The sequence below is a fragment of the Rubrivivax gelatinosus IL144 genome (assembly GCF_000284255.1).
GTDB lineage: Bacteria > Pseudomonadota > Gammaproteobacteria > Burkholderiales > Burkholderiaceae_C > Rubrivivax > Rubrivivax gelatinosus_A.
Genome location: NC_017075.1, coordinates 2,332,021 through 2,446,613 on the forward strand (window position 1 = coordinate 2,332,021; position 114,593 = coordinate 2,446,613).

Here is a 114,593-nt window from a genome sequence, read left to right on the forward strand (position 1 = left end):
CAGCGAGCGCGAAACGCAGGCCGGTGAAGCCGAAGGCCAGCGGCAGGTTGCCGCGCACGACACGGAGGTCGCCGGCCGTGCGTTCGAGCACGACGTCGGCGTCGAAACGTTCTGCCCGGCGGATGTCGACGCGGCCGGCGATCTTCAGGTCGCCGCTCCAGCCGGCGTCGGGCTGGGCGCGTTGCAGCCAGGGCGCGACGGCCAGCGGCTCCAGCTCGGCGGCCAGCCGCAGCCGCGACGGCGCACCTTCGCGCGGCGGCGCCTGCCAGCCGGCTTCGCTCCAGCGCAGCGCCGTGCCCAGCAGCGTGATGCGGCCCGGGGCCAGGCTGGCCTGGCGGGCCGCACCGCCGGGCGCGAAGTCGGCGCCGAACTCCAGGTCGCGCGCCTGCACCCAGGGCGTCGCACCGGGCGTGCCGGCGCTCAGTTCGGCGATCGTGGCGCGCCATTGGCCGCCGCCGGCACGTGCCGGTTTCCAGGCGCCGCCGGCGCGCAGCGAGAGCGTCGTCGGGCCGGCGGCGGGCGCCGGCGCGGCGTCGGTCCAGGCCGGGGGCTTCAGCGGGCTTTGCGCCTGCACCACGATGCGGTGGCTGCCCAGCGTGCCGGCAACACTCGCGTCCAGGCGTTCCAGACGCTGCTCGCCGCGCGCCAGGCCGCGGGCCTGCAGCGACAGCTCCAGCGGCGCCTTGGCGTCCTCGGTGGCCAGATTCCAGCGCGCCTGCGCGTGCTGCAGCACGAAGCTGCTGCTCTTCAGCCCGTCGGCGTCGAGCCGGCCTTCGCTGCGCAGCGAAGGCCAGCGGCCGTCGGCGCGTGCGTCCAGCGCCAGCGTGCCGGCGCTGGGCCACCAGGCCTGGGCGCCCGGCAGCAGCGCGGCCAGCGGCGCCAGCGCCGCCGGTGCCTGGCCGTCGACGACGAGGCGGGCGCTGTCGCGTGTACCGCTGCGCAGCGCCAGCGTCGCGCGGTTGCCGGCGGCCGTGAGTTCGGCGTCGAGCTGGGTGGCGCGGTTGCCGGCCTTCAGCGTCGCGCCAGCCTTCAGCGGCACGCCCAGCAGCACGCTGTCGGCGAGCTCCGCGCGCGCCTGGCCGGCCAGCGCTGCCAGCAGCTCGGGCAGCGGCTGGCCGAAGGCCGCTTGCGGTAGCGCGAGATCGGCGTTCCAGCGCCCGTCCAGCCGGTTCGGGCCGCGCCGCCACGGCGAGCCTTCGGCGCCGCGCCACCACAGCGAGGGATCGAAGCGCGCCAGTTCGCCCTGCGTCTTCAGGCGCCAGCCTTGCGCCGTGTCGCGCACGGCGTTCGCCTGGCCTTCGAGGCGGGCGTCGCCGGCGGCGAGCACGAAACGCGATAGCTCGGCGTTCAGGCTGCCGTCGGCCGGCTGGCGAAGGTGCGCTTGCAGCGCCAGCCGCAGCGGCCGGCCGCGTGCGGCGTCGAGGCGGCCGCCGATCTCGGCGCTGGCCTGGGCGGCCAGCGTGCCGGCGGCCACGCCCGAGCCGGGCAGGGGCAGGCCGCGCAGTTCGAAGTTCAGCGGCCCGGCGGCGGTGAGCGCCGGCAGCCGCCGGTCGAGTTCGGCCGGCCGCAGGCCGTCGAGCGCCAGCGACAGCGTCAGCGCGTCGCCGTCCCAGCGGCCGCTGCCGTGCAGCCGGCCGGCCGCACGTTCGCCGGCCAGACGCGCTTCGAAGGACTGCAGTTCGAGGCTGCGGCGCTGGTCCAGACGGCCGGACACGCGCGCCAGCAGCGAGGCCAGCGGCAGCCGGCCGGCGTCCCAGGCGCCGGGCTGCGTGTTGCGCAGATCGATGTCGGCCTGCGCCGGCACGTCTCGGCCCTGGCTGTCGACGACGATGCGCCCGTCCAGCCGCGTCGCCGGCAGCGCCGCGGCGAGCTGCGACAGGTCCAGCGCGCGTGTCGTCGCCTGCAGCGACTCCAGCGGCCAGGGCGCGAAGGGCGCGACGCGGGCCTGGGCGTCGACGCGCACGTCGCCGTCGCCGCGCAGCGTCGCATCGAGCTGCAGCCGGGTGACCGGGCCGCTGGCCGCCAGCGTCGCCGTCCAGGGCTGGGCGGCGCCGGGTTCGGCGCCGGCGTCGATGCGCAGCTGCACGGCACGTTCGCCGTCGGCCTGCACGCGGCCGGTGGCGCGGGCCTGTCCGCCGGGCCAGGCGAGTTCCAGGCGATCGACCCGGTGCAGCGCGCCGCGCTCGGCGCCGAGCACGAGGTCGGCATGCAGCTCGGAAAGCGGCGGCGCACTGCCGATCTGCAGCGTTCGGACGGCCAGGCCGCGGATCTCCAGCGCCAGCGGCAGGCGCAGGTCTTCGGGCGCCGTGCGCCGTGCCTGGGCCGGTTCGGCGGGCGCCGTCCCGGGGGTCCAGGCGACGCGGCTGGCGCTCGGCGTGTCGAGCACGAGGCCGATCCAGGCTCCCGGGTGCGGCCGCCATTGCCAGGCGAGGTCGCGCCAGGCGAGATCGTCGACCTCCAGCCGCGCGCCGTCGGCGCCTTGCCAGCGCAGCGTGCGCGTGGCGAAGGCGCCGCCGACCGGCCGGCCCTGCGGCTCGACGACTTCGAGCCCGGGCACATGGGCAAACAGCCAGCGCCAGCCGGCTTCACTGTTCCAGATCCAGGCCAGCAGCGCGCCGCCGGCGACGAGCAGCGCGGCGAGCAGGCCCAGCACCCAGGCGAGGCGCCGCGGCGGCGGCGTGGTGTTGGCGGTGTCGGCAGCGGCCATGGTTCAGAAGGTCACGCCGACGCTGAGGTGCAGGCGCACGCTGCCCGTCTCCTGGCCGCGTGCGACGTCGATGCTGAGCGGCCCGATCGGGCTGCGGTAACGCAGGCCGACGCCGTAGCCGACGGCCGGGCTGTAGTCCTGCCAGCGTTCGGCGGCGCGGCCGGCGTCGACGAAGACCGCGCCCCAGAGCTGCGGCATGCGTTCAAGGATGGGCCGCGCGATCTCGGCGCTGGCCGTCGCCAGCACCTTGCCGCCGTAGACGATGCCGTCCTGCGTCGGGGCCAGCGAGCGGTATTCGTAGCCCCGCACCGAGCCGTCGCCGCCGGCGCGAAACAGCAGCGAGTCCGGCGGCGTCACGTCGTCGCGCGCGTAGACCTCGCCGGCCTCGAGCCGCAGCGAGCCGTACCAGCCGCCGAACGGCCGGTACGCCGCCAGCCGGCCGTAGGCGCGCACGAAGGGCCCGGTGCCACCCGGGTCCGAACGCGCCCGGCCGCCGCCGACCTGGCCCGAGAACACCCAGCCGTCGGTGGGCAGCAGCACGTTGTCGACGTGGCGCCAGATGCCCTGGTAGTGCAGGCTCAGCGCGTCGGCGTTGGTTTCGGTGCCGTCGTCCAGCCGGCGCAGCGAACGTTCGGCCTCCACGTAGACCAGGCGGTCGATGCGCGGCGTCTCCTGGGCACGGCCCAGGCGCAGCCGCAGCGAGGAGACGACGTCGGTCGAGGACTCGATGCGTTCGGCGGCGCCGCCGACGAGGTTGCGGTACAGCCCGGGCAGCGTGTGCGTGCTGAGCTCGCCGGTCCACGAGCGCCGCACGCGGCCCAGCTCGAAAGCGTTGCGTGCCGTCAGCGCCTGGCCGAAGACGCGCCGGTGCACGTGCTCGACGGTGCCGCGCGGGCCGACGTCGGCGCTGATGCCGATGCCGAAGGTCGCCTCCTGGCGTTCGCGCTCGGCGAGCCGGATCGTCACCGCCGCGTGCTCCGGGTCCTCGGCGCGCGCATCGAGCTGCACCGAGGCGGTGGTGAACAGGCCTGAGCGCTGCAGCCGTTCCTGAACGTCGAGCAGCAGCTTCTCGGTGGCCGGCGTGCCGGGGCGGAAGTCGGCGATGTTGCGCACCGTCTGCTCGTCGTGCAGCTTCAGCCCGCGGATGCGCAGCTCGCCGGTGCGAAACAGCGGCCCGCTGTCGGCGACCAGTTCCAGATCGACACGGTGCTCGCCGGCGTCCACGCGCGCCAGCGTCGACACCCAGTCGGCACGGGCGTAACCCAGGGCGCGCAAGCGGGCCAGCGCGGCGCGTTTGGCCGCCGTCCATTCGGCATTGCGGAAGGGCTCGCCGCGCTCCAGCGGCCAGTCCTCCCGCAGCGCGGCGTCGCCGGCCACGGCTTCGGCCTCGCCGCGCGACAGCGCCTCGGCCAGCGCGCCCTGGATGCGGATGTCGACCTTGCGCACCCGCGCCCGCGGGCCGGGCTCGACACGCACCTCGACCACCGGCGGCTCGCCGGGCAGCTGCTGCACCGCGACCTGCGGCGTGAAGAAGCCTTCGGTCTCGACCAGCGAGCGCACCTGCTCGGGCGCGGCGGCGACGAGGCGGTCGATCTCGCGCGGCGCCAGCTGGCGGCCGTTGGCCAGCGCCGGCAGCCGGGCCAGGTCGAGCTGCTGCTCGAGCAGCTCGCGCACGGTGTCGGGCGCCTCCACGCGCAGCGTCAGCACCGGCGCCGAGGCGCTCGCTGCGGGTTCGGAGGCGGCCTGGCCGTCACCGGCCGGCGTCGCCGCGGAGGGCTCGCGCGACAGCCCGGCGCAGCCGCCGAGCGCGAGACAGGCCAGCCAGGCCGCGGGCAGGGCGGCGGCGCGGATCACGCGCGGCCCTCGGCGGGCATCCGGGTGTGTGCGGGAAACGGAACAGGAGGCACCGGGCTGGGCGGCAGGAACATCGGCCAATGCTTTCATCGAGCGGGGGCTGCTGGCAAGAGGCGCCGCCTGGGCGCGGGGTTTGCCGCGCCCGGGCGGCGGCCGCCCGCCGGGTGGGGGCATTGGCTGTGCCCGTAGAGTGAATCGCACGCCCGGTCGGCGGCGCATCGACAAGGAGGAACTGCTCTTGGATTTCTCGTGGACCACCGTGCTCAACGAGCTGGACTACGGCCGCTGGAACGAGCCGCTGCGCTCGGGCCTGCGCATCGTGCTGATCATCGCCGCCGCCTGGCTGCTGGCGACGCTGCTGCAGCGCCTCGTGCGCGCGATGAACACGCGTTTCAGCGACCACCTCGAAGGCGACGCGCTGCGCCGCGCCGAGACCATCAACCGCGTCGCGCGCTACCTGATCGGCATCGTCGTCGGCGCGCTGGCGACGATGACGGTGCTGGCGGAGGTCGGCATCTCGCTGGCGCCGATCCTGGGCGCGGCCGGTGTCGTCGGCATCGCGGTCGGCTTCGGCGCGCAGTCGCTGGTCAAGGATTACTTCACCGGCTTCTTCATCCTGTTCGAAGACCAGATCCGCACCGGCGACGTCGTCGAGATCGCCGGCATCGGCGGCCTGGTCGAGGACATCACGCTGCGCCACGTGCGCCTGCGCGACTACGACGGCAACGTGCACTACGTGCCCAACAGCCTGATCACGACGGTGACCAACCGCGGCCGCCAGTTCGCCTTCTCGGTGGCCGATCTGCGCATCGCCTACCGCGAGGACCTGGACGAGGTCTGCAACGTCGTGCGCGAGGTCGCCGCCGGCCTGCGTGCCGACGAACGTTTCGTCCACCGCATCCTGCAGGACCTGGAGATCGCCGGCGTCGAACGCTGGGACGAGAGCGCGGTGACGCTGCGCGTGCGCTTCAAGGTCGCGCCGCTGGCGCAGTGGGACGTGCGGCGCGAGTTCCTGCGCCGCCTGAAGCGCGCCTTCGACGAGCGCGGCATCGAGATCCCGTATCCTCATCTGACGGTCTACGCCGGCGCCGACAAGGACGGTCGCGCCCCGGCGCTGCCGCTGGGCATCCGCCGCCATGCGCCGGACGCGGCCAACGTCTGAACCCGGAGGTCCTCGATGAGCGAATCCCACAGCATCGGCCTGGTCGTCGGCAGCCTGCGCCGCGACTCCTTCAACCGCCGCCTGGCGCAGGCGCTGGCGATGATGGCGCCCGCGCCCTGGCAGCTGGAGATCGTCGAGATCGGCGATCTGCCGCTCTACGACCAGGACGACGACGCCTCGCCGGCCGACAGCGTGCGCCGCTTCAAGGCCCGGATCGCCGCCTGCCGCGGCGTGATCTTCGTGACCCCGGAGTACAACCGTTCGATCCCGGGCGTGCTGAAGAACGCGCTGGACCACGCCTCGCGGCCCTACGGCCAGAGCGTCTGGGCCGGCAAGCCGGCCGGTGTCGTCGGCGTGTCGATCGGCGCCATCGGCACGGCGCTGGCGCAGCAGCATCTGCGCAACGTGCTCGCCTATCTGGCGATGCCGACGCTGACCCAGCCCGAGGTCTATCTGCAGGCCAAGGACGGCTTCTTCGCCGCCGACGGCGGCCTGGCCGACGAAGGCACGCGGCGTTTCGTCCAGGGCTGGCTCGACGCCTTCCTGGCCTGGGTGGAGCGCCAGGCGCCGGCCTGAATCGCGACGCGGCGCGCCGTGATCGCCGGATGTGCGCCGTTTTTCGCGTTCTTTTGAACGCACTGTTACCGACTGCTTCCGTTCACGACGCGGCTGCGACACACTGAGCGCATCGGTCAGGGTTCGCCCAGGCCGTCAGCCGGCCGCCGCAAGGCGGCCGATGGGCAAACCCGGCGAAAGCCGGGGACGCAAAGCTTCCGGGCTACGGGCGGCAACGCCTACGCCAGCGGGGTTGCCGCCACGGGCCGTCGCCCGGGTGTCAGGCCGCGCCTTTGTGTCCCGTACGTCACGAGCGGCCGATGCAGCGACCTGTCTTTCCCCGAACGATCTCCCTGCGCGGCCTGGCCTTGGGCCTGCTCGCCGCATGCGCCGGCGGCGCCTGGGCTCAGGACGTCGGCCGCATCGTCGTGCGCTACAAGCCGGTGGTGCAGGCCGCCGGCGTGTCCGCCGAAGCGACGGCCGCGACGATGTCCCAGCGCGCCAACACGATGGCCACGCGCGCCGGCGTGCGGCTGAAGACCTTGCGCACGACGGGCTCCACCGCCGCGGTCTACGAGACCCGCGACGCCGTCGACGAACACGAGTTGCGCGCGATGGCGCTGCGCATGGCGCGGGACCCGGCGGTGCTGTCGGCCGAACCCGACGTGCGCGTCGCGGCGACGAGCAACGACACCTATTTCTCGATGCAGTGGGCGCTGGGCTCGCCCGCGGCCAAGGCCGGTGCCGGCAACTTCGTCGCCGCCTGGCCGTACACCACCGGCAACGACGTCGTCGTCGCGGTGCTCGACACCGGCATGACGGCGCATCCGGACCTGCAGAGCCGCCAGTTCGCCGGCTACGACTTCGTCTCCGACGCCACGATGGGCGCCGACGGCAGCGGCCGCGACGCCGATCCCACCGACCCCGGCGACGCCTGCCCCAGCAGCGGCAGCGCGAGCAGCTGGCACGGCACGGCGGTGGCTTCGCAGATCGCGGCCATCGCCGACAACGGCTACGGCATCGCCGGCGGCGCTCCGGGCGCGCGCATCCAGCAGGTGCGCGTGCTGGGCAAGTGCGGCGGCTGGCTGTCCGACACCTCGGACGCCATCGCCTGGCTGGCCGGGCGCAGCTTCACCGGCATCCCGGCGCCGTCGGTGCGGCCCAGGGTCATCAACCTGAGCCTGGGCGGCGGCACCAGCTGCCCGAGCTACATGCAGGACGCGATCAACCTGGCCAATGCGGCCGGCATCGTCGTCATCGCCGCCGCCGGCAACGACGGCGCGGCGACGATCAGCTCGCCGGCCAACTGCAGCGGCGTCATCGCCGTGGCCGCGTCGACCGCCACCGGCGACCTGGCGAGCTACTCGAACTACTCGTCGCAGGTGGCGATCACCGCGCCGGGTGGCGGCCAGTGCCGCCAGGCCACCGCCGGCTGCGACACGACGCCGACGATCGCCTCGGGCGTCGACGGCAGCTCGAGCTTCGTCGGCTACACGCCGGCGCGCTACTTCGCCGGCACCTCGGCGGCGACGCCGCACGTCTCGGCCGCCGCGGCGCTGCTGCTGGCCTACTCGCCGTCGCTGACGCCGGCGCAGGTGCGCTCGGCGCTGCTGTCGGGCGCGCGGCCGTTCCCGGCGGGCACCTTCTGCACCACCGCCGGCCGCTGCGGCTCCGGCCTGCTGGACGCCTCGCGTTCGCTGGCGACGCTGGCCGCGCCGCTGGTGACGATCACGTCGACGGCCGGCGTCACGACCGGCAGCAACGGCGTGCAGGCCGGCCTGGTGGCCCGCGGCGCGTCGGCGACGCTGAAGGCCGCGGTGCCGTCGGGCAGCGGCTACAGCTACGCCTGGCAGCAGGCCAGCGGCAGCGCGGCGACGATCGTCTCCGGCCGCAGCGCCGATACGCTGGTCTTCACCGCGCCGGCTACCGCCGGGCTGATCTCGTTCGCCGTGACCGCCACGTCGCCGTCGGGCGTGACGGCGCGCAACACCGTTTCGCTGCGCGTCAACAGCGCGCCCGACACGCTGCCGGCCTCGCTGCCCGAAGCGATGGTCGGCACCGCCTACTCGAAGCCGCTGCCGACGACCGACGGCGACGGCGACACGCTGAGCTTCGCGCTGGTCTCCGGCCCGAGCGGGCTGACGGTGTCCTCGGCCGGCGTCGTGACCTGGAGCGCGCCGGTGCAGGGCAGCTACTCGGTGACGGTCGCCGCGCGCGACCCCTTCGGCCAGACGACCCAGCGCGCGATCGCGCTGACCGTTAAGGCGAAGGTCGCGCTGCCGGTGGTGCCGGGCGGCACGCTCGGCGCCCGCGTCGGCACGGCCTTCAGTGCCGCTACCGGCGTCACCGGCCCGTCGGGCGTGGCGATCAGCTACGCGCTCGCCGGCCAGCCCGCGGGGCTGACGATCAGCAGCGCCGGCGTCCTGAGCTGGCCCGCCCCGGTGGCCGGCAGCTACAGCATCCGCGTCACAGCGACGAACGCCGGCGGCTCGGCCTCGGGCGTCTACGCGCTGACCGTCAAGCCGGCCAACCGCGCGCCGGTCGTCACCGCCAAGAGCTACACCGCCGTGGTCGGCACCAAGTGGACCGGCCAGGTGACGGCCAGCGACGCCGACGGCGATGCGCTGCGCTACGAGCTGATCTCGGGCGTGCCGTCGGGCATGACGATCAATGCCGCCGGCCTGATGGCCTGGGCGGCGCCGGTCGCCGGCAGCTACAAGGTCGGCGTGCGTGCCACCGATCCGTCGGGCGCGTCCGCTGTGGCGACGATGACCCTCGTCGTCAGCAAGCCCAACAGCGCGCCGACGATGGACGGCGCCTCCTATGCCGCCAAAGCCAACGTCGCCTTCGCCGCCCAGTTGCAGGCCCGCGACGCCGAAGGCGATGCGATCAACTACGCCTTCACCGGCGGCGTGCCGGCCGGCCTGACGCTCAGCACTGCCGGCCGCCTGAGCTGGGCCAAGCCGGTGCGCGGCAGCTGGACGGTGACGGTGCGCGTCGCCGACGCGCGCGGCGCGGCGATGACGACGACGCTGAAGATCGTCGTCAGCTGAGCCCGGCGCGGCGTCGGCGCGTCGCGGCGCGCACGTAGTCGCTCTGGAAGCAGCGCCGCTCGCCGCCGGCGAACTCGACGGTGACCGTCAGCGCGTCGGCCTCGGCGACGACGCCGCGGCCGTAGCGCCGCACCTGCACCCAGTCGCCCGGCGCGAAAGCCGCCCGGGCGGTGGCGGGTGGCCGCTCGACGTCGGCCTCGTCGGCGCGCTGCATCGCCGCCTGGTGCGCGGCGGCGATGCGGTGGCAGTTGTCGCAGTGGCCGCAGCCGTCGAACGGCGGCTTCTCGCCCAGCGCCTCGAGCACGACCTTCCAGCGGCAGGCGCCGGTCTGGGCGTAGAACACCATCTGCTCGAGCAGCGCCCGGTCTTCGGCGCGTTTGTCGCGCCAGCCGCGGTCCAGTGCCGCCAGCCGTTCGGGCGTGAGTTCGCGGCGCAGCAGCCGCAGCCGGCCTTCTGCGTCGGCGGCGACGATGCGCTCACGGCGCAGCAGGCTCAGTGCCACCTGCAGCTTGGATTTGGGCCGCTGCAGCCGCTGCTGCAGCGTCGCCAGCAGCCAGTGGCCGGCGCCCTCGAGCGGCGGCTCGTGCAGCGCCCGGTAGACGCCGTCGAGTTCGGCGATGCCGGGGTAGCGGTTGGCGAGGAAGAACTGCTGCACCGCCTGGTCGCCGTGCTGGAACAGCAGCAGGCACAGCGCCCGCTCGCCGTCGCGCCCGGCGCGGCCGGCTTCCTGGTAGTAGCGGTCCAGCCCGGCCGGTACCTGGTAGTGCAGCACGAAGCGCGTGTCGGGCTTGTCGATGCCCAGGCCGAAGGCGTTGGTCGCGACGACGACCCGCGCTCGGCCGTCCATGAACTCGTCCTGCGCCTGGTGGCGCGCGCCGGCGGCCAGGCGGCCGTGATACAGCGTGGCCTCGACGCCGGCGCCCACCAGTGCCGCGTGCACCGTCTCGGCGGCCTTGATCGTCGCGCAGTAGACGATGCCCGCGCCCGGCATCGCCGCCACGCGCTCGACGCAGCGCGCCAGCTTCTCGTCTTCGCGCGAGGCCTGTTCGACGACGAGGTCCAGGTTCGGCCGGTAGCCGCCGGCCTGCAGCACGCCGCCGGCGGGGATGCCGAGCTGGGCCGCGATGTCCGCGGCGACCTCGGCGGCGGCGGTGGCGGTCAGCGCCAGCACCGGCGGCTGGCCCAGCCGGCGCCGTGCCGGGCCGATCTCCAGGAACGCCGGGCGGAAGTCGTGGCCCCACTGCGAGATGCAGTGCGCCTCGTCGACGACCAGCAGCGCCGCCGGCCGCGCCGCCAGCCGTGCCATGAACTCGGGATCGGCCAGGCGTTCGGGCGTCGTGAAGACGAAGCGCGCCGAACCTTCGTCCAGCGCACGCTCGGCCGCGGCCAGGGCCTCGGCGTCCAGCGTGCTGTTGAACTGCACCGCGGCGATGCCCAGCGCACGCAGCTTGTCGCACTGGTCCTTCATCAGCGCGATCAGCGGCGAGACGACGACCGTGCGGCCGTCCAGCAGCACGCCGGGCAGCTGGTAGCACAGCGACTTGCCGGCGCCGGTGGGCATCACCGCCAGCAGGCTCTCGCCGGCGAGCACGCGTTCGATCAGCTCGCGCTGGCCTTCGCGCAAACGGTCCAGTCCGAAGCTGCGGCGCAGCGTCAGTTCGATGCGGCGGTGGGGCGAGGGGCGGCGCGGTGTGTCGGGCATGGGCGGCGCCGCGCCCGGCAAGCAGCGTGCCCCGTGGGGCGGCAGAATTCGCCGAACGCCGTGCGACACGGCCCGGAGAGCACGATGACCGGTTCCGCCGCCGTCCCCGATTTCGCCGCCTTCGAAGCCGAGATGCGCGGCCGCGGCTTCGACACCGTGATCGAGCGCCGCATGGAGCCGGGCACCGTGCTCGACGACCACGAGCACTGCTTCGCGCTGGAGTTGCTGGTCGTCGAAGGCGAGATGACGGTGCAGCACCACGGCATCACGCGCCGCCTGCTGCCCGGCGACCGCCTCGTGCTGCCGCGCGGCGAGCCGCACGCCGAGACCTACGGGGCGCAGGGCGCGGTGTTCTGGGTGGCGCGGCGGCACGCCGCCTGATTCAGCCGGGCGCGCGCCAGACGACGGCCGCGAAGCCGGGCAGCCGGCCCGGCGTGCGTTGCGGCACCGTGCACAGCACCTCGGTCCAGCCTTCGGGCGCCGCGACGGCCTGCTCGGCGGGCCCGAGGTTCAGCCAGGTCAGCGTGCGCGGCGCGGCCAGGCGCACGAGCTTGGTCGCCGCGTCGCCGTCGACCTGCACCGCACCGCGTTCGCGCGGGCCCAGCTCGCCGGCGCGCTTCAGGGCGATCAGCCTGCGGTAGCGCTCCAGCACGAAGCGGCCCTCGGGCGTCGCGGCGCGCGGCCAGCGCAGCTTGGCGGCGAGAAAGGTCGAACGCGCGTGCGGGTTCGGCGGGTCGAAACCCGGCACGAAACCGTTCTCGGCGCGGCGCCCGGCGCGCACGCCGCGCACGACGCGGCGGTCGCCGAAGTCCTCGAAGAACAGGAAGGGCGTCGTTTCGCCCCATTCCTCGCCCATGAACAGCATCGGGACGAAGGGGCTGGCGAACATCGCCACCGCGGCCAGCAGCGCGCGCTCGGGGCCGACCAGCGCCGCCAGGCGCTCGCCGCCGGGGCGGTTGCCGACCTGGTCGTGGTTCTGCACGTGCACGACGTGTTCGTGCGGCAGCGTCGCCGCCGGGTCGCTGCCGGTGAAGTGGCGGCGGAAGCGGTCCAGCCGCGTGCCGTCGAGCACCCAGCCGCGCGCCAGCGCCGTCACCACATCCTCGAAGCGGCCGAAGCTGGCGTAATGGCGCCAGCGCTCGCCGGTGAGCCAGGCCACCAGCGCGTGGTTCAGGTCGTCGTTCCACTGCGCGTCGCAGCCCAGGCCGTCGGCGGCGGTGACGCGCGCGTTGTTGCGCAGGTGCTCGGCGATGGTCAGCACGCGGCGGCGCTGGCGCCGGCCGATCTCGCGCGCCAGCTCGCTCAGCTCGCGCACGATGGGCACCGGGCTGTTGTCGTGGATCTCCGAGGCCGCGTCCAGGCGCACGCCGTCGAAGCCGACGTCCTCGACCCAGAAGCGCAGGTTCTCGGCGAAGTACTCGCGCACGCCGTAGGCGTACTCGCCGTCGAAGTTGATCGCCGCGCCCCAGGGCGTGGCCGCGGCGCGCGTGTAGGGCGCGAACTGGCCGGTGTAATTGCCTTCGGGCCCGAAGTGGTTGTAGACGACGTCCAGCAGCACCGCGAGGCCCAAGGCGTGCGCCTGCTCGATGAACTGCCGCAGCTCGGCCCAGGAACCGTAGGCCGCGTGCAGCGCGAACGGCTGCACGCCGTCGTAGCCCCAGTTGCGTTCGCCGGGGAAGGCGGCCAGCGGCATCAGCTCGACGACGTTGACGCCCAGGGCCGCCAGATGGCCCAGGCGCTGGGTGGCTGCCGCCAGCGTGCCTTCGGGCGTGAACGTGCCGACGTGCAGCTCGTAGATCACCGCGTCGTCGATCTCGACGCCACGCCAGCCGGGGCTGGCCGCCGGCACGATGTCGACGACCTCGCTCGGCCCGTGCACGCCTTCGGGCTGGCGGCGCGAAGCCGGGTCGGGCCAGGCGGCGCCGTCGACCTCGACGCGGTAGCGCGTGCCGGCCGGCAGCGCCTCGGTGGCCGCGCTCCAGTAGCCCAGCGCGTCGCCGTCCAGCACCAGCGGCGCGCGGCCGTCGTCGAAGACGATGCGCAGCGCCAGCTTCTCCGGCGCGAAGACGCGGAAGGCCGAACGGCCGTCGGCCAGCCGGTGGTGGCCCAGGCGGCCGAGCGGCGGGAACACCGGAGCCGTCCTCAGAGCCGGTCGTAGAGCTGCGCCATGCGGTGCAGGCGCGTGGCCGCTTCGGGCGGCACTTCGTTCCAGCTGAAGCGCCAGGCCCAGTTGCCGGTGCCGGTGCCGGGGAAGTTCATGCGGTGGCGGCCGTCCAGGCCCATCACGTCCTGCATCGGGTAGATCGCGGTGTCGGCGATGCTGGCGCAGGCGCAGCGGATCAGGTCCCAGTGCGGCGTGTGGCCGTCGGTGGCCAGGTACTCGCGCAGGTGGTGGCGAGACGCCTCGCTGGCGCTGGCGTACCAGCCGATCGTCGTGTCGTTGTCGTGCGTGCCGGTGTAGACGACGGTGTCGGGCTCGTAGCGGTGCGGCAGGAAACGGCGCTCGGCGTTGATGTCCTCGCCCCAGGCGAACTGCAGGATGCGCATGCCGGGGAAGTCGTTGCGCTTGCGCAGCGCGTCGACGTCGGGCGTGATAACGCCCAGGTCCTCGGCGATGACCGGCAGCTCGCCCAGCGCCGCGGCGATGGCCTCGAACAGCGCCTCGCCCGGCGCCGGCACCCAGCGGCCGTTGACCGCCGTCGGCTCGCTGGCCGGGATCTCCCAGTAGGCCGCGAAACCGCGGAAATGGTCGATGCGCAGCATGTCGACGAGCTCGAAGCTGCGCTTGATGCGCTGGATCCACCAGGCGAAGCCTTCGGCGGCGTGGGCCTCCCAGCGGTACAGCGGGTTGCCCCAGCGCTGGCCGGTGGCCGAGAAGCCGTCGGGCGGCACGCCGGCGATGACGCTGGGCTCGCCGCGACCGTCGAGGATGAACAGCTCCGGCCGCGCCCAGACCTCGGCGCTGTGGTGGGCGATGAAGATCGGCGCGTCGCCGACGATCTGCACGCCGCGCGTGTTGGCGTAGGCGCGCAGCCGGCCCCACTGGCGGAAGAAGCGCCACTGGCAGAAGGTCCAGAAGTCCACGCGTTCGGCGTGCTGCTTGCGCGCGGCGGCCAGGGCCTTCTTCTCACGCCGGGCCAGCGGCGCCGGCCAGTCGCTCCAGCTGCCCGGGTGGGCTTCGGCCAGCGCCATGAAGAGCGCGTAGTCGTCCAGCCAGTCGGCGTGGGCGGCCTTGAACTCGGCCAGGTCGGCGCGGTCGGCGGCGCTCGCCGAGGCGGCGAAACGGCCCGCGGCGCGTGCCAGCCGGTCCATGCGGAAGGGCACGACGGCGTCGAAGTTCACCTGGCGGTCGTCGGCACCGGCCGGCGGCGCCAGCTCTTCCGGCTCCAGCCAGCCGTGCTGCGCGAGGTCGTCGAGGTCGACGAGCAGCACGTTGCCGGCGAAGGCCGAACTGCTCATGTAGGGCGAGTTGCCCGGCCCGATGCCGCCCAGCGGCAGGATCTGCCAGAGCTTCTGGCCACCGACGGCCAGCCAGTCGACGAAGTGGTAGGCGCTGGCGCCGAAGTCGCCCGAACCGTGCGGGCCGGGCAGGGAAGTGGGATGCAGCAGCACGCCGCTGCGACGGGGAAAACGCATGAACTTCTGGTCTCAGGTGATGACGTCCGGCGCTTCGCGGCCGGTCCACGCCGGGATGCCCGCGATGTCGCGGGCCAGGGTGATCAGCGGCGCGAGCGCCGCCTGCGGATCGAGCCCGTGGCGTGCCGGGTCGGGCTCGAACTGTTCGATGTAGACGCGCAGCGTCGCGCCGCTGGTGCCGGTGCCCGACAGCCGGTAGACGATGCGCGAGCCGTCGGCAAAACCGATGCGCAGGCCCTGGTGGCGCGAGACGCTGGCGTCGACCGGGTCGGAATACTCGAAGTCGTCGGCCAGCACGATGCGCCGGCCGGCGATCGATTCGCCCGGCATGCGCGGCAGGCGCTCGAGCAGATGCTCCATCAGCCCTTGCGCGGCTTCGGTCTCGACGGCTTCGTAGTCGTGGCGCGTGTAGTAGTGGCGGCCGTAGGTCGCCCAGTGCTCGGCGGCGATCTCGCGCACGCTCTGGCGGCGCGCCGCGAGGATGCTCAGCCACAGCAGCACCGCCCAGACGCCGTCCTTCTCGCGCACGTGGTCGCTGCCCGTGCCGGCGCTCTCCTCGCCGCACAAGGTGATGCGGCCGGCGTCGAGCAGGTTGCCGAAGAACTTCCAGCCGGTCGGCGTCTCGTAGCACGGGATGCCCAGCGTCTGGGCGACGCGGTCGACGGCGGCGCTGGTCGGCATCGAGCGTGCGACGCCGGCCAGGCCCTGCGCGTAGGCCGGGGCGCAGCGTGCGTTGGCCGCCAGCATCGCCAGCGAGTCCGACGGCGAGACGAAGATCCCGCGGCCGATGATCAGGTTGCGGTCGCCGTCGCCGTCGGAGGCAGCGCCGAGGTCGGGCGCGTCGGCGCCCATCATCTCGTCGTACAGCGCCTTGGCGTGCACGAGGTTGGGGTCGGGGTGGTGGCCGCCGAAGTCGGGCAGCGGCGTGCCGCTGATCACCGTGCCGGCCGGCGCGCCCAGTTCGCGTTCGAAGATCGCGTGCGCGTACGGCCCGGTGACGGCGTGCATCGCGTCGAAGCGCAGCCGGAAGCCGCTGGCGAACAGCGCGCGCAGCGCGTCGAAGTCGAACAGGCGCTGCATCAGCGCCAGGTAGTCGGCCACCGGGTCGACGACCTCGACGGCCAGCGTGCCCAGGCTGCGTGTGCCCGGCGTGTCGAGGTCGAGGTCGGGCGTGTCGAGCGTCAGGTATTCGGTGATCGCGAGCGTGCGCGCGTAGATCGCGTCGGTGATGCGCTCGGGCGCCGGGCCGCCGTTGGCGGCGTTGAACTTGATGCCGAAGTCGCCGTCGGGGCCGCCGGGGTTGTGGCTGGCCGACAGGATCAGCCCGCCGAAAGCCTGGTGGGCGCGGATCACGCAGGACGCCGCCGGCGTCGACAGGATGCCGCCGGCGCCGACGATCACGCGTGCGAAGCCGTTGGCCGCGGCCATGCGGATCACGGTCTGGATCGCTTCGCGGTTGTGGAAGCGGCCGTCGCCGCCGACGACCAGCGCCAGGCCGGCGAAGCCCGCGGGCGGGCGTACGGCGTCGAACACCGACTGCACGAAGTTCTCGACGTAGTGCGGGCGGGCGAACTCGGCGACCTTCTTGCGCAGGCCGCTGGTGCCGGGCTTCATGCCGGCGATCGGGGTCGTGGGGACACGCGTGACGATCATGGACGGGCGGGGGTGGCGGGCGACAGCGGCAAGGGTAACGCGCCGCGGCGGCGGTGCCACGCCACGAGGGGCGTTGCCGCCCCGTTCCGGTGGGGGGTGGGGGTCAGCTTTCGGCGTCGCCGTCGCCGCTGGGCGGACGCGGCCGGCGCGCCAGCCGGGCCATCGCGGCCTCGCCCAGCCGCGTGCGCAGCGCCTCGCGCAGCAGCACCTCGACCTCGGCGTTGACGCTGCGCAGGTCGGCCGCGGCCAGGCGTTCGACCTCGGCCCACAGCAGCGGGTCGATGCGCAGCGCGAAGGCTTTCTTGCCGGGGCTGGCCACGGCCGTGCGGCCTCAGGCGTAGAGGGTGCCGGTGTTGACCACCGGCGTCGCGTCGCGGTCGGCGCAAAGCACGACGAGCAGGTTGCTGACCATCGCCGCCTTGCGCTCGTCGTCGAGTTCGACCAGGCCGCGCTGCTGCAGGCCCTGCAGCGCCAGCTCGACCATGCCGACGGCGCCCTGGACGATCTTGGCGCGCGCGGCGACCACCGCCTCGGCCTGCTGGCGGCGCAGCATCGTGCCGGCGATCTCGGGCGCGTAGGCCAGGTGGGTCAGCTTGGCGTCGACGACGACGATGCCGGCCTGGGCGAAACGCGCCTGCAGCTCGGCGCGCAGCCCGGCGCTGACCTCGTCGGTCGACGAGCGCAGCGTCACCTCGGGCGCGGCGGCCGTGCCGTCGGCTTCCAGGTTGTCGTAGGCGTAGCGCGAGGCCAGGTGGCGCACCGCGGCCTCGGCCTGGGTCAGCACGTAGGCTTCGTAGTCCTCGACCTCGAACAGCGCCCGTGCCGTGTCCTCGACGCGCCAGAGCACCGCGGCGGCGATCTCGATCGGGTTGCCGCGCAGGTCGTTGACCTTGAGCTTGTCGCTGTTGAAGTTGTGTGCGCGCACCGAGATCTTGCGCTTGCTCGTGAACGGGTTGGCCCAGCGCAGCCCGGTCTCGCGGTCGCTGCCGCGGTAGCGGCCGAAGAACAGCAGCAGCGCCGCCTGGTTGGGCTGCAGCACGTAGAGCCCGCCCCAGACCAGCGGCCCGCCGAGCACCAGCAGTACGGTCAGCAGCAGGTGCACCGGTGCGCCCAGCGGCGGCTCCGGACGCAGCATCGTCACCACGGCGACGATGCCGGCCAGCACCATCAGCAGCCCCAGCCCGACGAAAGGCCAGCCGTTGAGCGAGCGCGCGGGGCGTTCGTGGACGGTGTTCTCGAGGCTCATCGCGGGGCTCCGGTTGATGTCAAAGTGATATCACTCTAGGGTCGGGAAGCGCTGCGGTCAATGCAGAGCATGGGGGTCAGCGCAGCGCGTGCCAGACCAGCCCGGCCGCTGCCGCCGCCGCGATCACCGGCACCGGCCCGACCCGCCAGCGCAGCAGCGCCAGCGCGGCGGCGACGCCGACCGCCAGCGCCGCCAGGTCCGGGCCGCCGGCCCAGCCACGGGGCCACAGCACGTGCCAGGCGAAGAACAGTGCCAGGTTGGCGATGACGCCGACCACCGCCGCCGACACGCCGGCCAGCGGCGCGGTGAAACGCGGCCGGCCATGCGTGGCCTCGATCAGCGGGCCGCCGGCGAGGATGAACCAGAACGACGGCAGGAAGGTGAAGAAGGCCGCCGTCGCCGCCGCCAGCACGGCCGACGCCGCGGCCGAGTCCGCACCGAAGGCCGGCTGCGTCCAGCCGCCGACGAAACCGACGAAGACGACGACGATGATCAGCGGCCCGGGTGTGGTCTCGCCCAGCGCCAGCCCGTCCAGGGTCTGGGCGGCCGTCAGCCAGCCGTAGTGGCCGACGGCCGCCTGGAAGACGTAAGGCAGCACCGCGTAGGCGCCGCCGAAGCTCAGCAGCGCGGCCTTCGTGAAGAACAGGCCCATCTGCGCCGGCGTCGATCCCGGCCCGGCGACGAGCACCAGTACGCCGAGCGCCGCCACCCACAGCGCCACGCAGGCCAGCGTCACCTTCAGCAGCTGCGGCCAGCCGCCGCGTGCGTGCGCCGGCGGCGGCGTGTCGTCGTCGATCAGTGCCGGCGCGTGCGGCGCGGGCGGGGCCTCGCCATGCAGCGCGAGGCCGAAGGCCTGCGGCACGAAGCGGGCGCCGATCGCGCCGGCCAGCGCCGCCGCCGCGACGACGGCCGGGAAGGGCAGCGAGAACGCCGCCAGCGCGACGAAGGCCGCCGCGGCGATCGCCCAGCGCAGCGGGTGGCCCAGCGTGCGCCCGCCGATGCGCACCGCGGCGGCCAGCACCAGCGCCGTGACCGCCGGCTTCACGCCCCACAGCGCCGCAGCCACCGCCGGCAACTGGCCGTAGCCGAGGTAGGCCCAGGCCAGCAGCATCAGCAGCAGCGCCGACGGCAGCACGAACAGCGTGCCGGCGACGAGCGCGCCCGGCGTGCGGTGCATCAGCCAGCCGATGTAGGTGGCGAGCTGCTGGGCCTCGGGGCCGGGCAGCAGCATGCAGTAGTTCAGCGCGTGCAGGAAACGCCGCTCGGAGATCCAGCGCCGGCGCACGACGAGTTCCTCGTGCATCAGCGCGATCTGGCCGGCCGGCCCGCCGAAGCTGATGCAGCCCAGGCGCAGCCACCAGCCGAAGGCGCTGCGCAGCGGCACCGGGGCGGGCGGAGGATCGGCGGGCGCGGCGTTCATGAGGCGGCGATCGGCAGGCGCGGCAACTTGACTCCGAAGTGAAGGGCTTGTCGCCCGCTCTTGCACCGATCGCGAACGGCCGGGCGGCGCCATCCTAGCGGCCGATTCCTGCCACACGGCCCCGCCTCCCGATGACCGCACTCGCCGCCCGCCGCCTCTACGTCCTGGACCTCGCTCGCCGCCTCGGCGACATGGACTGCGGAGCGGCCTTGCTGCATCCGCTGGAGTACCGCGTGATCGCCCGCCGCCTGAAGCAGGCCCTGGCCGGGCTGCCCGAGGTGCTGCTGGTCGGCGTCGCGCCGGACGAGCTCGCGGCCATCATCCCGCTGCTCGAAGCGCGCCACTTCGACGAGCACGGCGTGCTTCGCGGCGAGCTGTCCGAGGCCGCCCGCGTCGAAGCCGCGGCCTTGCTCGACCGCCTGGGCTGCCGCCACCGCTGAGCGCGGCGGCACGGCCGCCGCTCGCTTCCATTTCGCCTGTAATGGCGTCACCATGGGTTTTCCCTGAGTGACGAATTGCACTAATGCGACAATTGCGTTTCCGCGCGCGTTTGGGCCGCGGGGAGACGCCAATGGAATCGACCAGCCGTAATCGACCTTTTTATCGTTCGTTGTACGTACAAGTACTTATTGCAATCGCCATTGGCGTCGCATTGGGCCATTTCTGGCCCGAGACCGGCGCCGCGATGAAGCCGCTGGGCGACGGCTTCATCAAGCTGATCAAGATGATCATCGCGCCGATCATCTTCTGCACCGTCGTCGTCGGCATCGCCGGCATGGAAGACATGAAGCAGGTCGGCAAGACCGGCGGTCTGGCCCTGCTGTACTTCGAGGTCGTCAGCTCGATCGCGCTGGTCATCGGCCTGGTGATCATCAACGTCGTCAAGCCCGGCGCCGGCATGCACGTCGACCCGGCGACGCTGAACTCCTCGGCCGTCGCCGCCTATACCGGCCCCGGCAAGATGGAAGGCACGGTCGACTTCCTGCTGCACGTCATTCCGACGACCGTCGTCGATGCATTCGCCAAGGGCGAGATCCTGCAGGTGCTGTTCTTCTCGGTGCTGTTCGGTTTCGCGCTGCACCGTTTCGGCGGCCGCGGTTCGATGGTCTTCGAATTCATCGAGAAGACCAGCCACGTGCTGTTCGGCATCGTCGGCATCATCATGAAGGTCGCGCCGATCGGCGCATTCGGCGCGATGGCGTTCACGATCGGCAAGTACGGCATCGGCACGCTGCTGTCGCTGGGCGCGCTGATGGCGACCTTCTACACGACCTGCCTGCTGTTCATCTTCGTCGTGCTCGGCACCATCGCCCGCGCGCACGGCTTCTCGGTCTGGAAGTTCTGCCGCTACATCAAGGAAGAGCTGCTGATCGTGCTCGGCACCTCGTCGTCGGAGTCGGTGCTGCCGCGCATGATGGCCAAGCTGGAGAACCTGGGCGCGCGCAAGTCGGTCGTCGGCCTGGTGATCCCGACCGGCTACTCGTTCAACCTCGACGGCACCTCGATCTACCTGACGATGGCCGCGGTCTTCATCGCCCAGGCCACCGACACGCCGCTGACGCTGACCCAGCAGCTCACGCTGCTGCTGGTGCTGCTGCTGACCTCCAAGGGCGCGGCCGGCGTCACCGGCAGCGGCTTCATCGTGCTGGCGGCGACGCTGTCGGCCGTCGGCCACGTGCCGGTCGCCGGGCTGGCGCTGATCCTGGGCATCGACCGCTTCATGTCCGAGGCGCGTGCGCTGACCAACCTGATCGGCAACGGCGTCGCGACCCTGGTCGTCGCCAAGTGGACCGGCGGCCTGGACGGCGAGCGCCTGCGCCGCCAGCTCGACGGCGAGACCGAGGTCGAGGCCCAGGAACCCGAGGCCGTGCTCGATGCGGTCGAGGACCACATGGCCGTGCCGCCCCAGGTGCAAACGGCGCAGCGCTGACGCGCCGGCCGGTCGCGCTACAGTGCCGCGGCCGGCCCATGAAGCTCCTTCACCACCTAGCCGCCGCCGCGCTCGCCGCCGCGGCCGCCGGCGTGCCGGCGCAGACGCTGCTGACGCCCGGCTACCGCGTGACGATCGAGCCACGCTGCCCGGAAGGCGAGGTCGCGTGCGCCGAGGTCGGCTACCGCGGCGTCAGCCGGCGCAGCGGCCGCGCCATCACGCTCGAAGGCCGCACGCTGCACACCCGCTGCGCCGACGGCGTCACGCCCTGCCGCTTTCTCGGCTGGGAGTTCCACAACGGCGACACCGTCTACCGCGTGCTCGAGTCGGGTGAGCTGATCGTGCAGCGCGGCGAGCGCCTGCTGGTGCACGAACGCGGCGAGTGGCGGCCCTGAGCCTGCGCCCCTGACATACGGCCGACACACGGCCTGCCCAGAATGCCGGCATCGGCGTGCGAAACCGGTCGCAACACTGGGCGATTCACGGGAACCCGTCACCCGGCATGGCCGATGCCAATCCTGCGCCTCGCCGCTTCCTGCGGCGGGGCGTTCTTGCAAGAGGATCCGCCGTGCCGACGTCCCGCCGTCTCCTGCCGCGCGCCGCCGTGGCCTGCCTCGCGCTGCTGCCGCTGCTGGCATCGGCGCACACCGGCGACGGCGTGGTCGGCGGTTTCGCCTCGGGCTTCCTGCATCCGCTGCTCGGCTGGGACCACGTCGCGGCGATGGTCGCCGTGGGCCTGTGGGGCGCCTTCCTCGGCCGGCCGGCGATCTGGGTGCTGCCGGTCGTCTTCCCGCTGGTGATGACGGTGGGCGGCGCGCTCGGCGTGGCCGGCGTGCCGCTGCCGGGCGTCGAGATCGGCATCGCGATGTCGGCGGTGCTGCTGGGCGGTGCGGTGGCCTTCGCCGCGCGGCCGGCGCTGTGGGTCGCGGCGCTGCTGGTCGGCGCTTTCGCCGTCTTCCATGGCCATGCGCACGGCACGGAACTGCCAGGCGCCGCCGATCCGGTGGCCTACAGCCTGGGCTTCGTCGTCGCCACCGGGCTGCTGCACCTGGCCGGCATCGCGCTGGGCGAAACGGTGCGCTGGCCGCACGGGCGTGCCGTCGTGCGCGCCACCGGCGCGCTGATCGCCGGCGCCGGCGTCTTCTTCCTCGGCCGCGCCTTCTGATGCGCAAGCGCCTGGCCGCCACGGCGGCCTTCGCCTTGCCGCTGCCGGTGTGGGCCCACGGCGCCGTCAAGGGCGTCGACGCCTTCTACGACGGGGCCTTGCACCTGCTGCTGACGCCGGCCGCCGCCATCGCGCTGCTGGCGCTGGGGCTGGCGCTCGGCCAGCGCGGGCTGCAGGCGGCGCGCCCGGCGCTCGGCGCGCTCGCACTGGCCTTGCTGGTGGGACTGTGCTTCGGCGCCGCACCCGGCCCGGCGGCGGCGCGCGAGCTGCTGCTCGCGCTGGCCGTGCTGGCGGGCCTGTCGGTCGTGCTGCACCGGCCCTGGCCGCCGCAGGCGCTGGCGGCGATCGCGGCGCTGGCCGGCGCTGCCGCCGGGTGGGTGAGTGCGCCGGGGGCCGCCACGGGCGCCGTCCGTTTCGGCGGCCTGCTGGGCGCCTTCGTCGCCGCGCTGCTGCTGGCCGCCTGCGCCGCCGGCCTGGTGCAGCAGGCCCGCCCGGCCTGGGCGCGCATCGGCGTGCGCGTCGCCGGCTCCTGGCTGACGGCGAGCGCGGTGATGGTGTTGATGCTGGTCGTCGTGCGCGGCTGAGCGATTTCGCCGCGGCTGGCGATCCCGCGAGCAAGGTGCCGGGCCGGCGTGCCGCTGCGGCGCACGCAGGCTAGCCTCGTGCCGATGCCGCCGGTCGACGAAGCGGCGGTCGGGAGGATCGATGACGACGATTTCCGGGTCCTGTCTCTGCGGCGCGGTGCGCTACCGCTGCACCGCGCCGGCCGTGCTGTCGGGCAACTGCCATTGCCGCGACTGCCAGCGCTCCTCGGGCAGCGCCTACGCGCCGACCTTCTTCGTGCCGCAGCAGGCGCTGGAGATCAGCGGCGAAGTCGCTTACTACGGCAGTCCGGGCAGCAGCGGGCGTATCGTGCGCCGCGGCTTCTGCCCGAGCTGCGGCTCGCAGCTCTTCGGCATCGCCGAGGCGATGCCCGGCCTGGTCGGCGTTCGCGCCGGCACGCTCGACGACGCGTCGCAGTACGTGCCGCACGTGGACATCTTCGTCGGCCAGGCGGCACCGTGGGACCACCTGCCGGAGAACGCGGTGTGCTTCGCCGGCGCACCGCCGCGCTGAACGCCGCCGGCAAGGCGTTTGCCCCGGCCGCGACCAGGAGGAACGCCGATGACGGACACCGCTCCACGCCCGCGCCGCAAGGCGGCTGCATTCGACGCCGACGAACGTGCGGCGATGCGCGAGCGCGCCCGCGAGGCGGCAGCGCCCGGCACGGCCGACGGCGAACGTGCCGTGCTCGACAAGATCGCCGAACTGCCCGAGGCCGACCGCGCCTTGGCCGAGCAGCTGCACCGCCTGATCCTGCAGGCGGCGCCCACGCTGGCGCCGCGCACCTGGTACGGCATGCCGGCCTACGCGCGCGACGGCAAGGTGTTGTGCTTCTTCCAGCCGGCCAGCAAGTTCAAGGCGCGCTACGCGACGCTGGGCTTCAGCGACGGCGCGGCTCTGGACGAGGGCACGATGTGGCCCACCGCGTTCGCGCTGCGCGAACTGGGCGCTGCCGAGCAGGCGCGTGTGCTCGAACTCGTGCGCCGCGCCGCCGCGGCCGGCTGACCCTGGGAGACCGTCATGGACGAAGACCGCACCGCCGCCACCGAACGCACGCTGCCGCACCCGCCCGAGGCGGTGTTCGCCGCCTTCGAGACACCCGAACGCCTGGCCGCCTGGTGGGGCCCGGCGGGCTTCACCAACGAGTTCGAACGTTTCGACTTCCGCGTCGGCGGCCGCTGGGTCTTCGTGATGCAGGCGCCCGACGGCACGCGCTATCCGAACGAGAACGAGTTCGTGCTCATCGAGCCGCCGTCGAGGATCGTGCTGCGCCACGTCGTGCCGCCGCTGTTCACGCTCGACGTGCAGTTGGAGCCGGTGGCCGGCGGCACGCGGCTGGGGTGGCAGCAGGTCTTCGACGACGCAGGCACCGCGCAGGCGCTGCGCCACGTCGTCGAGCCGGCCAACGAGCAGAACCTGGACCGGCTCGAGGCCGTGCTCGCCGCCGGTGGCTGAGGCCCGCACGCGCGGCCTCGGTCATCATCGCGGCATGGCCCACGATCTTCGACATCACGCGAACAACGCGCTCGGCGCGGCCGTCGTTCTGGCGATGGCGCTGGCCGGCACGCTCGAAGTCGATCCGGCAGCCGAGCAGCCGGTGACGACACCGTTGCGGTGGCTGCTGGGCGTCGGCATGCTGTTCGCCGTCGTGCTGCACCTGCTGCTGCGCCGGCGTGCAGGACGCGAACCAGGGAGATCAGAACCATGAAGACCGCCGTGCTCGTCGTCGACGTCCAGACCTTGTTGTGCCTCGGCCCCTGGGCGGTGCACGAGGCCGAGGCCGTCATCACGCGCATCAACGCCGTGACGGCCGCGGCGCGTGCCGCCGGCGCGCCGGTGGTGCTGGTGCAGCACGAAGGCGACGAGCCGATGCGCCGCGGAACGCCCGGCTGGCAGCTCGACGACCGGCTCGAGGTCCAGCCCGCCGACCTGCGCCTGGGCAAGACCGCCTGCGACGCCTTCCACGAGACCGGGCTGCACGACCTGCTGCAGGCCAACGGCGTGCGCGAGCTCGTCGTCTGCGGCTTCCAGACCGAGTTCTGCATCGACTCGACGGTGCGCGGCGCGCTCGCCCACGGCTACCCGGTCACGCTGGTCGCCGACGGCCATTCGACGCTGGACAACGCCGTGCTCGCGGCGCCGCAGATCGTCGCCCACCACAACACGACGCTGGCCGCGATCGACAGCTACGGGCCGCGCGTGCGCTGCGTGCCTGCGCCCGAAGTCGGCTTCGAGGCCGCCTGATCAGGCGGCGACGATCTTCACGATGCGCGCGCAGGCCCACCAGGCGGCGACACTGCCCATCGCGTAGAGCGCCGGCCCCCGCGTGCGCGCGAAGCCGGGCCAGGGCGCCAGCGCGCGGCAGACGGCCCAGGCGGCGGCGATGACCAGCAGCTGGCCGATCTCGACGCCGACGTTGAAGCCGACCAGCGCCGTCAGCAGATGGTTCTCGGGCAGGCCGAACTGGCGCAGCGCGCCGGCGAAGCCCAGCCCGTGCACCAGGCCGAAACCGAAGGCCACCAGCGCCGGCCAGCGCCGCGACAGCGTGTCCTCGCGCCGCAGCGCCTCGGCGGCGACGAGCACGATCGACAGCGCGATCGTCGCCTCCACCGGCGGCGGCCGCAGCGACAGCCAGCCCAGAGCGCTTAAGGCCAGCGTCAGGCTGTGCGCGACGGTGAAGGCGGTGACGGTCCAGACCAGCCGGCGGTTGAAGCCGACCAGGAACAGCAGCCCGGCGACGAACATCAGGTGGTCGGTGCCGGTCAGGATGTGCTGCACGCCCAGGCCGACGTAGGCGCGGGCGATCTCGGCGAAACCGCGCCGGTCCTCGGCGCTGCCGAAGAGCTGCACCTCGGGCTGGGCCGCGGTCAGCGTCGCGACGCGCGAGCCGCCGTCGCGCCAGAACATCTTGACGATGACCGCCGAGTAGCGTTTGCCGACGCCGTCGACGGCGAGCCGGCCCTTGAGCCCGGCGTCGCCGCAGCGCAGCAGGTTGCCGTCTGCCGTGCACGGCGCCGGCCAGCGCGGCACGAGGTCGGTGCCGACCGGGCGCGCGGTGGCCGTCCACTGCCAGAGGAACTCGCCCGGCGCGGTCTCGCGCAGTTCCATCTCGGCGATGCTCATCTCGTGCGCCGCGGCGGCGCCGGCGACCAGCGCCAGCCAGGCGAGCAGCAGCCCGCGCAGCACGCGCCTCATCGCGCCGCCTCCTCGACGCGCACGCGGTACTTCCTGGCCAGCTCGCGCACGGCGGCGGTGCGGCGTTCGGCCATCACCGTGTCGGTCCAGTCCTGCAGCAGCACGCCCTGCAGGGCCTCGAACTGCGCCAGGCGGCCCGGCGTCGAGCCGTCGACGCGGATCGCGCGCCAGCCGTCCTTGGCGTGCAGCGCGTGCCATTCGCCGGGCGTGGCCTCGGCCAGCGCGGCGGCGAAGTCCTCGCCGTAGCTCGGCGCCAGGCTGGCTTGCGGCCGGCCCTTGAAGACTCGCAGCCCGGCGTCGAGCTCGCCCGGCGCGCCGTGGTTCAGGCGTTCGACCAGCGCGCGTACCGCGCTCTCGCTGGCCTCGCCGGCGAGCACGGCTTCCTGGAAGTCGAAACGCGGCGGCTCGTCGTACTTGGCGCGGTGGGCCTCGAACCAGGCGCGCAGCGTCTTCTCGTCGGCGGCGGGCGGCTTCAGATTCGCGTCGACGACCGACAGCGCCTTGAAGATCACACGCTCGCGGATCGCGTCGTCGCCGCGGTCGACCTGCAGCGCCAGGCCTTCGCGGTACAGCACCTCGTTGTCGACCCAGACCTGGCGCAGCGCGGCCAGCTCCTTGGCGTCGGGGTCGCGGCCGCGCGAGCCGCGGAACAACTCGCGCGCCTTGTCGTCGACCTCGGCGCCGACGACGATGGTGCGCGGGTCCTCGCTCGCGCCGACGATCCAGTGGTCGACGGCGAACAGCGCGACGCCGGCGATCGCGAAGTGCAGCAGCGGCTCGCGCAGCCAGCGCGGCAGCGGCCGGCGCGGCGCCGGGGTGGAGGAGGGCGCGGCGGCGGCGCCCGGCGGGGATGTCAGCTCGTTGGACATGCACGGTGCGGCGCGCGGGCGCCGCCGGAAGATGACTCGGGAACGCGAAAAGGCGCCGCGCGCGATGCGCGGCGCCCTCGGGGGGCCGGGGCCGGGGCGATTACTTGACGCCCGCGACGCGCGTGCCGCCGCTGACCTCGATGAAGATCGGGTTGCTGTAGAACCACAGGTCGGACCAGGCGGCGACGTCGTAGGCGACGTACTTGACGCCGTTCACCGTCGGCAGGTGGTTCGGGCAGCCGTCGATCGCCGCGCCGCTGTAGGTCGTGCCGTTCTCCGGCACGTTGCTGCCGGTGACGGTGCAAGGGATCTTCAGGTTCGCGGTGTTGCTGGCGTTGGTGTAGAGGTCGGCCAGCGGGTTGCCGTTGGCGTCGGTCTCCCAGGGCACGCCGGCCGGCAGGTTGCTGCCGCGCAGGCGCAGATACTGCGAGCCCGAGACCGCCGGGATGCGGAAGGTCATGCGCTTGTATTGCGTGTCGGTGCGCAGCGTCTTCCAGGTCGCCGAGCTGAAGGTCTTGATGACCGAGGCCGTGGTGTTCTTCGCCGCCGCCGGCACCGTCTCCATCGACGGGTTGGCCAGCCAGGTGTTGGGCCAGGCACCGGCGTAGTCGGCGGCGCCGACCTGGCGGTAGCCGCCGACCATGCCGCGGATGACGTCGACATGGTCCAGCACCGGCTTGTTCAGCGGCTGGTGGATGTTGACCTGGGCCAGCGACGGGTTGGCGAAGGTGTAGGGCGAGTAGTTCGTGCCCGAGGGGTCGCGCACGACCACCGAAACGACGATGTCCGCGCCCGGGCGCACGACGAGCTTCTCGCCCATCGTCGCGCAGCCCGGCATGTCCAGGTCGGTGTTGCCGCGGGCGGCCGACAGCGCCAGCGCCTCGACGATGTCCTCGCGGCGGTCCTCGTTGCCGCGGTACTGCACGCAGGCGACGAAGGCCAGGCGGTCGATCAGCTGGCCGGTGGCGGTGAAGCTGTTGCCGCTGCGCAGGCCGTCGACGATGGTCTGCGGACGCAGCTTCTGGTCGCTGCCCGGACGCACCATCACGTGGTCACGCTGGTACTCGCCGGGGAAGAAGTCCTGCGTCGAGCGGCGGTCGTCGGGGCCGAAGCTGCCGCGGTTGTGCCAGTCGGAGCTGGCGAAGAACCACCAGTTGCGGCCTTCGCCGAGCAGCGAATCCCAGACGCCGCCGACGATCGCGCCGTAGACGCCGGTGCCGCCCCAGGTGGTGCCGCCGACCGAGTCGACCTTGACGCCGTTGATCGTGTTGCGGTTCGGCGAGTACTCGCCGCGGTTGTCCGAGGCGTGGTGGCCCGGCTGGGTCTCGAAGCCGAAGGCGATCGTCGGGCCGGCGTTGTTGAAGTCGCGCAGGTGCTCGACGTTGTAGCCGTTGTTGCCGTCCGGGTTGAACGGGCCGGCGCGCTCCAGGTGGGCCGGCACGTAGTAGGCGCCCGAGACGTGCTTCTGCGCCAGCCACTTGATCGCCTCGACCGTCTTGGCGTGGCCGCGCTCGCCCGAGCCGGTGCCGCTGGCCGGCATCAGCTTGGCGGCGGTGACGTTCCAGCTCGGGTCGGCCGAGTTCAGGCTGCCGGCCACCGAGCAGTCCCAGTTGTTGCCGGTCGTGCCGCCTACCGTCGCATTGCCGCGGCTGGTGTCGGTGTCGGCGCGGTCGAAGCAGTACTCCCACTGCGACAGCGCGCTGGCGTTGCCCAGCGCGGTGTAGCCGGCCGAGGTCGGCAGCTTGGCCGTGTCCATGGCCTTCGGCATCTGGCCGGTGATCACCGACATCGACGAGTGCTCGTGGCCGGCGACGACCGACTCCAGGCCCAGGAACATCGGCTTGTTCTTGTACGCCGACAGGTACTCCAGCAGCGGGTACTGGAACTCCTGCAGCGACTGCCAGCGCCACATGTTCTGGCTGGGCGCGGTGCCCGAGGCCAGGCCCTTGGGCTGGACCGCCGGGTTGGTGTTCTGCCAGGTCGTCGTCGGGCCCTGCACGCTGCTGCCGTCGGCGGAGTAGACCAGCGGGTAGGCCGGCGTCGCCAGCGTCGAGTCCTCGGCCAGCGTGCAGTTGCGGTTGCCGTTGCCGCCGTGGCCGGCTTGCACGAACCAGTCCAGGCCCCAGGGCGTGTCGGTCTTGTCGGTGGCCTTCTTCACCAGCTTCTGCATCGAGATCGAACCGTCCGAGCAGGTGGTGTGGTTGTGGAAGTCGCCGGTCACGTACTGGCCGGCGCCCTTGGCGGCGCGGGCCAGATCCGGCGCGCTGACCAGCACCGTCGACCCGAGTGCCGCCAGGGCGGCAAGGGCGAGCGGGCTGCGAACGAAATGAAGCTTCATCGCGGACTCCTGACGTCTTTCTCGGTGGGACGCTGCGTGGCCGGGCGCGACGAGCACCCTCCCTCCCGCAGTCGCCGGGCGATCCTAGGAATCGGTCATGAAGCGTCCGTGACGCTTGCGTGGCGGCGCCGGCGCCGCGGCAACCGGCTTCAGGGGGCCGGCGACGTGCTCTGCTAGAGGAAGCGGCCGTAGTCGACGTTGAGCGTCGCGGCCACCGTGCCGCCGCGTTCGAACACCAGTTCGAGGGGGTAGCTGCGCGCGATCTCCAGCGGGTGGCGCAGGCCGACCAAGCGCAACGTCGGGCCGCCGTCGCCGAACACCGTCTCGCGGCCGGCAGGGATCGGGACGTCGACGCCGTCGTGGCCGTCCACCCGGGCCCCCGTCGCCACCGGCGAGCGCAGCGCGACGAGGCGGTCGTCGCTCGCGACCTCGTCGATCTTCAGGCTGACGATGCAGCTGTCGGCGTAGGGCGCGGTGGCGCGTGTCCACGGGTGCGTGACGCGCAGCGTCGTCGCGAAGAACTCGCAGGCGCGGGCGCGCGGCAGTACGGCGGCAGTGCACAGCAGCAGGCCGGCCTGGAGCAGGGCGCGGCGCGACGGGGCAGGGGACATCTCGTGACTCCGGCAAGGCGTGGCGCGCACGATGCTGGCGACGCTCGATGAAGCCGGCGTGACAGTCCCCACGCTGTCACGAAAGCGTCGCCGCTGCGGCCTATCGTCACCCGCCCATGGCAGCGCTGACCCTCGACGAGCGCAGCGCGCGGCGGCCGGGCCTCGGCGCGCCGGCCGCGCTCGGGCTGATGCTGGCCTCGGGCTTCTCGGGCCTGGGGCTGCAGATCGTCTGGACGCGCCAGGGCGCGCTCTGGCTGGGCCACGAGACGGCGGCGGTGCTGGCCGTCGTCGCCGCCTTCTTCGCCGGGCTGGCGCTGGGCGCGTCGACGCTGGGCGCCTGGCTGGAACGCAGCGCCCGGCCGGTGCGCGGCTACGCCTTCTGCGAAGCGCTGATCGGCTCGTGGAGCCTGGTGCTGGCCGCCTTCGGTGCCCGGGCCGGCGGCTGGCTGGCGGCGCTGGCCGGCCCGGCGCCCGCGCCGGCCTGGCAGTGGACCGTCGCGTTCGCCGCGACCTTCGTGCTGCTGCTGCCGGCGACCGCGGCGATGGGCGCGACGCTGCCGGCGCTGCAGCGGGCGCTGGCCGGTCGGCCCGGGGCTTCGGTGGCGGCGCTGTACGCCGCCAACACCGCCGGCGCGGTGCTCGGCGTGCTGCTGCTGGCCTTCTGGCTGCTGCCTTCGATCGGGCTGGTGCGCAGCGCCGCGGTCTGCGCGGCGCTGAACCTGGGCTGCGCGCTGCTGGCGCCGGCGGTGCTCGGCGGCCCGCTGGCCCCGGCGCCGCGGCGCGACGCGGCGGCCGCGGCGTCGCTGCTGCCGCGCCTGGCGGCGACCGGGCTGCTGGGCATCGGCTACGAGGTGATCGTCGTGCGTGTGCTCGGCCAGGTGGCCGAAGACACGGTCTACACCTTCGCGCTGCTGCTGGCGGTCTACCTGGTCGGCAGCGCGGCCGGCGCCGCCTGGCAGGCGCGGCGGCCGGCGGCCAGCGTCGACGGCCTGCTGCGCGCCTTGGCCGCGGCCTGCCTGGCCGGCGGTGCCAGCCTGTGGTTCGCGCCGGCGATCAAGGCCGCGGTGCTGGCGGCGGGCGGCGCGAGCTACGGCGCGGCGCTGGCCGCCGAGGCGGTGCTGGCGCTGGCCGCGTTCGCGCTGCCGACGCTGCTGATGGGTGCCCTCTTCGCCCGTCTGGCCGAGCAGGGCGTCGCCGCCGGCCTGGGCCTGGGCCGGCTGCTCGGGCTCAACACGCTGGGGGCGGCGGTGGCGCCGCTGGTCTTCGGCGTCGGGCTGCTGCCGGCGGCGGGCGCCAAGGTGGCGCTGGCCGTCGTCGCCGCGGGCTACCTGGCGCTGGCCTCGGCGGCGGCGCTGCGTTCGCGCGCCACCTGGGCCGTCGGTGCCGCGGCCGGCGCGATGGTGATCGCGGCGCCGGCGCTGGTCTTCGTCGACCTGCCGCCCGGCGGCCGGCTGCTGGCGCTGCACGAAGGCGCGACGGCGACGGTCAGCGTCGTCGAGGACGCCGGCGGCAGCGCCTGGCTGAAGATCGACAACCGCGCCCCCGAAGGCAGCAGCGCCACGCGCTGGGCCGACGCGCGCCAGGCCTGGCTGCCGCTGCTGCTGCACCCGGACCCGCGGCACGCGCTGTTCCTGGGGCTGGGCACCGGCATCACCGCGGCCTCGGCCGCCGAAGATCCGCGGCTCACCGTCGACGCCGTCGAACTGCTGCCCGAGGTCGCGGCGCTGTCGCCGCGTTTCACCGCCGGTTTCGCCACCGGCGACCGGCTGCGGATCGTCGTCGCCGACGCGCGCCGCCACGTGCGCGCCAGCCGGGAACGTTACGACCTCGTCGTCGCCGACAACGTGCATCCGGCGCGCAGCGGCAGCGGCAACCTGCTGACCGCCGAACATTTCGCCGCGGTGCACGAACGCCTGGCCGCGGGCGGCCTGTTCTGCCAATGGCTGCCGCTGCACCAGATGGATCTGGAGAGCCTGCGCAGCGTCGTGCGCGCCTTCCGCGAGGTCTGGCCCGACGCGGTGGCGGTGCTGGCGACGAACAGCCTGGACACGCCGGTGCTGGGCCTGATCGGCCGCGCCGGCGGCACGCGGCTGTCGCCCGAGGCGCTGCACCAGCGTTTGCGCAGCGCGCCGCAGGCGTCACGCTGGGGTTTCGACGACGAGTTCGCGCTGCTGGGCAGCGTGATCGCCGGCCCGCGTGCGCTGGCGCGTCTGTCGGCCGACGCGGCCGTCAACAGCGACGACCGCCCCTTCGTCGCCTACCGCGCGCCGCGCCTGAGCTACGCGCCGGACTCGCGCCCGCGCGATCGCCTGCTGGCGCTGCTGGCCGCGCTGGACGTCGCGGCCGACGAGCTGCCGGCCGACCCCGGCGCGTTGGCGCCGCGGCTGGCGGCGTACCGTCAGGCGCGCGACCGATTCCTCGCCGCCGGGCGCGAGGTCGTGCCCAGCGCCGACGTGCGACGCATGCTGGCCCAGGTGCAGGCGCCGCTGCTGGACGCCCTGCGCCTGAGCCCCGACTTCCGCCCGGCCTACGAGCCGCTGGTGGCGATGGCGGTGGCGCTGGCGCCGCAGGACCCGGCCGCCGCACGCGACCTGCTGGCCGAACTGGTGCGCCTGCAGCCGGCCTGGCCCGAAGCCCGGCAGATGCTCGACGGGCCGCGCTGAACGCTCAGGCGCAGGCCTCGGGTTCGGGCTCGCGCGCCGTCCCGCGCGCCAGCAGGCGCTCGAACGCCGCCGCCGGCACCGGGCGCGAGAACAGGTAACCCTGCTGCAGCACGCAGCCGCGGCCGAGCAGGAAGGCCGACTGTTCCTCGGTCTCCACGCCCTCGGCGACCACCTGCAGGCCGAGTTCGCTGCCCAGCGTGATGATCGCCGCGGCCAGCGCGCCGTCGCGGCCGCCGCGCGCGACGTCGGTGACGAAGGCGCGGTCGATCTTCACCTCGGTCATCGGCAGGCGGTTCAGGTAGCTCAGCGACGAGTAGCCGGTGCCGAAGTCGTCCAGCGACAGGCCGTAGCCGCGTGCGCGCAGCCGCTCCAGCACCTCGACGGCCGTGTTCACGTCCCGCATCAGCATCGTTTCGGTCAGCTCCAGCACCAGGCACGACGGCTCCAGGCCGTGCACCATCATCAGCTCGTCGAGCTGGTCGGCCAGACGGCTGTCGACCAGGCTCACCGCCGGCAGGTTGACCGACAGCGGCAGCGGCCGCAGCCCGGCCTCGGCCCAGCGCCGCTGGCTGGCGCAGGCGGCGTGCAGCACCCAGTCGGTCAGCGGCACGATCAGCCCGCTCTCCTCGGCCAGCGCGATGAAGCGGCCCGGCGGGATCAGCCCGCGTTCGGGATGCTGCCAGCGCACCAGCGCCTCGGCGCCGACGATGCGCCCGTTGCGCGCGTCGACCTTGGGCTGGTAGTGCAGGCAGAGCTGGCCGGCCTCGATCGCGTGGCGCAGCTCGGTCTCGAGCAGCGCGCGCTCGCGCGAGCGTGCGTTCAGCGCTTCGTCGAAGAACTGGTGCCGCGCGCCGCCGGCGGCCTTGGCCGCGCGTGCGGCCAGTTCGGCGCAGCGCATCAGGCCGGCGACGTCCTGTGCGTCGCCGGGGCACAGCGCGATGCCGAAGCTGGCCGTCAGCAGCAGCGGCCGCGCCCGGCCTGCGAGCTCGACCGGCTGGCGGATCGCCGCCTGCAGCCGCTGCGCCACGAGTGCCGCGCGTTCCTGGCTGTCCAGGTCGGTGACCAGCACCGAGAAGGCGTTGTCGCCGAGGCGGGCGACGACGCCGTCCTCGTCGGCCACCGGCGCCAGCGCCGCCAGGTCGCCGCCGCGGATCATCGAGCGCACGCGCTGGGCGACGATGGCCAGCACCGCGTCGCCCTGGCCGTGGCCGTAGACGTCGTCGATGCTGCCGAAGCGGTCGATCTCGGCGTGCAGCACCGCGCAGCCGCGCGCGCCGCGGCGCGCACGCTCCAGCGCGGTGGCGGCGAGTTCGCCGAACAGGCGGCGGTTGGGCAGGCCGGTGATCTCGTCGTAATGCGCCAGCAGCTGGGCGCGCAGCTCGGCCGCGGCGCGCGAGTCGTCGAGTTCGGCGCGTGCCATGAACTCCTTGCGCAGCACGAACTCGCGCCACCAGCCGATGCCCGAGGCGAGGATGAACAGCGTGCCGACGTGGTAGCTCCAGTAGGCGGCCTCGCGCAGCGTCAGCGCCTCGTGGCCCCACAGCGCGACCTCGAAGGCCGCGAGGATCGCCAGCCCCGAGACCAGCGCGTAGCGGAACTGCACGCCCAGCACGACGAAGCAATAGAACTGCAGGAAGGTGAAGTTCAGCACCCCGACCCAGCTCGTCAGCCCGGCGCCGCCCTCGGCGTCCAGGCGCTGCAGGATCACGAACAGGCACAGCGCGGCCGTGACGATGAACCCCGCCATCACCGGCTGCCAGTGGCGCCGCCAGCGCGGCTGCAGCGAATAGGCCAGCCCGGCCAGCAGCACCGGCACGGCCAGCGTCAGGCGCAGCAGGTTGGCGCCGTCGCCGCGGTGGGCGAGGCAGTCGACGAGGTAGTCGCCGGCGATCAGCACGATGCCCAGCACCAGGCTGGCCTGGGCGAAGCGGAAGTAGTAGGCGACGTAGTGGCGCAGGAAACGCTGCTCGAACGCCGCGTCGGCGAATCGCAGCAGCAGCCGCAGCGGCAGCGCGGTGGCGGGCGGACGGGCGTGGCCGCCGGGTGTTGGGGTTTCGGGAGCGTGCATCGGGGTGCAGACAAGCCGGTTCGAGAGCGCCGGGCGCGGCTCCCGCGCCGCCCGGCTTGCGACCATCATCTCGTCACGAATGACGCTTGGCTGAGGCCCGCCCGACGCGAAGCGCAGGCTCGAGTGACATCTGCACGGGGCGCGGGGTGGGTAAACCAGGAAGGCGGTCGCCGGTCCGTCGCGGCTTGATCGACGTCATGCCCGGTGATATCGTTGTTGCAACTCATTCGCAATAGCGAATCTTCTCATCACCGACTCCGGCACGGCTTCCGGCCTGCCGTCTTCCCCATGAGCCGATCCCTCCGCGCGCGGCGCCCGCGCCGCGCGATGCCCGTCTGTTGCCTCAACGCGGTGCTCGCCGCGCTGCCGCTGTCGGCCGCGGCCGCCGACGGCGCCGCCGACACGACGGCACAGGCCCCGACGTCCGAAGTCGTCGTCGTCACCGCCACGCGCGGCAGCAAGGCGCTGGACAAGATCCCCGGCGCCGTCAGCGTCATCTCGCGCAGCGACATCGACACCCAGGGCCTGGTCAGCGAGGACCCGAGCGCGCTCTTGTCGCTGCAGGTGCCGGGTTACGCGCCGGCGCGGCAGAAGCTGACGAACTTCGGCGAAGGCCTGCGTGGGCGCAACGCGCTGCTGCTGCTGGACGGCATCCCGCAGACCAACCCGCTGCGTTTCGGCGGCCGCGAGGGCTATTTCGCCGACCCGATGATCGTCGAGCGCATCGAGGTCGTCAGCGGCGCCTCGGCGGTGCAGGGCATGGGCGCCACCGGCGGCATCGTCAACACGATCACGCGCCGGCCCACCGAGGTCGGCACGCGCCAGACCGTCGAACTCAAGTACGGCACCCAGGCGCACGCCGACACGCAGTCCTGGAAGACCGGCTACATGGTCGAGCACAAGAGTGCCGAGGCCGACGGCTGGGACCTGCTGGCCTACGTCGGCCTGCGCAGCCAGGACGTCGGCATCGACGGCGCCGGCCGATACCTCGCCACCGAGTCGCTGCACCGCGCCGGCGACGCCTTCGTCAAGATCGGCCGCGACTTCGGCGACCAGCGCCTGCAGCTGATGCTCAACCGCTTCGACGCCGACGGCTTCGACGACTGGGTCGACGTGCCCGGCGACCGCGACGCCGGGCGGCCGACCACCTCGCGCCCCGGCACGCCGGCCTGGGACGCGCCGCGCAACCGCGTGCGTTCGGCCAGCCTGGAGTGGAGCCACGCCGACCTGGGCGGCGGCTACGCCAGCGCCCAGCTCTTCAAGCAGGACTTCGAGGCGCGCTACAGCGGCGGCGTCATCTCGACCTTCCAGGACGCGGCCATCGCCCCGGTGGGCACGCTGGTCGACCAGAGCGAGATCGAGGCCGACAAATGGGGCCTGCGCACGAGCTGGGTGCGGCCCGACGCCGGCATCGCCGGCCTGGAGTTCACCGCCGGCGTGGACCTGCTGCACGACACCTCGTCCCAGCGCCTGACGCAGACCGGCCGCACCTGGGTGCCGCCGCTGCGCTACGAGAGCCTGGCGCCGTTCACCCAGCTCGAATACACACGCGGCAACCTGACGCTGCGCGGCGGCCTGCGCGACGAGCGCAACTCGCTGGACGTCGCCGACTACCGCACGCTCGCGTTCTACGGCAACCGCGCCGTCGAAGGCGGCAAACGCGACGCGCACGAGCTGGTCAAGAGCCTGGGCGGCGTCTGGCGCTTCGACGCCAGCGGCTGGTCGGCCTTCGCCTCGTACAACGAAGGTTTCGGCCCGCCCGACGCCGGCCTGATCCTGCGCGCGGTGAAGACCGCCGGCCAGTCGGTCGACAAGCTCGTCGACCTGCAGCCCGTCGTCACGCGCAACCGCGAGCTCGGCGTCAGCTGGCGCGGCGCGACGGCCAACTTCAGCGCCTCGGTCTACCGCTCGCGTTCGGACCTGGGCAGCCAGATCATCGTCGTCAACGGCATCGGCAGCGTGCAGCGTGTGCCGATCGAGGTGAAGGGCTTCGAGTTCGCCGGCCAGTGGCGGCCGCTGCCGGCGCTGCGCCTGGACGCGACCTACGCCCGCACGCGCGGCCGCACCGCCGCGGCGGCCGGTGAGCCGCTGGACCTGGACCTCGGCGCACGCTCGCAGGGCCCGGACAAGCTGGTGCTCGGCGGCCAGTGGGCCTTCGCGCCGGCCTGGCGCGCGCAGCTCAACGTCGCGCGCTGGTTCTCGCGCGACGCCAACGAAGGCAAGTTCAGCGGCAGCACCTCGCTGGAGGAGCACTTCGAGGGTTACACCGTCGCCGACCTCGCGCTGCGCTGGGCCTCGCCCTGGGGCGAACTCGGCGCCGGCATCGAGAACCTGTTCGACCGCCGCTACATCACCTACTACAGCCAGTCGCACTACGCCGGCACCGACGACGACTACTACGCCGGCCGCGGCCGCACGCTGACGATGAGCTGGCGGCGCAGCTTCTGAGCGCCACGATGCGCAAGGCGCTCGCCGCGCTGCACCGCTGGGCCGCGCTGGCGGCCGGCGCGCTGCTGCTGGTCCTGGGGCTCAGCGGCAGCCTGATGGTCTGGCAGGCCGAAGTCGACGCGGCGCTGAACCCGGCCTGGTTCGCGCCGCCGGCGCTGCGCTGCACGCCGGCCGAACGCCCGGTCGCGACGACGCTGGCGCTGCTGGCCCAGGCCGCGCCGGGCGCGAAGCCGGCGATCGTCGTCGCGCCGGCCGTGCCGGGCGCCGCCTACCAGGTCTGGGAGCGGCGCGACGGCCGCGGCCTGCGGCGCGAGCATTTCGTCGACGCCGACTGCGGCCGCTACCTCGGCACGCGGCTGCGTGGTGACGCGCGCCTGGACCGCGCCCACGCCGTGCCGCTGCTCTACGAACTGCACAGCCGGCTGCTGGCCGGCGAGACGGGGCACACCGTCGTCGGCGTCGGCGCGCTGGTCTTGCTGGCGCTGGCGCTCAGCGGCCTCTGGCTGGCGCTGCCGCGGCGCCACGGCCTCGAGGCCTGGCGGCGCGTGCTGAGCGTCAGACGCGGCAGTGCCGGGCCGCGCTTCTGGTACGAGCTGCACCGCGCCGCCGGCCTGTGGCTGCTGCCGCTGGCGTTGCTGCTGCCGCTGACCGGCGCGGCGCTGGTCTTCGCCGACGCGAGCAAGGCGCTGGTCGGCACGGTGCTGCCACTGCAGCCCTGGCCGCGCCTGGCGCGCGGCGATGCGGCGCCGGCGCGTCTGGCGCCCGACGACTATGTGGCGCGCGGCGCGGCGCTGTTCCCGCAGGCGCGCTGGTCGCGCCTGACGCTGCCCGATGCCGGCGGCACGGCCGAACTGCGCCTGCTGCAGCCCGGCGAAGCGCGCGCCGACACCGGCATGACGCGGGTACGGCTCGATGCCGAGGGCCGCGTCGTCGCGGTGCACGACCCGCTGCGCGCACCCGCCGGCAACCGCGTCGTCGACTGGATGTTCCCGCTGCACAGCGCCGAGACGCTGGGCCTCGTGGCCCGGCTGCTGTGGACGGTGTTCGGCCTGCTGCCGGCCTTGCTGCTGGGCAGCGGGCTGTGGTTGTGGTGGCGGCGCCGGCGGCGGTGACGGCGAAGCCGGCCGCGCCCGGCGTGTTCAGTCGGGGTCGGCCGAGCTCAGCACCTTCCAGAGCTCGTGCTGCGCGCTGTCCAGGCGCGCGAGGAGCGCCGCCATCGCCTGCGGGTCGGCGCCGGGGTGGCGCAGCAGCTGGTTCAGCCGCGTCGACGCGTCCAGCATCGCGACCAGCCCCAGGTTGCCGACCGAGCCCTTGAGCCAGTGGGTCAGGTGCTCGGCCTCCTGCAGGTCGCCGTCGGCCAGCGCGCGCTTGAGCGCGGCGAGGTCCTGGACGTTGCGCTCGGCCAGCATGCGCAGCAGTTCGAGGTATCGGCCGGCGTTGTTGCGCAGGATGCGCAGGCCGCGTTCGAGGTCCAGGCCGGGTACCAGCGCCAGCCGCGTCAGCAGCAGGTCCTGCTTCGACGGTGCCGGCGCCACCGGCGCGGCCGCCGCCGTCGCGGCGCGCTCCCCGACAGCACGCGGCAGCCACTTCAGCAGGCAGGCGTAGAGCGTGTCGGGTTCCACCGGCTTGGCGACGAAGTCGTTCATGCCGGCGTCCAGGCAGGCCGCACGGTCCTCGGCGAAGGCGTTGGCCGTCATCGCGACGATGGGTCGCTGCGCCCAGCCCGGCAGGCGGCGGATCGCGCGGCAGGCCTCCAGCCCGTCCATCTCGGGCATCTGCACGTCCATCAGCACCAGGTCGTACGGCGTGGCGCCGGCTTTCTCGACGGCGATCCTGCCGTTGCCGGCGAGGTCCACCCACAGGCCGACGGCGTGCAGCAGCTCCAGCGCCACCTCGGTGTTGATCGCGTTGTCCTCGGCCAGCAGCACGTGGGCGCCGGAGTGCTGTTCGCGCAGCGTGCGGTCGGCCGAGGCCGGGCGCTCGGCCAGCGTGCGCAGGCCCTGGCCGCGCCGGATCCAGGCGCTGAACCAGAAGGTGCTGCCTTGGCCGGGCACGCTGTCGCAGCCGACTTCGCCGCCCATCAGCCGGGCCAGCCGCTGGGTGATCGCCAGACCCAGGCCGGTGCCGCCGAACTTGCGCGTCGTGCTCGAGTCGGCCTGCTCGAACTCCTGGAACAGCCGGGCCCGCACCTGCGGCGTGATGCCGATGCCGGTGTCGCGCACCGAGAACCTCACGAGCAGGCGGCCGTCGCGCTCCTCGAGCAGCTCGGAGGCCAGCACGAGGCCGCCTTGCTCGGTGAACTTGACCGCGTTGGCGGCGAAGTTCAGCAGCGCCTGGCGGATGCGCAGCAGATCGCCACGCAGCCACACCGGCACGTGGTCGGTGTCGATGGCCACCGTCAGCCCCTTCTGGCGCGCCGACTCGCCGATCACCGAGGCGATCTGGTCGAGCACCTGCTCGAGGGCGAAGTCGTTCTCCTCCAGGACGAGCTTGCCGGCCTCGATCTTGGACAGGTCCAGGATGTCGTTGATCAGCGACATCAGATGCCGTCCCGAGGCGTCCACCTTGGCCAGCCGCTCGGCCTGGCGCGGTGTCGGCTCGTCCTTGCGCAGCAGGTGCACCAGGCCGGTGATCGCGTTCAGCGGGGTGCGGATCTCGTGGCTCATGTTGGCGAGGAAGGCGCTCTTCGCGACGTTGGCCGCCTCGGCCGCCACCTTGGCGGCCAGCAGCTCGCGCGTGCGCTCGGAGACCGTGTTCTCGAGTTCCTGGCGGTAACGCTCCTGCGCCAGCGCCGCGCTGCGCCGCGCCGTGACGTCCGACAGCAGCAGCACGCCGCCCACCCGGCGACCGTCCTCGACCAGCGGGTTGAGCGTGCAGTCGACGAACAGCGTGCTGCCGTCCTCGCGCGCCAGACGGGCCTCGACCGCGGCGAGGCCCTCGCCGCGGGACAAGCCCTCCAGGATGCGCACCCAAGGCGAGGCGAGGCCGTCGACCTCTTCGCCGGCCGGCTGCAGGCGCTGCAGCACCGCGGTCGCCGCCTCGGGCTCGCGCACGCCCAGGACCGCCTCCCCGGCCGGGTTGACGAAGCTGACACGGCCTTCGACATCCAGCCCGCAGATGCCTTCGCCCACCGAGTCCAGCAGGCGCTGGAAACGATCGTTGCTCTCCTCCAGACGGCCCGCGGCGAGCTCGAGCGCGTACTCCGCGCGCCCGCGCCGCCACATCAGCCAGATCAGGCCGGCCAGACCCAGCAGCACCGCGGCCACCGACAGCGCCGCGGTGCGCTGCCACTGCGCCAGCACATCGGAGGTCGCGAGCCCGACCGCGATGTAGAACGGGTAGCTGCCGACGGCCTTGTAGGCGTAGATGCGCTCGACGCCGTCGATCACCGCGCGAAAGCGCACCGTGCCCTCGCGCCCGCCGGCCCGGATGCTGTCGAGCATGCGGCTGCTGCCCGGCACCTGGTTCACCGCGTCGGGCCGGTCGGGGATGCGCATCACCAGCGTCGCGTCGTCGCTGCGCCGCAGCGTCACCACGCCCTGGGGCCCGATCCGGATCCCGCTGACCAGCGTGCGGAAGTGGTCCAGCTGCAGCGGCGCCAGCGCGATGCCGGCGAAACCGCCGGCCTTGTCGCGGATCGGCACCGCGATGAACACGTGCGGCCGCCCGGAGAGCCGGCCGGGCAGGACCTCGGAGAAGACGATCGGCGTCTGCGGGTTCGCGCGCAGCAGGTCGTAGTAGGCACGGCCGACGGCCGTGGCCGGCGGGCCGGTCTCGATGCGCTGCGACAGGTACAGCGCGTTGCCGTCGCGGTCGATGACGACCAGGCCCGAGATCTCCGGGAAGTTGCGCGCCAGCCGCGCCAGGCGCTGGTGCAGGCGCTCGGCATAGCGCTCGCGCGCCGCCAGGTTCAGCGCTTCCAGCGGCAGCTCGCTGGCGAGATCTTCCAGCGTCACCTGGGCGCGGCGCAGCGTCGCGTCCAGCCGCGTCTCCAGCACCTCCACCAGGTTCTTCGAGTTGGCCTTCGCCAGGGCCATCTGGTCCTGGTAGGAGGTCCAGAGGAAGACCGCGAGCAGCAGGCCGACGCCGGCGACGAGCCACAGCGCCAAGCCAGCGTGGGACGCACAGACCGCAAACGCATTCACCGCTCCCCTCGGCCACCATCGGACCACGTGCACGCAGGGTGCAACGCCGGGCACGCCTCGCGGCGCGCCCGTGGGGCGGCGGTGACCCCCCGTCACGCCGGCCCTGGCTCCGGACCCTCGACCCTGCTTCTACACCGGGCCGCGAGCGGCCGCCCTAGGATGAACCAAGGTCGAGTCCGTCAGCTTGGCAATCGACGCCGGAGGCGGCGGCCGGCGCCCGCATCAGCCCGGGCGCCCGGGCTCCGCGGGCCGCTCCAGCCAGCGCAGCAGCAGCCGGTAAAGCGCCGCCGGGTCGACCGGCTTGCTGATGAAGTCGTCCATGCCTGCAGCCTGGCAACGTGCGCGGTCCTCGGCGAAAGCGTTGGCGGTCATCGCGACGATCGGCAGCTCGGCCGAGCTGCGCCGGGCGCGGATCGCGCGGCTGGCGTCCAGGCCGTCGAGCGTGGGCATCTGCATGTCCATCAGCACCAGCCGGTAGTCGCCGGCCAGCGCCATCTCGACCGCGTCGCGGCCGTCGCGGGCCAGCTCGACGGCGAGCCCCGCTTCCTCGAGGATGGCCTGGGCGACCTCGGCGTTGACCGGGTTGTCCTCGGCCAGCAGCACGCGGGCGCCGGCATGGCGGCGGCGCAGCGTCTGCTCGGCCTCGGCGACGGCGCCTTGTGCTGGCTCGCTGGCGGCCGCCGGGTCGCGGCGCAGCCGGGCGGTGAACCAGAAGCGGCTGCCGACGCCGGGCTCGCTGCTGGCGCCGGCTTCGCCGCCCATCAGCTCGGCCAGCCGGCGCGTGATCGCCAGCCCCAGACCGGTGCCGCCGGCACGCCGCGTGGTCGAGGGATCGGCCTGCTCGAAGGCCGCGAACAGCCGCGGCAGCACCTCCGGCGCGATGCCGATGCCGCTGTCCTGGACCTCGAAACGCAGCAGCGCGCCGTGTTCGTCCTGCGACACGAGCTGCGCGCGGATCGTCACGCTGCCGTGCTCGGTGAACTTGACGGCGTTGTTGGCGTAGTTCAGCAGCGCCTGCTGCAGCCGCGTCGGGTCGCCGACCAGGTCGCGCGGCATGCGGTCGAGTTCGCTCGTCAGGTTCAGCCCCTTGGCCTCGGCGCGTTCGTCGAGCATCGACAGCACGTCGGCGACGAGGGTTTCGACCCGCAGCGGCAGCGTCTCCAGCGCCAGCTTGCCGGCCTCGATCTTGGACAGGTCGAGCACGGCGTTGAGCACCTCCAGCAGGTGCCGGGCCGCGGCCTCCAGCTTGGCGAGCCGGTCGGACTGGCGCTCGCTCAGCTCCTCGCGGCGGATCAGGTGCGACATGCCGATCATCGCGTTGAGCGGCGTGCGGATCTCGTGGCTCATGTTGGCCAGGAAGGCGCTCTTGGCGAGGTTGGCGGCCTCGGCGCGCTGGCTGGCCTCGGCGAGCTGGCGGGTGCGGCGCTCGACGGTCTCCTCCAGTTGCTGGCGGTGCTCGGCCAGCGCCTGCTGGGCCTGCAGCCGGTCGCTGACGTCCAGCGCGACGCCGTCCCAGTAGGTCGAGCCGTCGGCGCGGCGCTGCGGGCGCGAGCGCACGTCCAGCCAGCGCACGCGGCCGTCGGGCAGCTCGAAGCGCAGCGTGGCGTGGAAGTCGCCGAGCCCGGCGGCGCTGCGCGCCTCGTCGTCGAGGTAGCGCGCGCGCTCCTCGGGCGGCAGCAGCGCGAACAGCGGCTCGGCGTCGGCCATCACCTCGGCCGGCCGCAGCCCCAGCGCGGCCTCGATGCCGCTGCTGACGTGGTCGAAGCGCCGCCGGTCGGCGACGAGCTCGTAGCGGTAGATGAAGCCGGCGGGCAGGTTGTCGCCCATCGAGCGCAGCTGCTGCTCGCTGGCCAGCAGCCGGCCGGCGCTGCTGCGGTACTCCCACTCGATGCGCTGCGAGTTCATGCTGATCAGCGTCAGCGTGACGAGCTGCACCGACAGGATCTGCGCCAGCGCGTAGACGCCGCCGAAGCCCTTCAGCGACTCGAACGCCGTGCTGACGTTGCCCAGCTCCTGCGCCGCGCGCAGCAGCGTGATCAGCGCGAACAGCGTCAGCCACAGCGCCAGCAGCAGGTCGTTGGAGCCGAAGTGCGGCGGCCGCCGGCGCAGCGTGACGGCGACGGTCGCCAGGCTCAGCGCGCTGGAGAACAGGCAGTAGCAGACGATGCGCGCCGGCAGCTGCGCCGGCTCCAGGCTGAACCAGCCGAAGACCGGCAGGAACAGCAGCGCCAGTCCGGCTTCGAGCCCGGCGCCGACCTCGATGCCGCGGAACACCAGCAGGCCGCGCAGGATCAGCGCGTGGCCGGCGATCAGCACGGCGTTGCGCCCGACCCGCGTCGCCCAGCCTGGCGGCAGCACGTCGGGGATCAGCAGCGCCGTGCCCAGCGCCAGGCAGGCGATGCCGGCGGTCCAGAAACCGAAGCCGGGATAGGTCTTGCGCGTGCGCAGCACCACGCCCATCACCAGGGCGGCCGCGGAGGACAGCAGCGCGTTGGCGGTCAGCAGGGTCGCGGCGTCCATTGCCCCATCGTAGCCAAGCGCGCCGGCCGTGCCGCGCCGGCCCCTCGGTCAGGGTGACGAGGCGCGCCGGGCGCTTCAGGCCCAGGCTTTCAGCGCGCGCAGCAGCGGCCGCTTCTTCTCCTGGTGCGCCTGCATGCGGCGCAGGATGTCGTCGAGCGTGCGGATGGCCTCGACGACGTACGGCCCCTTGTTGAGCATCACGCACTCGGCACGCCCGGCCATCGCCGCGTCGGTGATCTCGGCGCGGCTGGGCTGGCCGGTCTTGGCCAGGCCTTCGAGCACCTGGGTGGCCCAGACCACCGGCAGGTGCGCGGCCTCGCAGGCCCAGAGGATCTCCTCCTGCACCTCGGCCAGGCGCTCGAAGCCGCACTCCACCGCCAGGTCGCCGCGCGCGATCATCACGCCGGCCGCCGGGCCGGCCATCGCCGCCAGCAGGATCTCCGGCAGGGCCTCGAAGCCGCGCCGGGTCTCGACCTTCAGCATCAGCGCCGGCGACGGGCCGGGCAGGGCGGCGAGCGCCGTGCGCAGCGCCTGCACGTCGGCCGCGCACTGGGTGAACGACAGCCCGACCAGGTCGGCATGCGCGGCCACGGCCGGCAGGTCGGCCAGGTCCTGGGCGGTCAGCGCCGGCAGGTCCAGCAGCGTGTCGGGCAGGTTGATGCCCTTGTCGGCGCCGAGCTTCTGGCCGCCGTCGCGGGCATGGGTGATCTCGACCTCGACCTTGCGCGTGCCGCTGCGGCGCACGACGCCGCCCAGGTGGCCGTCGTCGAACCAGACGCGGTCGCCCTTGCGCACCTGGGCCAGGGCCTGCGGCAGCGTGCAGCCGATGGCCGGCAGCGCGGCCTCGGGGTCGGCCGGGTGGGCTTCGCGCTCGGGCTGCAGCGTCAGCCGCATGCCGCGGTGCAGCAGCAGCGCGCCGGGCTCGCGCGGCAGCGCCTGCAGGCGTGCGCCCCTGGTGTCGCCGGTACGCAGGACTTCGGTCGTCTCGCCCAGCCAGAGGCTGCGCCGGCACTCCAGCAGCACGCCGGCGCTGCGCCGCTCCGCGACGCGCAGGCGGCGGCGCCGGCCGCGCGTGTCGACGAGCTCGACGCGGTCGCCGGCGTCCAGCGCCTCCAGCCAGTCGCGCTCGACGGCCAATGTCAGCGCTGCGCCCGGCACCTCGCCGGCGTCGCCTGCGGCGCGCAGCCCCAGCCGCGCCGGCTGCAGGCAGCGGCCCAGCGCGTCGCGCTCCGGGCGCAGGTGGGCCACCGCCGGCCCGGGGCGCAGCGCGCCGGTGCGCAGCTTGGGCCCGCCCAGGTCCATCAGCACGCGCACCGGGCGGCCGCAGCGGCGCGCGTGGTGGCGCACGCGCCGGGCCATCGCTTCCCAGGCCGCGGCGTCGTCGTGGGCGCAGTTGATGCGCGCGATGTCCATGCCGGCGGCCACCAGCGCGGCCACCAGCGTGTCGTCCTGCGCCGCCTCGCTGGGCAGGGTGACCATGATGCGGGCGCTGCGCTCGGCCGGCGCTGCGCCCAGCAGGGCCTCGGTGTGGCGGGCCAGCAGCCGCCCGCCCTGGCCCAGGCCGGCCGGCTCCTCCTGCCGGCGCGAGGCCCAGTCGCGGCCGACGATGCGGTGCAGGATGCCCAGCACCTGGTCGAGGTTGGCGAGCACGTGGGTCTCGGCGCGGCCCAGCGAGGACAGGCCGATGCCGGCCAGCCGCTCCTGCACGCGGCGCAGGTCGTAGCGGCGCAGCGCCAGGTAGTGCGCGAGGTTGGCGGCACTGGCGCGGTAGGCCGGGTCGACGCCGGCGAGCTGGGGCGCCAGCCGCGCCTCGTGCTCGAGCATCGATTCGCGCAGCACCTGCAGCTCGGCGATCAGCGCCTCGCAGCCGGTGCGGTCCCAGGGTTCGGCGCTGGCGCCGGCGGCGGCTTCGGCGCCGTGGGTGGACAGGTTCATCGGTCGGTCTTCTCCCGGCAGCCACTCTGCGCCCGCCGCATGGCGTTTTCGTGACCGTCACCGGCGCGTCACGGCCGGGCCCCAGGATGCGGCCATGACGACGATCGACCTCGTCTACTTCAACGCCGGCGGCGGCCATCGGGCCGCGGTGCAGGCGCTGCAGGAGACGGCGAAGGAACAGGGCCGGGCGTGGAACCTGCGCCCGGTGAACCTGGTGCGCGTGCTGGACCCCGGCGCGAGCTTCCAGCGCCTCACCGGCTTCGAGCCCGAGGACTACTACAACCTGCGGCTGCGCCGCGGCTGGACCGCCGGCCTGGGCCACGAGCTCAAGCTGCTGCAGGGCCTGATCCGCCTGGCGCACCGGCCGATGCTCTCGGCGCTGCGGCGCCACTGGCTGCAGAGCCGTCCCGACCTCGTGGTCTCGGTCGTGCCCAACTTCAACCGCGTGCTCGGCGAGTCGGTGCAGGCCGCCTGGCAGGACCTGCCCTTCGCCACGGTGATGACCGACCTGGCCGACCACCCGCCGCGCTTCTGGATCGAGCCGCGGGTCGAGCAGCACCTGGTCTGCGGCACGCCGCGTGCGGCCGAGCAGGCGCTGGCCGCCGGCGTGCCGGCCTCGCGCCTGCACCGCGTCTCGGGCATGGTGCTGCGGCCGGCCTTCTACCGCCCCGCCTCCGGCGACCGGCGCGTCGACCGTGCTGCGCTCGGCCTGGACCCCGACCGCCCGGTGGCCGCGGTGATGTTCGGCGGCCACGGCTCGCGCCAGATGCTGAAGATCGCGCGCGCGCTGGGCGACGTGCAGCTGGTGCTGCTGTGCGGCCACAACGCGGCGCTGCAGACCGAGCTGGCGGCGATGCGCCGCGCCGCGCCGCACGTCGCGCTGGGCTTCACGCAGAACGTGCCTCGGGTGCTGCAGCTGGCCGATGTCTTCGTCGGCAAGCCGGGGCCGGGCTCGATCAGCGAGGCGGTGCAGCTCGGCCTGCCGGTGCTGACCATCGAGAACGCCTCGACGCTGCCGCAGGAGCGCTACAACGTGCAGTGGCTGCGCGAGCTGGGGCTGGGGCTGGCCGTGGGCTCGCTGCGCGAGCTGCCGCAGGCCATGGCCGAGCTGCTGCAGCGCCTGCCGCAGTACCAGGCGCGTGTGCGCTGGGTCGACAACCGCGCCGCGGCCGAGGTGCTGGATGTCTTCGACGAGCTGCTGCGCCCGCGCCGGGCGCAGTTCCCCGACGACGAGCCCGAGGCGCTGGCCGCCTGAGCCGGTTCAGGCGACCGGCTCGGCTTCGGCGCGGGCTTCGGCCGGCGCGGGCAGGGCGGCGGCCGGTGCTCGGCGCCCGCCGCGCACGATCTCCAGCCGGCCGTCGGCGTGTTCGACGAGCGCCGTCAGGCTCTCGACCCAGTCGCCGTCGTTGCAATAGAGCACGCCGTCGATGGTACGGATCTCGGCGTGGTGGATGTGGCCGCAGACGACGCCGTGCGCGCCGCGCCGGCGCGCCTCGTGCGCGAGCACGGTCTCGAAGTCGTCGATGTAGCTCACCGCGCGCTTGACCTTGTGCTTCAGGTAGCCCGACAGGCTCCAGTACGGCAGGCCGAAATGCGCGCGGGCGCGGTTGAACCAGCGGTTGAGCTCCAGGGCCAGCGTGTAGGCGGCGTCGCCGACGTGCGCCAGCCAGCGCGCGTGCTGCACGATGCCGTCGAACAGGTCGCCGTGGGTCACCCAGAGCACGCGGCCGTCGGCGGTCTCGTGCAGGCAGTCCTCGACGACCTCGACGCCGCCGAAGCTCAGCTCGACGTAGCGTCGCGCGAAGCCGTCGTGGTTGCCGGGCACGAAGACCACGCGTGTGCCCTTGCGCGCCTTGCGCAGGATCTTCTGCACGACGTCGTTGTGCGCCTGCGGCCAGTACCAGCTGCGTTTGAGCTGCCAGCCGTCGACGATGTCGCCGACCAGGTACAGCGTCTCGCATTCCAGGTCGCGCAGGAAGGCGAGCAGCGGCTGCGCCTGGCAGCCGGGCGTGCCGAGGTGGATGTCGGAGATCCAGGCCGTGCGCACCCGCAGCGGCACGCCGTCCGCGGCGCCGTCTCGGGCGTCGGGCGGGGAGGAGGGCGCCGTCTGCATGGACCGGCATCGTCGCCGGCCGGCGTGACGGCGTGGTGACGCCCTCAGTGCACCGCGCCGGGGCCGTCGTCCACCGTCCACGGCCGCAGCGCGGCCGGGGTGCGGAAGTCCTGCGGCGACTCGAAGTCGGCGCGCGCGGCGCCGCGCATCGCCTCGGGCGGCTGCGGGAAGCCGCTGCGGCCGCGGTAGTCGGCCGGCGGCTGCGCCGCGGCGCGCTGCAGGCTGGCGGCGACCGCGACGTCGAGCAGCGCGACGCCGGCCACGGCCGCGATGGCCGCCTGGCGCCCGGGCCGGTCGCGGCCGGTGGCCAGCGTCGCCATGTCCAGCGCGTCGCCGCCGACGCGGGCCCACATCCACGGCGCCGGGCGGCGCGTGGACAGCAGCGCCAGCCCGGTGGCGACTTCACGCAGCCCGTAGGCCCGCACCAGGCCGGCCTGGCCGGGCAGGCCGACGCGGCGCGCCAGGCCGCGTGCGGCGACCAGCTCGACGACACCCAGCCCGAGGCTGAACCAGCCGAGCGCGCGCGCCAGCGAGCGCGCCTGTCGATGCGAAGGGACCATCTCGTGCTCCTCGGGGTTCAGGGCTTGAGGACGACCTTGATGCAGCCGTCCTCCTTGTCGCGGAAGGTCTTGTAGAGCCCGGGCCCGTCCTCGAGCCCGGCGCTGTGGGTGATGACGAAGGACGGGTCGATCTGGCCGTCGCGGATGCGGCGCAGCAGGTCCTCGGTCCAGCGCGGCACGTGGGTCTGGCCGGTGCGCAGCGTCAGCCCCTTGTTCATCAGCGCGCCCATCGGGATCTTGTCGACGAAGCCGCCGTAGACGCCCGGCACCGACAGGATGCCCGCCGGGCGGCAGGCCATGATCATCTCGCGCAGCACGTGCGGGCGGTCGGTCTCCAGCATCACGGCCTGCTTGGCACGGTCGACGATCGAGTCGAGCGAGCGCGTCGCGTGGGCTTCCATGCCGACGGCGTCGATGCATTTCTGCGGCCCCTTGCCGCCGGTGAGCTCGGCCAGGCGTTCGAGCACCGGCTCCTCGTCGAAGTCGATGGTGATCGCGCCGCCGGCGGCGGCCATCGCCAGGCGCTCGGGCACGCGGTCGATGGCGATCACCTGGCGCGCGCCCAGCAGCAGCGCGCTGCGGATCGCGAACTGGCCCACCGGGCCGGCGCCCCAGACGCAGACCGTGTCCTCGGGCTCGATGTCGCAGGCCACCGCGGCCTGCCAGCCGGTGGGGAAGATGTCGCCGAGGAACAGCACCTGCTCGTCGGACAGGCCCTCGGGGATCTTCAGCGGGCCGCAGTCGGCGTAAGGCACGCGCACGTACTCGGCCTGGCCGCCGGGGTAGCCGCCGGTCAGGTGGGTGTAGCCGTAGAGGCCGGCGGTGCTGTGGCCGAAGGCCTTGTCGGCCAGCTTCTTGTTGCGGTTGCTGCGCTCGCAGACCGAGAAGTTGCCGCGCCGGCACTGCTCGCATTCGCCGCAGCTGATCGTGAACGGCACGACGACGCGGTCGCCGACCTTCAGCGCCTTGTTGTCGCGGCCGACCTCGACGACCTCGCCCATGAACTCGTGGCCCATGACGTCGCCGTGTTCCATGCCCGGCATGACGCCGTCGAACAGGTGCAGGTCCGAGCCGCAGATCGCGCAGCTCGTCACCTTGAGGATCGCGTCGCGGCCGTCCTCGATGCCCGGATCGGGCACCGTGTCGCAGCGGATGTCGTGCTTGCCGTGCCAGCAAAGGGCGCGCATCGTGGATCTCCTGCCCGAGGGCCTCAGGCTGTGCCGAGGCCGCGGCAAGCGATGTGCCGTGTCAGCGCCGCGGGCGCGTGCGCCAGCAGCGCCGGAACTCGGCGGCGAACGGCCCCAGCACCAGCAGCAGCGAGGCACCGAAGAACGCCGCCAGGTACCAGCCGGGCAGCGGCTCGGCCTTCCAGCGCAGCGACCAGTCGGCGGCCTCGCGGCCCAGCCCCAGCGCGGCCAGGGCCTGGCCGGCGTCGAGCACGACGATGCCCGCGAATGCCGTCCACGGCAGCACCTGCTGCAGCCCGTGCACCAGCTGTTCGTACCAGGGGATGTCGCGCCGCGTGTCGGCGTAGGCCAGGTCGGCCCAGGTCGTCGCCTCGTGGGCCACGCAGGCGGCGAACATCAGCGCCAGCGCGGCGGCGCTGGCTTCGAGCAGCAGCGCCACCAGCACCGCGACGCCGAGCTCGGCCAGCATCGCCAGGTGCAGCGCCGACTCGCGCAGCCCGGCGCTGGCCTCGATGCGCTGCAGGCGGTGGCAGAGCCAGTCGGCGCTGCCTGCGAGCATCCAGACCGGCGCCAGCACGCCGAGCAGGGCGATCTGCAGCAGCGTGCGGGTGTCGTCCACCTCAGCGCCGCAGCGCGACCAGGCCGCCCAGCGCCAGCCCGACGGCGAAGCTGCCGTAGACCAGCGACAGGCTGGGCCGCGACAGCCGGTGTTCGAAGCCCGGCGTCAGCCGCCGCGGCACGAGCTGCAGGTCGACCAGCGCGGCCACCGCGGTGACGGCGGCGGCGTCAGCCATCGCGTTCAGCGGCGTCGGCCGCCGCCGGCGCGCGCGGATCAGGTCGTAGACCCCGGCCCACAGCATCGACGAAGCGATGTGGATCGCGGTGCCGGTGGCGGTGTGGCGCAGCGAGGGTTCGTCCTGGCGCAGCGCGCGGCGCGGCCAGATCCAGTGGCTGATCGCGTTGAGCGGCGCCGACGGCGTGCTCTCCTCGCGGCCGCGCCAGACCAGCGCCACGGTGGACAGGCCGGCGGCCAGCAGGCCGTCGGTGAGGGTGTCGCGCACGACGCTGCGCGGCGCCAGTGAGATCGTCGTCGTCATCGGTCGCTCCGTGCCGTCGCCCGGGCGGCGGAATGCCGATTGCCTGGCCGGCGGCCGCTTTTGGCAAGCGCTGTTCCCATGCGAATCCTCCTCACCGGCAGCAGCGGCTTCATCGGCGGGCGTCTGCGCGAGGCTTTGCAGGCGGCGGGGCACGAACCGATCTGCGCCGGCCGCCGGCCCGACGGCAGCGGCTGCCGCTTCGTCGCCGCCGACTTCGCCGGCCCGCCACCGCGCTGGAGCGAGCACCTGGACGGCGTCGACGCGGTCGTCAACACCGTCGGCATCTTTCGCGAGACCCCGGGCGCACGCTTCGCCGACCTGCACGTCGCCGGGCCGGTGGCCTTGTTCGAGGCCTGTGCCGCGGCCGGCGTGCGCCGCGTCGTGCAGCTCTCGGCGCTGGGTGCCGACGACGAGGCCGAGAGCGGCTTCCACCGCAGCAAACACGCCGCCGACCGGCGGCTGCTGGCGCTGCCGCTGGACGCCTGCGTCGTGATGCCGTCGCTGGTCTTCGGCGAAGGCGGCGCCAGCAGCGCGGCCTTTCTCACCTGGGCCTCGCTGCCGGTGCTGCCGCTGCCGGCCGGCGGCCGGCAGGCGATCCAGCCGGTGCACGTCGACGAGGTCGTCGCGGCGCTGGTCGTGCTGATCGAGGCGCCGCCGGGCCGCTGGCGCGGACGGCGCATCGCGCTGGTCGGGCCCGAGCCGACGACGCTGGCGGCCTATCTGCAGGGCTTGCGCGCCGGGCTGGGGCTGGCGCCGGCCCGCACGGTCACGGTGCCGGCGCCGTTGATGGCGGCCGTCGCGGCGGCCGGCACCGGGCTGCTCGACCGCGACGCCTGGCGCATGCTGCAGCGGGGCAACACGGCCGACGCCCAGGACCTGACGACGCTGATCGGCGGTCCGCCGCGGCCGGTGGCGGCCTTCGTGCCGCACGAGCTGGCGCCGGCGCTGCGCACGAAGGCCGAGGCCGGCTGGACCGTGCCGCTGCTGCGGCTGGCGCTGGCGACGCTGTGGCTGGTGACGGCCTGGGTCTCGCTGTTCGTCTTCCCGCGCGACGAGAGCCTGGCGCTGCTGGCGCGTTCCGGCGTGCCCGAAGCGCTGCGGCTGCCGGCGCTGTTCGGCGCCGCCGGGCTGGACGCGGTGTTCGGCGTCGCGACGCTGTGGCCCGGCCGGCACCGCCGGCTGTGGGCGCTGCAGGCGGCGTTGGTGCTGGGCTACAGCGCGGTCATCGGCGTCGCGCTGCCCGAGTTCTGGGCGCACCCGTACGGGCCGCTGACGAAGAACCTGCCGATCCTCGCGCTGCTGGTGCTGCTCTGGGCGCGCGACCGCTGATGGACTACCTCGTCGCCAAGTGTCTGCACGTGCTGTCTTCGGCGCTGCTGTTCGGCGCCGGCGCCGGCTCGGCTTTCCACCTGCTGCTGGCCAGCCTGTCGGGGCGCACGATGGCGGTGGCGGTCGTCGCGCGCCAGGTCGTCTGGGCAGACTGGCTGTTCACCGCGACGACGGTGGTCTTCCAGCCGGCCAGCGGCTGGTATCTGCTGCAGGTGCTGCAACTGCCGGCGTCCACGCCCTGGGTGCGCGACGCGATCGTGCTCTACGTTCTGGCCGTGGCCTGCTGGCTGCCGGTCGTCGTGCTGCAGATGCGCATGCGCCGCCTGGCCGAGGCGGCGGCGGCGGCCGGGGCGCCGCTGCCGCCGGCCTACCGGCGCTGCCTGCTCGCCTGGGTGGCGCTGGGCGTGCCGGCCTTCGTCGCCTTCGTCGCGGTGTTCTGGCTGATGGTCGCCAAGCCGGGCTGAAGGGTCAGAGCGGGCGGCCGAGGCGCTTCTCGATCTCGCGGCGCTCCCATTCGGGGCCCAGGAAACGCGACTCGCCCCAGACCTTGATGCCCTGCATGACGACAGCGATGCCCCAGCCCAACGCCGGCCAGACCACCCACAGGTGCTGCGGCCGCGTCAGCAGGTTGATGGCCAGCAGCATCAGCATCACGGCGACGTAGGTCGCGAGGTGGCCGTAGAAGGCGCGCAGGCGGCGCACCTGGCGCATCGCCAGCCGTTCCTCGGCGTTGACGCGGGTGCTGGCCGGCGTCGGCGCGGCGGTGGGGGCAGGGGGCGGATCGAAGCGGTCAGCGGCCATCGTAGGCTCCGGGGCGGTGGGCGGCGCTTCGGCCGGCATCAGGACGGAGAAGTCGATCTCGAAGACCGACGCCAGCGATTTCAGGGTTTCGGCGCTGGCCGGCTGGCCGCGCTCGATGCGCTGGATGGTGCGTACGCTGAGCCCGCTCAGTTCGGCCAGTTGCTCCTGCGACCAGCCGCGTTGGATCCTCAGTTTCTGCACCAGCATCGTGACTCCCTGCAATCGACGGCCTCCAGCGTGCCCGGCCCGGCGGTTGCGGACCACGTCAACGGCCCGACAGCGACCCGACAGCCGCCCGACAGCGGCGCGACAAGGGCCCACCCGACCTGTGTGATGATGCCGCAGCTGGCCGCCGCGCATGACGGCTGTCATCCTTCCGTCCGGCTTGGGCTGCATCAAAACCCCAGCGCCCGGCGGGCGCCTAATCGGCTGGTCGGCCGCCATCGCGGCGGACCGGCGAACTCACGTCAGGAGATCCGCATGGCCTCAATGTCGAACCTTTCGATCGTCAGGGCCGTCGTCCGGGAGATCCTTCCCCGCACGGGGTTGGCCTATCTGGACGGCGAAGACCAGCGCGAATGGACCGTCACCAAGAGCACGCCGGGTGCCGACTTCGCCCATCTCAGCCCGGGTGACCGGGTGGAACTCAGCGTCGAACGCCACGACGCGTGGCTGATCGTCTCGGGCTATTCCGAGCTCGACCACTAGGCTTCAGCCCGGGTCCAGCACCCTCAGCCGGATGCCGTCCACCGGCACGGCCGGCAGGCGCGACATCTTCAGCGCCATCACCTGCGGCGGCACGATGACCCGCATGTGCAGCAGCCGCCCCAGCGCCAGCCGCATCAGCTGCGCCGCCAGGTCTTCGCCGGGGCAGCGGTGCCCGCCGGCGACGTCGCCGCCACCCTGCGCCAGGAACTCGTAAGGGCCGGGCTGCCGGCGCAACCACCGTTCGGGCAGAAAGGACTGCGGCGTGCGCCAGATGCGCGCGTCGTGGTGGGTGCCGAACACGTCCAGCAGCACGCGGCGCCCGGCCGGGAAGTGCAGCCCGCACCAGTCGAAATCGGTGCGCACGCGCGCGACGATCGCCGGGAAGAACGGGTAGTGGCGCCGGATCTCGTCGATGAAGGCCGGCGCCAGGTTCTCGCCGTCGGGCGACGCGAGCGTCGCGCGCCAGGCCGGAAAGCGCTGCAGCGCATGGGCGACGAAACTGATCCACACCGACACCGCGACCACCGGCCGCAGCAGGTTCAGCAGCTCGACCGCCGCGGTGTGGGCCGGCAGCGGCCGGCCGTCGAGGTCGCGATAGGCGACGATGGCCTGTGCCGCGCAGCCCGGCGGCAGCGCCGTGCGCCCGGCGCGTGCGTGCTCGACCAGCGCCGTCAGCCAGGCCTCGGCGCGTGAACGCGCCCAGCGCGCCTGCAGGTGCGCGATCGGGCCGGCCGCGGCCTCGTCGAACAGCGCGACCAGCTGCCGCGTGCGCCGGGCGACGTCGGCCTCGGGCAGCGGCACGCCGGCCCAGCGGCAGGCGGCACGCGCGAGCAGCGGCTGCACCTCGCGGTACAGCGTCACCGGTTGCGGCGTCGCGGCCCAGCCGGCGGCGGCGCGGTCCCATTCCTCGCCGACGATCGAGACCAGTGTCTGGACGCTGTCGGCGCCGGTCAGGCCGACGAGCAGCGCCTTGCGCACGCGGTGCGCGTCGCCGTCCAGCGTCTGCACGCCGCCGTGGCCGAAGAGCGTGGCTTGCATCGGCTCCGGCGCCGCGCCGGCACGCACGAAGCGGCTCTCGTCGTAGAACAGCTCGGCGGCCAGCGGGCCGGACATGCAGATCGTCGGCCGCATCAGCAGCCGGATCTGGAAGACGTCGGCACCGAGCGTTGCGCAGCCGCGCGCGATGAAGCGGTACGGGTCGGCCAGCCAGGCCAGCGTGTGGTCGAAGCCGGGCAGCCGTGGCAGCGGGGCGGGGGTGGCGCGGGTGGCCAGCGGGGGCAGGACGTGCGGCATCGGGCGGTTCGTGGGGGACCTGGCCCCCTGCGGGCAAGCGCCGTGCGCGCCGGCCGCTCAGCCCCCGCGATCGGGGCGGGGCGGCGGTTCGCCCCGGACCTCGGCCTGCACCGAGCGGCGGCCTTCGCGCCGGGCGCGTGTGACCTTTCGGTACTGGTACAGGCCGAAAACCAGCGCGATCAGCAGCGTGATCGCGAACAGCGCGGGAACAAGGCCGACGTCCATGGGGCACTCCTGAAGTTGCCGCCGAGGCGGCAAGCCCGGTGCCCGCGTCTTCAGGCCTCGCGCAAGGCCGCTTCGCCCACCGGCAGCCAGCGCAGCAGCTGCGCGTACAGGCGCTCGGCGGCCACCGGCTTGGCGAGGTGATCGTTCATGCCGGCGGCCAGGCAGGCGTCGCGGTCCTCGCCGAAGGCGTTGGCGGTCATCGCGATGATCGGCACGCGGCGCCCGCCGGGCAGGGCACGCAGCGCCCGCGTCGCCTGCAGTCCGTCGAGCACTGGCATCTGCACGTCCATCAGGATGGCGGCGTAGGCCGTGGTGCCGGCGCGCTCGACGGCCTGCTGGCCGTCGGTCGCCATGTCGACGACCAGGCCCGCGCACTCGAGCAGCTCCTCGGCGACGAGCTGGTTGATCTCGTTGTCCTCGGCGACGAGCACGCGGGCGCCGGCGTGGCGGCGGCGCACCAGCGCCTCGAGGTCCTCGTCGAGCTCGGGTTCGGCGGCCACGACATGCGGCGCGTCGTCGTCGGCCGGCTCGAGCTGCACCTCGACCGTGAAGCTGCTGCCCTGGCCGGGCACGCTGCGCACCTCGATGCGGCCGTTCATCAGGTCCACGAGGTGGCGGCAGATCGCCAGGCCCAGGCCGGTGCCGCCGTAGCGCCGCGTCGTCGAGCTGTCGGCCTGCTCGAAGGGGTCGAAGAGCAGCGCCTGGCGCTCGGGTTCGATGCCGATGCCGGTGTCCGACACCTCCAGGTGCAGCCGCGGCGCCTCGGGATCGTGGCGGTCGAGGCTGCAGGCCAGCCGCACCTCGCCGCGTTCGGTGAACTTGACGGCGTTGCCCAGCAGGTTGAGCAGCAGCTGGGCGAGCCGGGTCGGGTCGCCGCGCAGGCGTTCGCCGCCGGCGCGGTTGTCGATGACCAGCTGCAGCCGCTTCTCGGCCGCGAGATCGGCGACCATGCCGCGCGTGCGTTCGACCAGTTCGTCGAGCGCGAAGTCCACGCGTTCGAGCGACAGCTTGCCGGACTCGATCTTCGACAGGTCGAGCACGTCGTTGACCAGCGACAGCAGGTGGTCGACGGCGCGTGCGATGACCGACAGCGAGCGGTGCTGCGTGGGCGTGGCCTCGCGCTGCAGCAGGTGCACCATGCCGGTGATCGCATTCAGCGGCGTGCGGATCTCGTGGCTCATGTTGGCCAGGAACGCGGTCTTCGCGCGGCTCGCGTCCTCGGCCTTGCGCGTGCGTTCGGCCACCAGGGCCTCGAGGTGGTGGCGGTGGCGTTCGAGCTCGGCGACGATGCGCCGGCGCTCGGTCGTGTCGCGCAGCAGGCCCAGCACCGCCGGCCGGCCCTGGTGCTCGAAACGCGCCGCGCGCAGCTCCATCCAGACGCGGTGGCCGTCGCGATGCAGCAGCGCGACGTCGTACTGGCGCTCGGGTTCGGGCGCGGCCGGCGCCAGGCGCTGGCGGTAGCGCTCCTGCCACAGCCCCAGCGACTCGGGCGCGACGACGGCGTCGAAGCGCCGGCCCTCGAACTCGAGGCGGCTCCAGCCCAGCAGCGTCGGCAGCGCCGGGTTGACGAAGACGAAACGTTCGTCCTGGGCCACGAACAGGCCGTCGCCGAGCGAGCCGACGATCGTGCGGTTGAAGGCCTCGCTCTGCGCCAGCGCGCGCATCGCGCGTTCGGCGTCGTGGCGGCGCTGCACGTCGTGCAGGCAGCGTTCGATGGCCGGCGCCAGCCGCGCCATGCGGTCCTTGAGCACGAAGTCGGCGACGCCGCGGTGCAGCAGGTCGACGGCCAGCTCTTCGCCGATGGTGCCGGTGACGAGGATCACCGGCACCTCGGGCAGGCGCTCGCGCACCAGGGCCAGCGTGGCGTCGAAGTCCAGGCCGGGCAGCGAATGGTCGACCAGCACGACCTGCCAGCCGCCTTCGGCGAGCGCGCTGCGCACCGCCTCGGGCGAGGCCGCGCGCCGGCATTCGGCGCCCATGCCGTGCTGGCGCAGATGGCGGCGCACCAGCTCGTAATCGGTTTCCAGGTCCTCGATGACGAGGATGCGGTCGGCCACGCCCAGCGGCGGCGGCGTCGGGACGTTCATCTCAACCCCGTGTCAGCGGTTCGTTGGTCGCCAGCCAGTACACGCCCAGGCTGGCCACGCGTTCGGCGAACTCGCCGAAGTCCACCGGCTTGCGCACGAAGCTGTTGGCGCCGCCTTCGTAGCAGGCCAGGCGGTCGGCGTCCTCGTCGCTGGAGGTCAGCACGACGATCGGCAGGGTGCGCGTGCGGGCGTCGGCGCGCAGGCGCTGCAGCACCTCGACGCCGGTCAGCTTGGGCAGGCCGATGTCCAGCAGCACGACGGTGGGCAGCCCGGGCCCGGCGCGGCCGGCGAACTCGCCTTCGCGGAACAGGTAGTCCAGCGCCTGCTGGCCGTCGCGCACGACGTCGACGCGGTTGGCGACCCGGGCCCGGTTGAGCGCGCGCAGCGTCAGCAGTTCGTCCTGCGGGTTGTCTTCCACGAGCAGGATCACGCGTTCGCTCATGCCGTCGCTCCTTCGTTGACACCGGCCCGCGGCCGCTCCGGCAGGGTGAAGCGGAAGCGGGCGCCCCGGCCGGGGCTGCCTTCGGCCTCGATGCGCCCGCCGTGCCGGTGGACGATGCGCTGCACCGTCGCCAGCCCGATCCCGAGGCCGGGAAACTCGTCCTGGCGGTGCAGCCGGGCGAAGGCCTTGAAGAGCCGCCCGGCATGCGCCATGTCGAAGCCGGCGCCATTGTCCTCCACGCAGATCCAGCGCGAGCCGTCATCGATGATCGAGAACACGCGGATGCGGGCCCCGGCGCAGCCGGCGGTGTACTTCCAGGCGTTGCCGACCAGGTTGTTGACCAGCGCGGCCAGCATGCGCCGGTCGCCGGTGGCGACCAGGCCGGGTTCGATCTCGACGGCCACCTCGCGCCCGGGCTCGGCGCGGCGCAGGTCGGCCAGCGTCTGCTCGGCCAGCGCCGAGAGGTCCACCGGCGCCACCGACAGCGCGCCGCGCAGCGTGCGCGACAGCGTCAGCAGGCCCTCGACGAGGTCGCCCATGCGCTGGCCGGCGAGCACGATCTGGTCGAGGTAGCCGCGGGCCGGCGGCGGCAGCTCGGCGCCGTGGTCCTCGATCAGCGCCTGCGAGAAGCCGGTCATCGCGCGCAGCGGCGCCCGCAGGTCGTGCGAGACGGCGTAGGCGAAGGCGTCGAGCTCGGCGTTGGCACCCTGCAGCTCGGCGGTGCGGGCGGCCACGCGCGCTTCCAGCTGGGCGTTGAGTTCGCGCAGCGCGGCCTGCGCCTGGCGCTGCTCGGTGATGTCGTGCAGCACGACCTGCACGCCGCGGCCTTCGGCCAGCGCCAGGCCGATGGCCGTCGACTCGACCTCGGCGATGCCGCCGTCCAGGCGCCGGATGCGGTGCTCCAGCGTCGGCGTCGGCGCGCCGCCGGGTTCGAGCGCGGCCTGCTGGCGCAGCCGCAGCTCGGCCAGCCCGGCGTCGTCGGTGTGGAAGAGGCCGGCCGTGTCCAGCCCGACCAGCGCGTCGGCGCCGGGTGCACCGAACAGCCGCACGCAGGCCTGGTTGGCGATCAGCAGGTGGTCCTCGATCGCGAGGTAGATCGCCACCGGTGCGTCGCGGAACAGGGTTTCGTAGCGCGCCGTGGCGAGCTGCTGCTCGGCCAGCCGGCGCGCGAGCGTGTCGTGCAGCCGGCGCAGCGCGTGCGCGACCTCGGCGACCTCGTCCTCGCGCTCGGGCGGGATGGCCGCGAACTGCGGCGGCTGGTCGTGCACGACGCGCAGCGCGGCGGCCGACAGCTCGCCGATCGGCCGCGCCACGCGCGCCGCCAGCCACAGGCTCAGCAGCATGAAAGCCGCGGTGCCGAGCGCGCCCAGGAGCAGCAGCCGGCGCGACATCTCGATGGCCGGCTGGAAGGCGAGCGCGGCCGGCTGGCGCAGCAGCACCACCAGGCCCGAGGCGCCTTCGCCGCCGGGGCTGCGTTCCCAGTCGCTCAGGAACTCGCCTTCGCCGGGCCAGGTCACGAGCCCTGGGTCGGCCTCGGGGTCCGGCGGCACCGCCGGCGGCCGGTCCAGCCAGGCCGGCGGGCCCAGCAGCACGCGGCCGTCGCGGTCCAGCACCGCGCTCTCGATGCCGTTGTCGACGTTCAGGTCGTTCTTCAGCGAACGGTGCAGCTCGCGCAGCCAGTCCCAGCGCAGCCGCGCGACGAGCACGCCGGTCGTGCGGCCGGCGGTGTCGGTCATCGGCAGCCCCATGTCGATCAGCTGCGGCGGCTGGCCGTCGACCAGCCCCAGGCTGGCGGTCAGCGCGCCGGCCGGGCGCCGGCTGCCGATCCACGGCGCGTGGGCGGCGGGCGCGAACCAGGGTTCGGCCTGCAGATCGGCGCCTTCGAGCAGCGCGTTCGTCGCCACCCGCACCTGGCCGTCGGGCGCGACGATGGCGATCCAGGCGAAGGCCGGCTGCTGCGCGCGCAGGCCCTCGAGCAGCAGCCGGGCGTCGCCGGGATCGAACAGGCCGCTGGCCAGCAAGGGCTGGTCGGCGGTGGCCTGCAGCTGTTCCAGGCGCTGGCGCAGCGCGCCGTCGAGCACGCGCGCCAGCAGCAGCGCCTCGCGGCGCATCGAGTAGCCCTGCTGCTCGACGAGCTGGCCGCGCTGCACGATGCCGACGACGGCCGCCGTCACCAGCGCCAGCGCCAGGCCGCTGCCGCCCAGCAGCAGCGCGAAGCGCGCGCGCAGGCTGCGCCTGGGGTCCGTCCAGCGCGGCAGCATCGTGATCAGCGGCCTCCGTAGCCGGCGGCGCGCAGCTCGCGCTCGGCGGTCGTCTGCGCGGCGTGCAAGGCCTGGTCGACGCTGGCGCGCCCGCTCAGCGCGGCGGCGAGCTGCTGGCCGATGGCCACGCCGATGGTCTGGAACTCGGGAATCGCCGCGTACTGGATGCCGCGGTAGGGGCTGCGCGGCAAGGTCGGGTCGTCGGGGTCGGCGCTGTCGATCGCCTTGCGTTCGGCGGCGGCGAAGGCGCCGGCCACACGCTGGAACTGCGGGTGCTCGTAGGTCGAGCGGCGCGTGCCGGTGGGCACCGCGGCCCAGCCGCGTTCGCGTGCGACGAGTTCGGTGTAGGCCCTGGACGTGGCCCAGGCGGCGAAGCGGCGTGCCTCCTGCGGGTGCTCGCTGGTCGTCGGCACCGCCAGCGACCAGGTCCACAGCCAGTTCGCGCCCTTGGCGGTGACCGCACGCGGCGCCTGGGCGAAGCCGACACGGCCGGCGACGCGGCTCGCCGCCGGGTCGCTGAGGAATCCGGCGGCGATCGTCGCGTCGACCCACAGCGCGCAGCGGCCGGCGCGGAACAGGCCGAGCAGCTCGTTGTAGCCGTTGGCCGCCGATCCCGGCGGGCCGTAGCGCTGCAGCAGCTCGACGTAAAGCGACACCGCCTCGCGCCAGGGCTTGCTCTCGAGCTGCGGACGCCAGTTCAGGTCGGCCCACTGGCCGCCGAAGGCGTTGGCCATGGTCATCACCAGCGCCAGGTTCTCGCCCCAGCCGGGCTTGCCGCGCAGGCAGATGCCGTAGACCCCGTTGGCCGGGTCGTGCAGGCGTTCGGCGGCCTCGCGCACCTGGCGCCAGCTCGGGCGGTCGGGGAAGACGATGCCGGCGCGTTCGGCCAGGTCGCGGCGGTAGTAGAGCATCGAGCTCTCGCCGTAGAACGGTGCCGCGTAGAGCCGGCCGTCCAGCGTCAGCCCGGCGCGGATCGCCGGCAGCAGGTCGGCGAGGTCGTAGTCGGGCGGGGGGTCGATCGGCCGCAGCCAGCCGCGGCGGGCCCAGATCTGGGTCTCGTACATGCCGATCGTCAGCACGTCGTAGCGCGAGCTGCCGCGGGCCATGTCGGTGGACACCCGCTGGCGCAGCGTCGCCTCCTCCAGCGTCACCCAGCGCACGCGCACGTCGGGGTTGGCGCGCTCGAAATGCGGCGTCAGGCGCTGCATCTCGATCATGTGCTCGTTGTTGACGGTGGCGACGACGATCTCGGTGGCGCCGAGCGCCGGCAGCGCCAACGCCGCCAGCCAGCATCCGAGTGCCGCGATCCGCCTCCTCATCGAGTCCCCCGCCGGCGGCTGCAGCCGCCTGTGGCCGCGATTGTTGGCCTGTCGCGCGCTGCAGGGCAACGCCGCAGAGCCCGCGCAGGCGGCCGGCGCGGGTAAATCCGCAACAAATCCCGCGCGCGGGCATCCGCCTTGCCGGGTGTAACGGCTCGCATCCGGCGGGCGAAGACTCAGCGCGAGGCAGCCATGACGACCAAGGGCCGCGTCCCGAACGACGCGATGGTGGATCTGATGTCCGGTGGCGAAGAGGCCGAGGCGCTGTTCGAGGCCTGGCTGGCCGAAGGCCCGCCGCGCCAGCCGCTGCCGCCGGTGCAGGTGGTGGTGGGCCCGCCGCGGCCCGAGGCCATGCCGCCGCCGGGCGACGACGAGGGCAAGCCGGGCACCGCGTCCTGGCGCGACCCGGCGGCCCAGCCGCCGCGGCGCCCCGGCTGAGGCCGGGTCACGTGCCGAGCGCGCCCAGCGCGCGCAGCACGTCCCAGCAGGCGCCCATGTCGTGGTAGTCGGTCTTGCCGGCCGGGCTCTTCTCGTCGGTCAGCTTGCGGTTGTCGTGGCCGAGGATGCGGTACCAGGCGCCGTGCTCGTGGTCGACGAAGTGGCGCCAGACGTAGGCCCAGAGGCGTTCGTACCAGCCCCAGTAGCGCGCGTCGTCCAGGCGCAGCGCCAGCCAGGCGGCGGCGGCCAGGCTCTCGGCCTGGACCCAGTGGTACTTGTCGCCGTCGCAGACGCTGCGGTCGGGGCCGAAACCGTAGACCAGGCCGCCGTGCGCGGCGTCCCAGCCGTGGGCCAGCGCGGTGTCGAACCAGCGCGGCGCGGTCTCGCGCAGCCAGGCCGGCGCGGCCTCGCCCAGGCGGGCGTCGAGCTGCAGCAGCAGCTTGGCCCATTCGGTGAGGTGGCCGACCTGGAAGCCCCAGGGGCGGAAGATGTTGCTGCGGTCGTGGCGGTTGTAGTCCCAGTCGATGGTCCACGGGCCGTCGCCGTCGCGCCGCCAGTGCTCCCAGATCAGCCCGCCGCCGCAGGTGGCCAGGCGCTGGGTCACGCCGTGCGCCAGGTCCAGCGCCCGCTGCAGGTGGCGCGCCTCGCCGGTGGCCTCGTGCGCGGCCAGCATCGCCTCGCAGGCGTGCATGTTGGCGTTCTGGCCGCGGTAGGGCGACAGCCGCCAGTCGGCGTCGGCCTCGTCGGCGTAGAGCCCGGCCGACGGCTCCCAGAAGCGGCGCTCCATCAGCGCCACGGTGTCGTCCAGCCCGGCACGTGCCTCGTCGATGCCGGCCATCAGCGCGTGGGCGTGGGCCAGCAGCACGAAAGCCAGGCCGTAGCAGTGGTTGGTGGCGTCGGTGACGGTGGCGCGGCCTTCGTGCCAGTCCAGCGTCCAGGCGTAGCCGCCGTTCGGCTGGCGGTGCGCGTCGTGCAGGAAACGCAGGCCGTGGCGCACGAGTTCGCGGTCGGGCTCGCTGCCGAAATGGCGGGCCGCCAGCGCGTGCACGACGACGAAACGTGTGCTGCTGACGAGGTGGCGCGTGCGCCGGTCGTAGACCGGGCCGTCGTCGATGAAGAAGTGGAAGAAGCCGCCGCTCGGGTCGACTGCGCGGCCGGCGTAGAAGGCGAGCGTGTCGCGGATGTGGCCGCGCAGGAACTCGGGCGAACGGAAGTCGGGCGACGCGCGGCCGTCGGGCGCGGCGGAGGCGGTATCGGACATCGGCAGAAGAGATGCTGACGGCAAAGACGCGCAACGATACGACGCGCCCGCGGCGCAGCGAAATCCGGGGTTTCAGGCGCCGGCGACTCGCGGCAAGGCGTCGTCCAGCCGTGCGTGCAGCGCCTGCAGGACGCCCAGCGCGTCGGCGAGTTCGTTCGCCGGCAGGCCGGCGGCCAGCCGCGCCGCCCAGGTGGCGTGCAGCGCCGCGGCGCGTGCGTGCTCGCGCTGGCCCGCGGCGCTCAAGGCGTACAGCGGCGAGCGCCGGTGGCGCGGGTTGGGCTGGGCGGCGAGCAGGCCGCAGGCGGCCAGCAGGTCGAGCTGCTTCTGCGCACCCTGGCGCGTGACACCCAGCGCCGCGGCGAGCTGCGGCGCCGATTGCGGCTGGCCGGCGCGCACGATCGTGTCGAGCAGCTGCCAGCGGGCGCCGGTCAGCCCCAGCGGTTCGAGCAGCGCGTCGGTGCGGGCCAGGCGGCGGGCTTCGAAGCGCAACGTCGCGAGCATCAGTTCTGAGACAAAGGCGGCGGGCGCGGGGCGGTTCTGCTTCATCGTGGTGCCTTTTAGCTTGCCAACCAGTTTCCGCTAACGACAACCGGTTTGCAAATCCGCCCCGCGCTTGGGCGCGTGCCGTGCCCGACTTTGCGCCGGCTCAGTTTCCTCGCGTGGCAGCGCGGAATCGATTCAACTTTTGCCGCCGGCGGACGATACGCGAGCATGACCGCCGCCGTCCGCGGCAGCGCCCATTCGCATCGACTCGTCAGAACTCATGCTCCGTCTGCTCCGCCGTTACACGCTTCGAACCCGATTGCTCGCTTCGATGGCGGTGCTCGCCGCTGCCTTGCTCGGCCTCGGCGCCTGGGGGGTGGTCGAGAACCGCATCGTCACGCAGCGCACCGCGGCGCTGTTCGACAGCGCCCAGGAGGGCTCGGACGCCGTCGCCCGGCTGCGCGAGTCGCTGGCCAACCTGCGCCGGCTGCAGGCCGACGCCATCGCCTCGGGCTCCAACCCGGTCGAGGTCGAGCGCCTGGTCGGGCTGTGGAAGAGCGAAGCCGAACGCGTGAAGAAGCTCGACGCCGATCTGATGAAGATCGACTCGGACAACACGACCATCGAGGCGCTGGTCAAGCAGCAGCTCGCCCAGCTGGAGCAGTACACCGGCATCGTCGGCCCGCTGCTGGACAAGCTGCAGTCGGCGGTGCTGGACAGCGCCGGCGCGCTGGCCTACGCCGAGAGCGCCGAGGAGCACGTCGTCGCGCTGCGCACGACGGCCGACGCGATGCTCAAGGCCAGCCAGTCGCGCCAGGCGCAGATCCGCGGCGAACTCGCCGACGCGTCGGCGCTGGCCGCGAACCTGCGGCTGGGTCTGACCGTGCTCGCCGTCGCCGTGCTGCTGCCGGCGCTGTGGCTGACGCTGCGTTCGGTCTGCGAACCGCTGCAGGACGCCGTCGCCGCCGCCGACCGCATCGCCCGCGGCGACCTCGGCCAGGACCTTGCCACCGAAGGCCAGGACGAGACCGCCGCGCTGCTGCGCTCGCTGCAGCAGATGCAGCTGGCGCTGCGCCGCCTGGTCGGCCAGGTGCGCGAGTCGGCCGAGTCGATCCAGACCGCCAGCGGCGAGGTCGCCGCCGGCAACGCCGACCTCAGCCAGCGCACCGAGGAGCAGGCCAGCAACCTGCAGCAGACCGCCTCGTCGATGGAGATGCTGACCGACTCGGTGCGCCACAACGCCGACTCGGCGCAGCGCGCCAACGAGCTCGCCAGCGACGCCGCCGGCGCCGCCGCGCAGGGCGGCAAGGTGGTCGGCCAGGCGGTGACGACGATGCACGACATCGCCGCGTCGTCGCAGAAGATCGCCGAGATCATCTCGGTCATCGACGGCATCGCCTTCCAGACCAACATCCTGGCGCTGAACGCCGCCGTCGAGGCGGCACGCGCCGGTGAACAAGGCCGCGGTTTCGCGGTCGTCGCCGGCGAGGTGCGTTCGCTGGCCCAGCGCTCGGCCGAGGCGGCGCGCGAGATCAAGACCCTGATCACAGCCAGCGTCGAGCGTGTCGAGTCCGGCACCCGCCAGGTCAGCGACGCCGGCCAGGCGATGCAGGAGATCGTCGGCAAGGTCGAGCGTGTCAGCCAGCTGATCCACGACATCTCCGGCGCGACGACGGCGCAGTCGCGCGACATCGGCCAGGTCGGCGACGCCGTCGGCCAGCTCGACCGCGTGACGCAGCAGAACGCCGCGCTCGTCGAGCAGAGCGCCGCGGCCGCGGCGAGCCTGCGCGCGCAGGCCTCGCGCCTGGCCGAGGTGGTCGGCGTGTTCCGCGTCTGATCGGCCGGCGGGCTTGACGCCGGTCAGCCCGGCGTCGGTTCGCCCGCTGCGCGGGCCCGGGCCGGTCCCGGGCTTGCTTGGCAGCCGGCATGCATCCGCACGCCGCCGCCTTTGTCGGACTCCCGACACCCGCTCCCGCCCCGGCCGCGCCGCCGGCGGGCTTCGTGCCGCGCCGGCTCGCGCGCGGCCAGGTGCTGTGCGCGCCGGGCGACGGCCGCAACCTCGTCTTCTTCGTCGCCAGCGGCCGGCTGCGCGTGCACCTCGCCGGCACCAACCGCGAGCTGACGCTGGCCTTCCTGGAGCCGGGCGACGTCTATTCGACACACTCGCCGGCCTGGGTGACGGCGGCCGCGGCGTCCACCGTCTGGACCATCGACACCCGCGCCTTCCTGCAGCGCCTGTCGGACGACCCGGCGCTCTTGCCGCCGGTGATGGCGGTGCTGGGCCGCCTGCTGACCGGTGCCGTCGGCCTGGTCGAGGACCTCGCCTTCCGCGAGGTGCCGTCGCGGCTCGCGCGCTTCGTGCTCGGGCTGGCGCAGCGCCGCGGCGAACGTTCGGGCGAGGCGCTGCTGCTGCCGCTGGACCTGAGCTTCGAGGACATCGCCAGCCTGCTGGGCAGCACGCGGCAGACGGTGTCGGCGCTGGTCAGCCAGTGGCAGCGCGAAGGCCTGCTCGAACGCCGCGGCCGGCGTTGCCTGCGCATCCCGTCGGCGCAGGCGCTGCAGGCGCTGGAGGCCATCGCTGGCCGGCGCGAACCGGGCGAAGCGTCGCCTGGACGACGGACGGCGGCCGCGCCCCGCGCGCACAGTGCATCGTGTCCGTCCACCCGGAGCCGACTTCCGTGAGCCACTCCCCCTGCGGCGATTGCCGCAAGACCGACCGCTACGTCAGCTTCGCCGGCATCGACTGCGCCGGCAACGCCCGCCGCATCATCGAGATCATCGACACCCATCTCGCGGTGCCGGGCCGGCGCGACCGTTTCTGGGACTACTTCGACCGCAAGCGCCAAGGAGGTTCGGGGCCGCGGCCCGACGACCTGTTCCTCGTGCACTCGCACCTCAACCAGATCCGCGAGTACTTCGAAGCCTGGGCCGACGAAGCGGCGATCGTGCTGCTCGACCGCGTCGAGGAGGAGTGCTGCTGAAGATGTATGCGCCGTGCAGATCTGCACGGCGAAAGCTGCGTTCATCTTGAAACAGTATAAATGCGAGAAACAAATAATCCGATTCCAAGAACTGCACAGTTTGAACGGTTGCCGTTCGTGGGAAGGACTTCTCCGTGCTCGCATTGCTCGACCGATGGTCGTTGTCGCGAAAGCTGACGCTGATCGGCGTGCTGGCCTTCGCGCTGCTCGTCGTGCCCGGCACGCTGGCGGTCACCGCCGCCGTCGAGCAGGTCCGCCAGGCGAAGCACGAGCTGCAGGGGCTGGCCCCGGCGACGGCGCTGATGCAGCTCGCCCGGCTGACGGCCCAGCACCGCGGGCTGTCCAACGCGGCGCTCGGCGGCAATGCCGACGCCGAGGCGCAGCGGGCTGCGGTGCGCCAGAAGATCGATGCCGCTTCGACCCAGGCGCGCGACGCGCTGGCGACCCTGGGTGACGCCGGGCTGGGTCGGCGGTTCCAGGAGCTGGTCGCCGCCGAGCGCGATCTGACCGAGGCCGTCGCGGCGCGGCGCATCGACCCGCCGAAGAGCTTCCAGCGCCACACCGAACTCGTCGACCGTCAGCTCGACCTGCTGTACGACCTGACGGCCGTCGCCGAGATCGTGCTGCACCCGGTGGCCTCGGGCTACTTTCTGCAGGACGCGACGCTCAACCACCTGCCGCAGCTGTCCGAGCTGCTGGGCCAGCTGCGCGGCACCGGCATGGGTTTGCTGGTGCGCGGCGAAGCCACGCCGACGCAGCGCGCCCGGGTCGCCGGCCTGGTGGAACGGGTTCGCGGCGCGAACGCCGAGCTTGCACGGGCGCTGGAGCACGCGGTCGACGCCGACGCCTCGCTCGCCGGCACGCTGGGCGCCCGGGCGCACGAAGCGCACGAGGCGGTCGACCGTGGCCTGGAGTTCGTTTCGCACGAGGTCGTCGACGCCGCGGTGCTCGACCACCCCAGCGCCGATTGGTGGAAGCGCACCACCGAGGTCATCGACCTGCAGTACGCGCTGGCCGAAGTGGCCGTCGCCGCGCTGCAGGCCGAGCTCGAGCATTACGCCAGCGCGCGTGTCAGCCGCCTGGGCTGGGCGCTGGCACTGCTGGTGCTGCTGGGGGCGGCCACCGCCTGGCTGATGTGGCAGATCGCGCGCCGCAGCGCGCACTCGCTGGAGACGGCGATCGACGCCGCCAACGCCGTCGCCGCAGGCGACCTCGGCCGGCGCCTGCCGCTGCCGCCCGAACACGCCCGCGACGAGGGCCAGCGCATGCTGCGGGCGATGCACGCGATGTGCGCCCAGCTCGTCGGGCTGGTCGGCACGGTGCGCGACAACGCCTCGCAGATCGCCACCGCCAGCAGCGAGATCGCCAACGGCAATGCCGACCTCAGCGCCCGCACCGAGCAGCAGGCCGCCAGCCTGCAGCAGACCGCGGCGAGCATGGACGAGATGACGGCCACCGTCGCCCAGACCTCCGAACACGCCCACCAGGCCAGCCGCATGGCCGCGGCGGCCGCCGAGGCCGCCGGCCGCGGCGGCGAGGTCGTGCAGCGCGTCGCCTCGACGATGGCCGAGATCGAGGCCGGCTCGCGGCGCATCGGCGACATCGTCGGCACGATCGACTCGATCGCCTTCCAGACCAACATCCTGGCGCTCAACGCCGCCGTCGAGGCGGCGCGCGCCGGCGAGCACGGCCGCGGTTTCGCCGTCGTCGCCTCCGAGGTACGGGCGCTGTCGCAGCGCAGCGCCGAGGCGGCGCGCCAGGTGCGCACGCTGATCGCCGCCAGCGGCAGCTCGGTCGAGGCCGGCGGCACGCTGGCGCGCGCCGCGGGCGAGGACATGCACGCCATCGTCGAGCAGGTGCGCCGCGTCGCCGCGCTGATCGCCGAGATCACCGCCGCCAGCGGCGAGCAGACGGTGGGCATCGGCCAGGTCAACAGTGCCGTCGGCGACCTGGACCGCACGACGCAGCAGAACGCCGCGCTGGTCGAGCAGAGTGCCGCCGCCGCCGACAGCCTGCGCCAGCAGGCGGCCCGGCTGGCCGAGGCGGTGGGCGCGTTCCGTCTCTGAGCCGCGATCGCGGCCGGCCGCAGGCATACCGTTTGCCCCTTGGGCCGGTCATGCCGAGCCGGCCCCTGCCGTCATCCCGGAATCCTCTTCGTTGCCGGACGCCCGAACCGTTGCCGGCCTGGGCGGGGCGATCGTGAACCCGGTGTCGAGGGCGCTTCCGCTGCGCGCCTACCTGCGGCGGCTGGTGTGGTGGTGCATGCTGCCGACGCTGCTGCTGGCCGTCGGGCTGGGGCTGCACGGCATCCGCGCCGCGCGCGAGGCCCAGGACCGCCAGGCCGAGGCGCTGGCGCGCGGGCTGGCAGCCGCGGTCGACCAGCACCTCGCCGCCCGCCTCGGCGCGCTGCAGGTGCTGGCCGAGTCGGCCGACGACGGCGACAGTCCCGAGGTCCTCTACCGGGCCGCGGCGAGTTTCCGCAGCTCTTTCGGTGGTCAGGTCGCGCTCAGCGAGGCGGGCCACCACCTCGTCTTCCACACGCAGCGGCCTTACGGCAGCCCCTTGCCGCCGATGTCTGCGCCGGCGCGCGCGCTGGCGCAGCGGTCGGTCGAGCTGCGGCGCGCGCTCGTCACCGACGCCTTCCGCGGCAGCGTCGCCGGCCATGACGTGGTGGCCGTGCTCGCCCCGCTGGGGCCGCATTCCGGCCGGCCCGGGGCGCTGCTGTGGTCGACGCTGGAGCCCTCGGAGCTGGCCTCCTGGCTGGGCACGGCGCCGCGGCCCGAGGGCGCGCTGCTGGCGCTGCTCGACGGTGGCGGCCGCGTGCTCGCCGGCGACGCCGCGATCGGCACCCACGACGGCGACCATCGTTTCGTCGGCCGCAGCTCGCTGTCGTCGTGGAGCGTCGTCGTCGACGTGCCGCGCGGCCGCGAGCGCGCCGCGGTGGTCACCGCGGCACAGTGGCTGGCGCTGGCGATGGCGGCGGCCGCGCTCAGCGGCCTGCTCGGCGGCGCCATCGCCAGCCGGCCGCTGTCGCGCGGGCTCGATGCGCTGGTCGAGCGGCGCGGCCCGCCCGACGCCCGGCCGATCGCCGAGATCGAGGCGGTGCGCGGCCGCCTCGACGAAGCCGAGCGCGCCCGCGTCGGAGCGCTCGGCGAACTGGACGAACACCGCGCGCTGCTGCGCCGCGTCGTCGACAGCATGAACGACATCGTCGTGATGACCGACGCCGAGCGCCGCATCTGCCTCGTCAACCAGGCGTTCACGCGCCAGTTCGGCTACCCGCCGGACGAGGTGATCGGGCGCACCACCGAGTTCCTTTACGCCGACCCGGCGCAGTACGCCTTCCTCGCCCAGGAGCGCCTGCCGGCCGAGCGCCCGCCGGCCGGCGCGACCTACGAGATGCGCTACCGCCGCCGCGACGGCAGCAGCTTCTGGGCCGACACCGATGCCGTGCGCCTGAGCGGCGAGGACGGGCGCATCAGCGGCATGCTGGGCGTGATGCGCGACGTCTCGCAGCGGCGCAACGCCGAGCAGCGGCTGCGACAGTCGGCGGCGCTGCTGTCGGCCTTCGTCGAACACGCGCCGCACAGCATCGCGCTGTTCGACGCCGGCATGGTCTGCCTGGCCGCCAGCGCGCGCTGGCGGCGCGATTTCGGAGTCGGCCTGCAGGTCGTCGGCCGTGCGCACTACGAGATCTTCCCCGACCTGCCGCCGGCCTGGCACGAGGCCCATGCCCAGGCGCTGGCCGGCATCCCGCAGGGCAGCGAGCGCGAGCTGTGGGTGCGCGCCGACGGCTCGCGCATGTGGCTGTCCTGGGCCGTCGTGCCCTGGCGCGGCGAGGACGGTGCCATCGGCGGCGTGATCATCTCGACCGAAGACATCACGGTGCGTGTCGCCTCGGCCGAGGCGCTGCGCGAGAGCACCGAACGGTTCGAGCGCGTGTTCCGCCACAGCCCGGTCGCCATCGCGATCGCCGACAGCCGCGACGGCCGCCTGGTCGACGCCAACCCGGCTTTCGAGGCGCTGCTGGGCTGGCAGCGCGACGAGCTGCTGGGCCGCAGCAGCGTGGACCTGGGGATCTGGGCCGTCGGCGAGGACCGCGACGCCGTCGTGCATCGCGTGCTCGCCGAAGGCGCGGTGCAGCTGGAGGCGCGCTGGTGCGCGCGCGACGGTACGCCAGTGGACGTCGTGTTCTCGGGCGCGCGCGTGGACATCGACGGCGTGCCGCACCTCGTCGGCATGGCCGCCGACATCCGCGAACAGAAGGCCGCGCGCGCCGCGCTCGAGCGCGAGCAGGAGGAACTCGAGAGCCTGGTCGCGCGCCGCACCGCCGAGCTCGAGGCGATGCAGGTCGAGCTGGCCCGGCGCGCGCAGCAGGCCGAGGCCGCCAACCGCGCCAAGAGCGCCTTCCTGGCCAACATGAGCCACGAGATCCGCACGCCGATGAACGCCATCCTCGGCATGGCGCACCTGCTGGCGCGCGAGATCTCCGAGCCGCGCCAGCGCGAACGCCTGGCCAAGATCGGCGACGCCGGCGAGCACCTGCTGCAAGTGATCAACGACATCCTCGACCTGTCCAAGATCGAGGCCGGCAAGATGCAGCTCGAGCAGACCGAGTTCGCGCTCGACGAGCTGCTGGCGCGCTGCTTCGAGATCGTCGGCGAGCGCGCCAGCGCCAAGGGACTGGAGCTGGTGCTGGACACCGACCGCGTGCCGGCGCGCCTGCTCGGCGACCCGACGCGGCTGTCGCAGGCGCTGATTAACCTGCTGGCCAACGCGATCAAGTTCACCGAGCACGGCTGGGTCGGGCTGCGCACCGAGCTGATGCAGGACGACGGCGAGCGGCTGCTGGTGCGTTTCGAGGTGCGCGACACCGGCGAAGGCATCACGCCGGAGCGCCAGGCGCGGCTGTTCCACGCCTTCGAGCAGGCCGACGCGTCGAGCACGCGTCGCCACGGCGGCACCGGCCTCGGGCTGGCGCTGACGCGCCACATCGCCGAGCTGATGGGCGGTGACGTCGGCGTGCAGAGCACGCCCGGCGCCGGCAGCCGCTTCTGGTTCAGCGCCTGGCTGGCCCAGGTGCCCGAGCTGCGCGCGCCGGCCGCGCCGGCGACCGCGCCGCCGGTGCTGGCCGGCATGACGGCGCTGCTCGTCGACGACCTGCAGGAAGCGCGTGTCGTGCTCGCCGAGCGGCTGCAGCGCATGGGCCTGACGGTCGACGCGGCCGACGGCGGCGAGGCCGCGCTCGCCCAGGCGCGCCGGCGTCTGGATGCCGGCGGCGGCTACGACATCGCGCTCGTCGACTGGCTGATGGCGCCGATGGACGGCCTGGAGACGACGCGCCAGCTGGCCGCGCTGCTGGGCCCGCGCATGCCGCCGACGGTGCTCGTCACCGCGGCCGACGAGCCGGGCATCGGCGCCCTGGCCGCGGCGGTGGGCTGCGTCGCCGTGCTCGCCAAGCCGGTGACGCCGTCGGCGCTGCTGGACACCGTGCTGCGCGTCGTGCGCCGGCGCGACGCCGCGGCCGAGTCCGCGCCGGCCCCGGTCGGCGACGCCGAGCGCCGGCTGCGTGCGCTGTACGCCGGCCAGCGTGTGCTGCTGGCCGAGGACAACCCGATCAACCAGGAAGTCGCCGAGGAGCTGCTGCGCACGGTCGGCCTGCTCGTCGACACCGCGGTCGACGGCCGCCAGGCGGTCGACCGGGCGCTCGCCGGCGGCCACGCGCTGGTGCTGATGGACCTGCAGATGCCGGGGCTCGACGGCTTTGCCGCGACGCGCGAGATCCGCGCCCGGCTGGGGCCGGCGCTGCCGATCGTCGCGATGACCGCCAACGCCTTCGACGAAGACCGCGAGCTCTGCCTGCAGGCCGGCATGAACGACCACGTGCCCAAGCCGGTGAGCCCGGAGCAGCTGTACGCGACGCTGCTGCGCTGGCTGCCGGCGGCCGCGGGCGCGGCGACGCCGCCGCCTGCCGCCGCCGGAGACACGCTGCTGCCGGCGCGTCTGGCCGGCGTGCCGGGGCTGGAAGTCGGGGCGGCGCTCGAGCGCCTGGGCGGCAGCGCGGCGATGTTCGAGCGCCTGCTGCGGCGTTTCGTCGCCACCTATGGCGACGGCGTCCCGGCCCTCGTCGCCGCCGCGCGTGCCGGCGACGGCATGGCCTGCCGCCACGCCGCGCATTCGCTGCGCGGTGCCGCGGCCACCGTCGGTGCGGCAGCGCTGGTGCAGCGGCTGGCGGCGCTGGAGCGGGCGCTGGGCGAACACGGCCTGACGCCGGCCGACCGCGACGAGGCGATCGCGCTGGACACGGCGCTGCGCCAGCTCGTCGCGCGGCTGGACGCGGCGCTGGCCTGAGCCCCGGTCGCCCGCCGCCGGGCACGGGCACTCGGGGCGGCGTTCGACGCGTCGGCGGCGAGCGGCTAGGCTCCAGGCATCACCTTCGTGCCTGCCCCCCGATGCCGTTGCCGCTTTCGTCCTCGTCCCGTCTTTGCCTGCTCTCTGCGGCCGCCGCATGCGTGCTCGCCGGCTGCGCCTCGGCGCCCGCCGGCATCGACGCCCAGTGGCGCGCGCCCGACGCCGGCCGGCCCCTGGGCGGCGGCGTGCGCGTGCTCGTCGCCTGCGAGGCCGCCGAGACGGCGCTGGTGCGCCTGTGCGTCGAACGGTTCAGCGCCGAGCTGACGGCCCGCGGCGCCACCGCCGTGGCCGCGCCCGACGCGCCTCCGCCGGCGGCTGCCGGCCCGCGCGACGATGCACGCTACGTCGCGCTGGCGCGCCAGGCCGGCGCCCAGGCGGTCTGGGTCGGCAGCGTCTCGGCGGCGCCGGCCGAGCCGCGGTCCAGCGGCATGTCGATCGGGCTCGGCGGCTTTCACATCGGCGGCGGGGGCAGCGGGGTCGGGGTCGGCGTGACGCTGCCGGTCGGTTCGGCCGGCACTGCCGCGGTCGAGTACGCCGCCGAGGCGCGCATCACCGAGGTCGCCGGCGGCCGGCTGCAATGGACGGCGCGTGCCGCTTCGGGCGGCGGCGGCGACGCCGGCGCGCAGCTCGACGGCCTGTCGCGCCGTCTCGTCGACGCGGCGGCCGCCGCCGGCCTGTTCTGAGTCCCGCGGTCCCGGTGCGTTTCGTCGCGCTGATCGCGCTGCTGCACGCGCTGATCGCGTGGCGCTTGGCCGCGCCGCTGCCGCTGGCCGGGGTGCTGGCCGTCGTCGCCGTCGCCGCGCTGTCGACAGCGCTGATCCCGATGTCCTTCGCCGGCCGCCGCGGGCGCGACCGCGCCGTCGCCGACCGCTGGTCCTGGGCCGGTTTCATCGCGATGGGGCACTTCGCGATCGTCTTCGCGCTGGTGCTGCTGCGCGAGGCCTGGCTGCTCGCCGCCGCGGGGCTGGGCTGGGCGCCGCAGGCGCGCGACAGCGCGCTGGTTGTGCTGCTGCTGGCGCCGCTGCTAACGCTGGTGGCGATCGCCGGTGCCCGCCGCACGCCAAAGCTGCGCACCGTGCGCGTGCCGCTGCCCGGGCTGCCGCCGGCGCTGGAAGGCTTCACGATCGTGCAGATCAGCGACCTGCACGTCGGCCCGACGATCAAGCGCGGCTGGGTGCAGGCCGTCGTCGAGCGCGCCAATGCCGCCGGCGCCGACCTCGTCGCACTCACCGGAGACCTGGTCGACGGCCGCGTCGAGGATCTGCGCGAGGACTTCGCGCCGCTGGCCGCGCTGCGCGCGCGCCACGGCGTCTTCGCCGTCACCGGCAACCACGACTACTACTCGGGCGCGCTGCCGTGGATCGCCGAGTGGCGGCGCTGCGGCATCGTGCCGCTGGTCGACGAACACCGCGTCGTCGAACACGGCGGTGCCCGGCTGGTCGTCGCCGGCGTCGCCGACTTCAACGCCGCAGGCTTCGAGCCTTCGCACCGCAGCGACGCACGCCGGGCGCTGGACGGCGCACCGGCCGGGGCGCCCCGGCTGCTGCTGGCGCACCAGCCGCGCAGCGCCGCGGCGGCGGCCGAGGCGGGCGCCGATCTGCAGCTCTCCGGTCACACCCACGGCGGCCAGATCTGGCCCTGGGGGCTGCTGGTGCCGCTGCAGCAGCCGATCACCGCCGGGCTGCAGCGTGTCGGCCGCATGCGCGTCTACGTCAGCCGCGGCACCGGCTACTGGGGCCCGCCGCTGCGCCTGGGTGCGCCGTCGGAGATAACGCGGCTGGTGCTGGTGCGGGAGGCCGGCCGCTAGCGCGGCAGAATCCGGGCACCGCTCAATGCCGGAGCCTCGATGACCTCAGCCAGCCGCCGCCGTGCCCTGCAGACCCTGGCCGCCGCCGCGGCCATGCCCTGGCTGGCGGCGGCGCGCGCCGAGGGCCGCACGATCCGGCTGCTGGTCGGTTTCCCGCCCGGCGGCGGCACCGATGCGATCGCACGCGTGCTCGCCGAGCGGCTGAAGGACGAGCTGGGCGCCACGGTCATCGTCGACAACCGCCCCGGTGCCGGCGGCCAGCTCGCCGCGCAGGCGCTGAAGGCCGCCGCGCCGGATGGCACGACCTTCTTCCTGTCGCACGACCACACGATCTCGATCCTGCCGCTGGTCGTGCGCCAGCCGGGTTTCGACCCGGCGCACGACTTCGTGCCGGTGGCCGGTTTCGCCAGCTTTCCGAACGCCTTCGCGGTGTCCTCGGGCACGCCGGCGCGCACGCTGGGCGAGTACGTCGCCTGGGTGCGCAAGCAGGGCGGCAAGAGTGCGGTCGGCGTTCCGGCGGCGGCCTCGGTGCCGGAGTTCCTGGTCAAGGTCGTCGGCCAGCGCCACGGGCTGGACCTGGTCGCCGTGCCCTACCGCGGCAGCGCGCCGATGATGTCCGACATGCTGGGGCAGCAGATCGCCGCCGGCGTCGGTTCGGTGCCCGACTTCATCGAGAACCACCGCCACGGCCGGCTGCGCATCGTCGCCGTGATGGGCTCCCAGCGCCTGGCGCAGATGCCCGAGGTGCCGACGCTGGCCGAGTCCGGCGTGCCGGGTTTCGACGAGCTGCCGTACTACGGCGTCTTCGCACCGGCGGGCACGGCGAAGGCGACGATCGACGGCTTCGCTGCGGCCTTGTCGCGCGTGCTCGCGCAGCCGTCGGTGCACGAGCGGCTGACGGCGATGGGGCTGTCGGTCGGCTACGTCGGCCCGGCGCAGCTCGGCGCGCGCGAGCGCGCCTACACCGCGGCCTGTGCGCGCATCATCAAGGCCAGCGGCTTCCAGCCGCAGTGAAGGCCGCCGGCCGGCGCCGCGCCAGCGCCCGCTGGCGCAGCTCGCAGGCCAGCGCGCTGGAGCCGGTGATGGCGACCGAGGTCCCCAGCGCCAGCGGCCACCACGAGCCGCTGGCCGCGGAGATCGCGGCGCCGCCGACGACGCCGGCCAGGCCGGCCACGTAATGGTGCAGGGCAGGGCAGAGCAGCAGGTTCATCGTCCTTCTCCTCGTCGGTCGCCGTCGCGGCGGGTTCAGCTCACCAGGAAGTCGATCACCACCGCACCGGGGACGCGCTGGCGGTAGGTGGCGCGCACGCGGCCACCGAAGTGCTGCTCGATCTGCATCAGCAGCGGCAGCGGGTCATGGTCGTTGGCGAAACGCATCGTCTCGCCGGGGTCCAGCGCGTCGAGCGCGCCGAAGATCGCCGCGTGGCGGAAACGCTTGGCGATGCCGCGCGCGTCGAAAACATGGATGCCGTCCTCGGACGGCTGGGAGCAGGAACAGGACATCAGCTTGGCCTCGTTGAAGATGCATTCAGCGTATTGCTTCTGAATGATCAAATCCTTAAGATGCTTCAACTATGCAGCTTCAAGCAGTCCTGCCACCGGCGGCCGAGACCGCCTCCGACGAGCCCGATGCACCGGACGGGCCGCGTCTGCTCGGCGACCTCGCGGTCTGGCTGGTCATCGCCGCCGAACTGCTGACCTTCGGGCTGCTGTTCGTCTCCTATGCCTTCGCGCGGCTGCAGGATCCGGCGGCGTTCGACGCCTTGCAGGCCACGCTGGACTTGGAACGCGGGGCGCTGAACACGGTGCTGCTGGTCAGCGGCAGCGCCGCGGTGGCGCATGCGGTGGCGTCGTTCGAGCGTGGCCGCACGCCGGCAGCGCGGCGCTGGCTGCTGGCCGCGCTGGGCTGCGGCCTCGGCTTCACGGTGCTGAAGTCGGCGGAGATCGCCGCCAAGGTGGCCGCCGGCGCCGACCTGTCGGCCGAGACCTTCTGGATGTTCTATCTGCTGCTGTCGGGCTTTCACCTGCTGCACGTCGTCGCCGCGGCGGTGTTCCTGGCCATCGTCTGGTGGCTGGCCGGGCGCGGCGCCTACGGACCGGGCCGCACCCACGTGCCGGAGACCGCGGCCGCCTTCTGGCACATGGTCGATCTGCTGTGGATCGTGCTGTTCCCGCTGCTCTACGTGATGAGGTGAACATGTCGCGCATCGATCTCGTCTGGGCCGGCCTGGTCGCGGCCACGCTGGTGACCTTCGCCGTCGGCGAGTCGGGCGGCGCCGACGGCGCCGCGACCTGGCCGGTGCTGCTGGTCTTCGCGCTGGCGCTGGCCAAGGGCGCGGCCGTGGCGCTGGACTTCATGGGGCTGGCCTCGGCCCCGGCGCTGTGGCGCCGCATCGTGCTGGGCTGGCTGGGCGGCGTGGTCGCCTTGGTGCTGCTGGCCTGGTGGCTGGCGCGCATGACCTGAATGCGGGGGTGACCCCGGCCCGCGGGGTTCAGAGCGCGAAGGCGCCGGCGGAACATGCCGCCATGGACACGCCCAAGCCCGAATCCACCGCGTCCCAGGTTCCCGCCTCGGCCCGTGCCGCGCTGGCGGCGCTCGTCGAACTGCGCGACGAGCTGCAGAAGATGCACGCCGAACTCGAGTACCTGCGCCTGATGCTGCGCCTGAACGCGCGCGACTGATCGTCGCCGCCGGCCGCCGGCGCCTTCGCGGCCGCCGCGGCAATGATGACCGGGTGTCACCGGGACATGACGAAATGCGACCGGGAATCACCGCCAGGTGATATTTGGACATACCCCGTGGAATATCGTGACGCTGCCGTCATGAATATCGTTCGAGGGGAATGATGGGGGGATTTGTGGGCGCTATTTGAGGATTCTCCCGGGGGCTACCTTCCTAAGCTGACAGCACTTGGAAGGAGCGCCCATGAGCACCATCGGAACCCTCGCTTCGGCGTACATCAATCCCCGCACCGACGTCGGTGCCTACGAACGCAACACCAAGGCCTTCGGCCCCGTCGTCGCCACCGCGATCGGTGCTGCCGATGCCGCCAGCGGCGTCTGCGAATCGACCTGCTCGTTCAGCAGCGACGCGCTGAACGCGCTCGACGACTGGGTCGACCAGGGCGTCGCCGCGGTCAACTCGGTCGGCGACACCGTGGTCGGCCTGGCGAACGCCGTGCAGGACGGCGTCGTCGGCACGGTCGACGGCGTCAAGAGCGCGTTCGACAGCGTCGTCGACACCGTGTCCGGCGCCGCGCAGAGCGTGGCTAGCACCGTCGGCAGCGCCGTCGACGAGGTCGAGAGCCTGGCCTCCGGGACCGCCGACGCCGTGTCCGACGCCGCGGGTGCGGTCGCCGACGGGGCCGGCAAGGTGTTGGACGGCGTCGTCGACGCCTTCGACACCGTCGCCGGCTATGCCGCGATGGGAGCGCTGTCCGTCGGGCAGGCGATCCATGAAGCCGTCTGACAGGCGCCGTGCGGCGGTGCTGGCTGTCAGCGCGGCGGCCTTGCTGCCGGGCTGCTCGATCGTCTCGCCGGTGCCCGCGCTGGAACTGATGAAAGCCGCCAGCGGCGCCGTGCACCACGCCATCCTGTACGGCCCGAGCCAAGCCACGAACACCGTCTTCCACGATTCGGGGGACGTTTCAGCGGTTTGCATCGAATATCGCCCGGACGGCCACATCGTGGATTTAGTGCCGGCACTGCAGGCCGAACTGAAAAAACGCAATGTCGACAGCCGGGTCTATGAAACGGGGACCCCGCTGGAAACCTGCAAAGCCTGGGTGAAATACAGCGCGACGATCGACTGGGATACCGCGCTGTTCGGTGACGAATACCACCCGTATCTGCGTCAGGCATCGCTCACGCTGCAGACCGGGAACGGCCGCACGCTGGCCACCAGCCAGTACCGGCTCGAAGGCCTGCTCGAAGCGGGCAAATGGTCGAGCACACGCGAAAAGCTCTCGCCGGTGGTCTCCGCACTGCTCACCGGCGACTGATTCCTGCAAACCCAACTCCGAGAACGCCGTCATGAAGAACCCTTCGATCCTCGGGCCGCTGGTGGGCCTGGCTGCCGTGCTGGCCGGTTGCGCCGACACGCCGACCACCTCGCTGCGCGTGCCGACCGCCGTCACCGCCGTCGCGCCGCCGGCCTACGTCGAGCGCGCGCCGACCGGCTCGCTGTTCCAGCCGAACGCGCCGATCGCGACGATGTTCTCGGGCGAGAAGCGGCCGCGTGCCATCGGCGACACGCTGAAGGTCGAGATCAACGAGAAGCTGACGGCCAACCAGAAGGTGGCCACCGACACCAGCCGCGAGAACAAGATCGCGACCAAGGGGCCGGGCACCGACTCGGAGAACGTGCGTGGCGCGCTGAAAAGCCTGCTGAACCTGGACGCCACGGCCAGCGGCAGCGATTCCTTCGTCGGCAAGGGCTCGACCGAGAACTCCAACAAGTTCACCGGGCGCATCGCCGCCTCGGTCATCAACGTGCTGCCCAACGGCTACCTGGTGGTCGCCGGCGAGCGCAGCATCGCCTACAACGAAGGCGTGACGACGCTGCGTTTCTCGGGCGTCGTGAACCCCGACGACATCAAGGCCGGCAACGTCGTCGCCTCCGGCGACATCGTCGATGCGCGCCTGGAGGCGGTGGGCCGCGGCGGCGTGGCCGACACCGCGTCGCGCAGCTGGATGCAGCGCTTCCTCAGCAAGGGGCTGGCGATCTGGTGAGTTGGGTGTCGAGCCAGGCCTCGATCGCGGCTCCGAGTTCGTTCTCGTGGCGGCGCATCAGCCAGTGGCCGGCGTCGAGTTCGAGCACACGGTTGGCCGGCTCGCGGGCGATGCGCTCGAGCCAGCGCCGCGACTGGAAGGCGAAGGGCTTGCGCCGGCCCCAGGCGTAGAACATCGGGCACTCGGGCACGAAGACCCGGGGCCGGCCGAAACCGCCGGCAGCGCCGAACCACTGCACCGCATACGGCCAGCCCATCGCGGCGGTGGCGTGTTCGGGGTCCGGCGCGTGGAAGAGGCGGGCGGCCGAGCGTGCGACGGCGTCGCCGGGCGCGCCGCCCACGCGCCAGGCGGTGGCCAGCGTCAGCTGGTAGGCGAGTGCGCCCAGCTGGCCTCGCCAGCCCATCTCGGCGCGGTTGGCCTTCGATCCGGCGTCGCCGCCGATGTCCAGCGCGACGATGGCGCGCACACGATCGGGGTGGCGTTCGGCGAAGCGATAGCCGAAGAAGCAGCCCCAGTCGTGCAGCACGAGCACGACCGGCCGCCCGGGGCTCGCGGCGTCGCAGACTGCCTGCAGCGTGGCCACGACCTCGTCGAGCGAACGCGCGCGTGGGTCGTCACCGGGGGCGAAACCCGGCAGCGTGAAACGTGCGCAGCGCCGGCGCGGGGCCAGCGCTGCGACCAGACCGTCCCATACGCTGTGGCGGTCGGGCCAGCCGTGAACGAAGACGAGGGTGTCCTCGCCACGGCCTTCGAGATGGACGGTGACACCGCCGGCCTGCAGCGTCGAGACGTCGACGGCCGGCGGTGCGCTCGTCACGGCTTGCGGCCGAGCGCGTGCGCCGCATCGCGCACGTCGCCCACCTTCTTCTGCGTCTTGCCTTCGGCCTGACGGGCCAGGCCCTTGGCCTGCATCTCGTGGTCGCCGACAGCTTCGCCGGTCTTGCGCTGGATCTTGCCGGCCATGTCCTTGGCGGCGCCCTTCACGTGATCGCTGTTCATGCAGTGCTCCTGGTGTCGCGGCACGGTGGCCGCATGAGCACAGGATGCGTGGTGCCGCGGGCGCCGCCTGCCGGCCGGCAGCGCGCTCGCGGGTGGGAACCATCCTACGGCCTCCGGGGACTGCCTGTTTCTTGAGCATTCCAGGGAAAACCCTCGGCTCACAGTCACTTACGAGTCGCGCCCCCGGGTTGTCCACAGGGATACCCAGTGCCGCCGGGGACAGACCGCCGCCTGCCGCGGCCTTGTCTTGTGATCTGTGAAGCAGGTCACGCTGCGGGCCACGCCATGGTGAAACCATCGTTTCAGCGAGGGAATGACGTGCTCCAGGTCGCATTCAGCGACTCAACTCCGACCTGTGCGGCGCCGATGCAGCGGGGTATCTGCGTTCCCGGTCGCCTGACCTGTCGCGCACTCTCGTTCGCGTCAACCGGAGTTCTTGATGAAGACATGGAACGATCTGCGCATCGGCCTGAAGCTCGGCGTCGGCTTTGCAGTCGTGATGCTGGCGACGGCCGTCGTCGCGGTGTTCGGCCGCTATGCCCTCGAAGGCGTCGGCGGTCAGGTCCACGAGCTGGTCGAGCATCGCCAGGCCAGCGTCGGCAAGGCGCGTGACGTCAAGGACGAGCTCAACATCGTCGCGCGCGGCGTGCGCAACGTCGCGCTGCTGCAGGATGCCAAGCAGATCGACGCCGAGATCGAGCGCATCCGCGGCTGCGAAGCCCGCATCGCCAAGCTGCTCGACGGCCTGAAGGCCGGCGACCTGGATGGCGAGGGCTCGAAGCGCCTGGACGCCGTCTTCGGCGCCCGCGAGACCTACACCCCGCTGCTGACCCGGGCGCTGGAGCTGGCCACCGCCAACCAGGATGCCGAAGCCCGCGACATGCTGCTCAAGCAGGTGCGGCCGGCCCAGGCGGCCTATCTGAAGTCGCTGGACACCTACGTCGAACACGAGGTCGCGCGCATGCGCGCCAGTGCCGAAGCGACCGAGGCCGCGATCGCGCGCGCCGAGACGGTGATGCTGCTCGTCGCGCTGTTCGCGCTCGGCTGCGGCGGCGCGCTGGGCTGGCTGATCACGCGCAGCGTGACGCGGCCGCTGCGCTCGGCGCTGCAGGTGACCGAACGCGTGTCGGCCGGCGATCTGTCCGGCCCGGTGCCGGCCGGTGGCCGCGACGAACTGGGCGTGCTGCTGCGTTCGCTGGACGGCATGCAGGACAGCCTGCGCCAGCTGGTCGGCGGCGTGCGCGGCAACGCCGAGAGCGTGGCCACGGCCAGCGCCGAGATCGCGCGTGGCAACCAGGACCTGAGCCAGCGCACCGAGGAACAGGCCGGCGCGCTGCAGCAGACCGCGGCGACGATGGAGCAGCTGGGCGCCACGGTGCGCCAGAACGCGACCAGCGCGCGTGAGGCCAACACGCTGGCGCACGGCGCTTCGCAGGTCGCGGCCCAGGGCGGGGCGGCGGTCGACGAGATGCTGGGTTCGATGAAGAGCATCACCGCCTCGTCGCGCCAGGTCGCCGACATCGTCGGCGTCATCGACGCGATCGCCTTCCAGACCAACATCCTGGCGCTGAACGCCGCGGTCGAGTCGGCGCGTGCCGGCGAAGCCGGACGCGGCTTCGCCGTCGTCGCCGGCGAGGTGCGCACGCTGGCCCAGCGCAGCGCCGAGTCGGCGCGCCAGATCCGCACCCTGATCGGCCAGAGCGTCGAGCGCATCGAGCAGGGCGCCGCCCAGGCCGAACGCGTGGGCCGCACGATGCACGAGGTGGTGCAGGCCATCGGCCGCGTCAACACGGTGATCGAGACGATCAGCACCGCCAGCGCCGAGCAGAGCGACGGCATCGACCAGGTCGGCCACGCGGTCGGCCAGATGGACACCGTGACGCAGCAGAACGCCGCGCTGGTCGAAGAGAGCGCTGCCGCCGCCGAGAGCCTGCGCATGCAGGCGCAGCAGCTGGTCGGCGCGGTGTCGCGCTTCCAGCTGCCGCAGGCGGCCTGAAACGACAAAGCCCGCCGGGAGGCGGGCTTTGTTCAGCGGGGCCGGGTGGCGATCAGCCGCAGGCGCCGATGTGGCCGCAGTTGGTGCACTTGGTGCAGCCGTCGATGTGGTGCATGTCGTGGGCACCGCATTCCGGGCACTTCGAGCCGGTACCGGCCGCGAACTGCATGCCGTTGGCCGGCTTGGGCTCGGCGGCTTCTTCGACCGCCGGTGCCGGCACCGGGGCGCTGAGGCGCGCAGCGTAGGCGCGCGCCAGTTCACGCACCGGCAGTTGTGCGCCGGTGGCGGTGAGGAAACCGCGCGCGAACAGCAGCTGCTGCACCGCGTAGGCCAGGGCCGCGACCTCGGAGTCGTGGAAACGCGGGATCTGCGTGCCGTCGCCGCGCAGCAGCATGCCGCTGCGCACCGCGCCGTTGGTCCAGGCGATCTCGCGCAGGTTCTCCAGCGCCTTCTCGATCGAGGCGCCCGAACGCGCGGCCAGCGACAGGAGGCGCATCGCGCCGTCGAGCCACTGGTCCTGCTCGCCTTGCAGCAGGAACTCGACCGGGCGTTCGATCGTCACCTTCTGGCCGTCGACGACGCCGTCCACCGGCAGGAAGCCGACGGTGACGTACATCGAGCGCTTGCCGGCCTGGGTCCACATCTCGACCTTCTCGGTGATGCTCGAGATGCGGCCGACCGGGCGGCCGACGTGCTTGGTCAGCGGGTCTTCGTCGCGCGGCACGGCCGGCGCGGCCGGCGCCGCGGCCGGGGTGCCGACGGACAGCACCGAGCCCAGCACCGAGTTCGGACGGTAGGTCGCCAGGCCCTTCAGGCCGGCCTTCCAGGCGTCGAGGTAGAGGTTCTGGAAGTCTTCGTACGGGTAGTCGGCCGGCACGTTGACCGTCTTGCTGATCGAGGTGTCCAGGTAGGGCTGGACGGCCTCGAGCATGCGCATGTGGTCGTTGGCCGACATCTCCAGCGCGGTGACGAACTGCGGCGGCAGCTTCGTCACGTCGCCGCCGAGGTGGCGGAACAGGCGCCAGGCGCGGTCGGCGACCTCGAAGACGCGGTGCGAACCGTCGGCTTCGCGCTTCTTGCGGTTGTAGGTCCAGGAGAACGGCGGCTCGATGCCGTTGCTGGCGTTGTCGGCGAAGGCCAGCGAGATCGTGCCGGTCGGCGCGATGGCCAGCAGGTGGCTGTTGCGGATGCCGTTCTTGCGGATCGACTTGCGGATCGATTCCGGCAGGCGCTTGGCGAAGCCGCTGGCCAGGTACTTGGTCTTGTTCAGCAGCGGGAAGGCGCCGCGTTCGCCGGCGAGGTCGACCGAGGCCAGGTAGGCGGCGTCGCGCATCGTCTCGGCAATCTTGGCGGCCAGCGCCCGGCCTTCGTCGCTGTCGTAACGGATGCCCAGCATCACCAGCGAGCTGCCCAGGCCCAGGAAGCCGAGGCCGACGCGGCGCTTGGCGGCGGCTTCCTCGCGCTGCTGCGGCAGCGGCCAGTAGGTCACGTCGAGCACGTTGTCGAGCATGCGCACGCCCACGCGCACGACGGCCGCGAAGCCCTCGAAGTCGAAGCGCGCCTCGTCGGAGAAGGCGCCGACGACGTGGCGCGTCAGGTCCACCGAGCCCAGGCAGCAGCAGCCGTAGTCGGGCAGCGGCTCCTCGGCGCAGGGGTTGGTGGCCTCGATCGTCTCGCAGTAGTGCAGATTGTTCTCGCGGTTCATCTGGTCGATGAACAGCACGCCCGGCTCGGCGTGGTCGTAGGTCGACCGCATGATCTGGTCCCACAGATCACGCGCCTTGACGCTGCGGTAGATCCACTTGCCGTCGGCACGCTGCTGGGCGCCGGCCTGGACCAGCTCGTCGTGCGGACGCGCGGCGTGCGCCAGCTCGAACTCGGCGTCGTCGACGACGGCCTGCACCAGCGCGTCGGTGACGCCGACGCTGATGTTGAAGTTGCGCAGCTCGCCCTTGTCCTTGGCGTGGATGAAGGCTTCGATGTCCGGGTGGTCGCAGCGCAGCACGCCCATCTGCGCGCCGCGGCGCGCGCCGGCGGATTCGACGGTCTCGCAGGAGGCGTCGAAGACGCGCATGAAGGACACCGGGCCCGAAGCGCGCGAATGCGTCTGCGTCACCAGCGCGCCTTGCGGGCGGATGCGGCTGAAGTCGTAGCCGACGCCGCCGCCGCGGCGCATGGTCTCGGCGGCTTCGGTGACGGCGGTGTAGATGCCGGGCTTGTCGCCTTCGTAGCCGGTGATCGAGTCGCCGACCGGCTGCACGAAGCAGTTGATCAGCGTCGCCTGGATGTCGGTGCCGGCGGCCGACATGATGCGGCCGGCGGGCACGAAGCCGCGCCGCATCGCCCACAGGAACTCGGCCTCGCGCGCAGAGCGTGCGTCTTCGGTCTCGATCGAGGCCAGCGCACGGGCGACACGCGCCTGCACCTGAGCGATGTTCTGTTCGTCGCCCTTGGCGTACTTCTCCAGCAGGGCGACGGTGGCAATTTCCTGGGGTTCCAGGGCATCGAGCAGGTGCTTGTCGGGTGCGTTCATCGGCAACGGAAATGGCGACGCCGCGCAACGCGCGGCGTTGGGTTGAGGGACAGCTTCTGGGGTTCGGACAACGGGGCGAGCGTTCTCCGGCGGGGCAAAGAGACGACCCGGCGTTGACCCCGGGGCCCCGGATCCGCAGGCGCGCTGTGGGCCTGCGGCGACCGCCATCGGCGCCGTGTGGCGCGTCTGGAGCGTGCGGGATTTTAGTCCAAGCGCCCACCGCCGGCAGGCTCTTTCGGCGAGCCAGAGCGCTGCGCCGGGGCCTTCGGCGCCGTCATCCGGCGTAACTCGTTCCCCCGCCACGACAATCGGCGCGACACCTCGCCGCGACGCTTTCACCGTCGTGGCGCAGGCCCGACAACGTGGCCGACAGGGACTTGCCGGGCGACGCCGCGGCGGCCCGGCGCGGCCTGCGGAGAAGCCGATGATCCGTCTCGACAATCCCGAGAACCACCGCCGGCGCAGCGCGCCGCGCAACACCGCGCGCTTCGTCCTGGCGGCCTGGCTGCTGGCGCTGGCCGGCGCCGCCGGCGCGGCGACGGTCGCACCCGGTGCGCCGCTGCCGGCGCTGGCGTTGCAGGACCAGAACGAGCGCCCGTGGAGCGTCGCCCCCGGCACGCGGCGCCTGGTGTTCGCCGCCGACCGCGCCGGCAGCGAGCTGGTGCAGTCGGCGCTCGGCGCCGACGGTGCGCAGCGCCTGGCCGCGGCACGCGCGGTCTACGTCGCCGACATCCACGCCATGCCGGCGCTGGTGACGCGGCTGTTCGCGCTGCCGGCCCTGCGCTCGCTGCCGTACCCGGTCGGCCTGGTGCGCGACGACCAGGCCGCCGCCGAGCTGCCGCGCCGCGCCGGTCAGGCGACGGTGCTCGAACTCGACGCCCAGGGCGCTGTCGCGGCCGTGCACTACGCCGCCGACGCCGCGGCGTTGCAGGCGCTGCTGCCGCCGGCCGACTGAGCGCGCGTTCTCAGGGCGCCGTGTGCGCCGAGCGCTCGAACTGCCCGACGTCCAGCCCCTGCGCCCGCAGGCGCTGCATCAGCGCCTCGTAGCGCGCCGGCTCGACCTGCGGCGTGCGCGACAGCACCCAGGCGTAGGCGCGGCGCGGGTCGGTGATCGCCGCCAGCGAGTAGTCGGCGTCGAGATCGACGATCCAGTAGTCGCCCCAGACGAAAGGCAGCCAGGACAGCCAGGCCGGCGCGAAACGCACCTTCAGCGTCGGCGACTGCGGCCCGCCGATCTGGCGTGCCTGGCCCAGGGCCTCGTCCATCGTGCCGTCGGCCAGGCGGCAGCGGTTGCGCACCTGCAGCGTGCCGTCTTCGCGCAGCGTGTAGTTCGCGCTGGTGTCGGCGACGCACTGGCGCTGGAAGCGGTTGGGGAAACGCGCGATCTCGTACCAGGTGCCCAGGTAGCGTGGCACCTCCAGGCGTTCGATCGTGCGCAGCGCGCCGTCGGAAGTCTGGGCGTGGGCCGTGGCGCAGGCGGCGGTCAGGATCAGGCTGGCAAGGAACTTCAGGGTCATGGCCGCGATGATCGCCGCAGCACGATGCCCCGTCGTCGCGCGGCGTCAACGGCGGCTTGAGGAAGAATCGCGCCCCCTGCAGCGTGCCGCCGGCGCGCCTGCCGCCTTCGACCATGACGCTAGCCGAGATCCGCGCCGCGCTGGCCGCCGAACAGGCCGCCACGCCGTCCTATTACGACTTCAAGGTCGAGCGCCTGGAGCGCGACGGCGCGCTGTGGCGCGTCACGCTCGAAGCCGGCTACGTCTACGCCGAGGGCCAGCGGCCGGGCGCGGCCTCGGCCCAGGCGCTGCTCGACGAGAGCCTGGACGGCGCCTCGGCCTGGTGGGGCGAGCCGCACAAGGGCGGCGCCGCGGTGCTGGCGGTCGTCGTCGAGGACGACCAGCTGATCCTGCAGAACGCCAGCGGCCCGCCACCGGGGCCGGGGCGGCTGATCCGCGTCTACCCGCCGCGTTTCCTCGACGCGCTGGTCGCCGCCTGGGACGATGGCGACTGGGCGGCGCGCGCACTGGCCGCCGAGGCGGCGCTGGCCCGGCCGGCCGAGACCGCCGCGCCGGCGCTGACCGGCGCGCCGTTCCGCTGGCTGCGCAGCGCGCAACGTCAGGCGCTGGCGCTGCCGCGCTGGACCAGCAGCTTCCTCTGGGGCCCGCCGGGCACCGGCAAGACGACGACGCTGGGCGTGCTGCTGGCCGAGACGCTGGACGCCGAGCCCGAGGCGCGTGTGCTGCTGCTGTCGACGACCAACCAGGCCGTCGACCTGGCCACCGTCGCCGTCGACAAGGCGCTGGAGAAGGGCCGGCGCGAACGCTGGCGCGAGGCCGTGCGCCGCCTCGGCTCGCGCTTCAACCCGGCGCTGTACGCCGGCCGCGAGCACCTGATCCCCAACGCCGATCGCGTGCTGCTCGCGCGCCTGGCACGCGCCGAGTCCGAGCGCCCGTCGGCGCGCGACCTGGAAGCGCTGGAGGCCTGGAGCCGGCGTGTCGCCGAACTGCGCGCCGAGCTGCGTGCGGCCTCGCTGGCGGTGCTGCGCGCCAGCCGGCTGGCGGCGATGACGACGGCGCGCGCCGTCGCGACGCTGAATACGCTGCGCGAACTGGCCGACGGCGCCGCGCCGCCTTTCGACCTGATCGTCTTCGACGAAGCCAGCCAGGTGCCGCTGGCGCAGGCGCTGGCGCTGATGCCGCTGGGACAGCGCTGCCTGTTCGCCGGCGACCCGAGCCAGCTCTCGCCGGTGCAGCGGGCGCCCGAGCGCGAGGCGCGGCGCTGGCTGGGGCGCTCGGCGTTCGCGGCGATGCCGCGCCGTGCGCCCTCGGTCGTGCTGCTGGACGAGCAGTCGCGCATGGCCGCGCCGATCGGCGCGCTGGTCGGCGACCTCTATTACGACGGCGCGCTGCGTGTCGCCGCCGACGCCGAGGCTTCGCCCGGCTGGCTCGCGGCGCGGCGGCGGGTGCTGGGCCCTGCCGCCGAGGACGTGCACGTGCACGTCGAGCCGGTGGCGCGCGACGGCGCCTGGTCGGCCGCCTGGCGCGGCCCGGTGCGCCCCGAGTCGGCCGACGCGATCGCGGCGCTGGTCGCCGACGTGCTGGCCGGCGGCAGCTGGCAGGCGCACGAGATCGTCGTGCTGACGCCGTTTCGCGCCCAGCGTGCGCTGATCCGGCAACGGCTGGAGGCCGCCGGGGTCGACGGCGTGCGCGTCAGCACCGTGCACCGCGCCCAGGGCAGCGAAGCCGCGGCGGTGCTCTTCGACCCGGCCGACGGCAGCCAGCCCTTTCTGCAGACCGAGGAGGCGGCGCGCCTGGTCAACGTCGCGCTGAGCCGCGCCCAGGCCAAGGTGCTGCTGTGGCTGTCGCCGGCCGACCGCGCCAACCCGCTGCTGGCGCCCATCGTGCGCCGGCTGCGCCTGGCCGGCGATACACGTGAGGCGCTGGACCTGCTCGAGCTGGCGCGCGCGCCGGACTTCCCGGCCAACACCGCCGGACGGCGTGTGCGCGCCGGGCGCCACGTCGGCGAGGTGCTGCGCGTCGCGCCCGACGGCAGCCGTTTCTGGCTGGTCAACGAACGCAGCGGCGCCGAGCAGGAGATCGACGCCGGGTTCTGGCGCGCCAAGGCGCGTGCCGCCGGGCGCTGAGCGCCGTCAGGCGAGCGTCGCCATGTCGACGACGAAGCGGTAGCGCACGTCGCTCTTCAGCATGCGCTCGTAGGCCGTGTTGATCTCGTCCATGCGGATCGTCTCGGTGTCGCTGACGATGCCGTGCTGGGCGCAGAAGTCCAGCATCTGCTGCGTCTCGCGGATGCCTCCGATCAGCGAGCCGCCCAGGCGCCGGCGCTTGAAGATCAGCGCGAAGACGTCGGGCGAGGGGTGGCGCTCGGCCGGCGCGCCGACCAGGGTCATCGTGCCGTCGCGCTTGAGCAGCGCCAGGAAGGCGTCGAGGTCGTGCGGCGCGGCCACGGTGTTGAGGATGAAGTCCAGCCGGCCGGCCTGGCGCGCCATCTGCGCCGGGTCCCTGGAGACGACGACCTCGTCGGCGCCCAGGCGCTTGCCGTCCTCGATCTTTTCGGGCGAGGTGGTGAACAGCACGACGTGCGCGCCCAGCGCGTGCGCGAGCTTGACCCCCATGTGGCCCAGGCCGCCGAGGCCGACGATGCCGACCTTCTTGCCCGGCCCGGCCTCCCACTGGCGCAGCGGCGACCAGGTCGTGATGCCGGCGCACAGCAGCGGCGCGACGCCGGCCAGCTGCGACTCGGGGTGGCAGATGCGCAGCACGAAGGACTGCTTGACGACGATGCTCTGCGAGTAGCCGCCGAAGGTGTTCTCGCCGCCGAAGACCGGGCCGTTGTAGGTGCCGGTGAAGCCGTTGTCGCAGTACTGTTCCTCGCCTTCGGCGCACGACGGGCAGTGGCCGCAGCTGTCGACCATGCAGCCGACGCCGGCCAGGTCGCCGACCTTGAACTTCGTCACCGCCGAACCGACGGCCGTGACGCGGCCGACGATCTCGTGGCCCGGCACCGAGGGGTAGAGCGTGTTCTTCCACTCGTTGCGCGCGGTGTGCAGGTCCGAATGGCAGACGCCGCACCAGAGGATGCGGATCTGCACGTCCTCGGGGCCGGGTTCGCGGCGTTCGATCGTGAAGGGGCCGAGCGGGCTCTGCGCGTCCTGCGCGGCGTAGGCCTGGATCGTGGGCATGGCGACTCCTGGTGGGCGGGTGGGGCGGATGGATGAGGCCACGAACGCTGGGGCCGTCACGCGGCGCTCTTACGATAGCGGGCGCGGCGATTTCGTGTCCGGCCCGGGACAACCGATCGTCGCCCGGGGACGTTTGATCACGATGACCATGTTTTTGCCGCTGCCGGCCCGCCGTCGGGCCGGAGCCCTCGCCCTGTTGCTGGCCGCAGCCGTCGTCGCCGGCTGCAGCACGCCGAACAAGATCGCCGTCTCGGTCTACCAGAACGAGCACTTCAAGCCCGACGAGACCTTCTCGCGCCAGTTCGAGGCCGACGCGCCGACGACCTGCGAAGCCTCGCGTCTGGCGCTGCTGAGCCAGGGCTACGTCGTGACCTCCGCGACGCCGGAACTGGTGGTCGGCAACAAGCACTTCCAGCCCGACGGCGACATCCACGTGCAGATCACCTTCACCGTGACCTGCGCGCCCGACCCCTTCGACAAGACCTCGACGACGGCCTTCGTCAACGCGGTGCAGGACCGCTACGCGCTGAAGAAGGCCTCGTCCTCGGCCAGCGTCGGCCTGCCGGTGGGCTCGCTGTCGATCCCGCTGTCGGCGTCCGACGATTCGCTGGTCAAGGTCGGCAGCATGACGATCCCGGCCGGCAGCTTCTACGACCGCTTCTTCGCCCTGGTGCAGCGCTATGTGCGCAGCCGGGTCTGCGGTGGCGAGGAACGCTGTGCGGCCACCGAAGCGGCTGCGGTGGAAGCGGCGCGCATCGAGGCGGCCAAGGCCGCCGCGGCGGCTGCGGCGGCAACGCCCTGAGTCGGTTGCCGGCCCAGGAGCCATGACCCGCCTGCTGATCATCGAAGACAACCCCGAGCTGGTCGCCAACCTCTACGCGTTCTTCGAGCCGCTGGGTTATGTGCTGGACGACGCGCGCGACGGCCTCACCGGCCTGCGCATGGCGACGCAGAACGTCTACGACGCCGTCCTTCTCGACCTGATGCTGCCGCGGCTGGACGGCATGACGCTGTGCCGCCGGCTGCGCGAAGAGTTCCAGAATCCCGTTCCGGTGCTGATGCTGACCGCACGCGACCCGGTCGAAGACCGCGTCGAGGGTTTTGCGCTGGGCGCCGACGACTATCTCGTCAAACCTTTTTCGCTGAAGGAACTGGACGCGCGCATCAAGGCCCTGGTGCGCCGTGCGCAAGGGCGCCAGGTGCAGGGCACGCTGGTCTGGGAGGATCTGCGGGTGGAGACCCGTGCGCCGCAGGCCTCGCGCCAGGGCCGGCCCCTCGCGCTGACGCCGACCACGCACAAGCTGCTGCTGAGCCTGGTGCGTGCCGCGCCCGATGTCGTCAAGAAACAGGAGCTGGAATACCTGCTGTGGGGCGACCAGCCACCCGAAAGCGGCGCCTTGCGCACCCACGTCCACGACTTGCGGCAGCAGCTTGACAAGAACTTCACGAGCCCGCTGATAGAAACCGTGCACGGCGTCGGCTGGCGCCTGAACAAGCCTCCCCGGCCGGCGGAGGAATGATCGGCTGGACAACGGGAGGCAGCACCATGGGATTCGGTTTGCGCGCGATGACGCTGCGCACGCGCATCACCGTGTCCTTCGTGGCGCTGATGGTGGCCGCGATGGCTTTCGTCGTCGCGGCGGAGCAGCTGGACTACGACGAGTTGCGGGCCTACGTGATCTCCGAGAGCCTGCACGACGAGGTTCGGCGGCTGCAGGCGGAGATCGCCCGCGGCGGTGCGCCCGCCATGCCGGCGGGCAGCGAGTTCTACGACGAGCAGACCGTGCCGCAAGGGCTGCGCCCGTATGCGCCGGGTTATCACGCGCTGCCCAAACCCGGCGACGGGCACCTGCAGGTATTCGAGCTCGGCGGCCGGCGCTACTACCTGCTGCAGGACGGCGAGCATTACGCCTATCTCGAGCACGTCATCGATGCCTACGCGGCGCTGGTGATCCTGGCGTGCATCCTGGGTGCCTTCTGGATCGGACGCAAAACCTCGGCGCGGGTCATCGCGCCGATCACGCGGCTGGCCGAGGCGGTGCAGAACAAGCAGAAACCTCTGCCGTTCCAGGAGGCCAGCGACGAAATCGGCGTGCTGGCGCGTGCTTTTGCCCGCCACAGCGACGAGCTCGAGCAGTTCCTGCAGCGTGAACGCTGTTTCGCCGGGGATGCCAGCCACGAGTTGCGCACGCCGCTGGCGATCATCGGCGGTGCCGCCGAAACCCTGGTGCACCAGTTGCCCGCCGACAGTCATCTGACGGCGAGCGCCGAGCGCATCGTGCGCACGGTGCAGGAGATGCAACGCCAGCTGGCCTGCCTGCTGCTGCTGTCGCGCGACCCTCAAACCCTGGCCAGAACCGAAGTGCCGCTGCGTCCGCTGATCGAAGAATGCATGGCGCGCTGCCAACCCTGGCTGGCGAACAAACCGGTGCTGCTGGTCGTCGACGCACCGGCCGAAACCCGTGTCGACACCCACGCCGAACTCGCCCGCAGCGTGATCTGGAACCTGCTGCGCAACGCCTGCCAGTACACCGACGAAGGCGAGGTGCGCGTCACGCTGCAGGGCTCGAGGCTGGTCATCTCGGATACCGGGCCGGGCCTGCCGCCCACCCTCGATCCGCAGCAGTTCCGGCGCTTCACGCCGAGCGCGCGTCAGAGCGGCGAAGGGCTGGGCCTGTCGATCGTGCAGCGCATCGTCGAGCACCTGGGCTGGCAGATGCGGGTCGAGAGTTCGGCGCGGGGCTGCCGCTTCACGCTGTTGATGGCGGCGGCGGATTAGGTCGCCGGCGCCGTTTCGCGGCAGGCGGCAAAAAGGTCCAGATCACGCTGGTAGACCTTGGTTTTCACGCCGAACAGCCCGAGCACCGAGTGGTACAGGTTGTCGTGGCTGTAGGCTTTTTCGCTCGCGTTGGCGCGCAGGCAGGCCAGGCCCAGGCGGGCATTGCGCGCGAACTCCGGCGAGAACCACATCAGCATCGGCACCTGGGTCTGTTCCTTGGGTGCGATGAGGTAGGGCGTGCCGTGCAGATACATGCCGCGCTCGCCCAGCGATTCACCGTGGTCGGAGACGTAGACCAGCGCCACGTCGCGCTCGGCTGAATAGCTCTGCAGCAGCTCGATGGTCTTGCCGAGCATGCTGTCGGTGTAGACCAGGGTGTTGTCGTAGGTGTTGACCAGCGCTTCGTTGCTGCACTTCTGGATCTGGTTGCTGTCGCAGGTCGGGCTGAAGACCCTGGCCTGCGGCGGATAACGCTCGAAGTAGGTCGGGCCGTGGCTGCCGATCTGGTGCAGCACGATCAGCGCGTCGCCCGGCATCGCGGTGATGCGTTCGTCGAGCCGGTGCAGCAGAACCTCGTCATAGCAGGTCCCGTCCTGGTTGAGGCACGAGCCGGCGACCTTCAGCGCCGGCATGTCCTCGCTGGGCACACGCTCGCACTGGCCTTTGCAGCCGCCGTTGTTGTTGTTGCGCCAGAGGATGTCCAGGCCGGTGCGCTGCAGCACGTCGAGCAGGTTTTCCTCGGTGGCCGCACGCACCTCGTCGTAGTCCGCGCGCGGCAGACGCGAGAACATGCAGGGCAGCGAAACCGCCGTCGCCGTGCCGCAGGACGCTACGTTGCGAAAGCTGATGACGTCTCCGCGTTGCGCCAGCAGGGGGTTTGTCGCCCGGTGATAACCGTTGAGCTGGAAGTTCTGCGCGCGCGCGGTTTCGCCGACGACGAGGATCACCAGTTTGGGCCGTGCGCCGGCCGCCGGCGCAGCACGCGTCGCGTCTTCGGCCACCGTGCGCAGCGGCTGGGATTTCGCGCTGAACTGGCGCTTCAGGTAACCGTGGGTGCTGCGCACGAAGTTCAGCGGCAGCACCTGGTCCTTGATCTGTCGGTTGTTGCGCAGCAGCGAGGCGTAGTCCTTGTAGAACACCAGCGTCACGGCGGCCAGCACGGCCAGCGTCACGAAGGCGTTGGCCAGCCACTGCATCGCCACCTGGCGCGCCCGCCCGTCCTGCTGCACACGCAGCGCCAGCAGCGCGCCGGCCGGCAACACGCCGAGCAGGAGGATCGTCAGCATCAGCGGCGCCGACAGATACGAACCGAGCTCGGCCTGGTTCGTCTCGAAGACGTTCTGGACCATGCTGCGGTCGATCAGCACCTGGTACTCGAACATGAAGTACTGGCAGGCCGCGGCGATGACGACGAGCAGCGCCAGCAGCGGCTTGCGCAGATACGGCAGCGCCACGACCGGCGCCAGCAGCAGGTTCAGCAGGCAGAAGAGAAAGACCGGCAGGCTGATCGCGAAGAGCAGGCCGTGCAGGCCGGCGATCTCGACCTTGGGCCCCAGCGAGTGCCACAGCACGAGGTTGCCGAAGCTGGCGAAGAAGAGCGCGGCGACCCAGCCCAGTTGCACCGGATTGAGCCGCAGGGACAGCAGACGTCGAAGCACGTGATTCGCGGGAGCGGAAAGCCGCGCAGTGTCGTGAAGCGTCTGTCAAGAAGTCGTCAAGAGCGTGCTCGAGCGCTCGCCGGGTGGTCGCCCGGCCCCTGCGAGCACGCCGCGGCCGCGCCCGGGGGAATTGACGGCAATAACGAAATAAACGCCATAAAAACCACGGCGGCAATTTGACTTGATGCAAGTCCGGCGGCACTTCGGACGGTAACTTAGGCGCACTTTCCGATTCGCCCTGAGCCCGCCGGTGAACGTCACGGAAAAAGCCGACAGCGGCGGGCCGATAACCGATCCGGAGGACATCATGGAAGTTCTCGAAGTTATTCCCAGCAAAACCCTCAAGCAAACCCGCGAAAACCGCGCGGACGAAACCCGGGCGAGCGTCGCCGCCGCGCCCCGAGCGCCGGCCGAGCGCGCCTTCCTCGAGCGCCTGCTGCTCGACGACGAGGCCCGGGAAGCGGAGCTCGAGCACGTCGCCGTGCTCGGCTACAACTGACCCTCATCCCGAAGGCCAGCCCGCACACCCTGACGCCGAGGGTCGTCAGCACCGCCAGAACCTCCTCCTGAGCCACGCCGCCTGAAGGCGGCCGGGGGCATCCCTGCGTCACCAGGCGCCGAACCTGCGGGTTCGGCAGCGCCTAGGCGGCGCTCGCCCCGAAAACGGCGTGGGAGACGGCGGTGGACGCTCCTCCGAATATCAAAGTTCTCGTTCACGAGAAACCCCGTCCGGCGCGCCCGAGATAAGCAACAGGGCGCCGGAGAAATAGACAGACTCCCCCCGACATATGCCGGGGATACCCGCAAGACGGAACCCAACGGAGCGATACGATGAGTGAAGCAAGCCCCGCAACCCTGGAGGCGGTGCCCGGCGGCACGGCCCCCACCGGGCAGAAGTTCTGGCCCCACGGCTGGTGGCGCCTCATGGAGGCCAAGGTCGGCGTCATACCGCTGCCGCTGTTCGTGCTGGCGGGCGCCCTGGTGTTGGCGCTGGCCAAGACCAAGGGCGGCCTGACCAACGAGCTGACGGTGATGGCCGTGACGCTGGCGTTCTTCGGTTTCGCCTGCGGCGAGCTCGGCAAACGCATCCCGGTGATCGGCAAGATGGGGGCGGCCGCGATCTGCGCGACCTTCATCCCGTCGGCGCTCGTCTACTACGGCCTGCTGCCGGACATCGTCGTCGAGGCGACGACGAAGTTCTACAAGGCCACCGGCATCCTCTACCTGTACATCTGCTGCATCATCGTCGGCAGCATCATGAGCATGGATCGCAGGACGCTGATCCAGGGCTTCATGAAGATCGTGATCCCGATGGCCTGCGCGGCGGTCGCCGGCATGGTCGTCGGCACGCTGACCGGCGTGCTCGTCGGCAAGAGCGTCTTCGAGACCTTCTTCTTCATCGTGCTGCCGTGCATGGCCGGCGGTGTCGGTGAAGGCGCGATCCCGCTGTCGATCGGCTTCGCCGAAATCATGCATCAGGACCAGGGCGAGATGTTCGGCCGGATCATCCCGATGGTGATGATGGCCAACGTCGTGGCGATCATGCTCTCCGGCGTGCTCGGCGCGATCGGCAACCGCCGTCCGCACCTGACCGGCAACGGCAAGCTGCTGCCCGGCAGTGCCGACGACGAGGAACTCGCCGCCAAGAGCGAAGCCTCCGGCAAGGGCCTCGACGTCACCGGCCTGGCCGCCGCGGCGCTGATGGCCATCAGCCTGTACATGGTCGGCATGCTGGGCTTCCGCGTGATCGGTCTGCCGGCGCCGGTGGGCATGCTGTTCGTCGCCGTGCTGGTCAAGCTGACCCAGGCCGCGTCGCCGTCGCTGACCGAAGGTGCACGCACGGTCTACAAGTTCTTCCAGACCTCGGTGACCTACCCGGTGCTGTTCGCCGTCGGCGTCGCCATCACGCCCTGGGAACGCCTGATCGCCGCCTTCGCGCTGGACAACATCGCCGTCATCGTCGCCACCGTCTTCGCGGTGGTCGGCACCGGCTTCCTGGTCTCGCGCAAGCTCGGCATGTACCCGGTCGACGCCGCGGTCGTGTCCTGCACGCAGTGCGGCCAGGGCGGCACCGGCGACGTCGCCATCCTGTCGGCTTCCAACCGCATGCAGCTGATGCCGTTCGCGCAGATCGCCACGCGCATCGGCGGCGCCATCAACGTGACCGTCTCGCTGCTGGTGCTGTCGCGCCTGGTGGCCTGAGCCCCGCGTCCCTTCCCACTCCCCGGCGTCGGCGCCTTGCCGCCGCGGCATCGCCGACGCCCCAGACACGAGAGAACCTCATGAAACTGCTCAGTTTCCGCAACAGCCGCGGCAAGCGCAGCTACGGCATCCGCACCGAACGCGGCATCGTCGACCTCGGCAGCCGCCTCGGCGAACGTTTCCCCTCGCTGCGTGCGCTGCTGTCGGTGCACGGCGGCATCGCACTGGCCCGCCACCACGAGGCGAGCGCGCCGGACTACCAGGAAGACGAGGTCAGCTTCCTGCCGGTCATCGAGCACCCGAACAAGATCTTCTGCGTCGGCATGAACTACGCCGCCAAGCGCCAGGAGTTCAACGAGACCAACCCGGCGCCGACGCTGTTCGTGCGTTTCCCCGACTCGCAGACCGGCCACCGCTGCCCGGTGATCAAGCCCGCGCACAGCCGCGAGTTCGATTACGAGGGCGAGCTCGCCGTGATCATCGGCACCGGCGGCCGCGGCATACGGCGTGAGGACGCGCTGCTGCACGTGGCCGGCTACGCCTGCTACATGGACGGCTCGGCGCGCGACTGGCAGCACACCTGGTTCACCGCCGGCAAGAACTGGCGCGAGACCGGTGCCTTCGGCCCGTGGATGGTGACCAGCGACGAGCTGCCCGACCCGCAGCAGCTGCAGCTGCGCACCTTCCTCAACGGCCAGCAGGTGCAGGACGACTCGACGGCCAACATGATCCATCCGGTGGCCGCGCTGATCGAGTACATCAGCACCTTCAGCCTGCTGTCGCCCGGCGACGTGATCATCACCGGCTCGCCCGGCGGCGTCGGCAAGAAGCGCGTGCCGCCGCTGTTCATGAAGGCCGGCGACACGATCGAGGTCGAGATCTCCGGCATCGGCCGGCTGTCCAACGTCATCGCCGACGAGGTGCTCGAGCCTTTCGAGGGCTACGAAGTGCCGCGCGTGGCCGAGACCGCCACCGCATGAGCCGGGCGGATGCGACCCGGCCGCCGGCATCGCCCGGCGTGCCGCGTCCATCCGCGTCGACGGAGCGCCCATCGTGAGCGACGACATCGAGTTTTACGCCATCGACCCGCGCGAGGCGCCGCAGGAGCGTGCCGAGGTGCGCGAACTGCTGGCGCAGTGCGACCTGGACCTCGAGGAAGGCATCGAGACCTTCGTCGTCGGGCGCCACGGCCGCCGGCTGGTGGCCTGCGCCGGGCTGGACCACAACATCGTCAAGTGCGTGGCCACGGCGCCCGACTGGCGCGGCAGCTCGCTGTCGCTGACGCTGATGAGCGAGATCGTGCACCTGGCGCTCGAACGCGGCCATCTGCACCTGTTCCTGTACACGCGGCCGCGCAACGTCGAGTTCTTCGCCGGCTGCGGCTTCCACGCGCTGGCCGAGGTGCCGGGCCACGTCAGCCTGATGGAGAACACGCCGGTGGGCATCAGCGGCTACTGCCGCCGCCTGGCCGCCGAGCGCCGGCCCGGGCAGCGCATCGGCTGCATCGTGATGAACGCCAACCCGTTCACGCGCGGCCACGAATACCTGGTGCGGCTGGCTGCGGCGCAGTGCGACTGGCTGCACCTGTTCGTCGTGCGCGAGGACGTCTCGCAGTTCTCCTACCGCGACCGCTTCGCGCTGGTTCACAAGGGCGTCGCCGGCGTGCCGCGGCTGACGCTGCACCACGGCTCGGAGTACATGGTCTCGCGCGCCAGCTTTCCCGACTACTTCTTCAAGGAGAAGGGCATCGTCGGCGACTGCTGCACCGCGATCGACCTGCTGCTGTTCCGCGACTACATCGCGCCGGCGCTGGGCGTGACGCACCGCTTCGTCGGCACCGAGCCCTTCTGCGCGACCACGCGCAAATACAACGCCGACATGCAGTACTGGCTGCAGCAGGCGCCTTCGGCGGCGCCGCCGGTGGCCGTCGTCGAGGTGCCGCGCACGTCCTGCGAGGGCGTGCCGATCTCGGCGTCCGAGGTGCGGCGGCTGCTGCGCGCCGGCCATCCGGGCCGCATCGCGTCGCTGGTGCCGCCGGACACGCTGCAACTGCTCAACGACAAGTACTCGCCCGTGTTCCGCCGCGAGCGGCCGGAGGTGAGTGCCTAGCACGGCCTGCCGTGCATCCCCGGGCCGGCCGTACCGACCGGCCCAACGAAAGAGGTCAACGATGCAAATCGTCAAGGAAGCCCTGGCAGGGACGCTGGAATCCAGCGACCTGCTGGTCAAGGTCGCTCCAGCCGCCGACGGGCGCCTGGAGCTGGTCATCGAGAGCGAAGTGATGCGCCAGTTCGGCGCCCAGATCCGCCGTGTCGTCGCCGAGACGCTGGAGCGCCTGGGCGTGACGGCCGGCCTCGTCGTCGTCGAGGACAAGGGGGCGCTGGACTGCGCCATTCGTGCCCGCGTGCAGACCGCCGTGCTGCGCGGTGCCGGGCAAGTGCAGATCGACTGGAGCCGACTGTCATGATACTGCGCCGAAGCATGCTGTTCCTGCCCGGGGCCAACGCCGCGATGCTGAGCACCGCGTTCGTCTACAAGCCCGACTCGATCATGTTCGACCTGGAGGACGCGGTCTCGCTGCGCGAGAAGGACGCCGCGCGGCTGCTGGTCTTCCATGCGCTGCAGAACCCGGCCTACGCCGACATCGAGACGGTGGTGCGCATCAACCCGCTGGCCACGCCCTTCGGCCTGGCCGACCTGGAAGCCGTGGTGCGTGCCGGTGTCGACATCGTGCGTCTGCCCAAGACCGACAGCGCCGCCGACGTGCACGAGCTGGAGGCCCAGGTCGAACGCATCGAGCGCGAATGCGGCCGCGAAGTCGGCTCGACGCGGCTGATGGCGGCCATCGAATCCGCCTCGGGTGTCGTCAACGCGCTGGCCATCGCCACCGCGAGCAAGCGCCTGGTCGGCATCGCGCTGGCCGGCTTCGACTACGTGATGGACATGCAGACCGAGCGCGGCGACGGCACCGAGCTGTTCTACGCGCGCTGCGCGGTGCTGCACGCCGCGCGTGTGGCCGGTATCGACGCCTTCGACGTCGTCTATTCGGACGTCAACGACGAAGCCGGCTTCCTGCGCGAGGTCGAGCTGATCCGCAAGCTCGGCTTCAACGGCAAGTCGCTGATCAACCCGCGCCAGATCGAGCTGCTGCACAACGCCTACGCGCCGACCGAAGAGGACGTCGAGCACGCGCAGCGCGTGATCGCCGCCGCCGACAAGGCCGAGCGCGAAGGCCTGGGCGTCGTCTCGCTCAACGGAAAGATGATCGACGCGCCCATCGTCAACCACGCCCGCCGGGTGCTGCAGCGCGCCCAGGCCTCGGGCGTGCGCAAGTGACCCCCTTCGGAGTTCCTGCCATGAACACCCCACTGCAAGACGTGCTGCGCCAGGAGCCGGCGCTGCGCGGGCTCGAAGCCTTCCAGAACTACGCCCGCCACACGCCGCACCTGCGCGACCCGCAGGCCAAGCGCACCCGCAAGATCGCCGCCTCGCTCCAGGAGGCAGTGCGCCGCGTCGGCCTGAAGGACGGCATGACGATCTCCTTCCACCACGCGTTCCGCGAGGGTGACAAGACGATCAACCACGTCGTCCAGGTGCTGGCCGACATGGGCCTGCGCAACCTGACGCTGGCCTCCTCGTCGCTGCTCAGCTGCAACACGCCGCTGATCGAGCACATCCGCAACGGCGTCATCAGCCGCATCTACACCTCGGGCATGCGCGGCAAGCTCGCCGAGGCGATCTCCAACGGGCTGATGGAGCACCCGGTGCACATCCACTCGCACGGCGGCCGCGTGCACCTGATCAAGAGCGGCGAGCTGAAGATCGATGTCGCCTTCCTCGGCGTCTCGGCCTGCGACGAGTTCGGCAACGCCAACGGCGTCAGCGGCAAGTCGCGCTGCGGCTCGCTGGGCTACGCCAAGGTCGACGCGCAGTTCGCGCGCCAGGTCGTGCTGCTGACCGAGGACTTCGTCGAGTTCCCGAACACGCCGGCCAGCATCTCGCAGGACCAGGTCGACTGCATCGTCAAGGTCGAGCAGGTCGGCGACCCGTCGAAGATCAGCGTCGGCGCCGCGCGCGTGACGAGCAACCCGCGCGAACTGCTGATCGCGCGCTGGGCCGCCGACGTGATGGAGCACTCGGGCTACTTCCGCGACGGCTTCTCGCTGCAGACCGGCTCGGGCGCCTCGTCGACCGCGGCCACGCGTTTCCTCGAGCCGCGCATGCGCAAGGCCGGCATCAAGGCCGCGTTCGCGCTGGGCGGCATCACCGGCGGCATCGTCGACCTGCACCGCAAGGGCCTGATCACGAAGCTGGTCGACACGCAGAGCTTCGACGCCGACGCCGCCGAGTCGCTGCGCAGCTCGCCCGAGCACGTCGAGGTCTCGACCAACGAGTACGCCAACCCGAGCTCCAAGGGCACGTTCTGCGACCGCGTCGACCTGGTCATCCTGTCGGCGCTGGAGATCGACCTGGACTTCAACGTCAACGTCATCACCGGCTCGGACGGCGTGATGCGTGGCGCCTCGGGCGGCCACAGCGACGTCGCCGCGGCGGCCAATCTGGCGATCGTCGTCGCGCCGCTGATCCGCAGCCGCATCCCGACCATCGTGCGCCGCGTGACGACCGTCGTCACGCCGGGCGAGTGCATCGGCGTGCTGGTCACCGACCACGGCATCGCGGTGAACCCGAACCGCCCCGACGTCGCCGAGCGCCTGCGCGCCGCCGGCCTGCCGGTGATGGACATCGAGGAGCTGCATGCGCGCTCGCTGGCGCTGACCGGCGAGCCGCAGGCCATCGAGTTCCTCGACAAGATCGTCGGCGTCGTGCGCTACCGCGACGGCTCGGTGATCGACGTCGTGCGCCAGGTCAAGCCCTGAGGGGAGGGCGCATGGACGGCAGCACCACGCCCGTGCCGGTGACGCTGGAGCAGATGCTGGCGGCGCGCGAGGAGCGCGTGCGCAGCCAGCAGGCGGCGCTGGCGGCCCACGGGCTGCCGCTGCTGTCGCTGACGCTGGTGGCGCCCGGGCCGGTGAAGGACAGCGCCGCGCTGCGCGAGGTGTTCTGCGTCGCGCTGGAGCGGCTGGAGGCGCTGTGCCGCGAGCACGGCTGGCGCATCGCCGCCTGCCGCGCCTGGCGGCAGGTCACCGGCTGCGAGGCGCTGCTGGCGATCGACGCCGACGCCGTGCAGCTCAAGCGCGCCGCGGTGGCGCTGGAGGACACGCATGCGCTCGGCCGTCTGTGGGACCTGGACGTGCTGGGCCCGGACGGGCGCTCGCTGTCGCGCACCGCACTCGGCCTGGCGCCGCGGCGCTGCCTGGTCTGCGACGAGGCGGCCCACGCCTGCGCGCGCTCGCGTGCACACCCGCTCGAACAACTGCAGGCGGCGATGGCCCGCCTGCTGGAGAACCATCGCCATGCGGCCGTTTGCTGACTTCGTCGCGCCCGCGGCAGGGGGGAGCGCGCGTGCACCGGCGGCCGCTGTGCGCCGGCCCGCGATCCTGGACACCCGCCGCGTCGCCGGCTGGGGCCACGAGGCCCTGATCCGCGAGGTCGAGCTGAGCCCCAAGCCGGGTCTCGTCGACCGCTTCAACAACGGCGCGCACGACGACATGGACCTCGCCATGTTCCGCGCCAGCGCCGCGGCCATCGAGCCCTGGCTCGGCGTCTTTTTCCGTTTCGGGCGCCGCGAATGCGAGCGGCCGGCGGTCGAGTTCCTGCCGCGGCTGCGGCCGCAGGGCCAGGCCTGCGAGCGGGCGATGTTGCGCGCCACCGGCGGCGTCAACACCCACAAGGGCAGCGTCTTCGCGCTCGGGCTGCTGAGCGCCGCCGCCGGCCGCTTGACCGGGCGTGGCGTGTCCGCCGATGCCGACGGGCTGTGCCTGGAGGTGGCGGCGATCTGCGACGGCCTCGTCTCGCGCGAGCTGCGCGACGGCGGGCCGGCGGCCACCGCCGGGGAGCGCCTGTACCGCGAGCACGGCCTGCCAGGCGCACGCGGCGAAGCCGCCAGCGGCTTCGCCACCGTGCGCCGCCACGGGCTGCCGGCCTGGCGCCGCGCACGCGCCGCCGGCCACGGCGAAGAGGCCGCGCTGCACGCCGTGCTGCTGAATCTGCTCGCCTACAATCAGGACACGAATCTCGTGGCGCGCGGCGGGATCTCGGCCCTGCATTTCGTCCAGACGCGCGCGCGGGCCCTGCTCGACGCCGGCGGCATCGACGCCGCGGACCATCTGGCCGAGATGCGCCGTCTCGACCGCGAGATGACCGAGCGCCACATCAGCCCGGGCGGCAGTGCCGACCTGCTGGCGGTGACGTGGTTCCTGTCCCGCTTCAGCCTTTACCAGGACGACGGCGGCCGGGTCGGCTCCTCGGCGCGCGGCTGCGTGGACTGAGGCCGCCTGCGGCCCCGGCACCCGCGATGACCCGCCGTTCTCCCGCCCGCGCCGCCGCGCGGCTCGCCCGCTGAGGCCGCCGTGGACCTGCTGCGCGCGCGTTTCACCGACGACACGCCCCGGCCGGCGGGCCCGCCGGCGGCCGGCTGGACCGCCCGCCTGGCGCGCCTGGCGACCTTCCAGGTGCGGCTGTTCATGCTGCTGCTGTGCGTGTCGGCCTCGCTGCTGTTCGTCGTCGGCTACTACGTCTTCGAGCGCATGCACGCGACGCTGTACGAAAACCTCGGCCAGCACGCCGTCGTGCAGGCGCAGCAGATCGCGGCGATCCCGGAGATGGTCGCCGCGGTGCGCACGCGCGACCTGCCGGTCGTCGAGCGCATCGCCAAGACGATGCTGCAGCGCACCGACGCCAGCTTCATCGTCATCGGCGACGCCCAGGGGCGGCGCCTGTACCACCCCAAGCTGCCGCCGGGCACGCCGATGGTCGGCGACGACAACACGCCGGTGCTGCACGACGGCCTCAGCGAGGTCACGGTGCGCACCGGCTCGCTGGGCTACGCGCTGCGCGGCAAGGCGCCGATCAAGGACGCCGACGGCACGGTCATCGGCGTCGTCTCGGTGGGCTATCTGCAGGACGTGATCTTCGACCGCGACGTCGCCCAGCGCGGGCCGGTCGTCGTCTTCCTCACCTTTGCGCTGGGCGCCACCTTCCTCAGCGCCTGGTTCTTCGCGCGCAGCATCAAGCGCCAGATGCTGGGCATGGAGCCGGCCGAGATCTCGCGCCTGGTGCGCCAGCAGGAGGCGGTGTTCGACTCGATCATGGAAGGCGTCATCGCCGTCGACCGCCACGACCGCGTGCGTGCGATCAACCACGCCGCGCGCGACATCGTCGGCGACACCCGGCCCAGCCACGAGATCATCGGCTGCCTGCTTGCCGACGTCGTCGGCAGCGGCGCGCCGAGCTGCGGCGAAGGCGGCGACTCGGCGCCCGAGATCCGCGACGCCGTGCTGCTGTTCAACAACGTGCAGGTCATCGCCAACCGGCTGCCGGTCATCGTCGCCGGCAAGCCGGTGGGCGCCGTGCTCAGCTTCCGGCGCAAGGACGACATCGCGACGCTCAGCCTGCAGCTCTCGCAGGTGAGGCGCCACGCCGAGAACCTGCGCGTGGTACGCCACGAGCACATGAACTGGCTGTCGACGATCTCCGGCCTGCTGGAGATGAAGCACTACGACGAGGCGCTGCAGCTGGCGCGCATGCAGTCGCGCACCCAGCAGCGGGTGCTGGACACGATCTCGCAGGCTTTCTTCAACGCCCCGGTGTGCGGCATGCTGCTGGGCAAGTATTACCGCGCGCGCGAACTCGGGCTGGAACTGGTTTTCGACCCCGGCTGCCGCCTGACCAGCCTGCCCGAGACGCTGAAGGTCTCGGAGTGGCTGTCGATCATCGGCAACCTGCTGGACAACGCCTTCGACGCCGCGCTGGCGCTGGGCGAACGCGGCCAGCGCGTGGCCTTCCTGATGATCGAGTCCGACGACGAGATCGTCATCGAGGTCGCCGACACCGGCGTCGGCGTCGACGCCAGCGTGCGCGAGACGCTGTTCGACCTGGGCGTCAGCAGCAAGCCCGGCGGCGAGCACGGCATCGGCCTGCACCTGGTGAAGACCTACGTCGAGCAGGCGGGCGGTACGATCATCATCGAAGAGAACGAGCCGCGCGGCACCATCTTCTCGTTGTTCATTCCCAAAGGAGCCGCCCGTGCTGCCGAAGCATGACGTCTTGATCGTCGAGGACGAAGCGCGCCAGGCCAAGTTGCACGCCGACTTCGTCGGCCAGCACCCGCGGCTGCGTGCGGCCGGCATCGCGACCACGATGGCCGAGGCGCGCCGCCAACTGGAGAGCCTGCAGCCGCGGCTGATCCTGCTGGACAACTACCTGCCCGACGGCAACGGCATCGACCTGCTCGAGCATCTGGTGACGCAGAAGATCGACGCCCACGTCGTCTTCATCACCGCGGCCAGCGAGATGGAGACCTGCAGCAAGGCGATCCGCCTCGGGGCCTTCGACTACATCATCAAGCCGATCGCCTACGACCGGCTGCAGGCGGCGCTGGAGCGCTTCTGCCAGTTCCTCGATTCGCAGGCCGCGCACCGGCAGGTCGACCAGCGCCGCGTCGACGAGCTCTACAAGCTGCAGTCCAAGGCGGCGCTGGAAGAGCGCCGCACCAAGGGCATCGACCCGCTGACGCTGTCGCGGCTGAAGGACCACTTCCTCGACGGCGGCCAGGAAGAGACCGCGGAAACGATCGCACGCGCGGTCGGCATCAGCAAGACCACCGCGCGGCGCTATCTGGAGTACCTGGTCGAGATGCGTTTCGTCGCCGCCGAGATCACCTACGGCAAGGTCGGCCGCCCGGAGCGCACCTACCGGCTGCTGCGGCCCGCGGCCAACGAGGGCGAATGAACGAGGCGGCGGCGCGGCCATGAGCTGGCAGTCGATGATGGACGCCCGGGCCTGCCCGGACACCACGGCCGCGCTGCAGGCCGCCGCGAGCGAACTCGACTTCGTGCTCGTGCCGGGGCGCTACGACTCCGGGCCCGAGCACTGGCAGTCCTGCTGGGAGCGCTGCCTGCCGCTGTGGCGGCGCATCACGCTGCAGAACTGGCAGGACCCGGACGTCGACCGCTGGGTCGGCGCCATCGGCCGGCTGACGGCGCGCAGCGAGCGCCGCGCGATCCTCGTCGGCCACAGCCTGGGCGCTCTGGCCTCGTGCTGCATGGCGGTCGACCATCCGGGCCGCGTCGCCGGCCTGTTGCTGGTGGCGCCGGCCGAGCCGGCGCGCTTCGAGGCCGAGGAGCGTGTGCCGGCCGGGCCGCTGCCGGTGCCCAGCGTGCTCGTCGCCAGCCACAACGACCCGTTCATGAGTTTCCGGCGTGCCGAGCACTGGGCGCGCACCTGGGGCAGCGAACTCGTCGACCTCGGCGAGGCCGGGCACATCAACGTCGAGTCGGGCTTCGGGCCGTGGACTTATGGGCTGGAGCTGCTGCGGCGCTTGAGCGATCGCGCGCGGAGCTGAGCGACGGGCCGCACGGAGCCGGCGCCGCGCACGCGTTCCGTCGCATGGAGGGCAGGCACGCAAACTGCCCGCGCCCGGCCCATGGCGTGTTCCGATCGCTTCCGCGTCGCGCGGCTGTTCCGTCACCTGGCCAGGCGCTGCGCGTCGGGCGTCGTGCCGGCGGCGCTGGTCGGCGCCGCGTTCGCCGCCGCGGCCGATGCCGCCGAACTGCGCGCCCCCGAGTCGTTCGCCGGCGTCGGCGAGCGCGCGGAGCAGTCGCGGGCGCTGTTTCGCGAAGCGGGCAAGGTGCTGCAGCACCCGCGCTGCCTGAACTGCCATCCGGTGGGCGAACGCCCGACCCAGGGCACGGCGATGCGGCCGCACGAGCCGCGGGTGGTGCGCGGTCCGGACGACCGCGGCGCGGCGGCGATGCGCTGCACGACCTGCCACCAGCAGGCCAACTACGAGCCCTCCGGCGTGCCCGGTCACCCGCTCTGGCACGTCGCGCCGCGGTCGATGGCCTGGCAGGGCCTGTCGCTCGGCGAGATCTGCCGGCAGCTCAAGGACGAGCGTCGCAACGGTGGCAAGACGCTGGCCGAGATCCACGAACACATGGCGCACGACAGCCTGGTCGGCTGGGGATGGCAGCCCGGCGGGGGGCGCGAGCCCGCTCCCGGGACCCAGCAGCAGTTCGGGGCGCTGATCGCGGCCTGGATCCAGACCGGAGCCGAGTGTCCGCGCGACGACGGCGCTCGCGCGGCGGCACGCTGAGCGCCCGGACCGTTTCTTCCAGGAGAGCGCATGGCGATCGACATCGAAGTGAACGGCCGGATCCGCCGCGTCGACGCGGATCCCGAGACGCCGCTGCTGTGGGTGATTCGTGAAGAGCTGGGCCTGACCGGCACCAAGTACGGCTGCGGCATCGCGCAGTGCGGCGCCTGCACGGTGCACCTCGACGGCGAGACGCGGCGCTCGTGCTCGACCCCGGTGGCCGCCGCCGTCGGGCACCGCGTCACGACCATCGAAGGCCTAGCCTCGCCGACGGCCAAGGCGGTGCAGCAGGCCTGGATCGCGCTGGACGTCGTGCAGTGCGGCTACTGCCAGTCGGGACAGATCATGTCGGCCGTCGCGCTGCTCGAGCGGCTGCCTCGTCCCAGCGACGAGGACATCGACCTGGCGATGGCCGGCAACATCTGCCGCTGCGCGACCTACCAACGGATCCGGGCCGCGATTCACGTCGCGGCCAGGCAACTGTCCTGAGGAGCCCGGCATGCACCCGCTGATCCGCGAGATGGAGGCGCGTGCCGCCCGGCAGGCGCGGGGCCCGACGCGGCGCACCGTGCTCAAGGCCGGCGCGGGCTCGGGCCTGATCGTGCTGTGCGGCGCCTGCTCGACGCCGCCGGCCGTGCCGCGCACCGGCGGCGTCGCGGCCGACGGCACCGGGACCGGCCCGTTCGCGCCCAACGCCTTCGTGCGCATCGGCAGCGACGACATCGTGACCATCGTCTGCAAGCACCACGAGATGGGGCAGGGCAACATGACCGGCCTGGCCTCCATCGTCGCCGACGAACTCGACGCCGACTGGGCCCGGGTGCGCGCCGAACAGGCGCCGTCCAACGCCAAGCTCTACAACAACCTCGCCTTCGGCCCGATGCAGGGCACCGGCGGCTCGTCGGCGATCGCCAACGCCTACGAGCAGATGCGCGAAGCCGGCGCGACGGCCCGGGCGATGCTGGTGGCCGCCGCCGCGCAGGCCTGGGGTGTCGATCCGGCGGAGATCCGGACCCGCGCCAGCGTGCTGTCGCATGCGTCCGGGCGCCGCGCGACCTACGGCGAGATGGCCGAGGCGGCATCGCGCCTGCCGCTGCCCGACAAGCCGGCACTGAAGTCTCCGGCGCAGTTCGTCTACATCGGCAAGGAACGCGGCGCGCCCCGGGTCGACTCGCCGTCCAAGTGCGACGGCACGGCGGTCTACACCTCGGACGTGAAGCTGCCCGGCCTGCTCACCGCGCTGATCGCCTGGCCGCCGAGCTTCGGCGCCCGCCTGGTCTCGTTCGACGCCTCGGCGGCGCGGCAGGTCAAGGGCGTGGTCGACGTGGTGCAGGTGCCCGAAGGCGTCGCCGTGGTCGCGACGGGCACCTGGGCCGCCCTGCAGGGGAGGCGTGCCCTGGTGGTGCAGTGGGACGAATCGGCCGGTCGCGCGCTCGATTCCGACGCGCTGCTGGCCTCGTACCGCGCCCAGGCCGCCCGGCCGGGCCTGCCGTTCACCAAGCCGGCCGCATCGCAGTCTGCCGCCGCCGGCGTGAAGACCGTCGACGCGGTCTACGAGTTCCCCTTCCTCGCCCACGCGACGATGGAGCCGATGAACTGCGTGGCCTGGCTGCACGACGGCCAGCTCGACACCTGGTCGGGCCACCAGTTTCCCAGCCTCGACCACCAGTTCGCCGCCCAGGCGGCCGGTCTGCCGATGGAGCGGGTGCATCTGCACTCGGTGCTCTCCGGCGGCAGCTTCGGGCGCCGCGCCAACGGCGCCGCGGACTTCACCGTCGCCGCGGTCCATGTCGCCAAGGCCATCGGCGGGCGCGCGCCGGTGCGGCTGCAGTACATGCGCGAAGACGACATGGGCGCGGGCTACTACCGCCCGCTGGTGCTGCACGCGGTGCGCGCCAGCGTCGATGGCCGCGGCCGCATCGCCGACTGGTCGCACACCATCGTCGGCCAGTCGATCATGGCCGGCACGCCGATGGCGTCGATGATCAAGGAGGGCATCGACGAGACCTTGGTCGAGGGGGTGCACCCGTCGGCCTACGACCTGCCGATGCTGCGCGGGCAGGCGCACATGCCGGTGCTGCCGGTGCGGCCGCTGTGGTGGCGCTCGGTGGGCAACACGCACACCGCGTTCGTGATGGAGACCATGGTCGATGAACTGGCCGAGGCGGCCGGGCGCGACCCGCTGGAGTTCCGCCTCAAGCTGCTGCACCGCAGTCCGCGGGCGGCCGGCGTGCTGCGGCTGGCCGCCGAGAAGGCGGGCTGGGGCCGGGCCGGCGCGCCGGGCAGCGCGCTGGGCCTGGCGGTCCACGAGTCGTTCAAGAGCTTCGTCGCCCAGGTGGCCGAGGTGTCGATGCGCGACGGCAAGCTCAAGGTCGAACGCGTGGTCTGCGCCGTCGACTGCGGTCTGGCGGTCAACCCCGACGTCGTGCGGGCGCAGATGGAAGGCGGCATCGGCTTCGCGCTGGGCGCGCTCTACTACGGCGAGATCGAACTGCGCGGCGGTCGTGCGGTGCAGCGCAACTTCGACGGCTATCGCTCGCTTCGCCTGCACGAGATGCCTCGCGTCGAGGTCCACATCGTCCCCAGCCCGGAGGCCCCGACCGGCGTCGGCGAGCCCGGCGTGCCGCCTCTGGCGCCGGCCGTCGTCAACGCGATGGCCCGGCTGGGTGTCCCGCGCGTGCGCCGACTGCCGCTCAGCCGTGGCCACTTCGTCGCCACCTGAGGCGGCGGCGGCCGGCCGTTGCGCACGCCGGGTTCCGTGCGTGCACCGGGAGCTGTCATGGCGCTATGGGGTGGGTGCTACTGCGGCGCGGTGCGTTACCGCGCCGATACCGTCTTCGACGCGGGTTACTGCCATTGCTCCATCTGTCGGCGCATCTCGGGCGCCGCCGCCGTCTGCTGGTTCAGCGTCCGGGAAGAGGACTTCGAGCTGATCCAGGGCGAGGTCGCGCAGCTCGCGTCCTCGCCGCACTTCACCCGTCATTTCTGCCCGCGCTGCGGAACGCATCTGTTCGGACGCGACGATCTGCCTGCGCCGCCGTCCGTCGGCAGCCGCCTGGTCTCGGCGATGCTGGGGACGCTGGACGAGCCTGACCGCGTCGCCCCGCGGCTGCACCAGTGGTGGTCCAGCCGCGTCTTCTGGGTCGAGCAGGCGGACGGGCTGCCCCGCTTCGAGACCGGACTCATTCCTCACCCGGACAAGCGACGAAGCAGGAGCGCGCCGTGACCCGACGCCGACGCAGGCGACGGACACTCGGGGCGCGCGCACGGCACGACAGACTCCCGCCCGGCCGTGGCGCCCAGCGCCACCTTCCCACCCGCACCGGTCGGGCCCGGGTGGCCTGCCCCCGGGCGGTGGGCCCTCAACCAGTAGATCGGTCGTGAGCAAGCCGTCAACGCCAGGTGGGAGAGTGGGGCGCCCTCCGTCCGACGAGGTGGTGGCGGCATTCCACGACGTCTTCGACGGCTGTCCCGAAGCCGTCGTCCTGATGCAGACCGCAGGATCGGTCTGCGCTGCCAACCCGGCCGCGTTTGCGGCATTCGGCGCGCCGCCGGCCTCGGCGTCGGATGGCGACGAACCCTGGCGCGCGGCCAGCCTCTTCGACGAGGACGATGCGCGGCTGAAGCCCCTGCTGGCCGAGCTGCAGGCGCGAGGCGCGGCGCGCGGCGAGGTCCGCATGCGCCGTTTCTCGGCCGAGCGCTTCGACGCCGAGGTGTCGGCCTTTTCTTTCGCCGGGCCGGCGCCGGCGAGCGCTTGCGTGGCCATCGTGCGCGACCTGACGGCGCAGCGCGCGGCCGAGGCGCGTGCGGTTCAAAGCGAACAGCGGCTCGGATTCGCGCTCGAGACCGCCGCCATCGGCGACTGGAGCCTGGACCTGGACACCGGCACGGTCCTGCGCTCGCTGCAGCACGCACGCTGCTTCGGCGAGCACGACGCCCAGGCGCCGTGGAGCTTCCAGATCTTCCTGCAGCGGGTCGAACCCGATGACCGCGACAAGGTGGAGCAGGGCCTGCTTCGTGCGCGCCAGGGCGACGGGGTCCACGACGTCGAGTTCCGGGTGCGCTGGCCCGACGGGTCCTTGCACTGGCTGTGGGCCAAGGGCCGCTTCTACTTCGACGCCGAGGGGCGCCCGCGACGCCTCGCCGGCGTCGTCGCCGACGTCACCGAGCGCCGGCAGGCGCGCGAGAAGCTGGAGTTCTCCCGCCAGATGTTCGAGGCCGCGTTCGCCAACAACCCGGCGGCCATCGCGCTGACGCGGCTCGTGGACGGAAGCGTCTTCGACGTCAACGACACCTGGCTGGCGATGACCGGGGAACGGCGCGAGGACATCGTCGGCCGCTCGGCGCGTTTCATGTGGCCGAACGCCGTGGACTCCCGGCGTTTCCTCGACGTGCTGCGCGCGCAGGGTGCGGTGCACGGCTGGGAGCAGGAGTTCCGCCGGCGCTCCGGCACGCCCTTCGTCGTCCAGATCTCGGCCCAGTCGCTGTCGATGCACGGCGAGCCGATGATCCTGTCGACCCTGGTCGACATCGGCGACCGCAAGCGCGCCGAGGAGGCCTTGCGCGAGCGCGAGGCCCTGCTGAGCACGCTGACCGAGCGTGCGCGCGTCGGCATGGTGATGGTCGACAGCGAGCGCCGCTACGTGTTCGCCAATGCCGCCTACGCGCAGATCCTGGATCTGCCCACCGCCGACATCGTCGGCCAGCGCATCGCCGACGTCCTGCCCGCGGTCTACGACGAGCAGGTGCGCCCCAAGCTCGACTCGGCGTTTGCGGGCCAGTCCGTCCATTACGAACTGACGCTGCCGCGCCGCGGCGACTGGGACAGCGACCATGTGTTCACCGTCGCCTACGACCCGCCGGTGTCGACCTCGCACGGTCCCTGCGTCATCGTCGTCATCGTCGACATCACCGACCGGGCGCGCGCCGAACGCGCCTTGCAGGAGCTCGCCGGCGGCCTGGAGCAGCGGGTCCTCGAGCGCACCGTCCAGCTGGCCGGCGCACGCGACGCCGAAGCCGCGGCCAACCGCGCCAAGAGCACGTTCCTGGCCAACATGAGCCACGAGATCCGCACGCCGATGAACGCCATCATCGGCCTGACCCACCTGCTGGCGCGCGATGCCAGGGAGTCTCTGCAGCGCTCGCGTCTGGCCAAGATCGACGTCGCGGCCAAGCACCTGCTCCAGATCATCAACGACATCCTCGACCTGTCGCGCATCGACGCCGGCAAGATGCAGCTGGAGGACACCGAGTTCTTGCTCGACGACGTGCTGGAGCGCGCCATGGAGATGGTGACGCAGCGGGCGCGCGAGAAAGACCTCGAACTGGTGGTCGACACGCGCGACACCCCGGAGCGCCTGCGCGGCGACCCGACGCGGCTGACGCAGGCGCTCATCAACCTGCTGGCGAACGCGGTGAAGTTCACCGCCGCCGGATGGATCCGGCTCGACGTCGAGGTGGTGGAGCGCGCTGCGCAGGAAGTGCTGCTGCGCTTTCGCGTGCAGGACACCGGGGTCGGCATCGCCGGCGAGGTGCTGCCGACCTTGTTCAGCGCCTTCCAGCAGGCCGACAGCACGACGACCCGCCGCTTCGGCGGCACCGGTCTCGGTCTGGCGCTGACCCGCCACCTCAGCGGCCTGATGGGCGGGGACGTGGGCGTCGAGAGCCGGCCGGGCGCCGGCAGCACGTTCTGGTTCACCGCCCGCCTGCGCGAAGGGCCGGCGCCGGAGGCGCTTTCCGGGGCCGAGCGCTGGTCGGGCCGCCGGGCCTTGCTCGTCGACGACCTGCCGGAATCGCTGCATGCTCTGGGCGATGCGCTGACGCGGCTGGGGCTCGACGTCGTCGCCTTCGCCGACCCCGCCGCGGCGGTCGAGCACGTCGCCGACGAGGCCGGGCACGAGGCGCCCCGGGCCTACGACGTCCTGATGCTGGACTGGCGCATGGGCCCGCCCGACGGTTTCCAGACCCTCGCGCGATTGACGGCGCTGCTGGGGGCCCGGCGGCCGCCGGCCGTTCTGGTGACGGCCCACGACGAGGACGCCTTGCAGCAGCGGGCCCGGGACGCCGGATTCGGCGCCGTGCTGCTGAAGCCGATCACCGCGTCGAGCCTGCACGACGCCCTCGTCGGCATGTTCCGCCCGCCGGTGACCGAGCCGGCGGAGCCGCCGTCCGGGCCGGACCGGCGCAGCGACGTCGAGTCCCGCTTGCGCCTGGGGCATGCCGGGCGGCGCGTGCTGCTGGCCGAGGACAACCCGATCAACCGCGAGGTGGCGGTGGAGCTGCTGTCGTCCGTGGGCCTGGTCGTGCGCACGGCCGAGGACGGTCGGGAGGCGGTGAGCAGCGTGCTGGCCGACCGTTTCGACCTGGTGCTGATGGACATGCAGATGCCGACGATGGACGGGCTGAAGGCGACACGGGAGATCCGGGCCGCGGGGCATCGCGAACTGCCGATCATCGCCATGACCGCCAACGCGTTCGACGAGGATCGCGAGGTCTGCCTGGCCGCCGGCATGAACGACCACGTGGCCAAGCCGGTCGATCCCGATGACCTCTATGCGGCGCTGCTGCGCTGGCTCCCCGGCGCCGCCGGCGACGCATCCGCCGGCGATGCGCCGGGGCGCGCCGCGCCCGCCGCGCGGGACACGCGCTCGCTGGAGGAGCGGCTGGCGGCGGTCGAGGGCCTGGACATCCAGGCGGCCTTGCGCAACGTGGGCGGCCGGGCCGCGGTGCTCGGGCGCGTGCTGGAGCAGTTCGTCCTGCGATACCAGGACGGCGCCGGGGAACTGGACCTGCGCGCCGCGCATTCCCTCCGCGGCGCCTGCGCGATCGTCGGCGCGGCGGCCTTGCAGGAGGCGCTGGCGAGCTACGAGCGCTGCTGGGACGCGCCGAGCGACGCCGGGGAGCGCCAGCGCCGGGCCGACGAGATCAACACCGGGCTCATCGCGCTGACCTCGTCGCTGCGCTCGGTGCTGGACCGCTGACACGGCGGCGGCCGGCGCAGCGCGACCAGCGGGCTGGCGAGCTCGGGCATGCCGCTTGCCCCGGCGACCCATCCAACTGTTCCCGATCGATGCTCCCACAACGCAACTCAGATCGAGCGACGACCGGCGTTCCCGGGCTCGACGATGTCCTGGATGGGGGGCTGGTCAGCCATCAGCTGTACCTGGTCGACGGGAACCCGGGGGCGGGAAAGACGACCCTGGCGCTGCAGTTCCTGCTCGAAGGGCGGCGTGCGGGCGAGCGCTGCCTCTACGTGACGCTGTCGGAAAGCCGCGCCGAGCTCGCGGCCGGCGCGGCATCGCACGGCTGGGTGCTCGACGGCATCGAGGTGCTCGAACTCGCGACCGACCTGAGCAACCTCGGCGCGGGCGAACTGACGATGTTCAATCCGTCGGAGGTCGAGCTCACCGAGACGACACGACGGGTGCTGGACATGTTCGAGCGCATGCAGCCGCAGCGCATGGTGCTGGACTCGCTGTCGGAGTTGCGCCTGCTCGCGCAGACCTCGCTTCGCTACCGCCGCCAGATCCTGGCCTTGAAGCAGTTCTTCAGCGGCCGCGGCTGCACGGTGCTGCTGCTGGACGACCGCACGGCCGAGGTCCGGGACCTGCAGTTGCAGAGCATCGCCCACGGGGTGATCTCGCTGGACCACGAGGCGCCGCCTTACGGCCCGGCCCGGCGGCGGCTGAACGTGGCGAAGTTCCGCGGCAGCAACTTCCGCAGCGGCTACCAGGACATGGCGATCCGCGCCGCCGGCGTCGAGGTCTACCCCCGGCTGGTGGCGTCGGAGCACATCAAGCCCTTCGCGCGCGACGTCGTCGCCAGCGGCGTGCAGCGGCTGGACGCGCTGCTCGGCGGCGGCATCGAACGCGGGACGTCGACGCTGCTCGTGGGGCCGGCCGGCTGCGGCAAGTCGACGATCACGCTGCAGTACGCCGCCGCTGCCGCCGGGCGCGGCGACCACGTGGCCGTCTTCCTGTTCGAGGAATCGCGCGTGCTGTTGCTGGCCCGGGCGGCCGGCCTGGGCATGTCCATCCACGAGGGCGAGGGGCCGGGGCGCGTGTCGCTGACCCGTGTCGACCCGTCGGCGATCTCGCCCGGCGAGTTCGCGCAGGCGGTGCGACGGGCCGTCGATCACGGTGGCGCGCGCGTCATCGTGATCGACAGCCTCAACGGCCTGCTGAACACGATGCCGGCAGGCCAGTCGATGCAGGCCCAGTTGCACGAGCTGCTGACCTACCTCGGCAACAAGGGCGTCGCAACCTTCCTGGTGGCCGCGCAGAGCGGCGTGCTGGGCCTCACGATGCGCGCGCCGATCGACACCAGCTACCTGGCCGACACCGTCGTGCTCTTCAGGATGTTCGAGCATCTCGGCGCGGTGAAGAAGTCGGTGGCGGTCATCAAGAAGCGCAGCGGCCGGCACGAGGAATCGATCCGCGAGCTCTGGTTCGATGCCGACGGCGTGCATCTCAGCGATCCCCTTCTGCACCTGCGCGGGGTGTT

Annotated in this window: 99 protein-coding genes and 1 riboswitch (2 of these 100 only partly in view); of the genes, 60 read left to right on the forward strand and 39 right to left on the reverse strand. The window is 72.8% G+C overall.

What is annotated here, in order from left to right:
• Together RGE_RS10860 and RGE_RS10865 are read right to left on the reverse strand one after the other, a co-directional pair.
• Positions 1-2,707: the 5' portion of a translocation/assembly module TamB domain-containing protein gene (locus RGE_RS10860; RefSeq protein ID WP_014428431.1), read on the reverse strand. It extends 1,409 nt beyond the left edge of the window; only the first 2,707 of its 4,116 coding nucleotides appear in the window; it begins with the start codon at positions 2,705-2,707; its stop codon lies off the left edge, out of view.
• Between the two features lie 3 nt (positions 2,708-2,710).
• On the reverse strand, positions 2,711-4,561 hold the full coding sequence (locus tag RGE_RS10865; protein ID WP_014428432.1) for an autotransporter assembly complex protein TamA: 1,851 nt from the start codon (positions 4,559-4,561) through the stop codon (positions 2,711-2,713).
• Between the two features lie 238 nt (positions 4,562-4,799).
• On the opposite strand from RGE_RS10865, the gene RGE_RS10870 reads away from it, so the two are divergent.
• The 3 genes from RGE_RS10870 (at position 4,800) to RGE_RS10880 (ending at position 9,331) form a co-directional block, all read left to right on the forward strand.
• Positions 4,800-5,723: a mechanosensitive ion channel family protein gene (locus tag RGE_RS10870; protein WP_014428433.1), complete on the forward strand. Its 924-nt coding sequence runs from the start codon at positions 4,800-4,802 to the stop codon at positions 5,721-5,723.
• 15 nt (positions 5,724-5,738) lie between these two features.
• Positions 5,739-6,299, forward strand: a complete 561-nt coding sequence (locus RGE_RS10875; RefSeq protein WP_014428434.1) for an NADPH-dependent FMN reductase — start codon at positions 5,739-5,741, stop codon at positions 6,297-6,299.
• Between the two features lie 153 nt (positions 6,300-6,452).
• A riboswitch (cyclic di-GMP riboswitch) is annotated at positions 6,453-6,539 on the forward strand.
• 59 nt (positions 6,540-6,598) lie between these two features.
• Positions 6,599-9,331, forward strand: a complete 2,733-nt coding sequence (locus RGE_RS10880; RefSeq protein WP_014428435.1) for a S8 family serine peptidase — start codon at positions 6,599-6,601, stop codon at positions 9,329-9,331.
• Here the strand turns inward: RGE_RS10880 and RGE_RS10885 are convergent.
• The gene (locus RGE_RS10885; RefSeq protein ID WP_014428436.1) at positions 9,324-11,033 is read right to left on the reverse strand and encodes a RecQ family ATP-dependent DNA helicase; all 1,710 of its coding nucleotides are present in this window, start codon (positions 11,031-11,033) and stop codon (positions 9,324-9,326) included. The two genes, RGE_RS10880 and RGE_RS10885, sit on opposite strands and share 8 nt — an antisense overlap.
• An 84-nt stretch (positions 11,034-11,117) precedes the next feature.
• Here RGE_RS10885 and RGE_RS10890 point away from each other — a divergent pair, with 84 nt between their 5' ends.
• Positions 11,118-11,414: a cupin domain-containing protein gene (locus RGE_RS10890; protein ID WP_014428437.1), complete on the forward strand. Its 297-nt coding sequence runs from the start codon at positions 11,118-11,120 to the stop codon at positions 11,412-11,414.
• Position 11,415: 1 nt separating this feature from the next.
• Here the strand turns inward: RGE_RS10890 and treZ are convergent, their stop codons facing one another.
• From treZ to chrA, 6 genes are all read right to left on the reverse strand, one after another.
• A complete protein-coding gene (gene treZ, locus RGE_RS10895; RefSeq protein ID WP_014428438.1) occupies positions 11,416-13,164 on the reverse strand; it encodes a malto-oligosyltrehalose trehalohydrolase in 1,749 nt (582 codons plus the stop codon).
• A gap of 11 nt (positions 13,165-13,175) precedes the next feature.
• Positions 13,176-14,669, reverse strand: a complete 1,494-nt coding sequence (gene malQ / locus RGE_RS10900) for a 4-alpha-glucanotransferase (RefSeq protein ID WP_014428439.1) — start codon at positions 14,667-14,669, stop codon at positions 13,176-13,178.
• 12 nt (positions 14,670-14,681) lie between these two features.
• On the reverse strand, positions 14,682-16,322 hold the full coding sequence (locus tag RGE_RS10905; protein WP_014428440.1) for an alpha-D-glucose phosphate-specific phosphoglucomutase: 1,641 nt from the start codon (positions 16,320-16,322) through the stop codon (positions 14,682-14,684).
• Positions 16,323-16,425: 103 nt separating this feature from the next.
• Positions 16,426-16,641: a hypothetical protein gene (locus tag RGE_RS10910; protein WP_014428441.1), complete on the reverse strand. Its 216-nt coding sequence runs from the start codon at positions 16,639-16,641 to the stop codon at positions 16,426-16,428.
• Positions 16,642-16,653: 12 nt separating this feature from the next.
• On the reverse strand, positions 16,654-17,568 hold the full coding sequence (locus RGE_RS10915; protein ID WP_014428442.1) for an SPFH domain-containing protein: 915 nt from the start codon (positions 17,566-17,568) through the stop codon (positions 16,654-16,656).
• A 76-nt stretch (positions 17,569-17,644) separates the two neighbouring features.
• Positions 17,645-18,988, reverse strand: a complete 1,344-nt coding sequence (gene chrA / locus RGE_RS10920; RefSeq protein ID WP_014428443.1) for a chromate efflux transporter — start codon at positions 18,986-18,988, stop codon at positions 17,645-17,647.
• A 131-nt stretch (positions 18,989-19,119) separates the two neighbouring features.
• Here chrA and RGE_RS10925 point away from each other — a divergent pair, with 131 nt between their 5' ends.
• The 10 genes from RGE_RS10925 (at position 19,120) to RGE_RS10970 (ending at position 24,930) form a co-directional block, all read left to right on the forward strand.
• Positions 19,120-19,428 (forward strand): hypothetical protein, encoded by a 309-nt coding sequence (locus RGE_RS10925; protein WP_014428444.1) that lies wholly within the window; start codon positions 19,120-19,122, stop codon positions 19,426-19,428.
• A gap of 131 nt (positions 19,429-19,559) precedes the next feature.
• Complete coding sequence (locus RGE_RS10930; protein ID WP_014428445.1) at positions 19,560-20,918, forward strand: dicarboxylate/amino acid:cation symporter; 1,359 nt, start codon at positions 19,560-19,562, stop codon at positions 20,916-20,918.
• Positions 20,919-20,956: 38 nt separating this feature from the next.
• On the forward strand, positions 20,957-21,313 hold the full coding sequence (locus RGE_RS10935) for a hypothetical protein (protein ID WP_014428446.1): 357 nt from the start codon (positions 20,957-20,959) through the stop codon (positions 21,311-21,313).
• Positions 21,314-21,486: 173 nt separating this feature from the next.
• Positions 21,487-22,083, forward strand: coding sequence for a HupE/UreJ family protein (locus RGE_RS10940; protein ID WP_014428447.1), 597 nt, complete (start codon positions 21,487-21,489; stop codon positions 22,081-22,083).
• Complete coding sequence (locus RGE_RS10945) at positions 22,083-22,667, forward strand: hypothetical protein (protein ID WP_014428448.1); 585 nt, start codon at positions 22,083-22,085, stop codon at positions 22,665-22,667. The genes RGE_RS10940 and RGE_RS10945 overlap by 1 nt, the downstream gene beginning before the upstream one ends.
• A gap of 121 nt (positions 22,668-22,788) precedes the next feature.
• Complete coding sequence (locus RGE_RS10950; RefSeq protein ID WP_014428449.1) at positions 22,789-23,199, forward strand: GFA family protein; 411 nt, start codon at positions 22,789-22,791, stop codon at positions 23,197-23,199.
• Positions 23,200-23,247: 48 nt separating this feature from the next.
• The gene (locus tag RGE_RS10955) at positions 23,248-23,691 is read left to right on the forward strand and encodes an iron chaperone (RefSeq protein ID WP_014428450.1); all 444 of its coding nucleotides are present in this window, start codon (positions 23,248-23,250) and stop codon (positions 23,689-23,691) included.
• 15 nt (positions 23,692-23,706) lie between these two features.
• Positions 23,707-24,141 carry an SRPBCC domain-containing protein gene (locus RGE_RS10960; protein WP_014428451.1) on the forward strand — a complete coding sequence of 145 codons (435 nt, stop codon included), beginning with the start codon at positions 23,707-23,709 and terminating at the stop codon, positions 24,139-24,141.
• On the forward strand, positions 24,134-24,394 hold the full coding sequence (locus RGE_RS10965; protein WP_148280164.1) for a hypothetical protein: 261 nt from the start codon (positions 24,134-24,136) through the stop codon (positions 24,392-24,394). The genes RGE_RS10960 and RGE_RS10965 overlap by 8 nt, the downstream gene beginning before the upstream one ends.
• Positions 24,391-24,930, forward strand: a complete 540-nt coding sequence (locus RGE_RS10970; RefSeq protein WP_014428453.1) for an isochorismatase family protein — start codon at positions 24,391-24,393, stop codon at positions 24,928-24,930. Before RGE_RS10965 ends, RGE_RS10970 begins: the two co-directional genes overlap by 4 nt.
• On the opposite strand, the gene RGE_RS10975 is transcribed toward RGE_RS10970, so the two are convergent.
• The 4 genes from RGE_RS10975 to RGE_RS23180 form a co-directional block, all read right to left on the reverse strand.
• Positions 24,931-25,881, reverse strand: a complete 951-nt coding sequence (locus RGE_RS10975; RefSeq protein WP_014428454.1) for a HupE/UreJ family protein — start codon at positions 25,879-25,881, stop codon at positions 24,931-24,933.
• Positions 25,878-26,750, reverse strand: coding sequence for a peptidyl-prolyl cis-trans isomerase (locus RGE_RS10980; RefSeq protein WP_014428455.1), 873 nt, complete (start codon positions 26,748-26,750; stop codon positions 25,878-25,880). Before RGE_RS10980 ends, RGE_RS10975 begins: the two co-directional genes overlap by 4 nt.
• Positions 26,751-26,850: 100 nt before the next feature.
• A complete protein-coding gene (locus tag RGE_RS10985; protein WP_014428456.1) occupies positions 26,851-29,088 on the reverse strand; it encodes a hypothetical protein in 2,238 nt (745 codons plus the stop codon).
• 173 nt (positions 29,089-29,261) lie between these two features.
• A complete protein-coding gene (locus RGE_RS23180; RefSeq protein WP_014428457.1) occupies positions 29,262-29,699 on the reverse strand; it encodes a copper chaperone PCu(A)C in 438 nt (145 codons plus the stop codon).
• Between the two features lie 116 nt (positions 29,700-29,815).
• Between RGE_RS23180 and RGE_RS10995 the strand changes: the two genes are divergently transcribed.
• Entirely contained in the window at positions 29,816-32,362 is a 2,547-nt protein-coding gene (locus RGE_RS10995; protein ID WP_014428458.1) for a fused MFS/spermidine synthase, read from the forward strand.
• 4 nt (positions 32,363-32,366) lie between these two features.
• Here RGE_RS10995 and RGE_RS23185 read toward each other — a convergent pair whose 3' ends face one another.
• On the reverse strand, positions 32,367-34,430 hold the full coding sequence (locus RGE_RS23185) for a putative bifunctional diguanylate cyclase/phosphodiesterase (RefSeq protein WP_052310991.1): 2,064 nt from the start codon (positions 34,428-34,430) through the stop codon (positions 32,367-32,369).
• 327 nt (positions 34,431-34,757) lie between these two features.
• Between RGE_RS23185 and RGE_RS11005 the strand changes: the two genes are divergently transcribed.
• Complete coding sequence (locus RGE_RS11005) at positions 34,758-36,878, forward strand: TonB-dependent receptor (RefSeq protein ID WP_158443089.1); 2,121 nt, start codon at positions 34,758-34,760, stop codon at positions 36,876-36,878.
• A gap of 8 nt (positions 36,879-36,886) precedes the next feature.
• Complete coding sequence (locus RGE_RS11010; protein ID WP_014428461.1) at positions 36,887-37,990, forward strand: PepSY domain-containing protein; 1,104 nt, start codon at positions 36,887-36,889, stop codon at positions 37,988-37,990.
• 27 nt (positions 37,991-38,017) lie between these two features.
• Here the strand turns inward: RGE_RS11010 and RGE_RS11015 are convergent, their stop codons facing one another.
• The 3 genes from RGE_RS11015 to RGE_RS11025 all read right to left on the reverse strand — a co-directional run bounded on the left by RGE_RS11015 (position 38,018) and on the right by RGE_RS11025 (position 45,478).
• Entirely contained in the window at positions 38,018-40,987 is a 2,970-nt protein-coding gene (locus RGE_RS11015) for a response regulator (RefSeq protein ID WP_014428462.1), read from the reverse strand.
• Between the two features lie 258 nt (positions 40,988-41,245).
• A complete protein-coding gene (locus RGE_RS11020) occupies positions 41,246-43,543 on the reverse strand; it encodes an ATP-binding protein (protein WP_014428463.1) in 2,298 nt (765 codons plus the stop codon).
• A gap of 75 nt (positions 43,544-43,618) precedes the next feature.
• Positions 43,619-45,478, reverse strand: coding sequence for a pyruvate kinase (locus RGE_RS11025; RefSeq protein ID WP_014428464.1), 1,860 nt, complete (start codon positions 45,476-45,478; stop codon positions 43,619-43,621).
• A gap of 94 nt (positions 45,479-45,572) precedes the next feature.
• Between RGE_RS11025 and RGE_RS11030 the strand changes: the two genes are divergently transcribed.
• Entirely contained in the window at positions 45,573-46,733 is a 1,161-nt protein-coding gene (locus tag RGE_RS11030; RefSeq protein WP_014428465.1) for a glycosyltransferase, read from the forward strand.
• Between the two features lie 6 nt (positions 46,734-46,739).
• Here RGE_RS11030 and RGE_RS11035 read toward each other — a convergent pair whose 3' ends face one another.
• The 5 genes from RGE_RS11035 to RGE_RS11055 form a co-directional block, all read right to left on the reverse strand.
• Positions 46,740-47,591 (reverse strand): UDP-2,3-diacylglucosamine diphosphatase, encoded by an 852-nt coding sequence (locus RGE_RS11035; RefSeq protein WP_014428466.1) that lies wholly within the window; start codon positions 47,589-47,591, stop codon positions 46,740-46,742.
• Between the two features lie 44 nt (positions 47,592-47,635).
• On the reverse strand, positions 47,636-48,151 hold the full coding sequence (locus tag RGE_RS11040; RefSeq protein WP_014428467.1) for a hypothetical protein: 516 nt from the start codon (positions 48,149-48,151) through the stop codon (positions 47,636-47,638).
• Positions 48,152-48,168: 17 nt separating this feature from the next.
• On the reverse strand, positions 48,169-49,338 hold the full coding sequence (locus tag RGE_RS11045; RefSeq protein WP_014428468.1) for a zinc-dependent alcohol dehydrogenase: 1,170 nt from the start codon (positions 49,336-49,338) through the stop codon (positions 48,169-48,171).
• A 61-nt stretch (positions 49,339-49,399) separates the two neighbouring features.
• On the reverse strand, positions 49,400-49,957 hold the full coding sequence (locus RGE_RS11050) for a hypothetical protein (RefSeq protein ID WP_014428469.1): 558 nt from the start codon (positions 49,955-49,957) through the stop codon (positions 49,400-49,402).
• Between the two features lies 1 nt (position 49,958).
• On the reverse strand, positions 49,959-50,435 hold the full coding sequence (locus RGE_RS11055) for a hypothetical protein (RefSeq protein WP_014428470.1): 477 nt from the start codon (positions 50,433-50,435) through the stop codon (positions 49,959-49,961).
• Positions 50,436-50,513: 78 nt separating this feature from the next.
• On the opposite strand from RGE_RS11055, the gene RGE_RS11060 reads away from it, so the two are divergent.
• Positions 50,514-51,764 carry an SDR family oxidoreductase gene (locus RGE_RS11060; protein WP_014428471.1) on the forward strand — a complete coding sequence of 417 codons (1,251 nt, stop codon included), beginning with the start codon at positions 50,514-50,516 and terminating at the stop codon, positions 51,762-51,764.
• Entirely contained in the window at positions 51,764-52,228 is a 465-nt protein-coding gene (locus RGE_RS11065; RefSeq protein ID WP_014428472.1) for a DUF2269 family protein, read from the forward strand. Before RGE_RS11060 ends, RGE_RS11065 begins: the two co-directional genes overlap by 1 nt.
• A gap of 4 nt (positions 52,229-52,232) precedes the next feature.
• Here RGE_RS11065 and RGE_RS11070 read toward each other — a convergent pair whose 3' ends face one another.
• The gene (locus RGE_RS11070) at positions 52,233-52,772 is read right to left on the reverse strand and encodes a 2TM domain-containing protein (RefSeq protein WP_014428473.1); all 540 of its coding nucleotides are present in this window, start codon (positions 52,770-52,772) and stop codon (positions 52,233-52,235) included.
• Positions 52,773-52,898: 126 nt separating this feature from the next.
• Here RGE_RS11070 and RGE_RS24565 point away from each other — a divergent pair, with 126 nt between their 5' ends.
• The gene (locus RGE_RS24565) at positions 52,899-53,273 is read left to right on the forward strand and encodes a hypothetical protein (RefSeq protein ID WP_232505012.1); all 375 of its coding nucleotides are present in this window, start codon (positions 52,899-52,901) and stop codon (positions 53,271-53,273) included.
• A gap of 3 nt (positions 53,274-53,276) precedes the next feature.
• Here RGE_RS24565 and RGE_RS11080 read toward each other — a convergent pair whose 3' ends face one another.
• Genes RGE_RS11080 through RGE_RS11100 form a run of 6 tightly spaced genes read right to left on the reverse strand, consistent with a single transcriptional unit; the run spans position 53,277 to position 60,900 of the window.
• Entirely contained in the window at positions 53,277-54,566 is a 1,290-nt protein-coding gene (locus tag RGE_RS11080) for a cytochrome P450 (RefSeq protein ID WP_014428475.1), read from the reverse strand.
• Positions 54,567-54,623: 57 nt separating this feature from the next.
• Positions 54,624-54,791 (reverse strand): hypothetical protein, encoded by a 168-nt coding sequence (locus RGE_RS24275; protein WP_014428476.1) that lies wholly within the window; start codon positions 54,789-54,791, stop codon positions 54,624-54,626.
• A gap of 50 nt (positions 54,792-54,841) precedes the next feature.
• On the reverse strand, positions 54,842-56,878 hold the full coding sequence (locus tag RGE_RS11085; protein WP_014428477.1) for a response regulator: 2,037 nt from the start codon (positions 56,876-56,878) through the stop codon (positions 54,842-54,844).
• Between the two features lies 1 nt (position 56,879).
• Entirely contained in the window at positions 56,880-57,320 is a 441-nt protein-coding gene (locus tag RGE_RS11090; protein WP_014428478.1) for a response regulator, read from the reverse strand.
• Positions 57,317-59,581 carry a sensor histidine kinase gene (locus RGE_RS11095; protein WP_014428479.1) on the reverse strand — a complete coding sequence of 755 codons (2,265 nt, stop codon included), beginning with the start codon at positions 59,579-59,581 and terminating at the stop codon, positions 57,317-57,319. The genes RGE_RS11090 and RGE_RS11095 overlap by 4 nt, the downstream gene beginning before the upstream one ends.
• A 5-nt stretch (positions 59,582-59,586) precedes the next feature.
• Positions 59,587-60,900, reverse strand: coding sequence for an ABC transporter substrate-binding protein (locus RGE_RS11100; RefSeq protein WP_014428480.1), 1,314 nt, complete (start codon positions 60,898-60,900; stop codon positions 59,587-59,589).
• Between the two features lie 192 nt (positions 60,901-61,092).
• On the opposite strand from RGE_RS11100, the gene RGE_RS11105 reads away from it, so the two are divergent.
• Positions 61,093-61,338, forward strand: a complete 246-nt coding sequence (locus tag RGE_RS11105) for a hypothetical protein (RefSeq protein ID WP_014428481.1) — start codon at positions 61,093-61,095, stop codon at positions 61,336-61,338.
• 7 nt (positions 61,339-61,345) lie between these two features.
• Here RGE_RS11105 and RGE_RS11110 read toward each other — a convergent pair whose 3' ends face one another.
• Both RGE_RS11110 and RGE_RS11115 read right to left on the reverse strand, forming a co-directional pair.
• Complete coding sequence (locus RGE_RS11110; RefSeq protein WP_014428482.1) at positions 61,346-62,599, reverse strand: AGE family epimerase/isomerase; 1,254 nt, start codon at positions 62,597-62,599, stop codon at positions 61,346-61,348.
• Positions 62,600-62,671: 72 nt separating this feature from the next.
• Positions 62,672-63,145: a MarR family winged helix-turn-helix transcriptional regulator gene (locus RGE_RS11115; protein WP_014428483.1), complete on the reverse strand. Its 474-nt coding sequence runs from the start codon at positions 63,143-63,145 to the stop codon at positions 62,672-62,674.
• 217 nt (positions 63,146-63,362) lie between these two features.
• On the opposite strand from RGE_RS11115, the gene RGE_RS24910 reads away from it, so the two are divergent.
• From RGE_RS24910 to RGE_RS11155, 8 genes are all read left to right on the forward strand, one after another.
• Positions 63,363-64,919 carry a methyl-accepting chemotaxis protein gene (locus RGE_RS24910; RefSeq protein ID WP_310732393.1) on the forward strand — a complete coding sequence of 519 codons (1,557 nt, stop codon included), beginning with the start codon at positions 63,363-63,365 and terminating at the stop codon, positions 64,917-64,919.
• 164 nt (positions 64,920-65,083) lie between these two features.
• Positions 65,084-65,764 carry a Crp/Fnr family transcriptional regulator gene (locus RGE_RS11125; protein WP_232505013.1) on the forward strand — a complete coding sequence of 227 codons (681 nt, stop codon included), beginning with the start codon at positions 65,084-65,086 and terminating at the stop codon, positions 65,762-65,764.
• Positions 65,761-66,063, forward strand: a complete 303-nt coding sequence (cowN, locus tag RGE_RS11130; RefSeq protein WP_014428486.1) for a N(2)-fixation sustaining protein CowN — start codon at positions 65,761-65,763, stop codon at positions 66,061-66,063. Before RGE_RS11125 ends, cowN begins: the two co-directional genes overlap by 4 nt.
• A 134-nt stretch (positions 66,064-66,197) precedes the next feature.
• Positions 66,198-68,129 (forward strand): methyl-accepting chemotaxis protein, encoded by a 1,932-nt coding sequence (locus RGE_RS11135; RefSeq protein ID WP_043784009.1) that lies wholly within the window; start codon positions 66,198-66,200, stop codon positions 68,127-68,129.
• 142 nt (positions 68,130-68,271) lie between these two features.
• Positions 68,272-72,414 (forward strand): PAS domain S-box protein, encoded by a 4,143-nt coding sequence (locus RGE_RS23190; RefSeq protein WP_148280166.1) that lies wholly within the window; start codon positions 68,272-68,274, stop codon positions 72,412-72,414.
• Between the two features lie 101 nt (positions 72,415-72,515).
• Complete coding sequence (locus tag RGE_RS24280) at positions 72,516-73,157, forward strand: hypothetical protein (protein WP_158443091.1); 642 nt, start codon at positions 72,516-72,518, stop codon at positions 73,155-73,157.
• Between the two features lie 14 nt (positions 73,158-73,171).
• Positions 73,172-74,281 (forward strand): metallophosphoesterase, encoded by a 1,110-nt coding sequence (locus RGE_RS11150; RefSeq protein WP_014428490.1) that lies wholly within the window; start codon positions 73,172-73,174, stop codon positions 74,279-74,281.
• 39 nt (positions 74,282-74,320) lie between these two features.
• Entirely contained in the window at positions 74,321-75,295 is a 975-nt protein-coding gene (locus RGE_RS11155; protein WP_014428491.1) for a Bug family tripartite tricarboxylate transporter substrate binding protein, read from the forward strand.
• On the opposite strand, the gene RGE_RS11160 is transcribed toward RGE_RS11155, so the two are convergent.
• Entirely contained in the window at positions 75,267-75,491 is a 225-nt protein-coding gene (locus RGE_RS11160) for a hypothetical protein (protein WP_014428492.1), read from the reverse strand. The two genes, RGE_RS11155 and RGE_RS11160, sit on opposite strands and share 29 nt — an antisense overlap.
• A gap of 35 nt (positions 75,492-75,526) precedes the next feature.
• Entirely contained in the window at positions 75,527-75,784 is a 258-nt protein-coding gene (locus tag RGE_RS11165; RefSeq protein WP_014428493.1) for a DUF2249 domain-containing protein, read from the reverse strand.
• Positions 75,785-75,855: 71 nt separating this feature from the next.
• Between RGE_RS11165 and RGE_RS11170 the strand changes: the two genes are divergently transcribed.
• From RGE_RS11170 to RGE_RS11190, 6 genes are all read left to right on the forward strand, one after another.
• A complete protein-coding gene (locus RGE_RS11170; protein WP_014428494.1) occupies positions 75,856-76,476 on the forward strand; it encodes a cytochrome c oxidase subunit 3 in 621 nt (206 codons plus the stop codon).
• A gap of 2 nt (positions 76,477-76,478) precedes the next feature.
• Entirely contained in the window at positions 76,479-76,745 is a 267-nt protein-coding gene (locus RGE_RS11175; RefSeq protein WP_014428495.1) for a cytochrome C oxidase subunit IV family protein, read from the forward strand.
• Positions 76,746-76,807: 62 nt separating this feature from the next.
• A complete protein-coding gene (locus tag RGE_RS24390; protein WP_014428496.1) occupies positions 76,808-76,963 on the forward strand; it encodes a hypothetical protein in 156 nt (51 codons plus the stop codon).
• A 244-nt stretch (positions 76,964-77,207) separates the two neighbouring features.
• Positions 77,208-77,750 (forward strand): hypothetical protein, encoded by a 543-nt coding sequence (locus RGE_RS11180; RefSeq protein WP_014428497.1) that lies wholly within the window; start codon positions 77,208-77,210, stop codon positions 77,748-77,750.
• Entirely contained in the window at positions 77,737-78,282 is a 546-nt protein-coding gene (locus RGE_RS11185) for a cell division protein FtsI (RefSeq protein WP_070099454.1), read from the forward strand. The genes RGE_RS11180 and RGE_RS11185 overlap by 14 nt, the downstream gene beginning before the upstream one ends.
• A gap of 31 nt (positions 78,283-78,313) precedes the next feature.
• Positions 78,314-79,012, forward strand: coding sequence for a flagellar basal body L-ring protein FlgH (locus RGE_RS11190; RefSeq protein ID WP_014428499.1), 699 nt, complete (start codon positions 78,314-78,316; stop codon positions 79,010-79,012).
• Here the strand turns inward: RGE_RS11190 and RGE_RS11195 are convergent.
• The gene (locus RGE_RS11195; RefSeq protein WP_014428500.1) at positions 78,987-79,829 is read right to left on the reverse strand and encodes an alpha/beta fold hydrolase; all 843 of its coding nucleotides are present in this window, start codon (positions 79,827-79,829) and stop codon (positions 78,987-78,989) included. The genes RGE_RS11190 and RGE_RS11195 overlap by 26 nt on opposite strands.
• Complete coding sequence (locus tag RGE_RS11200) at positions 79,826-80,011, reverse strand: CsbD family protein (RefSeq protein ID WP_014428501.1); 186 nt, start codon at positions 80,009-80,011, stop codon at positions 79,826-79,828. Before RGE_RS11200 ends, RGE_RS11195 begins: the two co-directional genes overlap by 4 nt.
• Before the next feature lie 439 nt (positions 80,012-80,450).
• Between RGE_RS11200 and RGE_RS11205 the strand changes: the two genes are divergently transcribed.
• Positions 80,451-82,007: a methyl-accepting chemotaxis protein gene (locus tag RGE_RS11205; protein ID WP_014428502.1), complete on the forward strand. Its 1,557-nt coding sequence runs from the start codon at positions 80,451-80,453 to the stop codon at positions 82,005-82,007.
• A gap of 52 nt (positions 82,008-82,059) precedes the next feature.
• Here the strand turns inward: RGE_RS11205 and RGE_RS11210 are convergent, their stop codons facing one another.
• Positions 82,060-84,540 carry an adenosylcobalamin-dependent ribonucleoside-diphosphate reductase gene (locus tag RGE_RS11210; protein ID WP_014428503.1) on the reverse strand — a complete coding sequence of 827 codons (2,481 nt, stop codon included), beginning with the start codon at positions 84,538-84,540 and terminating at the stop codon, positions 82,060-82,062.
• Positions 84,541-84,964: 424 nt separating this feature from the next.
• Between RGE_RS11210 and RGE_RS11215 the strand changes: the two genes are divergently transcribed.
• Complete coding sequence (locus RGE_RS11215; RefSeq protein WP_014428504.1) at positions 84,965-85,495, forward strand: hypothetical protein; 531 nt, start codon at positions 84,965-84,967, stop codon at positions 85,493-85,495.
• Positions 85,496-85,505: 10 nt separating this feature from the next.
• On the opposite strand, the gene RGE_RS11220 is transcribed toward RGE_RS11215, so the two are convergent.
• A complete protein-coding gene (locus RGE_RS11220) occupies positions 85,506-86,057 on the reverse strand; it encodes a lipocalin family protein (protein ID WP_014428505.1) in 552 nt (183 codons plus the stop codon).
• Positions 86,058-86,170: 113 nt separating this feature from the next.
• On the opposite strand from RGE_RS11220, the gene RGE_RS11225 reads away from it, so the two are divergent.
• Entirely contained in the window at positions 86,171-88,183 is a 2,013-nt protein-coding gene (locus tag RGE_RS11225) for a DEAD/DEAH box helicase (protein WP_014428506.1), read from the forward strand.
• A gap of 6 nt (positions 88,184-88,189) precedes the next feature.
• Here RGE_RS11225 and RGE_RS11230 read toward each other — a convergent pair whose 3' ends face one another.
• Positions 88,190-89,239, reverse strand: a complete 1,050-nt coding sequence (locus RGE_RS11230) for an NAD(P)-dependent alcohol dehydrogenase (protein ID WP_014428507.1) — start codon at positions 89,237-89,239, stop codon at positions 88,190-88,192.
• A 196-nt stretch (positions 89,240-89,435) separates the two neighbouring features.
• On the opposite strand from RGE_RS11230, the gene RGE_RS11235 reads away from it, so the two are divergent.
• The 3 genes from RGE_RS11235 to RGE_RS24060 are packed head-to-tail and all read left to right on the forward strand — an operon-like array spanning position 89,436 to position 92,018.
• Positions 89,436-90,041, forward strand: a complete 606-nt coding sequence (locus RGE_RS11235) for a DUF2242 domain-containing protein (protein WP_014428508.1) — start codon at positions 89,436-89,438, stop codon at positions 90,039-90,041.
• 22 nt (positions 90,042-90,063) lie between these two features.
• Positions 90,064-90,759, forward strand: a complete 696-nt coding sequence (locus RGE_RS11240; protein ID WP_014428509.1) for a response regulator transcription factor — start codon at positions 90,064-90,066, stop codon at positions 90,757-90,759.
• 26 nt (positions 90,760-90,785) lie between these two features.
• A complete protein-coding gene (locus RGE_RS24060) occupies positions 90,786-92,018 on the forward strand; it encodes a sensor histidine kinase (RefSeq protein ID WP_014428510.1) in 1,233 nt (410 codons plus the stop codon).
• Here the strand turns inward: RGE_RS24060 and RGE_RS11250 are convergent.
• A complete protein-coding gene (locus RGE_RS11250) occupies positions 92,015-93,676 on the reverse strand; it encodes a phosphoethanolamine transferase (protein WP_014428511.1) in 1,662 nt (553 codons plus the stop codon). The genes RGE_RS24060 and RGE_RS11250 overlap by 4 nt on opposite strands.
• A gap of 250 nt (positions 93,677-93,926) precedes the next feature.
• On the opposite strand from RGE_RS11250, the gene RGE_RS11255 reads away from it, so the two are divergent.
• From RGE_RS11255 to RGE_RS11340, 18 genes are all read left to right on the forward strand, one after another.
• Complete coding sequence (locus tag RGE_RS11255) at positions 93,927-94,175, forward strand: hypothetical protein (protein WP_014428512.1); 249 nt, start codon at positions 93,927-93,929, stop codon at positions 94,173-94,175.
• Positions 94,176-94,507: 332 nt separating this feature from the next.
• Entirely contained in the window at positions 94,508-95,878 is a 1,371-nt protein-coding gene (locus RGE_RS11260) for a 2-hydroxycarboxylate transporter family protein (RefSeq protein ID WP_043784012.1), read from the forward strand.
• A gap of 80 nt (positions 95,879-95,958) precedes the next feature.
• The gene (locus tag RGE_RS11265; RefSeq protein ID WP_014428515.1) at positions 95,959-96,858 is read left to right on the forward strand and encodes a fumarylacetoacetate hydrolase family protein; all 900 of its coding nucleotides are present in this window, start codon (positions 95,959-95,961) and stop codon (positions 96,856-96,858) included.
• Between the two features lie 73 nt (positions 96,859-96,931).
• Positions 96,932-97,987 (forward strand): [citrate (pro-3S)-lyase] ligase, encoded by a 1,056-nt coding sequence (gene citC, locus RGE_RS11270; RefSeq protein ID WP_014428516.1) that lies wholly within the window; start codon positions 96,932-96,934, stop codon positions 97,985-97,987.
• A gap of 61 nt (positions 97,988-98,048) precedes the next feature.
• Entirely contained in the window at positions 98,049-98,345 is a 297-nt protein-coding gene (citD, locus tag RGE_RS11275; RefSeq protein ID WP_014428517.1) for a citrate lyase acyl carrier protein, read from the forward strand.
• Positions 98,342-99,214: a citrate (pro-3S)-lyase subunit beta gene (gene citE, locus RGE_RS11280; protein WP_014428518.1), complete on the forward strand. Its 873-nt coding sequence runs from the start codon at positions 98,342-98,344 to the stop codon at positions 99,212-99,214. The genes citD and citE overlap by 4 nt, the downstream gene beginning before the upstream one ends.
• Positions 99,215-99,234: 20 nt before the next feature.
• Entirely contained in the window at positions 99,235-100,755 is a 1,521-nt protein-coding gene (gene citF, locus RGE_RS11285; RefSeq protein WP_014428519.1) for a citrate lyase subunit alpha, read from the forward strand.
• A gap of 11 nt (positions 100,756-100,766) precedes the next feature.
• On the forward strand, positions 100,767-101,309 hold the full coding sequence (gene citX / locus RGE_RS11290; protein ID WP_014428520.1) for a citrate lyase holo-[acyl-carrier protein] synthase: 543 nt from the start codon (positions 100,767-100,769) through the stop codon (positions 101,307-101,309).
• Between the two features lie 49 nt (positions 101,310-101,358).
• Positions 101,359-102,267, forward strand: a complete 909-nt coding sequence (citG, locus tag RGE_RS11295) for a triphosphoribosyl-dephospho-CoA synthase CitG (RefSeq protein ID WP_014428521.1) — start codon at positions 101,359-101,361, stop codon at positions 102,265-102,267.
• A gap of 81 nt (positions 102,268-102,348) precedes the next feature.
• The gene (locus tag RGE_RS11300; RefSeq protein ID WP_014428522.1) at positions 102,349-104,040 is read left to right on the forward strand and encodes an ATP-binding protein; all 1,692 of its coding nucleotides are present in this window, start codon (positions 102,349-102,351) and stop codon (positions 104,038-104,040) included.
• Positions 104,024-104,728: a response regulator gene (locus RGE_RS11305; protein ID WP_014428523.1), complete on the forward strand. Its 705-nt coding sequence runs from the start codon at positions 104,024-104,026 to the stop codon at positions 104,726-104,728. Before RGE_RS11300 ends, RGE_RS11305 begins: the two co-directional genes overlap by 17 nt.
• Before the next feature lie 19 nt (positions 104,729-104,747).
• The gene (locus RGE_RS11310) at positions 104,748-105,341 is read left to right on the forward strand and encodes an RBBP9/YdeN family alpha/beta hydrolase (RefSeq protein WP_014428524.1); all 594 of its coding nucleotides are present in this window, start codon (positions 104,748-104,750) and stop codon (positions 105,339-105,341) included.
• An 81-nt stretch (positions 105,342-105,422) separates the two neighbouring features.
• On the forward strand, positions 105,423-106,091 hold the full coding sequence (locus RGE_RS11315; protein WP_014428525.1) for a hypothetical protein: 669 nt from the start codon (positions 105,423-105,425) through the stop codon (positions 106,089-106,091).
• A gap of 30 nt (positions 106,092-106,121) precedes the next feature.
• Positions 106,122-106,580: a (2Fe-2S)-binding protein gene (locus RGE_RS11320; RefSeq protein ID WP_014428526.1), complete on the forward strand. Its 459-nt coding sequence runs from the start codon at positions 106,122-106,124 to the stop codon at positions 106,578-106,580.
• Positions 106,581-106,590: 10 nt separating this feature from the next.
• Positions 106,591-108,813, forward strand: coding sequence for a xanthine dehydrogenase family protein molybdopterin-binding subunit (locus RGE_RS11325; protein ID WP_014428527.1), 2,223 nt, complete (start codon positions 106,591-106,593; stop codon positions 108,811-108,813).
• A 57-nt stretch (positions 108,814-108,870) separates the two neighbouring features.
• Positions 108,871-109,317, forward strand: a complete 447-nt coding sequence (locus RGE_RS11330) for a GFA family protein (RefSeq protein ID WP_052310992.1) — start codon at positions 108,871-108,873, stop codon at positions 109,315-109,317.
• Between the two features lie 211 nt (positions 109,318-109,528).
• Entirely contained in the window at positions 109,529-113,071 is a 3,543-nt protein-coding gene (locus RGE_RS11335) for a response regulator (protein WP_014428529.1), read from the forward strand.
• Positions 113,072-113,160: 89 nt separating this feature from the next.
• On the forward strand, positions 113,161-114,593 hold the 5' portion of the coding sequence (locus RGE_RS11340) for an ATPase domain-containing protein (RefSeq protein ID WP_014428530.1). 112 nt of this gene lie beyond the right edge of the window; the window shows 1,433 of its 1,545 coding nt (coding positions 1-1,433); it begins with the start codon at positions 113,161-113,163; its stop codon lies beyond the right edge, outside the window.

Coding starts and splice junctions, on each gene's coding strand:
- RGE_RS11030 (WP_014428465.1), top strand. CDS start 45,573: ATGACGACGATCGACCTCGTCTACTTCAACGCCGGCGGCGGCCATCGG.
- RGE_RS10985 (WP_014428456.1), bottom strand. CDS start 29,088: ATGAAGCTTCATTTCGTTCGCAGCCCGCTCGCCCTTGCCGCCCTGGCG.
- RGE_RS11325 (WP_014428527.1), top strand. CDS start 106,591: ATGCACCCGCTGATCCGCGAGATGGAGGCGCGTGCCGCCCGGCAGGCG.
- RGE_RS11085 (WP_014428477.1), bottom strand. CDS start 56,878: ATGAACGTCCCGACGCCGCCGCCGCTGGGCGTGGCCGACCGCATCCTC.
- RGE_RS11035 (WP_014428466.1), bottom strand. CDS start 47,591: ATGCAGACGGCGCCCTCCTCCCCGCCCGACGCCCGAGACGGCGCCGCG.
- RGE_RS11310 (WP_014428524.1), top strand. CDS start 104,748: ATGAGCTGGCAGTCGATGATGGACGCCCGGGCCTGCCCGGACACCACG.
- RGE_RS10945 (WP_014428448.1), top strand. CDS start 22,083: ATGCGCAAGCGCCTGGCCGCCACGGCGGCCTTCGCCTTGCCGCTGCCG.
- RGE_RS10975 (WP_014428454.1), bottom strand. CDS start 25,881: ATGAGGCGCGTGCTGCGCGGGCTGCTGCTCGCCTGGCTGGCGCTGGTC.
- RGE_RS11230 (WP_014428507.1), bottom strand. CDS start 89,239: ATGCCCACGATCCAGGCCTACGCCGCGCAGGACGCGCAGAGCCCGCTC.
- RGE_RS11005 (WP_158443089.1), top strand. CDS start 34,758: ATGCCCGTCTGTTGCCTCAACGCGGTGCTCGCCGCGCTGCCGCTGTCG.
- RGE_RS11020 (WP_014428463.1), bottom strand. CDS start 43,543: ATGGACGCCGCGACCCTGCTGACCGCCAACGCGCTGCTGTCCTCCGCG.
- RGE_RS10935 (WP_014428446.1), top strand. CDS start 20,957: ATGAAGCTCCTTCACCACCTAGCCGCCGCCGCGCTCGCCGCCGCGGCC.
- RGE_RS11210 (WP_014428503.1), bottom strand. CDS start 84,540: ATGAACGCACCCGACAAGCACCTGCTCGATGCCCTGGAACCCCAGGAA.
- RGE_RS11025 (WP_014428464.1), bottom strand. CDS start 45,478: ATGAACCTGTCCACCCACGGCGCCGAAGCCGCCGCCGGCGCCAGCGCC.
- RGE_RS11090 (WP_014428478.1), bottom strand. CDS start 57,320: ATGAGCGAACGCGTGATCCTGCTCGTGGAAGACAACCCGCAGGACGAA.
- RGE_RS11060 (WP_014428471.1), top strand. CDS start 50,514: ATGCGAATCCTCCTCACCGGCAGCAGCGGCTTCATCGGCGGGCGTCTG.
- RGE_RS11065 (WP_014428472.1), top strand. CDS start 51,764: ATGGACTACCTCGTCGCCAAGTGTCTGCACGTGCTGTCTTCGGCGCTG.
- RGE_RS11070 (WP_014428473.1), bottom strand. CDS start 52,772: ATGCTGGTGCAGAAACTGAGGATCCAACGCGGCTGGTCGCAGGAGCAA.
- RGE_RS24060 (WP_014428510.1), top strand. CDS start 90,786: ATGGGATTCGGTTTGCGCGCGATGACGCTGCGCACGCGCATCACCGTG.
- RGE_RS11320 (WP_014428526.1), top strand. CDS start 106,122: ATGGCGATCGACATCGAAGTGAACGGCCGGATCCGCCGCGTCGACGCG.
- RGE_RS11215 (WP_014428504.1), top strand. CDS start 84,965: ATGATCCGTCTCGACAATCCCGAGAACCACCGCCGGCGCAGCGCGCCG.
- RGE_RS11200 (WP_014428501.1), bottom strand. CDS start 80,011: ATGAACAGCGATCACGTGAAGGGCGCCGCCAAGGACATGGCCGGCAAG.
- RGE_RS11190 (WP_014428499.1), top strand. CDS start 78,314: ATGAAGAACCCTTCGATCCTCGGGCCGCTGGTGGGCCTGGCTGCCGTG.
- RGE_RS24565 (WP_232505012.1), top strand. CDS start 52,899: ATGATGCCGCAGCTGGCCGCCGCGCATGACGGCTGTCATCCTTCCGTC.
- citD (WP_014428517.1), top strand. CDS start 98,049: ATGCAAATCGTCAAGGAAGCCCTGGCAGGGACGCTGGAATCCAGCGAC.
- RGE_RS11155 (WP_014428491.1), top strand. CDS start 74,321: ATGACCTCAGCCAGCCGCCGCCGTGCCCTGCAGACCCTGGCCGCCGCC.
- RGE_RS10955 (WP_014428450.1), top strand. CDS start 23,248: ATGACGGACACCGCTCCACGCCCGCGCCGCAAGGCGGCTGCATTCGAC.
- RGE_RS24275 (WP_014428476.1), bottom strand. CDS start 54,791: ATGGACGTCGGCCTTGTTCCCGCGCTGTTCGCGATCACGCTGCTGATC.
- RGE_RS11115 (WP_014428483.1), bottom strand. CDS start 63,145: ATGAAGCAGAACCGCCCCGCGCCCGCCGCCTTTGTCTCAGAACTGATG.
- RGE_RS11185 (WP_070099454.1), top strand. CDS start 77,737: ATGAAGCCGTCTGACAGGCGCCGTGCGGCGGTGCTGGCTGTCAGCGCG.
- RGE_RS11225 (WP_014428506.1), top strand. CDS start 86,171: ATGACGCTAGCCGAGATCCGCGCCGCGCTGGCCGCCGAACAGGCCGCC.
- RGE_RS10915 (WP_014428442.1), bottom strand. CDS start 17,568: ATGAGCCTCGAGAACACCGTCCACGAACGCCCCGCGCGCTCGCTCAAC.
- citE (WP_014428518.1), top strand. CDS start 98,342: ATGATACTGCGCCGAAGCATGCTGTTCCTGCCCGGGGCCAACGCCGCG.
- RGE_RS10925 (WP_014428444.1), top strand. CDS start 19,120: ATGACCGCACTCGCCGCCCGCCGCCTCTACGTCCTGGACCTCGCTCGC.
- RGE_RS10890 (WP_014428437.1), top strand. CDS start 11,118: ATGACCGGTTCCGCCGCCGTCCCCGATTTCGCCGCCTTCGAAGCCGAG.
- RGE_RS23185 (WP_052310991.1), bottom strand. CDS start 34,430: ATGCACGCTCCCGAAACCCCAACACCCGGCGGCCACGCCCGTCCGCCC.
- malQ (WP_014428439.1), bottom strand. CDS start 14,669: ATGCGTTTTCCCCGTCGCAGCGGCGTGCTGCTGCATCCCACTTCCCTG.
- RGE_RS11010 (WP_014428461.1), top strand. CDS start 36,887: ATGCGCAAGGCGCTCGCCGCGCTGCACCGCTGGGCCGCGCTGGCGGCC.
- RGE_RS11105 (WP_014428481.1), top strand. CDS start 61,093: ATGACGACCAAGGGCCGCGTCCCGAACGACGCGATGGTGGATCTGATG.
- RGE_RS11180 (WP_014428497.1), top strand. CDS start 77,208: ATGAGCACCATCGGAACCCTCGCTTCGGCGTACATCAATCCCCGCACC.
- citX (WP_014428520.1), top strand. CDS start 100,767: ATGGACGGCAGCACCACGCCCGTGCCGGTGACGCTGGAGCAGATGCTG.
- RGE_RS10880 (WP_014428435.1), top strand. CDS start 6,599: ATGCAGCGACCTGTCTTTCCCCGAACGATCTCCCTGCGCGGCCTGGCC.
- RGE_RS11330 (WP_052310992.1), top strand. CDS start 108,871: ATGGCGCTATGGGGTGGGTGCTACTGCGGCGCGGTGCGTTACCGCGCC.
- RGE_RS11100 (WP_014428480.1), bottom strand. CDS start 60,900: ATGAGGAGGCGGATCGCGGCACTCGGATGCTGGCTGGCGGCGTTGGCG.
- RGE_RS24390 (WP_014428496.1), top strand. CDS start 76,808: ATGGACACGCCCAAGCCCGAATCCACCGCGTCCCAGGTTCCCGCCTCG.
- RGE_RS11160 (WP_014428492.1), bottom strand. CDS start 75,491: ATGAACCTGCTGCTCTGCCCTGCCCTGCACCATTACGTGGCCGGCCTG.
- RGE_RS11165 (WP_014428493.1), bottom strand. CDS start 75,784: ATGTCCTGTTCCTGCTCCCAGCCGTCCGAGGACGGCATCCATGTTTTC.
- RGE_RS11080 (WP_014428475.1), bottom strand. CDS start 54,566: ATGCCGCACGTCCTGCCCCCGCTGGCCACCCGCGCCACCCCCGCCCCG.
- RGE_RS11175 (WP_014428495.1), top strand. CDS start 76,479: ATGTCGCGCATCGATCTCGTCTGGGCCGGCCTGGTCGCGGCCACGCTG.
- RGE_RS10930 (WP_014428445.1), top strand. CDS start 19,560: ATGGAATCGACCAGCCGTAATCGACCTTTTTATCGTTCGTTGTACGTA.
- RGE_RS11240 (WP_014428509.1), top strand. CDS start 90,064: ATGACCCGCCTGCTGATCATCGAAGACAACCCCGAGCTGGTCGCCAAC.
- RGE_RS11055 (WP_014428470.1), bottom strand. CDS start 50,435: ATGACGACGACGATCTCACTGGCGCCGCGCAGCGTCGTGCGCGACACC.
- RGE_RS10875 (WP_014428434.1), top strand. CDS start 5,739: ATGAGCGAATCCCACAGCATCGGCCTGGTCGTCGGCAGCCTGCGCCGC.
- RGE_RS11265 (WP_014428515.1), top strand. CDS start 95,959: ATGAAACTGCTCAGTTTCCGCAACAGCCGCGGCAAGCGCAGCTACGGC.
- RGE_RS10885 (WP_014428436.1), bottom strand. CDS start 11,033: ATGCCCGACACACCGCGCCGCCCCTCGCCCCACCGCCGCATCGAACTG.
- RGE_RS10960 (WP_014428451.1), top strand. CDS start 23,707: ATGGACGAAGACCGCACCGCCGCCACCGAACGCACGCTGCCGCACCCG.
- RGE_RS10970 (WP_014428453.1), top strand. CDS start 24,391: ATGAAGACCGCCGTGCTCGTCGTCGACGTCCAGACCTTGTTGTGCCTC.
- RGE_RS10905 (WP_014428440.1), bottom strand. CDS start 16,322: ATGATCGTCACGCGTGTCCCCACGACCCCGATCGCCGGCATGAAGCCC.
- citF (WP_014428519.1), top strand. CDS start 99,235: ATGAACACCCCACTGCAAGACGTGCTGCGCCAGGAGCCGGCGCTGCGC.
- RGE_RS10950 (WP_014428449.1), top strand. CDS start 22,789: ATGACGACGATTTCCGGGTCCTGTCTCTGCGGCGCGGTGCGCTACCGC.
- RGE_RS24280 (WP_158443091.1), top strand. CDS start 72,516: ATGCCGTTGCCGCTTTCGTCCTCGTCCCGTCTTTGCCTGCTCTCTGCG.
- RGE_RS11205 (WP_014428502.1), top strand. CDS start 80,451: ATGAAGACATGGAACGATCTGCGCATCGGCCTGAAGCTCGGCGTCGGC.
- RGE_RS11170 (WP_014428494.1), top strand. CDS start 75,856: ATGCAGCTTCAAGCAGTCCTGCCACCGGCGGCCGAGACCGCCTCCGAC.
- RGE_RS24910 (WP_310732393.1), top strand. CDS start 63,363: ATGCTCCGTCTGCTCCGCCGTTACACGCTTCGAACCCGATTGCTCGCT.
- RGE_RS11260 (WP_043784012.1), top strand. CDS start 94,508: ATGAGTGAAGCAAGCCCCGCAACCCTGGAGGCGGTGCCCGGCGGCACG.
- RGE_RS23180 (WP_014428457.1), bottom strand. CDS start 29,699: ATGTCCCCTGCCCCGTCGCGCCGCGCCCTGCTCCAGGCCGGCCTGCTG.
- RGE_RS11045 (WP_014428468.1), bottom strand. CDS start 49,338: ATGCGCGCCCTTTGCTGGCACGGCAAGCACGACATCCGCTGCGACACG.
- chrA (WP_014428443.1), bottom strand. CDS start 18,988: ATGAACGCCGCGCCCGCCGATCCTCCGCCCGCCCCGGTGCCGCTGCGC.
- RGE_RS11110 (WP_014428482.1), bottom strand. CDS start 62,599: ATGTCCGATACCGCCTCCGCCGCGCCCGACGGCCGCGCGTCGCCCGAC.
- RGE_RS10980 (WP_014428455.1), bottom strand. CDS start 26,750: ATGTCCAACGAGCTGACATCCCCGCCGGGCGCCGCCGCCGCGCCCTCC.
- RGE_RS11095 (WP_014428479.1), bottom strand. CDS start 59,581: ATGCTGCCGCGCTGGACGGACCCCAGGCGCAGCCTGCGCGCGCGCTTC.
- RGE_RS11220 (WP_014428505.1), bottom strand. CDS start 86,057: ATGACCCTGAAGTTCCTTGCCAGCCTGATCCTGACCGCCGCCTGCGCC.
- RGE_RS11315 (WP_014428525.1), top strand. CDS start 105,423: ATGGCGTGTTCCGATCGCTTCCGCGTCGCGCGGCTGTTCCGTCACCTG.
- RGE_RS11040 (WP_014428467.1), bottom strand. CDS start 48,151: ATGGTCCCTTCGCATCGACAGGCGCGCTCGCTGGCGCGCGCGCTCGGC.
- RGE_RS10995 (WP_014428458.1), top strand. CDS start 29,816: ATGGCAGCGCTGACCCTCGACGAGCGCAGCGCGCGGCGGCCGGGCCTC.